Origin of the sequence: Corallococcus sp. CA041A (genome assembly GCF_003612075.1) — a bacterium.
GTDB classification, from domain to species: Bacteria; Myxococcota; Myxococcia; order Myxococcales; family Myxococcaceae; genus Corallococcus; species Corallococcus exiguus.
Genome location: NZ_RAWF01000001.1, coordinates 57,672 through 142,802, shown reverse-complemented (window position 1 = coordinate 142,802; position 85,131 = coordinate 57,672). Strand labels below are relative to the sequence as shown.

The 85,131-nt window shown below is 69.6% G+C and carries 69 protein-coding genes (1 of these 69 cut by a window edge); 39 read left to right on the top strand and 30 right to left on the bottom strand.

Annotation, left to right across the window (positions count from 1 at the left end):
- Positions 1–123 precede the first annotated feature (123 nt).
- Both D7V77_RS00435 and D7V77_RS00430 read right to left on the bottom strand, forming a co-directional pair.
- Entirely contained in the window at positions 124–2,574 is a 2,451-nt protein-coding gene (locus D7V77_RS00435) for a transglycosylase SLT domain-containing protein (protein WP_120574275.1), read from the bottom strand.
- 209 nt (positions 2,575–2,783) lie between these two features.
- Positions 2,784–3,473: a DNA-binding protein gene (locus D7V77_RS00430; protein WP_120574274.1), complete on the bottom strand. Its 690-nt coding sequence runs from the start codon at positions 3,471–3,473 to the stop codon at positions 2,784–2,786.
- A gap of 218 nt (positions 3,474–3,691) precedes the next feature.
- Here D7V77_RS00430 and menA point away from each other — a divergent pair, with 218 nt between their 5' ends.
- From menA to D7V77_RS00405, 5 genes are all read left to right on the top strand, one after another.
- Positions 3,692–4,618 carry a 1,4-dihydroxy-2-naphthoate octaprenyltransferase gene (gene menA / locus D7V77_RS00425; RefSeq protein ID WP_120574273.1) on the top strand — a complete coding sequence of 309 codons (927 nt, stop codon included), beginning with the start codon at positions 3,692–3,694 and terminating at the stop codon, positions 4,616–4,618.
- Between the two features lie 234 nt (positions 4,619–4,852).
- A complete protein-coding gene (locus D7V77_RS00420; protein WP_120574272.1) occupies positions 4,853–6,784 on the top strand; it encodes a hypothetical protein in 1,932 nt (643 codons plus the stop codon).
- 15 nt (positions 6,785–6,799) lie between these two features.
- On the top strand, positions 6,800–7,930 hold the full coding sequence (locus D7V77_RS00415) for a hypothetical protein (RefSeq protein WP_120574271.1): 1,131 nt from the start codon (positions 6,800–6,802) through the stop codon (positions 7,928–7,930).
- A 100-nt stretch (positions 7,931–8,030) separates the two neighbouring features.
- The gene (locus D7V77_RS00410; protein WP_120574270.1) at positions 8,031–9,284 is read left to right on the top strand and encodes a cytochrome c; all 1,254 of its coding nucleotides are present in this window, start codon (positions 8,031–8,033) and stop codon (positions 9,282–9,284) included.
- 269 nt (positions 9,285–9,553) lie between these two features.
- A complete protein-coding gene (locus tag D7V77_RS00405) occupies positions 9,554–10,399 on the top strand; it encodes a DUF5995 family protein (protein WP_139915101.1) in 846 nt (281 codons plus the stop codon).
- A 9-nt stretch (positions 10,400–10,408) separates the two neighbouring features.
- On the opposite strand, the gene D7V77_RS00400 is transcribed toward D7V77_RS00405, so the two are convergent.
- Complete coding sequence (locus D7V77_RS00400) at positions 10,409–11,806, bottom strand: BamA/TamA family outer membrane protein (RefSeq protein ID WP_233596539.1); 1,398 nt, start codon at positions 11,804–11,806, stop codon at positions 10,409–10,411.
- Between the two features lie 212 nt (positions 11,807–12,018).
- On the opposite strand from D7V77_RS00400, the gene D7V77_RS00395 reads away from it, so the two are divergent.
- Entirely contained in the window at positions 12,019–12,495 is a 477-nt protein-coding gene (locus D7V77_RS00395; protein ID WP_120574267.1) for a MaoC family dehydratase, read from the top strand.
- A gap of 94 nt (positions 12,496–12,589) precedes the next feature.
- Positions 12,590–13,741 carry a fatty acid desaturase gene (locus D7V77_RS00390; RefSeq protein ID WP_120574266.1) on the top strand — a complete coding sequence of 384 codons (1,152 nt, stop codon included), beginning with the start codon at positions 12,590–12,592 and terminating at the stop codon, positions 13,739–13,741.
- A 3-nt stretch (positions 13,742–13,744) separates the two neighbouring features.
- On the opposite strand, the gene D7V77_RS00385 is transcribed toward D7V77_RS00390, so the two are convergent.
- Positions 13,745–14,242: a hypothetical protein gene (locus D7V77_RS00385; protein WP_120574265.1), complete on the bottom strand. Its 498-nt coding sequence runs from the start codon at positions 14,240–14,242 to the stop codon at positions 13,745–13,747.
- Between the two features lie 138 nt (positions 14,243–14,380).
- Here D7V77_RS00385 and def point away from each other — a divergent pair, with 138 nt between their 5' ends.
- From def to D7V77_RS00360, 5 genes are all read left to right on the top strand, one after another.
- Positions 14,381–15,007, top strand: coding sequence for a peptide deformylase (gene def, locus D7V77_RS00380; RefSeq protein ID WP_120574264.1), 627 nt, complete (start codon positions 14,381–14,383; stop codon positions 15,005–15,007).
- The gene (locus tag D7V77_RS00375) at positions 15,004–16,071 is read left to right on the top strand and encodes an NADH:flavin oxidoreductase/NADH oxidase (protein WP_120574263.1); all 1,068 of its coding nucleotides are present in this window, start codon (positions 15,004–15,006) and stop codon (positions 16,069–16,071) included. Before def ends, D7V77_RS00375 begins: the two co-directional genes overlap by 4 nt.
- A 19-nt stretch (positions 16,072–16,090) precedes the next feature.
- On the top strand, positions 16,091–16,939 hold the full coding sequence (locus D7V77_RS00370; protein WP_120574262.1) for an MBL fold metallo-hydrolase: 849 nt from the start codon (positions 16,091–16,093) through the stop codon (positions 16,937–16,939).
- Positions 16,940–16,968: 29 nt separating this feature from the next.
- Entirely contained in the window at positions 16,969–18,129 is a 1,161-nt protein-coding gene (locus D7V77_RS00365; RefSeq protein WP_120574261.1) for an FAD-dependent monooxygenase, read from the top strand.
- Between the two features lie 144 nt (positions 18,130–18,273).
- The gene (locus D7V77_RS00360; protein ID WP_120574260.1) at positions 18,274–18,720 is read left to right on the top strand and encodes a hypothetical protein; all 447 of its coding nucleotides are present in this window, start codon (positions 18,274–18,276) and stop codon (positions 18,718–18,720) included.
- Here D7V77_RS00360 and D7V77_RS00355 read toward each other — a convergent pair whose 3' ends face one another.
- From D7V77_RS00355 to D7V77_RS00340, 4 genes are all read right to left on the bottom strand, one after another.
- Positions 18,721–19,485, bottom strand: a complete 765-nt coding sequence (locus tag D7V77_RS00355) for an alpha/beta fold hydrolase (RefSeq protein ID WP_120574259.1) — start codon at positions 19,483–19,485, stop codon at positions 18,721–18,723.
- A 14-nt stretch (positions 19,486–19,499) separates the two neighbouring features.
- Positions 19,500–21,059: a mucoidy inhibitor MuiA family protein gene (locus D7V77_RS00350; protein ID WP_120574258.1), complete on the bottom strand. Its 1,560-nt coding sequence runs from the start codon at positions 21,057–21,059 to the stop codon at positions 19,500–19,502.
- On the bottom strand, positions 21,059–23,284 hold the full coding sequence (locus D7V77_RS00345) for a DUF4139 domain-containing protein (protein ID WP_120574257.1): 2,226 nt from the start codon (positions 23,282–23,284) through the stop codon (positions 21,059–21,061). Before D7V77_RS00345 ends, D7V77_RS00350 begins: the two co-directional genes overlap by 1 nt.
- 128 nt (positions 23,285–23,412) lie before the next feature.
- Positions 23,413–24,336: a hypothetical protein gene (locus D7V77_RS00340; protein ID WP_233596532.1), complete on the bottom strand. Its 924-nt coding sequence runs from the start codon at positions 24,334–24,336 to the stop codon at positions 23,413–23,415.
- A gap of 118 nt (positions 24,337–24,454) precedes the next feature.
- Here D7V77_RS00340 and D7V77_RS00335 point away from each other — a divergent pair, with 118 nt between their 5' ends.
- The 4 genes from D7V77_RS00335 to D7V77_RS00320 all read left to right on the top strand — a co-directional run bounded on the left by D7V77_RS00335 (position 24,455) and on the right by D7V77_RS00320 (position 32,142).
- The gene (locus D7V77_RS00335; RefSeq protein WP_120574256.1) at positions 24,455–25,447 is read left to right on the top strand and encodes an alpha/beta fold hydrolase; all 993 of its coding nucleotides are present in this window, start codon (positions 24,455–24,457) and stop codon (positions 25,445–25,447) included.
- Between the two features lie 59 nt (positions 25,448–25,506).
- A complete protein-coding gene (locus tag D7V77_RS00330) occupies positions 25,507–28,431 on the top strand; it encodes an FAD-binding protein (protein WP_120574255.1) in 2,925 nt (974 codons plus the stop codon).
- 11 nt (positions 28,432–28,442) lie between these two features.
- A complete protein-coding gene (locus D7V77_RS00325) occupies positions 28,443–29,651 on the top strand; it encodes a hypothetical protein (RefSeq protein WP_120574254.1) in 1,209 nt (402 codons plus the stop codon).
- Positions 29,652–29,733: 82 nt separating this feature from the next.
- The gene (locus D7V77_RS00320; RefSeq protein ID WP_120574253.1) at positions 29,734–32,142 is read left to right on the top strand and encodes a PAS domain S-box protein; all 2,409 of its coding nucleotides are present in this window, start codon (positions 29,734–29,736) and stop codon (positions 32,140–32,142) included.
- On the opposite strand, the gene D7V77_RS00315 is transcribed toward D7V77_RS00320, so the two are convergent.
- From D7V77_RS00315 to D7V77_RS00295, 5 genes are all read right to left on the bottom strand, one after another.
- Positions 32,139–32,684: a D-alanyl-D-alanine carboxypeptidase family protein gene (locus D7V77_RS00315; protein WP_120574252.1), complete on the bottom strand. Its 546-nt coding sequence runs from the start codon at positions 32,682–32,684 to the stop codon at positions 32,139–32,141. The genes D7V77_RS00320 and D7V77_RS00315 overlap by 4 nt on opposite strands.
- 121 nt (positions 32,685–32,805) lie before the next feature.
- Positions 32,806–33,207 (bottom strand): MGMT family protein, encoded by a 402-nt coding sequence (locus D7V77_RS00310; protein WP_120574251.1) that lies wholly within the window; start codon positions 33,205–33,207, stop codon positions 32,806–32,808.
- An 88-nt stretch (positions 33,208–33,295) separates the two neighbouring features.
- On the bottom strand, positions 33,296–34,054 hold the full coding sequence (locus D7V77_RS00305) for a hypothetical protein (RefSeq protein ID WP_120574250.1): 759 nt from the start codon (positions 34,052–34,054) through the stop codon (positions 33,296–33,298).
- Complete coding sequence (locus D7V77_RS00300) at positions 34,051–35,658, bottom strand: patatin-like phospholipase family protein (RefSeq protein WP_233596530.1); 1,608 nt, start codon at positions 35,656–35,658, stop codon at positions 34,051–34,053. Before D7V77_RS00300 ends, D7V77_RS00305 begins: the two co-directional genes overlap by 4 nt.
- Before the next feature lie 56 nt (positions 35,659–35,714).
- Positions 35,715–36,575 (bottom strand): alpha/beta fold hydrolase, encoded by an 861-nt coding sequence (locus D7V77_RS00295; protein ID WP_120574249.1) that lies wholly within the window; start codon positions 36,573–36,575, stop codon positions 35,715–35,717.
- Positions 36,576–36,664: 89 nt separating this feature from the next.
- Here D7V77_RS00295 and D7V77_RS00290 point away from each other — a divergent pair, with 89 nt between their 5' ends.
- On the top strand, positions 36,665–37,018 hold the full coding sequence (locus D7V77_RS00290; RefSeq protein ID WP_120574248.1) for a hypothetical protein: 354 nt from the start codon (positions 36,665–36,667) through the stop codon (positions 37,016–37,018).
- Positions 37,015–37,281 (top strand): hypothetical protein, encoded by a 267-nt coding sequence (locus D7V77_RS00285; RefSeq protein WP_120574247.1) that lies wholly within the window; start codon positions 37,015–37,017, stop codon positions 37,279–37,281. Before D7V77_RS00290 ends, D7V77_RS00285 begins: the two co-directional genes overlap by 4 nt.
- 11 nt (positions 37,282–37,292) lie before the next feature.
- On the opposite strand, the gene D7V77_RS00280 is transcribed toward D7V77_RS00285, so the two are convergent.
- The 4 genes from D7V77_RS00280 to dgcN form a co-directional block, all read right to left on the bottom strand.
- Positions 37,293–38,921, bottom strand: coding sequence for a cell division protein FtsK (locus tag D7V77_RS00280; RefSeq protein WP_120574246.1), 1,629 nt, complete (start codon positions 38,919–38,921; stop codon positions 37,293–37,295).
- 49 nt (positions 38,922–38,970) lie between these two features.
- Positions 38,971–40,611, bottom strand: coding sequence for a DUF2339 domain-containing protein (locus tag D7V77_RS00275; protein WP_120574245.1), 1,641 nt, complete (start codon positions 40,609–40,611; stop codon positions 38,971–38,973).
- Positions 40,612–40,813: 202 nt separating this feature from the next.
- Positions 40,814–41,542 (bottom strand): YebC/PmpR family DNA-binding transcriptional regulator, encoded by a 729-nt coding sequence (locus D7V77_RS00270; protein ID WP_120574244.1) that lies wholly within the window; start codon positions 41,540–41,542, stop codon positions 40,814–40,816.
- 60 nt (positions 41,543–41,602) lie between these two features.
- Positions 41,603–42,616, bottom strand: coding sequence for an N-acetyltransferase DgcN (gene dgcN / locus D7V77_RS00265; protein ID WP_120574243.1), 1,014 nt, complete (start codon positions 42,614–42,616; stop codon positions 41,603–41,605).
- Between the two features lie 115 nt (positions 42,617–42,731).
- Here dgcN and D7V77_RS00260 point away from each other — a divergent pair, with 115 nt between their 5' ends.
- The 5 genes from D7V77_RS00260 (at position 42,732) to D7V77_RS00240 (ending at position 48,988) form a co-directional block, all read left to right on the top strand.
- Entirely contained in the window at positions 42,732–43,352 is a 621-nt protein-coding gene (locus D7V77_RS00260) for a hypothetical protein (RefSeq protein ID WP_120574242.1), read from the top strand.
- A gap of 170 nt (positions 43,353–43,522) precedes the next feature.
- A complete protein-coding gene (locus D7V77_RS00255; RefSeq protein ID WP_233596526.1) occupies positions 43,523–44,068 on the top strand; it encodes an RNA polymerase sigma factor in 546 nt (181 codons plus the stop codon).
- Positions 44,065–47,166, top strand: a complete 3,102-nt coding sequence (locus tag D7V77_RS00250) for a CHAT domain-containing protein (RefSeq protein WP_120574240.1) — start codon at positions 44,065–44,067, stop codon at positions 47,164–47,166. Before D7V77_RS00255 ends, D7V77_RS00250 begins: the two co-directional genes overlap by 4 nt.
- Before the next feature lie 50 nt (positions 47,167–47,216).
- Positions 47,217–47,732 carry a hypothetical protein gene (locus D7V77_RS00245; RefSeq protein WP_120574239.1) on the top strand — a complete coding sequence of 172 codons (516 nt, stop codon included), beginning with the start codon at positions 47,217–47,219 and terminating at the stop codon, positions 47,730–47,732.
- Between the two features lie 311 nt (positions 47,733–48,043).
- Positions 48,044–48,988: a hypothetical protein gene (locus tag D7V77_RS00240; RefSeq protein WP_120574238.1), complete on the top strand. Its 945-nt coding sequence runs from the start codon at positions 48,044–48,046 to the stop codon at positions 48,986–48,988.
- Between the two features lie 18 nt (positions 48,989–49,006).
- Here D7V77_RS00240 and D7V77_RS00235 read toward each other — a convergent pair whose 3' ends face one another.
- Complete coding sequence (locus D7V77_RS00235; RefSeq protein WP_120574237.1) at positions 49,007–49,537, bottom strand: FHA domain-containing protein; 531 nt, start codon at positions 49,535–49,537, stop codon at positions 49,007–49,009.
- 183 nt (positions 49,538–49,720) lie between these two features.
- Here D7V77_RS00235 and greA point away from each other — a divergent pair, with 183 nt between their 5' ends.
- From greA to thrC, 5 genes are all read left to right on the top strand, one after another.
- Positions 49,721–50,227 carry a transcription elongation factor GreA gene (greA, locus tag D7V77_RS00230; RefSeq protein ID WP_120574236.1) on the top strand — a complete coding sequence of 169 codons (507 nt, stop codon included), beginning with the start codon at positions 49,721–49,723 and terminating at the stop codon, positions 50,225–50,227.
- Between the two features lie 116 nt (positions 50,228–50,343).
- Positions 50,344–53,313, top strand: a complete 2,970-nt coding sequence (gene recG, locus D7V77_RS00225; RefSeq protein ID WP_120574235.1) for an ATP-dependent DNA helicase RecG — start codon at positions 50,344–50,346, stop codon at positions 53,311–53,313.
- Positions 53,314–53,403: 90 nt separating this feature from the next.
- Complete coding sequence (locus D7V77_RS00220; RefSeq protein ID WP_120574234.1) at positions 53,404–54,039, top strand: protein-L-isoaspartate(D-aspartate) O-methyltransferase; 636 nt, start codon at positions 53,404–53,406, stop codon at positions 54,037–54,039.
- 92 nt (positions 54,040–54,131) lie between these two features.
- Entirely contained in the window at positions 54,132–54,698 is a 567-nt protein-coding gene (locus D7V77_RS00215) for a hypothetical protein (RefSeq protein ID WP_120574233.1), read from the top strand.
- Entirely contained in the window at positions 54,695–56,026 is a 1,332-nt protein-coding gene (gene thrC / locus D7V77_RS00210) for a threonine synthase (protein WP_120574232.1), read from the top strand. Before D7V77_RS00215 ends, thrC begins: the two co-directional genes overlap by 4 nt.
- Before the next feature lie 26 nt (positions 56,027–56,052).
- On the opposite strand, the gene ribB is transcribed toward thrC, so the two are convergent.
- Positions 56,053–57,180 (bottom strand): 3,4-dihydroxy-2-butanone-4-phosphate synthase, encoded by a 1,128-nt coding sequence (gene ribB / locus D7V77_RS00205; RefSeq protein ID WP_120574231.1) that lies wholly within the window; start codon positions 57,178–57,180, stop codon positions 56,053–56,055.
- 214 nt (positions 57,181–57,394) lie between these two features.
- Here ribB and D7V77_RS00200 point away from each other — a divergent pair, with 214 nt between their 5' ends.
- Complete coding sequence (locus D7V77_RS00200) at positions 57,395–57,736, top strand: hypothetical protein (RefSeq protein WP_233596525.1); 342 nt, start codon at positions 57,395–57,397, stop codon at positions 57,734–57,736.
- On the top strand, positions 57,733–58,389 hold the full coding sequence (tmk, locus tag D7V77_RS00195; protein ID WP_120574229.1) for a dTMP kinase: 657 nt from the start codon (positions 57,733–57,735) through the stop codon (positions 58,387–58,389). The genes D7V77_RS00200 and tmk overlap by 4 nt, the downstream gene beginning before the upstream one ends.
- Here tmk and D7V77_RS00190 read toward each other — a convergent pair.
- On the bottom strand, positions 58,352–59,635 hold the full coding sequence (locus D7V77_RS00190; RefSeq protein WP_147451935.1) for an AMP-binding protein: 1,284 nt from the start codon (positions 59,633–59,635) through the stop codon (positions 58,352–58,354). The genes tmk and D7V77_RS00190 overlap by 38 nt on opposite strands.
- Positions 59,636–60,116: 481 nt before the next feature.
- Here D7V77_RS00190 and D7V77_RS00180 point away from each other — a divergent pair, with 481 nt between their 5' ends.
- A complete protein-coding gene (locus D7V77_RS00180; RefSeq protein ID WP_306770429.1) occupies positions 60,117–60,851 on the top strand; it encodes a DUF6310 domain-containing protein in 735 nt (244 codons plus the stop codon).
- Between the two features lies 1 nt (position 60,852).
- On the top strand, positions 60,853–61,611 hold the full coding sequence (locus D7V77_RS00175; protein WP_120574227.1) for a DUF5953 family protein: 759 nt from the start codon (positions 60,853–60,855) through the stop codon (positions 61,609–61,611).
- 184 nt (positions 61,612–61,795) lie between these two features.
- Here the strand turns inward: D7V77_RS00175 and D7V77_RS00170 are convergent, their stop codons facing one another.
- Genes D7V77_RS00170 through D7V77_RS00140 form a run of 7 tightly spaced genes read right to left on the bottom strand, consistent with a single transcriptional unit; the run spans position 61,796 to position 69,318 of the window.
- Complete coding sequence (locus D7V77_RS00170; protein ID WP_120574226.1) at positions 61,796–62,977, bottom strand: ATP-grasp domain-containing protein; 1,182 nt, start codon at positions 62,975–62,977, stop codon at positions 61,796–61,798.
- Positions 62,978–62,980: 3 nt separating this feature from the next.
- The gene (locus D7V77_RS00165; protein WP_120574225.1) at positions 62,981–64,336 is read right to left on the bottom strand and encodes a hypothetical protein; all 1,356 of its coding nucleotides are present in this window, start codon (positions 64,334–64,336) and stop codon (positions 62,981–62,983) included.
- 9 nt (positions 64,337–64,345) lie between these two features.
- Positions 64,346–65,314 (bottom strand): isopenicillin N synthase family oxygenase, encoded by a 969-nt coding sequence (locus D7V77_RS00160; protein ID WP_120574277.1) that lies wholly within the window; start codon positions 65,312–65,314, stop codon positions 64,346–64,348.
- A 14-nt stretch (positions 65,315–65,328) separates the two neighbouring features.
- The gene (locus tag D7V77_RS00155; protein WP_120574224.1) at positions 65,329–66,255 is read right to left on the bottom strand and encodes an ornithine cyclodeaminase family protein; all 927 of its coding nucleotides are present in this window, start codon (positions 66,253–66,255) and stop codon (positions 65,329–65,331) included.
- Between the two features lie 14 nt (positions 66,256–66,269).
- A complete protein-coding gene (locus tag D7V77_RS00150) occupies positions 66,270–67,499 on the bottom strand; it encodes an aminotransferase class I/II-fold pyridoxal phosphate-dependent enzyme (RefSeq protein ID WP_199733711.1) in 1,230 nt (409 codons plus the stop codon).
- Positions 67,496–68,407, bottom strand: a complete 912-nt coding sequence (locus tag D7V77_RS00145; RefSeq protein WP_120574223.1) for an alpha/beta hydrolase — start codon at positions 68,405–68,407, stop codon at positions 67,496–67,498. Before D7V77_RS00145 ends, D7V77_RS00150 begins: the two co-directional genes overlap by 4 nt.
- Positions 68,404–69,318, bottom strand: coding sequence for a hypothetical protein (locus D7V77_RS00140; protein ID WP_120574222.1), 915 nt, complete (start codon positions 69,316–69,318; stop codon positions 68,404–68,406). Before D7V77_RS00140 ends, D7V77_RS00145 begins: the two co-directional genes overlap by 4 nt.
- A 321-nt stretch (positions 69,319–69,639) precedes the next feature.
- Between D7V77_RS00140 and D7V77_RS00135 the strand changes: the two genes are divergently transcribed.
- From D7V77_RS00135 to D7V77_RS00120, 4 genes are all read left to right on the top strand, one after another.
- Positions 69,640–72,399 (top strand): polyketide synthase, encoded by a 2,760-nt coding sequence (locus D7V77_RS00135; RefSeq protein ID WP_120574221.1) that lies wholly within the window; start codon positions 69,640–69,642, stop codon positions 72,397–72,399.
- A gap of 118 nt (positions 72,400–72,517) precedes the next feature.
- On the top strand, positions 72,518–73,045 hold the full coding sequence (locus D7V77_RS00130) for a YiiD C-terminal domain-containing protein (protein ID WP_158624234.1): 528 nt from the start codon (positions 72,518–72,520) through the stop codon (positions 73,043–73,045).
- Complete coding sequence (locus D7V77_RS00125) at positions 73,033–74,001, top strand: aldo/keto reductase (RefSeq protein ID WP_120574219.1); 969 nt, start codon at positions 73,033–73,035, stop codon at positions 73,999–74,001. Before D7V77_RS00130 ends, D7V77_RS00125 begins: the two co-directional genes overlap by 13 nt.
- A 4-nt stretch (positions 74,002–74,005) precedes the next feature.
- On the top strand, positions 74,006–75,010 hold the full coding sequence (locus D7V77_RS00120; RefSeq protein ID WP_120574218.1) for an NADPH:quinone oxidoreductase family protein: 1,005 nt from the start codon (positions 74,006–74,008) through the stop codon (positions 75,008–75,010).
- On the opposite strand, the gene D7V77_RS00115 is transcribed toward D7V77_RS00120, so the two are convergent.
- Positions 75,003–76,157, bottom strand: coding sequence for an acyl-CoA dehydrogenase family protein (locus tag D7V77_RS00115; RefSeq protein ID WP_120574217.1), 1,155 nt, complete (start codon positions 76,155–76,157; stop codon positions 75,003–75,005). The two genes, D7V77_RS00120 and D7V77_RS00115, sit on opposite strands and share 8 nt — an antisense overlap.
- A gap of 109 nt (positions 76,158–76,266) precedes the next feature.
- Here D7V77_RS00115 and D7V77_RS00110 point away from each other — a divergent pair, with 109 nt between their 5' ends.
- Positions 76,267–77,004 (top strand): molybdopterin-binding protein, encoded by a 738-nt coding sequence (locus D7V77_RS00110; RefSeq protein ID WP_120574216.1) that lies wholly within the window; start codon positions 76,267–76,269, stop codon positions 77,002–77,004.
- Positions 77,005–77,009: 5 nt separating this feature from the next.
- Here the strand turns inward: D7V77_RS00110 and D7V77_RS00105 are convergent, their stop codons facing one another.
- Positions 77,010–82,079 carry a tetratricopeptide repeat protein gene (locus D7V77_RS00105; protein ID WP_120574215.1) on the bottom strand — a complete coding sequence of 1,690 codons (5,070 nt, stop codon included), beginning with the start codon at positions 82,077–82,079 and terminating at the stop codon, positions 77,010–77,012.
- A gap of 259 nt (positions 82,080–82,338) precedes the next feature.
- Between D7V77_RS00105 and D7V77_RS00100 the strand changes: the two genes are divergently transcribed.
- A complete protein-coding gene (locus D7V77_RS00100) occupies positions 82,339–83,556 on the top strand; it encodes a DUF1015 domain-containing protein (RefSeq protein WP_120574214.1) in 1,218 nt (405 codons plus the stop codon).
- Positions 83,557–83,560: 4 nt separating this feature from the next.
- A complete protein-coding gene (locus tag D7V77_RS00095; protein ID WP_120574213.1) occupies positions 83,561–84,808 on the top strand; it encodes a threonine synthase in 1,248 nt (415 codons plus the stop codon).
- 12 nt (positions 84,809–84,820) lie between these two features.
- On the opposite strand, the gene D7V77_RS00090 is transcribed toward D7V77_RS00095, so the two are convergent.
- Positions 84,821–85,131, bottom strand: partial view of an aspartyl/asparaginyl beta-hydroxylase domain-containing protein gene (locus D7V77_RS00090; protein WP_120574212.1) — the end only. 541 nt of this gene lie beyond the right edge of the window; 311 of the gene's 852 nt are visible here — the last part of the coding sequence; the start codon falls outside the window, past its right edge — the gene reads right to left on this strand; its stop codon occupies positions 84,821–84,823.

Below are 85,131 nucleotides of genomic sequence, written 5' to 3'. Positions count from 1 at the left end.
GCACGTCGCCGCTGCCATCCGCTGGGTAGTGCGCCTTTCTCCCCAGGACGCCCTCCGCAAGGCGGGCTGCCTCGCCGAGGGCTTCTGGCTGCGCGATTTGTTAGAGAACTTCTGGCGACCTACTTAGCGTCTCCCGGAGACGGAGGAGGTGGGCGTCGCCGCATTCCGGCCGCTGCCGCCCACACCCGACGCAGGGCTCACCGTGGGCGTGCGCGCGGCCTCCAGCGGCGCCTTGCGGGCCGGCGCGAAGGAGGCGGGGACTTCGTTGGCGTAGAGCAGCTTGTAGGCGCTGTAGCTGCTGAGCACGCGCTTCACGTAGTCGCGGGTCTCGTCGAAGGCGATGTGCTCCACCCACTCGTCCAGCTCCGCCTGGGGCAGGGCCTTGCGCCAGCGCTCCACCGCATTGGGGCCTGCGTTGTAGGCGGCCACCGCGTAGGCGGGGTTGCCGTCGAAGTGCTTGAGCAGCGAGCCCAGGTACGCCGCCCCCAGCCGGATGTTCGGCGCGGGCTGGAGCAGCGACGACATCTCGAACGACGCCAGCTTGAGCGAGTCCGCCACCGCCTGCGCCGTCGTGGGCATGAGCTGCGCGAGCCCCAGTGCGCCGGTGGACGAACGCGCGCGCGGGTTGAACCGGCTCTCCTCGCGGATGAGGCCCTGCAGGAGGTCGGGGTCCACGCGAGCGGCCTTCGAATAGCTCTGGATGAGCGGCCGGAACGCGAGCGGCCACGTCGCCTCCCACACCGGACGGGACGCGGCGCTGAGCGGCCCGGCCGCCTCCTGGCGCAGCGTCACGCGGGCCACCTGCCGCGTGGCCCGGCCGCGGCCGGTGCGGCGCATGGTCTGGTAGAGCAGCCGCGCGGGCGCTTCCGCCAGGCCGCGCGTGTCCACCGCGAGCAGCTCCTCCACCACGCCCGGCTGTCCCAGGCGCAAGAGCTCCACGCCCGCCGCGAAGCGCGCATCCTTCTGGAGCGGGCCCGGGGGCAGGGGCCAGACCTCGTCGTTGGCCGGCGCGGCGGTGTTCAAGGTCTTCGCCACGGCGGGTTGCGCGGCGGTTTCCGTCAACCGCGCCAGCCGCTCCGGTGCGTGCTGCGCCAGCCGCGTGCGGGACAGCAGCCCGTACCAGGCCGTGGGCCGCTCGGTGGCGATGAGCTCGTAGCGCGCGAGCGCCGGGTCCAGCGCGCCAGAGTTCTCCTGGACTCGCGCCTGCCAGTAACGCGCGCGCCAGAGGGCGTCGTCGGTGCGCGCGGCCTCCGGCAGCTGCTCCACCGACATCAGCGACGCCAGGCCCTGCTGCGTCTCGCCCTTGCGCTGGTGCAGCCAGAAGGCGCGGAAGAGGGCCTCCGCGGCGAAGTTGCCGGCGGGGTAGCGCTTCGCGAGCGCCTCGTAGTTCTCCAGCGCCTCGTCCGCGCGGCCCAGGCGCTGCTGCGTCCAGGCCTCGAAGAACAGCGCGTCGTCCGCGTAGCCGTGCCCCGGGTAGTCCCGCGCCAGCGTGGCGTACGTCTCCACCGCCGCTTCGGGCTGCACCACGGACTGCGAATAGGCGAGCAGGTAGAGCGCCTGCGGCCGCTGCTCCGGCGACTGGCACTCGCGCGCCACCGGCTCCAGCACCTGGATGGCGCGGCGGTGCTGACGCTCCTTGCGCAGGGCGCGGCCCAGGGTGAGCTGGGCGCGGCAGGCCAGCTCGTCCGGGAGCTCCGTGCGAGGCCCCGAGCGGGCCAGCATGTTCATGGCCGGGACGTTCTGGTGCAGCTCCACCAGCGCCTCCGCGCGGCGCACGCGCCACTTCATGGGCAGGGGCAGGTCGCGCAGCAGGGCCTTCGCGCGGTCCGCCTCCGGCGACAGGGGCGCGGTGGCCCAGACCTCCAGCAGCGCGCGGTGCTCGGCGTTGTACTGCCCCGCCGCGCGCGCCAGGTCGCAGTACGCGAGCAGCGCCTTCATCCGCAGCGCGTCCGGCCCGCGAGCCTGCCGGCTGTCGATGAACTCCTGGAGCGCGGCCAGCGCCTCGGGGATCTTCAGCTGGCGCTTGAGCACGCGCGCCATGGTGAAGCGGGCCTCCGGGTAGAGCGGGGAGCCCGGGCTCACCAGGCCATACTGCTCCGCCGCGCGCAGCGGCTTGCGCAGCCGTTCATGCGACTGCGCGGCCTTCATCAGGCAGTGGTCGCGCAGCGGGACGTAGTCCTCCGCGAGCGCGGTGAACTCCGCGGCGGCGGTCGTGAAGTCGCGCGCGAGGAACGCGCTCTGCGCCTGGAGGAAGCGGCCGGGGAGGGAAGGGGGAGACTCCGTCGCGAGCAGCGCCCGCGCGGACTTGTACCGGCCGCGGTCGAACTCCGCCTTCGCCTTCGCCAGCAGGCCTTCCGCGAAGTAGGTCGAAAGCCGCTCCGGCCCGAAGGCCTCCGCCGTCACCTCGTCCTGCGAGGGCTGCGCCGTCGGCGTGTCGAGCAGGGCCTCCAGCTTCTCCTCCGACATCACGTCGCCGGAGTCGTCCTCGTCGGGCGCCTGTGCCCACGCGGTGCCCGGGGCCCACAGGCCCGCGCACGCAAGCAAGACCGCTGCTGTTCCTCGAAGTCCGTCCATGCCAGCCCTCGTTCGTCCGCCAGGGACTCGGATGGATTGGCACTGCGCGTACGCTTGGAACCTGCCCGCCTGTCCCCTTGTCAGGCGCACGTTGGCTTTCGTGCATCCGCCCCCAGGCACACATGTGGAGCCCTGCACGAAAGCCAACGGCCCGCGGACCCTGCGTCTGGCGTCTGGGGTGCTACATACCCAGGGGCGCCTGGCTGCTGTCAGGGCGCGGCGCTCTGCACCGAGAGGTCGCCCGGCATGCGGGGCGCCACCTCGTAGGTCGTCTCATACTGCGCGGCCAGCCCCACCACGGCGATGCGCTGTCCCACGGTGAGGGCCTGGAGCGCGGTCTTGTCGAAGCCGGCGGAGACGTGGACGAACACCTGCACCTCGCCGGTGCCGTCGTCGATGTAGAGCTTGTAGCCGTAGGGCGAGTCGTCCTGGAAAGCCTGGGTGATGGCGCCGCTCGCGCGGATGAGCTGGCCCTCCACGGACTCGTTCACGCCGCCGGTGGTCACTTCCTTGGGCGACACCTGCTCCGTGCCCGACTTCAGGTCCACGTCCTCGGGCACGCTCTTGAGGATGCGCAGCATGTTCTGCTCGTCCAGAGTGCCGGAGACGCGCACGCGGGCCCCCAGCCCGAAGGACAGCTTCTCCTCCAGCTTGACGTAGATGCCGCCGGTGTCGTCCTGGATGGCGAAGCCCTCATCGCCCAGGGCGGAGGAGAACGTGCCGGGCGCCACGGTCACCGCGCCCTCCACCACCACCTCCGAACCGTTGGAGCGCGAGCGCGCGTCCTCGATGGAGAGCACCGGATGACACCCGGCGAGCGCGAGCACGAACGCGCCCAGCAGCGTCACGGCGCTCCGGCGCGAAAGGGAAGGGGAGGAGGGAAGGGAGGTCGAGTTCATGGCCGCCTTCTATCACCCGGCGGCCACGAATGGCCTGTATTTCTGATTGTTCCGGAATTTGCCCGAGAGGGGACTGGCGTCTGGCTTTGTGTCACGCAGCCGCCCGCCGGAGTGTAGACAGGTGATACATGAGGATAACCGATGTGAAGCATTGGCTCCTCTTGCGGTCGGCGGGCCTGTAGCTTTACCGTGCGCCTGCTGCCCTCCCCCGGATATCCATGGCCACTCCGAGTCTCCCGTCGTCGAGTGTCGCGCTTGAATCAAGACCCCCTCTGGCCCGCGTCTGGTGGCTCGCGCTGCGGCCCAAGACGCTGACCGCCTCCGTCGCCCCCACGCTGCTGGGCTGGGCGTTCGCGAACGCGGAGGGCCACTGGCGGCTCGCGCCGGCGCTGACGTTCCTGGTGGGCTTCGTGCTCATGCAGATCGTCAGCAACCTGGTGAACGACTACGCGGACTTCGAACGGGGCGCGGACACCGAGGCGCGTCTGGGGCCCGCGCGCGTCACGCAGAAGGGCTGGCTCACGGCGCGCGAGGTGGCGACGGCCGCGGCGCTGGCGTTCACCGGATCCTCGCTCGCGCTGCTGCTGCTGACCCAGGCGGAGGGCTGGCCGGTGTTCGCGGGCGGCGCCTTCTGCCTGGCGGGCGCGGTCTTCTACTCCGCGGGCCCCGTGCCCCTGGGGTACCTGGGCCTGGGGGACGTGCTGGTGCTGATCATCTTCGGGCTGCTGGGGGTGAGCGGCAGCTATGTGGTGCTCACGCACCACGTCACACCGGCCGTGCTGGTGGCGGGGCTGTCCATGGGGCTCTTCTCCGCGGGCATCCTCGCGGTGAACAACCTGCGCGACCGCAAGACGGACGTGATCGCCGGCAAGCGCACGCTGGTGGTGCGCTTCGGCCAGCGCTTCGGGCAGTGGGAATACACGCTGGCGGTAGGGGGCGCGTTCGTGCTCCCAGTGATTGCCTGGGCGGTGCTGCCGGAGCACCGCTGGGCCTGGCTCCTCACCCTGGTCGCCGTGCCGCTCGCGGTGCGGCAGATCCGCGCCATCTGGCGCGAGGACGGCAGCGCGCTCAACCCACACCTGGGGAAGACTGCCGCGCTCGGGCTGGTGTTCGCGCTGCTCCTGTCCGCGGGCCTGAGCCTCTGATCCGGCGCGCGGGCGCGTGCTTCCCTCTGTGCGATCTGAAGTCCACGAATTGCGCGGACTCTCATAATGTGGTCAGTTTGAACCGATGAGGTGTTCTCCTCCCAACCCTTACCAGGCCTCACCATCTCCGCGTCGCGGAGCGCTGGCGGCGTCGGGAAGGGTGGGTCGCGTGGGCCCGCGCGTGAGGACACCTGCTCCTTTTCCTCCCCCCGACTCCCTCCGGCCTCGTCTTCCATGAATCGCTCAATCCTGTTGAAGAGCGCGTGGTGCGCCCTGCTGGTGCCCCTGCTGTCCTGCAACCTCCTCAAGGTCACTGATGACGAGGGGTCCACCACGGGCCGCGGTGCCAAGCGGTTCGACCCGTACCAGGGCCTCAACTCCGGAGCGATCCGGCTGAGCCTCCAGTACATCAACGGCTGCGCCTTCCTGCCCAACGGGCAGATGGTGGCGAAGAACGGCGTGCCGTTGAGGCACAACGACCTGCCGGTGACCTACCCGGACGTGTGCGTCACGCCGCTCGCGCAGAACCCGCTGACGCAGTCGCCTCCCACGGGGACGCTGCAGATCCTGTCGGACACCCAGTACTTCCTGAACCAGTTCTCCGTGTCGGAGACCGTGGTCAACCAGCACAACAATCCCAACGACCAGACGGCCGCGCTGGCGTGGATCAAGAACCAGTCCGTCTTCTCGGGACTGGACTGGACCAACGTCAACCAGGGCCCGGACGAGTGGAGCTTCTACAGCCTCGCGGGCGCGGTGGAGGACTGCTGGACCCGCGAGGTGCAGTTCGGCAACGCGAACTGGCAGAAGGTGAAGGACGACACCATCACCGTGGAGGTGCTGGACGAGTCGGGCACCCCGCGCGCGAGCCAGACGTATCTGCGCTCGGAGCTGCTGGCCTCCTCGCCCTACGCCGGCCACAGCCGCTTCTCCTGGCGGTCGGAGAACCTGAAGCCGCCGCGCTTCCCCGGCGACAAGGACCCGGGCACCGTGACGGGCTTCGCGGGTGGTCTGGACCAGAGCGCCATCACCCGCACCATCGCGCGCGTGGACTGGGTGGGCAGCACCAACCCCTTCAAGGTGCTGCGCGTGCCGCGCCTGTCCGGTCCCGGCGCGCTCAAGGCCACCTGGAGCCAGCTGCCGGACAAGCCGTTCTTCTTCCCCGTCACGTACGTCATCCCGGATGATCGCCCGTCCACCTGCACCGACGACGCCGGCAACCCGGTGCAGTGCAACCCGGGCCTGGACTCGCGGCTGGTGTTCTCGCCCCCGAAGGAGGGCAGCTTCTACAAGCCCGGCGAGGACGTGAGCGTCTACGTGGACCTGCGCGACAGCGCGGGCGCCCACCTGCACTCGCGCGACCTGTTGCCCAGCGCGCGGGAGATCATCAGCGGCCAGTCCAACGGCCTCGTGACGTTCGTCCCCGGCGTCATCGCGTCCGTCACGGAGAACGACTCCATCTCCAACGTGGCCATCGCGGGCCCCCTCCAGGATCTCCAGGTCCTGGGCAACCCCAGCGACAAGCCCCAGTTCTTCGCCAAGCCGTTCCCGTTCGCGACGCTGGATGACGCCACGCTCACGGGGCTGACGCCGGGCCTCATCGACTACAAGTGGCCCACCCGCCAGACGTTCTCGCTGCCCGCGAACGCGAAGCCGGGCACCTACGTGGCACTGGTGAAGTTCAACCGTGGAGCCATGGGCGAGCGCGTCGCGAAGCTGAACCCCTTCTTCTTCCAGGTGGGCCAGGACGAGTCGACGACGTACCCGGGCAACGTGGGCAACTGCCAGCTCTGCCACCGCGGCGTGCTGTCGCTGGACAACCTGCGCCACGGCCTGTCGGTGGACCACATCGAGAGCTGCAAGGTCTGCCACCACTACGACACGGACACGGTGGGCCGCACGCAGGAGATGGTGCACCGCATCCACATGAACTCGCCCACGTACCCGGCGAACCGCGCGGACTGCACCGTGTGCCACCTGACGCGCAAGAGCACGGAGCGTCCCAGCCTGTCGCTGTGCGGCTCCTGCCACATCTCCCAGCACGGGGACGAGTTCTTCCAGATCGCCTTCAACCAGCGCGGCACGCCCAGCCGGTTCGGCAACTGCGCGCAGACCTGTCACGGCGGCGATCAGCTTCCCGCCAGCCACATCCTCCCCGCGAAGTAGGGGAAGCACCCCGCCATGCAAAGAGCTCTCTTCGTCGGAACGCTCCTCGGCGCGGCCCTGCTGAACGCCGGCTGCCAGGAATCCTCCAACAACCCCTCGGCGTCGACCTTCACGCCGCGCCCCACGTATGAGAACCGCGAGCCGGAGGGCCTCACCTCCCGGCTGAACGGCTTCACCGTGGACCCGGAGGCCTACTTCTTCAACCTGGCGGCCTGCGCGCCGCCGCCCGCGCAGTGCCCGCTGCCGCCGCTGTACGCGGAGTTCAGCCCGCTCCTGCAGCGCGCGGTGGTGCAGAACGCGCCCATCACCCTGCTGGACAGCGCCACGGGCCAGGTGCTCGCGGAGAGCGGCGTGTTCGCTGCATCGGACGCCCATGGCGTCTGGACGCTGGACAAGGTGCCCACGCGCCGGGGCGCGCCGTTCTTCGTGCTGTCGTCGGCGTTGCCAGGGGTGCCGAGCGGCACGCTGGCCAATAATGCCCCTGCGGGGCCGCCGCTGCCGCCGCTGCCTCCCGTGCCGGAGGGCAACTACGTGCCCACGCTGACGGTGCGGCCGGTGGTGCCCGCGCACAGCGCCTGCGTGGGCCTGGAGGCCCTGCAGATGAGCGACAAGGGCATCCTGGAGGCGGTCGCGAAGTACCTGACCACCGAGGGCACGCTCACCACGGTGGCGGACCTGCTCAACCCGGCCCGCTTCGGCGGCGTGACGGTGTTCTGGCTGTACCGGCCGGGCTTCCCCGTCTTCCGCGTGCCAGCTGCGAACACCACCGTGGTGGCCAGCGCGGGCCGCGTGCTGAACATCGAGTGGGCGCCCCCAGGCGCGCTGCCGCCGCCGCTGGCGCCGTTCCAGTCCACGCGCGGCTTCTTCATCCCGCCGGGGCCGCCGGCGCCGAACAGCTCCCTGGGCGTCGTCGCTGTCGTCCACCCGCCGCTGCCGCTGCCGCCGATGGGGCCGCCGCCGGTGGTCCACTACGAAGCGGTGGACTCCACCACCAGCGACCCGGAAGGGCGCCCGTGGGTGCTCCAGCCGCTGGATCTCCCCGTGGCCCCGGGCAGCGTGACGTTCGCTGGCCTCCAGATGTACAGCAAGACGCCCTCGACGACGCCTTCGATTCCCCCGCCCAGCACCTGTCTGCCGGGCCAGTAGCCGCCTCACCCGTCCCAACACCGGCGCTCTGTCCACTCCTCCCCCGTGGAGCAGACGGAGCGCCGTGTGCCGTCCCCGTTCATCCGGAGAAGCGTTCCCCATGATGAAGAAGATCCTGATCGCCATTGGTGCGTTGGTCGCCCTGGTCCTGATTGGCGCGGGTTCCGCCATGGGCGTGGCCACCCACAAGATCAACAAGACGTACGACTATGTCGCGCTGCCCAACATCACGCGGGACAGCTCTCCTGAGGGCATTGCCCGCGGTGAGCAGGTGTTCCGCGCGGTGTGTGGCGAGTGTCACGCGGGCGGAGGCAACACCAAGCCCGTGGGCGGCCGGATGTTCGACTTCCCGGCCGAACTGGGCACGTTCTACTCGGCGAACATCACCTCCGACATGGAGAAGGGCGTGGGCGCCTGGACGGACCAGGAGATCGCCCGCCTGGTGATCAACGGCATCGACAAGAACCACCACTTCCGCCCCATGCCCCCGTTCCCCAACATGGGTGACAAGGACATCGCGGCGGTCATCGGCTTCATGCGCTCCGGGCACCCGGACTTCGCGCCGGAGAAGCAGCAGCCGCCGCGCTCCGAGCTGACGCCCCCGGGCCGGATGGCGTTCGCGTTCGCCATGGGCATCAACGACAAGGGCCGCACGGAGCCGGTGCCCGTGCCCGCGAAGGCGGCGGACTCCGTGGAGTACGGCCGCTACCTGGCCTCCAGCGTCTACGACTGCACCTTCTGCCACTCGCCCGGCCTGGAGAGCAGCGCGGTGAAGATGCAGCACCCGGAGACGCTGCTGAGCGGCGGCTTCGAGTTCGACATGGTGCCGCTGGGCGGCGAGGGCAAGCTGCTGTCGCCCAACATCACCCCCAGCGAGACGGCCGGCATCGGCAAGTGGACGCTGGACGAGTTCAATCACGCCATGGTCACGGGCATCACGCCCGGGGGCTACATCCTGCGCGCGCCCATGCCCAAGTACCGCTACGCGGACGCCGTGGAGCTCTCCGCCCTCTACACCTTCCTGCGCTCCATGAAGCCCAACGACAAGGTCGTGCCGCCGCCCGCCGGTGGCCGCCCCAAGGCGGAGCCCTCCAGCGACCCGGAGAAGATGTTCAGCTCGCTGGGCTGCGCGACCTGCCACGCCCCCGGCAAGGCCTACGAGGCCAAGCTCCAGGGCGCCAAGGGCAAGGCTCCGGAGGAAGTGGCGAAGTGGATCCGCAACCCGGAGACCTTCAAGCCCGGCACGCAGATGCCCACCTACGAGTCCCTCGTCGACGAGAACAACGCCCTCGCGCTCGCCAGGTACGTCCTGGGCAAGACGGGCGGCACCGTGAGTGAAGGCACCGCGCCCTGAGTTTGACATCGATGTGACAAAGGCCCCCGCGTGAGTGTCAACACGCGGGGGGCCTCGTGAAACATCGAATTTCTTCTGAGCGGGTGTCATCACACGAGGGACCGGTTCAGATAAGCTTTCATGTGAAGTCGTTCCCCCACCCCGCGGAGCGTCATTTCATGAATGTTTCACCGGCTTCCCCCTCGGCTCACCGGTCGCAGCGTTCCCAGTCGCTTCACCTCCACGAGACAAAGGCCCCGGACGCGCAGGGGCCCATCCGGTTGGATGACGTGCTCTGGAATCCGGTCAACGCGGAGGAGGCGCTGGAGGGTCTGGAGAAGATCCTCGGCCGGCTGAACGCGCGGGATGACTCACGCGCCATCTTCCTGGACATCTACGCCATCGTCACTCGGAAGGTCGTCCACCTGCTGAGCCGCGATGACGCGGGCGGCTTCCTCGAACCCGAGTGGCTGTCTCACCTGACGGGCCGCTTCGCGGAGGAGGCGCTCATCGCGGTGCGCGACTCGCTGAAGAACCTGCCGCTGCCCACCGCGGCGTGGCGCTTCGCGACGCACTACCCGGCCCAGGGGCTCACGCAGCCGTACCAGGACGCGCTGCTGGGCGTGAGCGCCCACATCAACCACGACCTGGGAATGGTCGTCTACGACAACATCGCCCACCAGTCGCCGCCGGCGGATGCACGCCGGATGGCGCGCTACCGGCATGACTACTTCCACGTGAACGAGATCCTCCGCTCGTGCATCCCGGACTGCGTGGACCTGCTCGCGGAGCGCTACCGGTGCGCGTCCACGCGGCTGCTCCTGCGCGTGCCCTTCAGCCGCCCCGTGGTGGAGCGGGCGGTGATGCGGATGCTCATCGTCTGGCGGCAGCGCGTCTGGGACAACGTCGTCGCGATGCTGGAGGCGCAGACGCCCGAGGAGCACCAGGCCGTCGTGGAGCGCGTCCGCACGACGTCCGGCCGCATCGCGCAGGCGCTGTGCGCGGACAAGGCGCTCTGGTGGACGGTGCGCGGCGAGTCACCGCCGTTCAGCCTGGACCTGCCGCCGGAGGCATGGCCCGGCGTGGTGCCGCCTCCGGAGCCTGAGCCGGACGCGGACGCTGCCCGCGCCGGCTAGCAAGCCGCATCAGGAGGGCGTGACTCCGGCCACGAGGTAGAAGCGCACCTGGCCGGAGTTGACGGCGTAGGCGACGTCCACGCCCAACAGGGGCAGCACGACGTTGTTGAGGTACAGCCGCAGGCCCCCGCCCACGCCCTGGGCCACGGTGACGGCGTTCTGGCCCGTGATCGTCTCCCGCAGGTAGTTGCGGATGACGCGTCCGTTGGCGTCGCGCAGGTTTCCGTCCTCGGGCACATCCCACCACGCGATGGCACCCGTGTCGGAGAAGGCCACGCCCCGGAAGGCCAGCGACTGCACCTTGAAGAGGGGGAAGTGGTACTCGGCCGTGAAGGTGAGCCGGCTGTCGCCGCGGAACTGCCGGTACTGGAAGCCGCGCAGCGTGTTGCCGCCCATCACCAGCTCCTGTTGGAAGGGCAGGTGCCTGCCCAGCACCAGCTCCCCTCGCAGCACCAGGTTGTTCTCCGTGAAGAAGCGGATGCCGTGGCGATAGAGGAGGCCGAACTTGCGGTAGTCGAACTCGCTCCACACGCCCGGGGTGGACACCTCGTAGGCGGCCTCCAGGTTGAGCCCCTCCGTCACCGCGTGCAGCGTCTGGCGCGAGTCCAGGCCCACCATGAGGCGCAGCGACGTGTCTCGCATGGCGGGGCCGGTGGAGAACGGCGGCACCGTCACCGGCATCTCCGGATCCGGAGTCTTCGCGTCGATGCTGGCCAGGCGGTACTTCGCCGCCGCGCGCACGCGCTCGAAGAGGATGAAGCCCAGTTCGGAGCTGATGGACGCGGAGTTGAAGCGCGTCCGCCGGAGGATCTCCGGGTCGTCCTCACTGGCGTCCATGCTGTACTCGTCCACGCGGTCGCTCTTCAGCTGTCCCTCCAGGCTGAACTTGAGCTGCGGCAGGCCGAAGAGGATCGGATCCAGGAAGCCCACGTACAGGCCGCTCTCGCCGGTGCTCACCTGCGCCGCGACGGCGAACTTCTTCGCGCGGCCGCCCAGGTTGTTCTCCGCGTAGAGCAGCCCGCCGCCGGTGTTCGCGGAGGACAGCGCCACCGTGGGGGCCACCACCCACGACGCCTTGTCCTTCACCCGCAGCACCAGCCGCACGCGCCCGTCGGGCATCGGCTCGGTGCCGACACGGACCTCCTGGAAGAGGCCGGTGGCCAACAGGCGCCGCTCCACCTTCTCCAGTTCCTCGCTGTCCACCTCGTCGCCCACGCCCACCTGTCCGAACGAGCGCACCGTCCCGGACGTCGTCTTGTTCGCGCCCTCCACCGTCACCTCTCCGACCTGGGAGCGGTCGATGGGGGACACGGGCGTGTCCTCGTCGGCGTGGGCGACGGGGGCCGCCAGGCCCGTCAGGGCCAAGGCGAGGACGGACAGGTGACGGCGAAAGCAGGAGAGCGGCACGCACTGCTCATACTCCACGGGCCGTGGGCACTGGTTGTTTCGACGCGTGTCCGCCGGTGCGGGCGCGCGATGTTCAACGTTCGGCATCCGGAGCGACCCGAGGGGCGGCCCCCCGTGCGACCTGGAGAACAGTGGCACCCGGACGAGCGCCCCGGTCATGGACGGATTATGCTCATAATGTGGGCGGGCATCCGTCCCGGAGGGACGCGGGCATGGCATCGACGGCAGAGGGCGGGCGCCAGGAGTTGTTCCTGGACGACCTGTCCGTGGGGCAGAAGTTCTTCAGTGACACGCACGCGCTGGACGCGGCGCAGATCATCGCCTTCGCGAGGGAGTTCGACCCGCAGGGCTTCCATCTGGACGACGCCGCGGCGAAGGACACGCTGTTCGAAGGGCTGGCGGCGAGCGGCTGGCACACGGCGGCGCTCACCATGAAGCTCAACGTCCAGAGCGGTCTGCCCTTCAAGGGAGGCATCGTGGGGGCGGGCGGGGAGATCCGCTGGCCCCGGCCCACGCGCCCGGGGGACATCCTCCAGGTGGAGAGCGAGGTGCTGGAGATCATTCCCTCCCGCACGCGGCCGGACCGGGGCATCGCCACGGTGCGCAGCGAAACTCGCAACCAGAAGGGCGACGTGCTGCAGGTGCTCATCGCGAAGTTGGTGCTGCCCCGTCGCCCTGCGAGCGGGTGAGCGGGACGTGACGCTTTGCGTGAGCGCTTGCGGAGGCTACCGTGCGGCCCGCATCGGCCGTGGTCCCCGTCCCGCTCTCGAGGAGTCCCTTCGCATGTCCCGCGCCCCCCCTGACTTCGACCTGGCCTCCGTGGACGTGGAGGGCTTCTACGCGGAGCTGAAGGCGCTGCGCGCCCAGCTGGACGCGAACCTGGGTGAAGCGGACAAGGCGCACCTGCGGAAGATGGAGCGGTGGGGGAAGGTGGCTTCAGTGCTGGGCATGGCCACGGCGTGGATTGCTCCCAATCCACTCTCCGCGGTGGCGCTGGGCCTGGGCCGCTCCACGCGCTGGCTGCTCATGCACCACGTGGGGCACCGGGGCTATGACCGCGTGCCGGGCATGCCCGCGTCGCGCACCAGCAAGGGCTTCGCGAAGGGGAACCGCCGGTTCGTGGACTGGCTGGACTGGATGCTGCCGGAGGCGTGGGTCTTCGAGCACAACGTGCTGCACCACTCGCACACCGGCGAGGACGCGGATCCGGATCTCCTGGAGCGCAACGCGGAGGGCTCGCTGCGTGACACCGGCCGGCCGCTGGCCCTGCGCTACGTGCAGCTGGCGCTGCTGGCCGTCACCTGGCGCGCGAGCTACTACGCGCCGGAGACGCTGGGCTCGCTGCGCCGCAAGGGCCGCCGCGAGGGTGGGGCGCTGACGCGCACGGAGCTGTGGGAGCTCTTCACGCGCTGCTACCTGCCGTACGCGACCGTCTTCTTCGGGCTGTATCCGGCGGCGTTCCTGGTGGTGGGGCCGTGGGCGGCGTTCAGCGTGTTCTGCAACTCCGTGCTGGCGGACGTCGTCACCAACCTGCACACGTTCTTCGTGGTGGGCCCCAACCACACCGGCGAGGACCTGTACCGCTTCGACTCCGCGCCCGCGAACAAGGCGGAGCGCATGGTGCAGCAGGTGGTGGGCAGCGCGAACTACCGCACGGGCGGCGACCTCAACGACTTCGCGCACCTGTGGCTGAACTACCAGATTGAGCACCACCTCTGGCCGGACCTGCCGATGCTGAAGTACCGCGAGGCGCAGCCGCACGTGCGCGCCCTCTGCGAGAAGTACGGCATCCCGTACGTGCAGGAGAGCGTCTGGACGCGCGCGCGGAAGATGGTGGACGTCGTCGTGGGCAAGGCGTCCATGAAGCGGCTGGTGAAGGCCGCGGCGCCCGGGATGTCTGCCGCGGACGCTCGCGCCGAGGCCTCCGCGGCCTGAGCGTCAGGCGGGCGGAGCGCGACGGCGGCGGGGCAGCGGGGCGAGCGCCACGGGCGTGGCCTCCGAGGCCGTGGCTTCCTGGCGCACGGCCTCCGCGTTCACCACGCGTACACCGTCAGGTTGGACGGGCAGCCCCAGGGTGTCCACGAAGAGGCGGTAGCTCTCCTCCAGGCGGCGGTGCAGCGAGTTGAACGTCTGGTGCGCGGTGCCGGGCATGTCCTCGGTGTAGGTGAAGTACCAGCGCAGCTCGTCCAGGCGCCCGTAGAAGTGGTCCACCACCGCCTGCTCCTGTTCGGTCAGGTGGATGAGCTGGGCGAAGGCGCCGTCCGCGTAGCGCGAGGCCACCGTCTCCACCAGCGGGTCGCGGCTGCGCAGGCGGGAGAAGAGGAGGAACATGTCCTCCTTGCGTGCGGCCAGCCGGCGCATGATGCCGGCGGCGTCGAGGGCGAGCAGGTTGCGCACGCGCGCGGTGGTTTCGTCGGCCTTCTTGCGGCGAGCCATGGTGCGACACAGCCTACCGTCAGTGGTACCCCTCCACGCCAGGGGCCGCCCGCTTCGTGAGGAGCCGGGCGGCCGGGCCCATGCCGGCCCCACGGCGTTGCGGCGCGGCGGGAGAGCGGTTGTTACGGTGGGGCCACCATGGTGCTCAAGATCGTCCAGGCGGGGGAACCGGTGCTGCGCCAGCGCGCGCGGGAGCTGACCCCGGAAGAAATCGGCAGCGAAGCGACGCGGCAGCTCATCCAGCTGATGCGCGACACGATGCGGGACGCGCCCGGCGTGGGGCTCGCGGCACCCCAGGTGGGCGTGGGCCTGCGGCTGGTGGTCATCGAGGACCGCGCCGAGTACCAGGCTGGCGCGGCGCCCGCGGACCTGGCGCTGCGGGAGCGCTCGCCGGTGGCCTTCCACGTGCTGATCAACCCCAAGCTCGTGGTGGAGGACCCCACGCCGATGGAGTTCCACGAGGGCTGTCTGAGCGTGAACGGCTTCGCGGCGCTGGTGGCCCGGGCGCGTGGCGTGCGGGTGGAGGCGCTGGATGAGAACGGGCGGCCGGTGTCGGTGTCCGCGCGCGGCTGGTACGCGCGCATCATCCAACACGAGCTGGATCATCTGGACGGCACGCTCTACGTGGACCGCATGGAGACGCGCAGCCTCACGACGCAGGAGAACCAGCGACGGCACTGGCTGGGCAAGAGCACGGCCCAGGTGCGCACGGCGCTGGGGCTGCCAGAGCAGACCCCTTCGCTTCCCCGAAAGGACCCGACATGAGCAGCAAGCTGTTCTCCCCCTTGAAGCTGCGGGACATCACCCTGCGCAACCGCGTGGTCGTCTCGCCCATGTGCCAGTACTCGAGCGAAGACGGCTTCGCGAACGAGTGGCACGTGGTGCACCTGGGCAGCCGCGCGGTGGGGGGCGCGGGGCTGGTGGTGACGGAGGCCACGGCGGTGGAGCCGGAGGGCCGCATCTCGCCGCAGGACCTGGGGCTGTGGAAGGACGCGCACGTGGAGCAACTGGCGCGCATCAACCGCTTCATGCACCAGAACGGCGCCGCGTCCGGCGTGCAGTTGGCACACGCGGGCCGCAAGGCCTCCACGCCCCGTCCGTGGGACGCCGGCAAGCGCGTGGATCCGGAGCATGGCGGTTGGCAGGTGCTGGGCCCCACGACGGAGGCGTTCGACGAGGGCTACCCGGTGCCCACCGCGCTGGACGAGGCGGGCATCCAGCGCATCGTGCAGGCGTTCGCGGACGCGGCGGTGCGGGCGAAGGCCGCGGGGTTCCAGGTCATCGAGCTGCACGCGGCGCACGGCTACCTGCTGCACGAGTTCCTGTCGCCGCTGTCGAACAAGCGGACGGACAAGTACGGCGGCACGTTCGAGAACCGGACGCGCTTCGCGCTGGAGGTGACGCGCGCCGTGCGGTCGAAGTGGCCGGAGTCGCTGCCGCTCTTCATGCGCATCTCCTCCACGGACTGGGTGGAGGGCGGCTGGACGCCGGAGGACTCCGTGGCGCTGGCGCGGCTGGTGGCGAAGGAGGGCGTGGACCTGATGGATTGCTCGTCCGGCGGCGTGGTGCCGTACGCGAAGATTCCGGTGGGGCCGGGCTACCAGACGCAGCTTTCGGAGCAGGTGCGCAAGGAGACAGGCTTGCTCACGGGCGCGGTGGGGATGATCCGCTCCGCGTTCCAGGCCGAGCACATCCTGGCCACGGGCCAGGCGGACGTCGTCTTCCTGGCGCGCGAGCTGTTGAGGGATCCGTACTGGCCGCTGCGCGCCGCGAAGGAGCTGCGTGCGGATGTGCTGTGGCCGCACCAGTACGAGCGCGCGAAGAACTGATCGGCGTAGGCTTCCGCGCATGCTGACCGAGGTGCAGGCGGGCCCCTATACCGTGCGCGGCGTGTCCGTGGGCGGCGTGTACACGTCGCTCCTGGTGCCGGAGTTGGGGGTGCTGCTCGACGCGGGCATCCCCATCCGCTCCTTCGCCACCACGGACCGCATCTTCCTCAGCCACGGGCATGCGGACCATGCGAGCGCGCTGGGCTCGCTGCTGGGCATCCGCGCGCTCGTGGGCAAGGGGCCGCCGTTCGTCTATCTGCCGGCGGAGATTGAAGCGCCCGTGCAGGAGGCGCTCGCGGCCCTGGGGCGCCTGCACCGGATGAAGTCGGAGGTCCGCACCGTTCCCCTGCGCCCCGGTGACACCGTGAAGGTGCAGCAGGACGTGTGGGTCCGTGCCTTTCGCACGCACCATCCCGTGCCGTCGCTGGGCTACCAGTTCCTCCGCCGCGTCGCGAAGCTCAAGCCGGAGTTCCGCGAGCTGCCTCCGGCGGAGATTGGCCGCCGTCGCCAGGCCGGTGAGCCGCTGTTCGATGAAGTCGAGCGGCTGGAGCTGGCCTACTGCACGGATACCCTCTCCAACGTGCTGGAGCGCCAGCCGTCGTTGTTCGACAGCCGCGTGCTCATCCTCGAATGCACGTTCATCGACGCGGAGCGCACCGTGCGCGACGCGCAGGAGCGGGCCCACATCCACCTGGAGGAGATCGCCTCCATGGCGGACCGCTTCCAGAACGAGGCCCTGGTCCTGATGCACTTCAGTCAGGCTTACAGCCCCGCGCAGGTCCACGCGACGCTCCAGGCCCGTCTGCCGGCGTCGCTGCTCGAACGCGTGCGAGTCTTTGCTCCTGACGCCGGCCGCTGGTTCGGTTGACCGCGGCGCCGGCATGACCGGAGGCCGCCATGACGTCCGCATCCACCCGCCACGTCCTCATCGCCGGAGCAGGCATTGGAGGCCTCACGCTGGCCTGTGCCCTCCAGCGCGCGGGCCTTCGCGCCACGGTGTTCGAACGCGCCGACGCGCTGCGCCCGGTGGGTGCGGGCATCATCGTGCAGATGAACGCCGCGGTCGCCCTGCGCCGCATCGGCTTGTGTGACGCGGTGGTCGCGGAGGGCGAGCGAGCCGAGCGGACACTCATCCTCGATTCGACGGGCGCTCGTATCACTGCCATCGATGTGCGCTCGCTCCAGGAGGAATTGGATATCCCGATGGTGGCCATGCACCGCGCGCGCCTCCAGGCGGTCCTTCGCGCCCACGCGGGCCCGGAGGAGGCCGTGCGGCTGGGTGTCAGCGTGACGGGCTTCCAGGACGACGGCGCCCGCGTCACGGTGACGCTGTCCACTGGCGAGACCGTCACCGGCGACGTCCTGGTGGGCGCGGATGGACTGCGCTCCGCCGTGCGGACCGGCCTGCTGGGCGCGCAGCCCACGCGTTACTCCGGCTACACCAGTTGGCGCGGTGTCTGCCCGGGTGCGGACCTCGTGGAGGCGGGGCAGTTCACCGAGACGTGGGGACCCGGGGCCCGCTTCGGCATCGTGCCCATCGGCCATGGCGAGGTGTACTGGTACACCACGCTGAACGCGCCCGCGGGGGCGGAGGATGCGCCGGGTCAGACGCTCGCCGTCCTCCAGGAGCGCTTCGCCGGATGGCACGCGCCCATCGCGAAGCTGCTCGCGGCGACGCCACCCGAGCGCGTCCTGCGCACGGACATCCACGACCGTCCGCCGGTGTCTCGCTGGAGCCGGGGCAGGGTGACGCTGTTGGGTGACGCCGCGCATCCCATGACTCCGAACCTGGGGCAGGGCGGCTGTCAGGCCATCGAGGACGGCGTGGTGCTGGGGGAATGTCTCGCGGCGCCGGGCAGTGTGGAGGGCGCACTGCGTCTGTATGAGTCCCGTCGGGTGAAACGTGCCAACGCGCTGGTCGTGCGCTCACATCAGGTGGGACGTGTGGCCCAGTGGGAGAATGGAGCCGCGCGCTTTGTCCGTGATGCACTATTCCGGCGAGTCCCGCAGTCGGCCGCGAGACGCCAGCTATGGACGCTGGTCCAAGGCGTGAGCTGAGACGTATCGGGCTCTATAGAGTTTGTCTTTGCCAGGAGAGAGAGCAGCCTGCCCTGGCGGGGGGAACTCATGCAGACGAAGCCCACGCGGCTTGCCGCCCTTGTTCTTGTGTCAGCGGCTTCCTGTCAACGTGCTGAAACACCGGTGGCTGACGCACGACCTCCTACGCCGCCAGCCGCTCCCAATGTCGTCACCGGGACGCCGGATACAGGGGCCGGAGACGTCAACGCCCGCATCCAGAGCGTCCTCGGAGAACCCGCGAAGTACGAACAGGCCTTCGCGGCGTTCCAGAAGGCGGTGGCCGCGCACGACGCGAAGGCGGTCGCGGCCCTGGTGGCGTATCCCTTCACCGCGAACGTGGGCGGCAGGAAGGTGAAGCTGCCCGACGCCGCGGCGTTCGTGAGGCACTACGACGTCATCGTCACGCCGGCCATCGCCAACGTCATCACCCGGCAGCGCTACGCGGACCTCTTCGTCAACGCCGACGGCGTGATGTTCGGCCAGGGCGAAGCGTGGCTCAACGGCATCTGCAAGGACGCCGGGTGCAAGGACGTCGATGTCCGCGTCATCGCCATCCAGTCCGCGAATTGATCAGGGCCGTGTGACGGAGGCGAGGAACGGCAGGACGTGCGGCAGCACCTTGGGCGCCTTCGCCCAGGCGCCGCCGTGGTCGGCGTGCTCGATGGTCGCGAACGCCGCGCCGGCCCGCTCCGCTACGGCCTTCATGGAGTCGTGGTACGGGTCCGTCACGCCGCAGTACAGCAGCCCCGGCTTGCCGGATTGCTCCAGTGCCTCATCCAGGCCCGCCGAGGTCTCACAGGCCTTCATGCACAGCCGGAGCGCGTCCAGGTCTCCCGCGTCGATGGCCTCCGCCAGCTCCGGCGCGCGCCGTGCTCCCAGCAGGAGCACCTGGAACCAGTCGACGCTCGTGCCGGGCTTGAGCTGCTTCTCCATGGCCGCGTAGGCCACGGGCAGGCCCACCACCGGATCCCAGCCGCCCACCACGTAGGACGCCAGCCGCTCCGACGCGAAGGACGCCAGGCCACACACCGTCCAGCCGCCCATCGAGTAGCCCCACGCGTGGGCCCGGTCGATGGAGAGCGTGTCGAGCACCGACAGCGCGTCCTCCACGCGATGCTTCAGCGCGTAGGCCTCCAGGTCGTGCGGCGTGTCGCTCTGGCCATGCCCCAGCGAGTCGAACGTCACCACCGTGTACGCATCCGTCAGCGCGGGCATGTATCCCTTGAGCGACCAGTGCGAGCCCAACTGGAGCAGGCCGTGCAGGAGCAGCAGGGGAGGGCCGTGGCCCTGGACCTCGTAGTGGATGCGGCGGCCGGACTTCGTCGCGAAGGGCATGGCGTGGCGATTCCCTACAGGCCCGCGACCTTCGCGGCGCGGGCCACCGTGAAGCCGAAGTCCACCGTCTGCCGGGAGCGCGCTGGCACGTTCAATTCGAAGCGCACGATGCCCTCGGCGCTCACCTTCGTGGGCGCGGGCTTCGCGGCGTCCTTGAGCAGCGCCACCTCCACGGCCTCCACCTCCGACACCGGCATGCGCTCCTCCACCGCGAGAGCCGTGGGCTTCGCGCCCATGTTGGAGATGAACAGCTTCACCTTCTGCGTGCGGGTGCGCCGGCCCGTGATGCGAGCGACCTCCTCGCCCACGTCCACCTGCCGCGACACGCGCAGCGAGTCCTCGCTGCCGAAGCCCAACTTCACGCGCTCGCCCCGGCCCGCGAACTTCAACTGCGCGCGGCCCACGTAGCCGCTGTTGCGCACCAGGTCCACCGGCCCCGCGAGCAACACCGCCGGCCCCGTGTTGTCGAACTTCGCCACGCGGTGCACCAGCGGTGACTGCTCCGGGCAGGCCACCAGCTCCGACGTGGCCGGCGACGTGAACGCGAACAGCGCCACGCGGTGCGCCTCGCCGTCCGACGGCACCGTGGCCTTGTGCGGCGCGGACAGCGTCACCGCTTCGCCGCCGTCGTCCATGCCGGGCAGCGCGTCCGCCGCCTTCGTCGCTCCCGCTTCGCCCGTCTCCTGGAGGGACTCCTCGCGCATGGAGACGTCCACCACCTGCTTCTCGCGCGACGTCTTCTCCCGCAGGAAGAGCCAGTCCTCCGTGAGCCGGGGCGGCGTGGCGCCCAGCGTGGGCCGCGCCGTGGAGAAGGCCAGCGTCACGTCCTTCCACGCCTCGCCGGTGTTCTGCCAGACCACGGCCTCGCACTCCAACTTCACCGAGGACGCCGCCTCCGCGAGACCCAACACCGCGCGGTAGGCCGGCCGCCACGCGGCGCACGGCACCAGGTAGCTGAGCGTCAACGTCGCTTCACCGCCCGCTGCGTGGCTCACGTCCAGCTCTGCGCGCACGTCCAGCCTGGGCTCCGGCATCTCCGTGCGGGACAGCACGTCGCGGGACTCCTGGATGTGCTGCCGCTCCAGGCGCCCCAGCTCACGGCGGGCCTGCCGCAGTTGATCGTCGGTCGCGGTCTGCTCCTGGCGGACCGTCGCGAGCTGTTCCTTCCATCGCGCAGGATCCGCTTCACCCGCGCCGGTGCGCTCGGAGATGGAACGGAGGATGTCCCGGCGCGCGGTCTCCAGCAGGCCGTGCTTCGCCTCCAGGCGCCGCACCTCCGCCTGGGCGCGCGCCAGCACCTGCTCGCGTTCGAAGGCGCGGCGGGCCAGCTCCGAGTGGTGCTCGCGCAGGGCTTCGGGCAGCACCGCGCGCATGGAACGGCGCAGGCTGGCCTGGGTCACCATGCCGCCGGTGAGCTTCGCCTGGAGCGAGCGGTCCACCGCCACCGCCGGCAGCCCGTCCACCACGAGACGGCAGGGACCCGGCGGCAGCGTCACCGTGCCGCTGCGCTCGACGAGCGCCCGGTCCTCCAGGACCGTCACCTTGATCAGGGGCAACAGAATGGAAGTGCGCATCACGTCCTCCGGTTCCCGCCGTTCAGCATCTTGCTGGCGGGCAGCTTCACGACCCACGACGCCTTCATCGAGCGCTTCTCTCCAGCGGGGACGCTCACGCGCCACACCCGCTCGCCCTCCACCGCCTCTTCACCCGGGAGCGGCGAGGCCTTCTGCCAGGGCGGTGCCACCTCCGCCTCCTCCACCTTGATGTCCTTCTGGGATTCGGGGACCGCGCTGATCCGCTCGGAGATGGCGATGTTCGCGGCGCGCGAGAGGTGGTTGGCCACCTCCACGGAGACGTGGTGCGTGAGCACCGTGCTGTTGCCGAACATGCCGCCCGTGGCCTCGTCGAAGCGGGTGTTGCGCGCCACCTGGAGCGCTTCCTCCACGCCCAGGCCCAGCCGCTGCGTCTCGCCCGGCCCCAGCGTGGGCATGGGCGACGTCATCAGGAACTCGTCGCCGAGCGTCACGTCCACAGGCCCCGCGAGCAGCGGATGCGGCGAGGCGTTGTCCATGCGCACCGTGCGGAAGACCCGCGGCTCCACGGAGGGCACGCACACGTATTCGGCCTTGAGCACCAGGGGCACCGTCAGCATCGGCACGGTGTGCCACGCGCCATCGGACGGCACGTCCGCGACGGCGTCCGAGTCGAAGCGCGCATCGAAGTGGCGGGCGGAGTCGTGTGGCGGCACGGCCCAGGTGGGGGGCGCCACGCTGTTCACGGACTCGGCGATGACGAAGGCCTGCGCCTCCAGGCGCACCACCTCCACCTGCACGTTCACCGACGTGATGGACAGCATCGCCTGGGAGACGAGCGCGGAGCGGGGACGCAACCGGCCGCGCTGCGCCTGGGAGGCCGCGGAGGCCAGCGTCAGCGAGTCGTAGTCGAACAGACGGTCCGCCGGCTCCAGGCCAGCCGCGCTCCGGAGATCATCGCCGGCGCCACCCTCGCCTTCGTCCATCGACATGTCCTCCATCGGGGCGCCATCGAAGTCGTCCTCCGCGACCGCGCGCTTCTTGTTGCGCATGCGATCCATGCCGCCACCGCCGCGGGGTGCGGGCATGCTCTGTGCCGGGACGGCGCCGGTGACGCTGCGGGCCGCCGAGGGACGAACCGCTCCCAGAAAAGCCCCCGAGGACTTCGGTGCCGGCGCCATGGGCGCCGGCGGAGGAGGCGCGGACATGCTGGGCGCCGCTCCGGGCGCGCCTCCGTACGAGGCCGACTCCTCCTTGTAGCTCTTCTCCTGCTCGTAGGCGCCTTCAGGCATGACCGGCATGGGCTGCGGCTGAGGCTTGGGAAGGACCGGCTCCGGGCGGGCGACGTGCAGGGTGTCGTAACCCGCGAACAGCTCCTCCAGGCCCGGCGCGGGTTCACGCCACCCCGAGCGCGCGGGGGCCGGCTGGCTGCGGCCGATGCGCAGCGACTTCAGCTCTGGCACCTCCGCGCGCCGCTCCAGGCTCGCGGTGGAGACCGCCAGCCGCACGCCGCTCCAGTCCTCGCCGGTCCGCTGGACAACGGCGGCGCGCATGCGCAGCGTGCCTTCCTCCAGCGTGCGCGGCAGGCGCAGGTCGTAGGTGGGCACCCAGCGCGCACCGGCCACCGCGTACTCCAGCACCAGCCGCGCGTCCGCGTTCGCGGCGATGGGGCCGGACAGCGTCAGCAGCGCCGCGCGGAACAGCCGGGTCCGGTCCACGCTCTTCGCGGAGGACAGCTCCTGGACGCGGCGGCGGCGCAGCTCCAGCTCGTTCGTGGCGTCGCGGTGCTGGCGCGCCAGGTCCAGCTCCTGGGCCTGCAACTCCGCCAGCTCCGAGTCCACGAAGCCGGTGAGGGACAGCATCGAGGACAGCGGCGCCTCGCGTGGGAGGTGGCCCTTGCGCGGGGCCGGCCAGGTGGGCGTCAGCCCGCGCAGCGCCGAGATCTCCGCGCGAACCCGCTCCAGCCGGCCATGCACGGCCGCCAGGATGGCCTCCGCCGCTTCGAGCGCGTGCTGCTCCGCGGGCAGCGCCGACTCCGGCGGCATCCGCACGTCGAACGTGGGCTTGAGGTCGCGGACGAGGAGGTCCGACGGCCCCTCCACCACCCGGGCGCGCAGCGAACCCGTGCGCAGGGACAGTGGCAGGCCGTCGATGCGGACCTGGCCGGGCAGGCGACCGTCCTCGGGCGAGAGCACGAATGCGCGCGTGCACAGCGCGCCCTCGGCGTGAACGGTGACGGATTCCAGGACGGACGACACGACTCTCATGGGCCCCCTCTTCCGTGGAGAGGCCCGCAGGCTACCCCGAGGCCGCCGCGAATGGCGACCGGGGAGAAGAGGGGGCAAGGCTTTCCACGGCGCGGATCACGCACCGCGCCGTGGGGCACCGGGCGACATCAGAACGCGCGGTTCACGGCGTACGCGCAGATCATGTGCTCGGCCTTGTACGTGTTCGCGCCGGGGAGGCCGTCAATGGGGCCGGTGTAGCCAAAGGACCGGCCCACCGTCTGCACGCGGGTCCAGTAGATGGAGCCGGGGATGCCATCGTCCTCGGAGGAGGTGCGAGGGCCGCCGCGCCGGTTCAGTTCGCGCGCGGTGATGCGCACGCGGATCTTCTCCGTGTTCGGCCCCGTTACGCCGTCGATGGGGCCCGTGTAGCCGTAGTCGCGCCTGCCCACCGTCTGGATGCGCTTGTAATAGATTTCACCCGGGATGCCGTCGAACTCGGTGGTCGTCTGCGGCAGGCTGCTCGAACCGCCGCCCGGAGACTGGCCGCCGCCGGCGATCTTCCCGCCCGCGTAGTCCATGGACCAGCCCAGGTATCGCGCGCCCGTCTTCGACGAGTAGCCGGAGACGCTGTTGACGCCAATCGCATCCCCCCACGACTGGGAGAGGTTGTACGTGGCCATGAACACCGTGCCGCCGCCGCCGTTCAGGTCCGCGCCCACGTGGCCCGCGGAGCCGATGTCCCACCAGTGGAAGGCCCCGGTCAGCGCCTTGGACGCGTCCGTGGAGACGATGCGCGAAGCGCGGTAGGCCTCGATGGCGGTGGGGCGCACGGCGGAGTCCGGAAGCTGCCCGAAGCGGACCATCAGCGAACCGCACCACTGGTTCCACGAACCCCCGTCGCGCTTGGGATTGGCGGCGGCGTACGCGCGCGCCCGGTCGTAGATGGGCGAGTTCGCTTCGCCCTCCACCGTGCCAATGGCAGACACGTCCATCCCAGGGGCTTCCAGCTCCGGGCCGCCGCACGCGGCCAGCATCAGGCCCGCCGACACCAGCAGGGCAGGGGACCACGTCATCCAGTTCAAGCGAATCATCTGTCTCCAAGGGGGGATTCAGCGAGGGTTGGAAAATTACGCTGAAGTCTAGCCAGGCCTGATTTGCGACCTTGAGCCCGTTCCGTTGTCGCGGTGGGGCATGCAAAGGTTTCCACCCATGCGAACGTCCTGGCTTCGTCTGTCGTGGGTGCTGTTGCTTTCCGCCTGTGCGACCACGCCGTCACCGCCGCCCGGCGGCCCGGTGGATCCACTGCACCAGGTGAGCCGGGTGCGGGTGGCCCCGGAGGTAGAGCTGGAGGTGCTCGACTACGGCGGCAAGGGTCCGGCGCTGGTGTTCCTGCCGGGCCTGGGCAGCACGGCCCATGTCTTCGACGTGCTGGCGCCGGAGTTCATCGCCACGCACCACGTCTATGCCTTCACCCGGCGCGGCTTCGGCGCGTCGAGCTGGCCGGCCACCGGCTACGACAGCGCGACGTTGGGGCACGACGTGCTGGCCGCGATGGAGGGCCTGGGGCTCGCGAAGGCGACGCTCGCGGGGCACTCGCTCGCGGGGGATGAGCTGAACTGGATGGGGCTGAATCATCCAGAGCGCGTGGAGGCGCTCATCTTCCTGGACGCCACGGACAACAAGGGAGAGATCGCCGAGTTCCTGAAGCCGGGCCCGTTGCCGCCGCTGCCGTTCACCGTGCTCGACGGGCAGCCGTCACGTGAGGCGGTGACAGCGCTGCTGGCGCGCGACCTGGGCGGACCGTTCCCGCCGCACGAGATTGATCAGGCGTATGAGTTCGACGCTGGCACGGGCGCGTACCTGCGCTACCACCGCTTGCCGGAGGCCACGGAGCAGTGCATCCGGGGCGCGGCCTTGCCGGACTACGCGAAGCTGCGGGGCCCGGTGCTGGCCCTCTCCGACGGCCAGGCCTTCGCGGGTTGGGTGGCGTTTCTGGCCCAGGCGGAGAACGTCCCCGCCGACCTGCGCGAGCGGGCGCGCGCGTTCCTTCCGGAGCTGAGCCAGCGCGAGGCGGCCCAGGACGCCCTTCTCAAGAGCCTGCCGAACTGGAAGCTCGTGACGCTCCAGGGCGCGGGGCACTACCTCTGGCTCCCACGGCAGGCGGACGTCGTCTCCGAGATGCGCGCGTTCCTCGCGCGGTAGGAACGCACGGAGTCGGGTGTTGATGCCTAACGTGACCGGATCCTCGAAAGAGCACCACCATGGCGAAACTTTCCCTGAAGAATGCCCGCGCGCTCCAATCGTCCTTCAAAGGACGCATCACGTCCTCGCACGAAGCTCAAGCAGAGTTCTACGACAAGCCCACGGTCCTTGTTCCTGAGTCGACTGACGACGTTGAGAAGGCACTGCGCCTGGCACAAGCCGCCAACCGGCGCGTGTTCATTCGAAGCGGCCACAGCCTATCGGTCTCTGATGTGAGCAAGGTGGGCACTCCTGAGAGCAAGGAGGCTGCCGCGATCGTCAGCATGGAGGCATTCCGAAACGTCGACGTCGGTGAACAGCGGGTCACCGTCGGGGCCGCGGCGACAACGGGCGATGTCGCCAGGAAGCTGATCAACAAGGACCTCTTCCTTCCGCTCGATGACAACCCGACACAGAGCATTGTGTCGGCCGTTCTCAGCATGGACTCGTCACCGTTTCTTCGCAGCGGAGCCGGACTCCTCCCGCTCCGCGGCGCTGTCGTGGAGGCCGAGGTCATCCCGACCGAAGGCCCCGGCGCAGGCGTCACCAAGACGTTCCACAACAAATCGCTTCGCGATCTTCTGGCCGGCCGTCGCCGCGCGGTCATCACGAAGCTTGTTTTTGACGCCGCTGCCTCGAAAACGGATGAATCCGCCCGCTGGACGCAGGCCTGGATGACGTCCTATGCGCCAAAGGGCTTCGCGGCTTTGTGTGACGCGCTCTTCGGCGGCGGATCCTCTGTTCCTGAGCACGTCGACCTGAGCGTCCGCGTGACGTCGGCCGCGTATTCGATGAGTCTCATCGTCGTCCGCGCCACGGGGCACGACGCCGCCGACAGCGAGGCAACCGAAGCGGTCGTTCAAGCTGCCTTGAGTCGTGCAAAGCTTACCGTCCTCGATTCCAATCGGGTGACGAGTCCTGGCTCCAGCATCGCCGCCTGGGTTGCGACGGGCCCGAACGCCGCGGCACAGGACGAAACGCTGAGGCGGTTTGGCAGCAACCCCGTGCCGCGGCCATTCGCCAGGTTCCGGCAAAAATTTCTTGATGCCGTGGACTTCGCTATCGGCGTTAGCGCCCGCACCGGTCGCGAGCGTGCACCCGGTATCCGAGCTTGGGCCGAGCTTCAGCTCGCGCCGGGCAGTGACGTGGTCGCCCGCGCGCAGATTTCCGACGCGAAGGCTGAGAAAAAGGTCGCTCAAGAGGCGCGGCGGCGCATGGCCGCGGCCATCCCCGCCGACAAGGTTTCGCCCACGGCCGCGGTCAATAAACGAGCGTTGGTTCGGCGCGCCTCCACCAGGGTTGCGCTGCGCGGCGTCAAGGTCTTGCCTGCGCTCTCATCTACGCCTGGCTTCGACCTGGTCTCCAGCAACCGGGCTGGAAGCGACAAGATTCCTGGCTTTGAAGGTGAGGTGTTCGATAAGTCGGACGGCGCCAGCTATCTTGAGGCAATCCATCAGTACGCTGTCTCGTCATACTCGTCGCAGGTCGTGGACGCGCGCATGACCCCGCGGTTCGTCGCAATGGCGGAGAACGCCATGGATGTGACGACGGCCGTTGCGTTCGCCGCGATGAACAACCTCAAGGTCGTGGCCAGGTCTGGCGGGCACCAATACTGCGGCCTTTCGTCGGGCGGCAAAGACACCCTGCTCCTGGACATGACGCTCTTTGTGGATGTCGAGTTCTTGCCGTCCACGGGCACGCCGACCCAGGTCACGGTGGGGCCGGGGGTGGCGCTGAAAGACTTGTCAAAGAAGCTGCTGGAGAAGGGCGTCGCGATACCTCATGGCGAGTGCCCACTCGTAAGGCTCGGGGGGCACGTACAGACGGGTGGTATCGGCCACCAGCTTCGCAGTCTCGGCGCAACCTTGGATTGGGTTCGCTCATTCAAGATGGTGACGCGCGATCCGGGGTCGCCCGGAGCCGACGTATACGTAGAGCGTGAGTTCACCCGGCCTCAATCCGGAGGTGGCACGGGTACGCCGACAGACAGCGACGTGTTCAGAGCCGTCCTCGGCGGCGGCCCGGGCAGCTGGGGAGTCTTGACGGAGATCACCTTCGATCTGGTGCCCGACGACAAGTACCCCAATTCGGAAGGTTACTCTTATACATACCTGTACCCGTCTGGTAGGGATGGCTTCCGCGCCGCGATGGGTCAACTCCAGCGGTGGGCGGAGCGACAGGCGGAAGGCACGCTGCCGCTGGGAATCGACCTCTTTCTCAGCGTCGTTTCAGGCGACTTCAACCAACTGCGACCAGCCGTGCTGCTCGTGGAAGTCATGTGTAGAGACAAGGCGGGTCTGGGGGAAATCAAGGCCGTTGTGGAGGCGATCGAGGAGGGCGCCGCGTGTGCCCCCATTGCCCGCCCGATCAATGGTCCAGCCAGGCTCTCGACCATCGCCGATACCGGCGTCCGCGAGATCGGTGTGTTTGGTCTTCCCGCGAGCGGCCGTGAGTTCGACTTGCCGTATAAGAAGTCGCTCCACATCACAATGAAGCCGTTTTCGGACGCTTTCCGTGACCGCTTCGTTGACCTTGTCAACGCGACCTACGAGCACGATGGCCTGAAAGTGGTGGTCCAGACGGTCGTCGGCGGCGGCGAATTCAGCGCGAATGGGCAGAAGAAGGTGACGCACATGCAGCGGCGCGATGCCCTCGTACAGCTCGTCTTCGACGTGTTCTACAAGTCCGGACACGAGGCCGACGCCGAGAAACTCCAAGCCGAGATGAAGTCCTTGCTGAAGGAGTTTAGCGGAGGCGAGGACGTGCGCATGAGCTGGGGCACTTTCGAAGACGCGAACACGAACAGCCAGCAACTCGACATGAGCCGGAGCCAGGTCCAAAGCCTCTACTACGACTCCAAGGCCGATTACGAATGGCTGCGGAAAATCAAAAAATACACCGATCCCAAGGACGTTTTTCACACGTCCTTCACCGTGCAGCTGTGAGGTCGCCCGCAATGCGTTGGAGAGTCTTTGTCTGCCCCGCCGTCCTGGTCCTGAGCGCCTGCTCGGAATCATCCGATCCCGACCCCACTCCCAGGCGTCCGCTGAAGGCGGTCCTGTTCCCATACATCCCCGACTCCGCGGGGGACAGCTTCGCCAGCCTGGAGCAGCGGCTGGAGTCCGACTTCGAAGCGGCCCATCCGGACATCGACCTGGACGTCGTCTTTGACGCCAACCTGGATGTCTATGACCTGGATGAAGGAGGGACGCTGAACCAGTTGCTCGGCACGGAGGCCAGCGCCGCCCAGGTGGTGGAGGTGGACACGCTGATCCTCGGCTCGCTCGCGGAGAAGAAGTGGATCCAGCCGGTCGCGCTGGAGGCGGGCGTCGTGCATTCCGCGGCGGAGGAGGCGGTCCGCATTGGCGGTGCGAACTACGGCGTGCCCACCTACCTTTGCACCAACGTCGTCTATTCGCGGACCACGAACATCCGGTCCGCGACGGACAGCGCCTCGCTCGTGCGAATCCTTCGCGAGGCGGCGCCCGGCAAGCGCCCGTTGGCGACGAACCTCGATGGGAGCTGGACGCTGCCTTCCTCGTACATCGATGCCTGGGCGGACACGCATCCGGGGGATGCGCTCGCGAGCGCCATCTCGCTGCCGCTCGACTCACCGACCCTGAACGCGTTCGCGGACGTCGTCGACAGCTGCTCGCTCGAAGCGGGCGTCAATCCGTGCCTGGATGGCAGCTACGCGGACAACACGGTGGCGGAAGTGGCCTTCGCCCAGGAGCAGGCCAACGGCTTCATGGGCTACACCGAGCGCCTGTTCTACATCCTCCAGTCACAGCCCTCCATGCCGCTCCCGGAGGTCATCTCGGTCCCGTTGGGCGCGGGCTCGGCGCCGGCGGTCTTCGTGGATGCGCTGGTGCTCAACGCGAACTGCACGGGGACGTGCGCGGAGGATGCCCGGGCCTTCACGTCGTTCATGCAGGCCCCCGAGACGCGCAGCCTCATCGCCTTCAGTGAAGACGGCCCCCAGGGTACCCGGCCTCGCTACCTGCTCCAGGCCAACCGCGCCTTCTATCAGCAGGAGCCCGCACGCTCCGACCCCATGTACCAGCAGTATGAAACCCTCCTGAGCGGAGCGCGGCCCTATCCCAACCAGCGCTTCCCGGAGAACCGGAAGGCGCTCCAGGCGGCCCTGCTGGAAGCCCTCCAGTAACGCCGGGCGGGCAGCGTCTGGCACATGGGCGGGCGAGCCCCCATCGTTGAAGGGGGAAGAGTCCGTCCCCTCCACGCGTCCCATGGCCCGCCTGCACGACAGCCCAGCGCATCCGTCTCCACGTGGCCCGCCACCGGAGTACAGCAGCCTCCTCGACGCCGTGCTCGCCAGCATGGGCGAGGGGCTGCTGGTGGCGGATGAGCACCAGCACCTCGTGTTCATCAACCCGATGGGGGAACACATCCTGGGCATGGGGCCCACCGACGAGCCGGTCAGCCGCTGGCCGGCGCATTTCGGGCTCTACTTGCCGGACCAGGTCACGCTCTATCCGTCCGAGCGCCTGCCCATGAGCCGGGCGCTCCGGGGGGAGACCGTCAGCCGCGCGGAGGTCTTCCTGCGCAATACCTCAAGGCCGGCGGGGACCTGGCTGCACGTCAGCTCCAGTCCGGTTCGCGACGGGGCCGGCCAGGTGCGCGGTGGCGCCTCCGTCATCAGCGACGTCACCGACTTCAAGCGGGCCGAGGACGCGGCGCGCGAGGGCGAAGAGAAGTACCGGTCGCTCTACAACACCACGCCCGTGATGATGCAATCCATTGATCCACGCGGGCGGCTCATCAGCGTCAGCGACTACTGGTTGAGCACGTTGGGCTACGCGCGCGCGGAGGTGCTCGGGCGCGAATCGGTGGAGTTCCTCACGCCGGAGTCCCGGCGGTACGCCCGCGAGGTCGTCCTGCCCGAGTATTACAAGACAGGGGTGTGCAAGGACGTGCCGTACCAGCTCGTGAAGAAGGACGGGCAGCTCATCGACGTCCTGCTGTCCGCCATCGTGGAGCGGGACACCTCCGGCAAGATGGTCCGTTCGCTCGCGGTGCTGAACGACGTGACCGAGCGGAAGCGAACGGAGGAGGCGTTGCAGGAGAGCGAGCAGCGGCTGCGCGCCATCCTGGACAACGCGCCGACCGTGTTCTTCCTCCTGGATACGCAGGAGCGCTTCCTCTTCGTGAACCGCGAGTGGGAGCGGCTCTTCCACCGCACCCGGCAACAGGTCGCCGGCAGGACGGTCTTCGATGTCTTTCCCCGGGACATCGCGGAGACGCTGCACCAGGCCAACCGGGACATCTTCCAGAGCCGGGTCCCCGTGCAACGGGAGGAGCGGCTCCCGCACGACGATGGGATCCACGTCCACCTCACGCAGAAGTTCCCGCTCCTCGACGCCAATGGGGTTGCCTACGCGCTCTGTGGAGTCGCCACCGACATCACCGAGCGCAAGCGGATGGAGGTGTCACAGCGGTTCCTGGCCGAGGCGAGCAGCGAGTTGGTGGCCTCGCTCGATCCTGAAACCACGCTCCAGCGCGTCGCCGAGCTGGCCGTGCCCCTGCTGGCGGAGCTGTGTGTCTTCTTCGTGCGGACGGACGGCGTGGGTCTGCGGCCGGTGGCGGTGGCGGACCGTTCGCCGGCCCGCGCCGCGAGCGTACGGGAGTTCCTGCGACGCCATCCGCCGGAGCCGGAGTCCCTCCACGGTCCAGCCCGGGTGCTGGCCACGGGAGAGTCGGAGGTCTCCGAAGCGTCACAGGGCCTGTGGGATCCCGACGAGCTGCCGGAGGACCTGCGGCCGCTCGACGACCGGCCTTCGCTCGGCGTGCCCCTCCAGGCGCGGGGCCGCACCCTGGGCGTGCTGTATCTCCTCTCTCCTGATCCGGGGCGCACGTATTCACCGGCGGAGCTGGCCTTGACGGAGGAGCTCGGCCGCCGGGCTGCCTTCTCCATCGACAACGCGCAGCTCTATTGCTCGGCGCAGGAGTCCATCCGCGCGAGGGACGAATTCCTGTCCATTGCCTCCCATGAGCTGAAGACCCCGCTGACCTCCATGCGGTTGCGGGTGCAGCAGATGGAGTCCGTGCTCGTGGGAGCGCGCCCCCTGTCCCCGGAAAGGGTGAAGCGGATGCTGGAGGTCTTCGAATCCCAGCTCCAGCGGCTGTCGCATCTGGCGGAGCACCTGCTCGACGTCTCCCGCGTCAACGAGAAGCGGATCGACCTGCACCTGGAGGAGATGGACCTGATGGCGGTGGCGCGGCACGTGGCAGGCCACGTCGCGGAGCAGCTGCAGAAAGCAGGCTGCGAGTTCGAACTGGTGGCCCGGGAGCCGGTGTGGGGGAGCTGGGATCGGCTGCGGCTGGAGCAGGTCATGCTCAACCTGCTGACCAACGCGATGAAGTATGGCGCGGGTCATCCCATCCGGATGGAGGTGGCGAAGCACTTGGGGAGGGCGCGGCTCACCGTCGAGGACCAAGGCATGGGCATTCCGTTCGAATCCCAGGCACGCATCTTCGAGCGCTTCGAGCGCGCCTCCTCACGCAACTACGGAGGGCTCGGCTTGGGGCTCTTCATCACGCGACGCATCGTCGAGGCGCACGGTGGAAGCATCCGCGTCGAGAGCGAGCCGGATCACGGCGCGAAGTTCATCGTGGAACTGCCGCCTCACGCGGCCTAGCTCGCGTCCTGGCGGACCACGGCGGGCGTGGGCTCCACGTCCAGGGGACGGCCCATGCAGTCCTCGCCGTCGTCGGGCGCCGAGGTGCTCTTGGGCCGGTACTCCCAGTGCCACGGCTCCGACGCCACGGTGCGGCGGAAGCCGAAGCGGCACGCGTTGCCCGCGAGCCAGTCATACGTGGGGGACGCTTCCTCGCTGCCCACGACCAGGTCCACCGCGAGCCCGCGGTTGTGATTGGAGCGGCCCGGCCGCGCGGCCTTGGGCCCCAGTCCCTTGCGGTAGCGGCGCCACAGGAAGCGCTGCTGCTGATACGAACGCCACCCGCTCGTGACGAGCAGGGGCTGCCCCGCCGTGCGCGCCGCCTCCGCCATGCGCTCGAAGGCGGACGCCGCGTCGCGGTGGAGACGGTGGCCGGTGTGGATCCGTACCAGGCGCGGTGCCTTCGCCTTGGCCCTGCGAACCTTGGCTTCCTTCGCGAACCCGACGGGTGCCAGCAGACAAATCAGGAGCGCGAGGCCCCAGCGGAGCAGGGGAGAGGACATTCTTCGGAGGTCCAAGCAGTGGGCGAGGACCTGAGGCTGACGCCTTTATTCCGCTCTGAAAAGCAGGCGGGCCTGCGAGCGCTTTCCGCTCGTATCCGGTCGCCCGGACGCTCCGTGAGCCCTAGAAGAGCTTGAGCTGCGCGTCGGGTGCGGGCGCGTCCTTGGGCGGCAGCACACTGAAGCCGTTGGCGCGTGCCCAGGCCTCGCTCGGGCCCTTCCAGTGGTGCGCGTCCATGCGCGCGTGGCCCGCGTCATCGAAGGCGACGCCCTCGGCCTCCAGCAGCTCGCGCTGGCGGTGGCCGGAGGTGCTGATGCCTCCCGTGCGGTTGATGATGCGCTGCCACGGCACGGTCGACGCTCGCGACCCCAGCGCCGCCATCGCATGGCCCACGGTGCGCGCATCACAGGCCCCGCCGACGATGGTGGCGATGTCTCCGTAGGTGGCCACCTGTCCGGACGGCACCTGTTCGCAGACGCGGTAGATGCGCTCGTACGGGTCCTGCGTGTCGGTGGGGGATGTCATCGGGTCTCCGGGCTGGGGCTGCCCGAATCCTACTCATGGCATCCACCGATGCACGCGAAACCCGAGGCGTCCCCCGAGGCCATTCACCTCAAGGGTGCTCCTTCGCTTCGGTGAAGACCGGTTCGTTCCGCCGGATGCGTTCGAAGATTTCGCCGTGGTCGATTTCGCCGAGGTCGATGTCGCAGAGGCCGGGCACCAGGAAGGCGGAGGCCCACGATGCGGCCTCCTCTCCGGAGCGCCCGTTCTCGAAGCGATGCTCCGTGCGGAGTTCTCCGTAGCACGCGACCTCGTGATCATTCTCATCCAGGAAGCGCGTCTCCAGGTTGCCCGCCACGATGAGACTCTCATCGTTGTAGACGCCCTGGATGACGTCCCGGACCACCAGGTCGCCCAGGACCAGGAAGTTCCCCGACGTCCGCAGCCCCTTGGCGACACAGCGGCCCAGGACCACGATGGTGGAATCCGGCCCGCAGTCGTCCAGGAATCCATCGACCTCCAGGTCGCCCAGCACGAGGAGGGGACAGGTGACGAGCAGCGAGCCGGGAGCCTTCGCGTTGCCGGTCACGACCGTGGCCTTGGACAGCGACGCATCCAGGACGGCGTCCACGGGCTCAAGGAACTCGCGCATCACCACTGCGGCCAGGCCGACATGCGACACGGGCCCGGGACACAGCGCCTTCGCGAGCGCGGCGGGCTGGAGGGGAGCGTCCTTGGGGAACGCCCTCCCCAGGGTCGTGATCAGGGGCGTGCCCTGATGGGAGAGCGCATCCCGGAGGGCGCCGTCCAGTCGGGCGAGCGTGGCCTCCGCGCGCGGAAGGAAGTCGTTCTTGGAAAGGAGCATGGTCATGCCGCCACGGCCTGTCGTTCTTGCGACGGCGCACCGGCCTGGTTGAGCACCGCCCATTCCTGGCGCAGGCGCTCATACAGGGCATTCAGCGGCTGGCCCGGCGCTTCGTACTGCCCGGCGTGGTGCTCCACGATGTGGCGCAGGAGCACGTAGCAGATGGTGGCCGCGCCCGCGCTCTCCACCGCGGTGAATTGAGCCTTGTCCGTGAACCAGAGCGTGGTGGGCATCTGACAGGCCTGCGTGCCCAGGGCCACCAGGTGCGCACCGGGCTTGAGCCACGGGTGCTTCGCGAACAGGTTGGGCCGGTCCACCGTGAGCGCGGAGATGAGGTTGGAGATGCGCCGGTCCTTGAACCGCGAGTCCCCATACACCTGACCGAACACGAGCCCGCGTACCCGCTTCATGAACACCTGGGTCGTCAGCGCCAGCAGCGACGTCGCGCGGAGCACCAGCATCTGCGTGAACTCCGGCACGGTGAGCTTCTTGAACGAAGGCCAGACGTCCAGGTCCATCTGCCGCTTCACCAGGGTGATCACGTCCGTCAGCCGCGCACGCACCCAGACCAGCGCCGTCGCCACCGACGCCGTCAGCACGCCGGGGATGAGGTAGAGGAAGTAGTCCTTGGGCTCCCAGTTGCCCTCGCGAGCGGTCTCGAACCCGCGCCACGCGAGGATGGCGGCGGAGAGCAGGGTGAGGAAGAAGAGGCCGTAGGCCAACCAGGAGACGCCGTTCAGCGTCACCCAGCCGCGCTTCGTCGGGTTCTCCGGAACGTTGTACATCTCCGGGCTCTGCACGCTGACGTCGGAGATGAGCAGCGTGGGCGGCGGATCCGCCCGGTTGAACGCGAGCAACAGGCTGTCGATGCCCTGGTTGTCGTAGATGCCGCCGTCCATCAGTGGCAGGCCGTTCTGGAAGCCCGGGCCCAGCGCCGCCTGCGCGGTGGCGAGCGGATAGCCCTGGGGCCAGTGGAACTGCTGCGGGAACACCAGCGGTTCGAAGCCGCCCGGGAAGCACGACGACGCGGCGGCGATGTCGGCCAACCGGACGTGGCTGGCCACCGGTCGAGGCATCCGGTAGCCGTTGTTGCCCAGGAGGGTGAGCGGGTTGTTGCTGCGCCGGAAGCGGAAGTCCAGGCCGGTATGGAACTCGGTGGTGTTGAAGATGGCCTCCTGGAACTGGAGCCCGCTTGCGTCCAGGACCTCGCCGAAGCGCCGGTCGCCCAGGAAGTCGGGCCGGGCGTAGACCTCCGCGGCGGACCGGATGAGGCTGGCCCAGGCATGGCTGCCGTGGTCGCGGTTGGAGGTCAGCCCCGTCAGGGCCTCCGCGATCACATTCGTCTGAAGCAGGTACGCCGAGAACGTCTCGTGAAACGCCTTGAACGGCTTGCCGTCCAACTGGCTCACCACCCAGGCCAGGCCCGTGAGCGTGCCACCGGACACCGTGGACAGGCCCACGACATCGGACAGAAGTCCCACGGTGTCGAGGAACCGCAGCGTCCCCAGGTGGAACGCCGCCGCGCGGTAACCCCCACCGGACAGGGACAGCGCGAGCGGTCCGAGCGGACCGTGTTTCTCGGAGACAGGGGCTGCGGAGTCTTGGCTCATGGTGAGATTCGAGGCGCGGCGGGGAGGACGGCGGGAGCTTAGGCCAGCGGCGCGCTCTACCGGTACGCGGTGGCGGACTGGCGGGAGCCCTCCGCGGCGTCCAGGTGCTCCTTCAGGAGCGCGTTGACGCGGTCCGGGAAGCGCAGGGGCACGCCGTGCGAGGCATGGGGGAGCTCCACGAAGCGGGCGCCAGGAATTCCCGCCGCCAGGGCCTGACCGGCGGTGGGGGGCGCGATGGGGTCGTGCGTGGCGCTCACGACCAGGGTCGGCAGGCCCGCCAGCCCCTGGAGGAACGGAGTCGCGTCCGCGTTCCGCATGGCCCGGAACTGGCGCATCGCCACGGGAGGCTGGTCCGCGAGGTCATGGTCGAACAGCTCCGCGAGCTGCTCCGCCAGGGCGTCCTTGTCGGCGTGGGCCAACTCCTCGGGTGCCAGCACCATGCGCAGGAAGGCGTGGCGCCGCATGCGCCGCGTGCCGACCTGGGTCCGCAGGCCCATGAGCAGCAGGCCCGGCGTGAGCCGGGTGGGCACCGCGCCCGTCGCGAACGTGCACAGCAGCGCGAGGCTGCGCACCCGCTCGCGTGCCTGGTGTGCGAGGTACAGCGCCACCAGCCCGCCCAGCGAGTGCCCCATGACGTGCGCGCTCTTCCATCCCTGCGCGTCCATCAAGGCGAGCACGTCGTCAGCCATCATCTCCACCGTGAGCGCGTCGCCCGGCGGCTGGCTGGCGCCGAAGCCCCGGTTGTCCAGGCAGAGACACCGGAAGTGGGATGCCAGGCCTTCCACCTGCGGCCGCCACCCCGTGGCGCCGACGCCGACCCCCTGGATCATCACCACCGGAGGACCGTCCCCCTCCACGAACCAGCTCAGCGTGCAGCCCCGGTGCAGGGTGCTGTGTCGGAGGTAGGCGAGGCTCATGAGGGCTCCGGAAGCAGGGAGGCGCGAAGGCTATCCTGTCCCCAGTGGGACTGTTGCTTCGCGTGGGCGTTCGGCCATGCTCCCATCCCATGCCAATTCCTTCCTCGCATCGTCGCAAGGTCGCCTCGACGGCACTCTTCTGCGCGGGACTCGCGCTGGGCTGGCCCCTGTTCGCGGGCGCGAAGCTCCAGGGTGGGGTGTGTGATCCGCTGAATGACGAAGCCGACGGCATCCGGGTGCGGCTCGTGTCGGCCACCGCGGATGGCGTCTCAATCATCCCCGCGCAGGGCACGGGCCCCATTGGCGCCGTCTACAACGTGTGGGCCGTGCGGCCGGAGGCAGGAGCGACCGGTGACTTCGCGAGGGCCACGCTCTTCGAAGCCGAGCCGACGGAAGGCACGGGAGAGCTCTACCGGGACCTCAGCCTCCAGAGGCAGCCATGAGGAAGCTTGGCATCGTGCTCGCGGGCATGCTGACGAGTGCCCTGGCCTCCTCGCTGTTGACGGCCTGTTGTCCGGATCGCCCCCCGCGCGTGGTCTTCAAGCTTCCCTTCGGAAACTACGGAGTGACGACCCCCACGGCGGACACGAACTATCGCCTCTTCCTCTCCGAGGACGGCGTCACGGTGGTGGAGACGTTCGAGCGCGGGGGCAAGGCCTACCGGCAGGAGTACCGGGTGACGGACCGGCAGCAGACCGACATCTAAGGCCGCGCCCGTCAAGGGACCGTGTAGAGCCCGACGACGTTCGGGTCCAGCGTGGCGCTGGAGATGCGCAGGCCGGTGGCGGTGCTGATGCTCGCGACGTCCGTCACGCCCAGGTCCGCCAGTGAGAACGACACGCCTCCCAGCTTGGACTGCACCGTGCCCAGCGGGTTGCCGGTGAGGCTCGCCACGCCGCTGGTGTACGAGACGGTCGCCAGCGCGGTGGACGTGTTGCCCGCCGCCGAGCTGGTGAAGTCGCTCGCGAGCAGCGCCAGCGAGTAGCTGCCCACGACCTGGTTGGACGCGTTGATCAGCGTGACGGTGGCGTCGTCGCCGAGCGTCGTGGAAGTGGGCGTGCTGTCCACGATGAAGAAGCGCGTCTTCGTGGTGAACGCCGCGCCGAATTGGAAGTGGCCGGCGTTCAGGTTGTTCGTGCCATCGTGGATGCTCAGCCCGGTGGAGGCCGCGTTGGCGTTCGCGGGCACCGTGCCCCGGGCGCTGGGCGTGTTGGTGCTCGTGATGCCGTTGGCCGTAGCACCCACGAGGTTCGTGAACGTGCCCTCCGACGTCGTGAGCGCTGCGAGCTGCGTGTTGCCGGTGACGTTGGCCGGTGCCCCCGCCGTCACCGAGCCCGTGAAGGTCGCGCCAGTGACACGCAGGCGCGTGGGCGCGTTGCCGACCGGATCCGGCAGCGTGGTGATTTCATGGGCGATGCGGTGGAGGTTCGCCGCATCGGCCGTGCTGATGCCCAGGTCGGCTGCCGCGCTGCCGGCGCCCGTCGCCAGACCGCGGGGATCCGCCTGGGTGATCTTCGCGAACAGCACCGCCGCGGACAGGTAGCTGCCGTACTTGCTGGAGTGCCGGCTGTCCTGGGTGCTCCACAGGTTGAACATCCCCGGAGAGATGCCATCCGCGGGATTCGGGTCGGCCAGGTTCTGGTCCACCGCGCGCATGTAGCCATCGCCCACGCGGGCGACGCCCGTGAAGCCCAGGTCGCGGTAGGCCTTGAAGTAGGCGTCACGCAGGTCGGTCTGCATCGCCTGGAGCCCCGCGGTCCCGCTCGGGTAGCCCTGCGCGCCCACGGACGTGGGCGACGACCACGTCTCATACAGATACAGGTTCGCGGAAGGATTCGCGGCGCGCACCAGGGTGCGCAGGTCGCGCACGGCATCCGTGAAGCCCGTGGGCGAGCCACCGCGCGAGGTGGGCAGCGGCGTCGTGCTCTGCTCCTGGAACACGACGGAGTTCCAGGTCGACTGACCGATGGTGGAGGCCCGGTTCGTGTGGTGCCACCGGAGCGTCTGGCCGCTGGCCGTCTCCAGGCTCACGTTGAACGTGAAGCCGGCCTGCACGGTCAGCTTCTTGAAGATGCCCGGGATGCCGCCCTGGCCGGAGCCGTTCGTGTCGGTGACGGCGGCCTTGTTGTACGAATAGACGGGCTCCTCGTTGCCGTGCGTGAAGCTGTTGCCCACGAAGAGGATGTTGCCACTGGTGACCGCGGCGGTGGTGCTCTCCAGGTCGTCCTGCTCGGTCTCGGGGAGGGACGCACAGCCCGCCTGGGTCGCGAAGACGCCCCAGACCATCAAGCCCAGCACTCGCGGGTGAACGGCGGCCAATAACGCAATGAGTTGGGACTGGCGCATTTCGCCATCATGACGGAATAACGTGCTTAACGCGAGTTGGTGTCTGTCTTCACCCGCGCCGGTCGCGCAGCCGCGTGTATGTGTATGAGACGAGCAGCAGCATGACGCCCAGCAGGATGAACGTGACCACGCGCTGATCCGGCGGCAGCTTCGCCACGTCCACCAGCACCAGCCGCCCCAAGGCGAGCCCCAGCACCGCCAACGCGGCCAGCCGGTACCAGCGCTCGCGCACCGCGAAGCCCACGCCGAAGAGGAGGAAGGCGGCGATGACCCAGCCCAACGTGACGAGCCCCTGGGGCATCCGCGCGCCCACCAGCGCCACGAGCGACAGCCCCGCGCCCGCCGCGCAGATGGCGGTGAACGCCGTCCGGGCCTCGGGCTCGGGCAGCCCCGCGACTCGCACCGTCCCGCCGCGCTCCACCAGCACGAACGCCACCACCAGCCCGATGAGCAACGTCAGGCGGCCCGGCGTCTCCCATTCACACGCGCCCAGCGCCACATAGAGGATGAGCACGCCCACCCCCCGCAGCACCGGGGACTCGACTCCGCGCGCGGCCAGGCCCGCGACCAACCCCGTCACCGTCCATGCAGCCACCAGCGCGACGTCGTCGTAGCGCGCGGGCATGGCCAGCGCGAACGTCACCGCCGTCAGCGCCAGGTACGTGTGCGTCAGCGCCGTGGGCGCGCGCTGGAGCCTCGACACGATGGCCCCCGCGCCATGTGCCAGCGCGACGACGAGGAGGAAGCCGAAGAGGTGCGAGTCCTGCTCCTGGGAAACTTCGTACGCGCCCAGCGACGTCAGGCCCACCCAGTTGAGCAGCGTGAACGCGAGGCTCGCGCGCACGGGCAGGTCGCGCGGACGCACGAGCAGCGCCACGGTGAACAGCAGGAAGTAGAGCGAGAGGAAGCCCATGCTCAACAGGAGCCGGTCGTCCTCGGGCGCACCTGGCGCCATGTGGCCCGTGCGCACCGCCCAGACGACGTGCGTGCTGTACACCGCCACCAGGCTGGAGAGGGGAACGATGACCCAACGGTTGCGCACCAGGAAGAACAGCGCGCCCGCCGCGAGCAGCGTCGTGGACAGCAGCGTGAACGCGGTGATGTCGCTGAGCATCCCCGTGTGCAGCCCCAGGAACAGCGCGATGCCCGCCACCGTCTCCGACTGCATCCGGTGCGCGATGGTCACGATGGCCACCACGAACCCCGCGAGCAGCACCAGCGCCAGCACCTCGCTGTCGATGACCCGCACCGCCGGGATGAAGTGCAGCGCGTAGGTGACGAAGTACGCGAGCGCCAGACCGCCGCCGAAGACGATGCGCCCGAAGAGCTGGTGCCGCCGCGCCAGCCACAACCCGAACGCACCCAACCCCGCGCTGAGCAGATAGCCCGCGCCCACTCGCGCCAGCACCCCCAGCTCCCCGAAGTGGTACGTGATGAGGTACGCGATGCCGATGATGAGCGCCACGATGCCCAGGCGGCTCAACCAGTAGGTGCCGACATGCGCTTCCAGGTCCCGCTGCTGCTCGGGCACGGCCACCGGGGCCGCGACGGCCGCCGCCGTGGGCAGGGCCACCGGACGCGGCGCCTCCCGGGACTCCAGGCTCGCCAGCCGCGTCTCCAGGGCCGCGACCGTCGCCTCCAACCGCTTCACCGTATCCCGCAGGTCCTGCCCGTCACCTTCGTCCGACATGGACTCCCCTCGTACTCCAGCGCGCATTCCGGCCCGGGGAATCTTCAAGTACGGGCCTGGCGTCCCTTCAGTTTGAGACGAATCCGTTCGCCGGCGTTGATACATCCCGGGCATCAACGCGGCGGAGCTTCAGCAGCTCTGACGCCGCGTGAGCGTGGCAGCGGCCCCCGGGGAGTGCGCACGGGGGCCGGAGGCCGTTGCTTCAGGCGAGGTTGTGGAACACGTGCTGCACGTCGTCGTCCTGCTCCAGCATGTCCACCAGCTTGAGCACCTCCGTGGCCTGCTCCTCGGGCAGCTCCTTCAGGGTGCCGGGCAGGGGGATGTACTCGGACTGGGTGGACGCGGTCGCGATGCCCTTGGCTTCAATCGCGGACATGAGCTTGCCGAAGTCCGCGAACTTGCAGCGCAGGAGCAGCTGCTTCTCGCCCTTCTCGCCCGTGGTCTCGCCCATCTCCTCCAGGCCGTGGTCGATGAGCTCCAGCTCCAGCTCCTCCGCGTTCAGCCCTTCGGCGTCCAGGCGGATGGCGCCCATGCGCTCGAAGAGACGGGAGACGCTGCCCGCCGTGCCCATGCTCCCGCCCAGCTTGGTGAAGGGGAAGCGGACGTTGGCCACGGTGCGCGTGACGTTGTCCGTGGCCGCCTCCACCAGGATGCCCACGCCGTGCGGCGCGAAGCCTTCGTACAGGAGGATCTGGTAGTCGGCCTGGTCCTGACCACTGGCGCGCTTGATGGCGGCGTCCACGTTGGTCTTGGGCATGTTCGCCGCGCGGGCGTTCTGCACGGCCCGGCGCAGCGCGGGGTTCGATTCGATGGTCGGCCCGCCCGCCTTCACCGCGATCACGATGTCCTTCGTGATGCGCGTGAAGACCTTCGCCATCTTGTTCCAGCGGGCGAACATCGTCGCCTTGCGTGTCTCGAAAATGCGTCCCATGGTGTCCTCACTATACCGTGAGCCGCTCCAGTGGAGCGGGTTTCGCAGAAGGGGCCCGTGTCACCCGCGCGGGAAGCGGCTCGCCAGCGCGTCCGCCAGGGGGCCCGCGCCCGTGCGCAGGGGGTCCACGCAGGGCAGGCCATGCGCCCGGCCGGTGGCCTCCAGGAGCGCCAGCGCCTCGTCCTCGCCCAGGTGCTCCGTGTTGATGGCGATGCCCGTGCACTGGATGGCCGGGTTCGTCAGCCGGCCCTCCAGCACCGTGCGGTCGATGACGTCCTGGATGGATGGCAGCGGGTGTTTCACGCCGCGCATGCTCGTGCGCGTGGGCTCGTGACAGACGATGAACGCGTCCGGCTGTGAGCCGTGCAGCAGGCCCAGCGTGACGCCCGCGAAGGAGGGGTGGAACAGCGACCCCTGGCCCTCCACCACGTCCCAGTGGTCCGCGTCGTTCGCGGGCGTGAGCCACTCCGCCGCGCCGGAGACGAAGTCGGACACCACGGCATCCAGCGCCACGCCTCGCCCGGAGATGAGGATGCCCGTCTGCCCGGTGGCCCGGAAGTCCGCCTTCCACCCGCGCTGACGCAGCTCTTTCTCCAGCGCCAGCGCCGTGTACTTCTTGCCCACCGCGCAGTCGGTCCCCACGGTCAGCACGCGCAGGCCGGGCCGCTTCGTGCCCTTTCCCGTGGCGAAGTCCCTGTCCGGGAAGCGCACGTCGTGCAGCTTGCGCCCGTGCTTCGCCGCCGCGGCCGCCACGGCGGGGAACGAAGACAGACGCTTGTGCAGCCCGGTGGCCACGTCCATCCCGGCCTCCATCGCCCGCACCAGCGTGTCCACCCACGCGTCCGCCAGCACGCCGCCCGGATTCACCACGCCCACCACCAGCGTGCGCGCGCCCTTTGCCTTCGCCTGGGCGATGTCCATGTCCGGCAGGCCACAGTCCGCCACGCAGCCCGGGAGGCGCAGTTGACCCACGCACCAGTCGGGCCGCCAGTCCACGATGCCGTGCGCCGTCTTGGCCGCGAGCTGATCCCTCACGTCTCCCAGGAACAGCAGGTAGGGCTTGTCGATGTCCACGCGCGGTGCCTTAGCACGGCCGAAAAACGGCGTGGAAATGGCGCGGGGGAATAAGCGCGACACCGGACGTAACAGGGAGGAGCCCGCGGATGGGCTCCCTCTTCCGGAGTCACCCATGCGCTTCATCCCTACCGCCGCGTTCGTGTTCGCCGCCTCGCTCGCCACCGCCTGTGGGGGACCGCTCGACGAAGAGGCCCCTGGCGCCGAGGTCGTGGACGAGTCCGTCGCCAGCCAGGAGCAGGGCATCGACGAGTCCTGCGTGGGTTCGGGTGTGGTGCTGGCGCAGCCGGACGGCGCTTCGATCAATGCCGTCTTCCCCCATTGCTCGTACGCGGACATGTCGGCGGCCTCCAACGACGGCACCTATGATCAGCCGTCCTGCGTCCACCGCTTCGTGACGGAGATCAACGGCCTGGGGGGCCAATACGCCCAGCCGTTCGTGGAGGTCATCCCGGCGTCGAGCAACGTCACGGAGAGCGCCTGCAAGGGCGTGGCGATTACCGGCGCCGCGTTCGGCTACGCGAACGGCGTCTGGTGGGGACTGGGCTCGGTGAGCACCACGGGCACCTGGTACCCGGCCACCCCCTTCTGGTCGGCCTTCTGCTCGCTGCGCGTCAACATCGGCACGGGTGGGTCCGGCTACAGCAAGATTCGCGTCACGGGCTTCGGAGCGGCGTTGGGGGTCTTCAAGGCCCGGGTACGTACGGGCGTTCGCATCGGCAACGGCCCCTGCTAGCCCTCCTGCCTGCCATCCCGGGCCTCCCACCTGTCGGGTGGGAAGCGCTTGGGAGGGTGTCGATGGACTTCGCGGGCGGGGCGGCTCCTGCTAGGAACGCCCCCGTGGTCTTCCGCCCGCGATCGCCCCGCGCCGTCCCGCCCGGGGAGTCCTCCGCATCCGAGCCGGAGGTGCCTTCGGCCTCCCGTGGGGACGCCGCGGAGTTCCAGGCGCTCATCGCGCGGTGCGCTCCGGCGTTGGAGGAGCGGGCCCGCATCCTCTGCCGGGGCCGCAACCCGGCGGACGCGAAGGACTTGTTGCAGGAGACCTACGAGCGGGCCTTCCGCGCGTTTCATACGTATGACCGGTCCGCGCCTCCCATGGCGTGGCTGGCGTCCATCCTCGTTCGACGCTTCCTCGACTGGTGCCGGCACGACCGGCGCCACCCCCAGGAGGAATTCACCGACGCGATGGGGGACACCCTGGCGGAGGCCGAAGCCGCCCCGGAGACATGGGCGCGCTACACGTTGGATGACGTGTGGAAGGCGGTGGAACAGCTTCCCCCGGAGCTGCGCGAGGTGGTCCGCATGAAGGACATGGAGCGACAGAGCTACGCGGAGATCGGCCGACGGCTCGGCATCCCGTCCATGACGGTGGGCACCCGTCTGTTCCGCGCACGCAAGAAGCTCAAGGAGCTGCTCCTCGCGCGGGAAGGCACCGCGGGGGGCCCGGCGTGACCGTCTCGTGTGAACAGCTCGCCGCCTTCGTGGACGGGGAGCTTCCGCCAGAAGAGGCCGAGGCCTTCCAGGCCCACCTCGCGACCTGCGCGGAGTGCCAGGCCGGCCTGGAGGACCAGGTGCAGGCGAGCCTCCTCGTGCAGGCCGCCGCTGACGCGCGTGCCGTGTCCGGCGCCGGGGAAGCCGTGAGGCCTCCCGGTACGGGCGCACGGCCCGCGGCGTCCCCCGGTTCGGCTGGTTCGGAAGGCGGCTCCGCGGGTTCAGGACTCCGTGCCGTTCCCGGGACGGGAAGCCGGTCCGAGCCGGCGTCCGATGCCGGGACGCGCTCCCCGTCCGCTCGCCCGCGCGGCCGTGCAGTGTGGGATCGCCGCCGTGTGGCGGGTTTCGCGGCCGCTGCCGCCGCGGTGGTGTTCGCGGTGCTGCTGGTGGGACGTCCATGGCGCTCCACGGAGACAGAGCGTGCGCTGCCCTTCGCGCTGGCCTCCGCGCGCCCGCTGGAGGGCCGGCTCAGTCACCCGGGCCTCGTGGACTACCGGGCCACGGGCACGATGCGCGGCGGTGCTGACGGACGGCCGGAGCTGGATCTCAAGGCCCTGTCGGAGCTGGAGGCGAAGGGCGACCTGCACGGCGTCGCGACCGCCTGGCTCGCGGCCGGGGACTTCGAGCGCGCGGAGCGCATCCTGGAGCGGCTGCCCGCGTCTCCCGCCGTCATGGGCGACCTGTCGCTGGCGGCCCTGGGCCGTGCCCAGCCGGAGCGCGCGCTGACGCTTCTGGAGAGGGGCTTGGAGACCGCTCCGGACGACGCACGGCTGCACTGGAACCGGGGCCTCGCGCTCCAGGCGCTCTCGCTGGAGCTGGCCGCCGCGGCGGAGTTCTCCCGCGTGGCGCTGGCGAAGGAGCCCGGCTGGAGCACCGAAGCCACCGAGCGCGCGGACGGCCTGCGCAAGGGCGCGCTGGCGCGTCGGGACTCGTGGCAGGCCATGAACGCGGCCGGCATGGAGTTGGCGCTGGAAGGCACGCCGTACCCGGGCTCGATGGCGCGGCGCAACCCGGACCTGGCCCGGCTGTACCTCTACCACGCGTTGCGCGCGGCCCCGTCCGTGGAGCGCGTGAAGACGCTGGCCCCGCTGGCCGCGCTGCTGGACGATGTCACCCACACCCAGACCGCGAGCGCCTACGCGACGCGCGTGGCGGCGGCGGACTTCAGCAAGCGCGGCCCGCTGGCCAACACCTACCGCGAGCTGCTGGCCGGCACGCATTCGCTGCAGGGCGCGGAGGTGGACGCGTTCCTCGCGCGGCTGCGGCGCTCCGGCGAGCGCGACCTGTTGCTGGGCGCCATCCTGCTGCTCCACCAGGAGGACCGCTTCGTCGACGAGCTGGCGACGCTGGTCCGTCAGTCCGGTGAGCCCGCCTGGTACGACGCTCCGCTCGCCCGGGGCCGGGCCCAGGCGGCGCAGGCCCGGGGCGACATGGAGACGGCGGAGACGTCCCTCAAGAACGGGCTGGCGGCGTGCCGGAGCGCGGGCTTCCAGGACCGTTGCGTGGACCTCCAGCGGCACCTGGCGGCGCTCTACAACCGGATGGATCGCCGCCACGAGGCCGGGTCGCTGGCGCGCTCCGCGCTGGAAGAGGCGTTCCGCACCGACAGCTGGTTCCAGGAGGAGGTGCTCCTGTCCGACCTGGTGACGAGCGCGCGGCTGAGCCACGCCCCGGCGCTCGCCCGTGCCTACCTGGACGAGTTCGTCCAGCACGCGCCGGAGGACTGCGCACGCCGGTCGGAGTACCACCACGCACGGGCGCTCCTCTTCGTGGAGGACCTGGACGCGAAGCGGGCCCGGCGCGAGGTGCAGGACTCGCTCACCTGTCCCACCGCGCCCACGCTCCTGGAGGTCGCCGTCGCGGGAGACCTGCTGCGGTTGGAGGGCAGCACCGTGCCGGGCCGTGAGCTGGACCGCGTGCGCGAGCGCATCCGCGTGCTGCGCGAGGACCCGTCGCTGACCACCGGCGAGCGGTTGCTCGTGGACCACATCGAAGGGCGCATCCTCATCGAGCGCGACCGTGAAGACGGCCAGAAGCTCCTGCGCGGGGTCATCACCGGCTCGGTGCTCCACCGCTCCACCGACATCGAGGCGCGCAAGGCCTGGGCCCACAGCCACCACGTGCTGGTGATGGACGCGGGCCGGGCGAAGGAATGGGGCCCCGCGGTGGACCTGCTCGCGCAGGAGGTGGACCGCACCGCGCCCACGTCGTGCCTGCTGGCGCTGGCGGGCCAGGATGAACGGATGCTCTTCGTCGCCCGAGGCCCCACCGGCGCGAGCGACGGCCTGTACCTCCACGCCCTCAAGCAGCCCCTGCGCGAACAGGTGCCCGCGGTGCCCGAGAAACTCCTGCAGGTGCTCGCCGGCTGCGACGTGGTGCGAGTGCTCGCCGAGCCCATCCTCCTGGGGCGTCCGGGGCTGCTGCCCGGGGACCGTGCGTGGAGCTACCTGGCTCCGGGCGGCCACCGCGTGGAGGCTCCGGCCTCGGCGCCCGTGCCAAAGCGGCTGGTGGTGTCGGACGTGGAGCCGCCCGCGACGCTGGGGTTGCCTCGCCTGATGCCGTGGAAGGGCATGACGGGGCAGGGCGATGTCCACCTGCGGGGCCGCGCGGCGACGCCGGAGGCGGTCCTCGCGGAGATGGAGGACGCCACGGAGGTGGAGCTGCACACGCACGGCCTCTCAGGCACCGTGTCCGACGCGGCCTTCCTGGCGTTGTCCCCGGACGCGGCCGGCCGCTACGCGCTCACCGCGGAGGAGCTGGAAGGGCACACGCTCCGGGGCACCCCGGTGGTGATGCTGGCCGCTTGCGACGCGAACGTGGGCGCGTGGCGCTACCACGCGGTGTCCAGCCTGCCGTCCGCGCTGATTCAAGCGGGCGCGCGGGCCGTGGTCGCGCCCTCCACGGAGGTGCCGGACGTGGAGGCCGGTGCCTTCTTCCAGTCGCTGGTGGACTCGCTGCGGCGAGGCACTCCGCCTGCCCAGGCGCTCCGGGACACCCGCGCACGGTGGCTCCAGCAGGGCAGCCCCCGGTGGGTCCAGGACCTGGTCGCGTTCGAATAGACTCCCGGCGAATATCCGCGCCGCCGCGCGTAAGGGCACCGGGAGGATTCATGATCACGCGTTGGAAGTCCGCAGTGGGAAGCATGGCCGTGGGAGTTGTCGCCCTGTCGGCGGCGCAGGCAGGGGCCCAGCCGGCGAGGGCCCAGAACAATCAGGTGAAGCTCGCCCCGGCGAAGCCCATCGCGAGCCCGGCGAAGGCGAAGTCCAGCGGCACCGTGGACGTGGCCGTGGATGAAGGCGCCAAGGGCACCCGCATGTACCGGTATGACCGGGGCAGCGGGAAGCTCACGCTGGTGAAGCAGCTCACGCAGAGAGAGGCGGCCAGCACCACCGCCGGCTTCAAGGCGTTGTCGTCGGTGGAGGCCGGTGGCGGCACGTCCCTGGTGGATCCCGATCGTGGCGGCGCCGTCGCCCCCGAAGGCAAGCCTCCCAAGGGCGGCCCCCCGGGCGGACATGAAGAGGGCCAGCAGCTCACCCAGTCGGACCTGGCCAACATCAACCGCGAGCTGGGCAGCCTGAAGCTGAACAAGTCCCAGGTGAAGATCGGCACCCAGGCCCAGCGCTAATCCCAGCCGCGCAGCGGAAGGAACGGACGGCCGTGGCGCCGGGGTGGGGACACGTATCCTCGCCCCGGAGGGCCACGGCCTTCACGTTCCTGGATGAACGCCGGCCCACGCGTTCAACCCCAGACGCCCGGAGTGTCTGCCCTGACCTCGCTCCCGCGTTTCCCGCACCTCTCGCGCCTTGCCACACGTACAACGTGGTCGCACTTTTCGTGCGTGAGGGGGCGCTGCTCGCCCGTTTGTCTTTGACGCCCTCCTTGTCCAAATGTTCGTGGGTCTAGCTGGAGCGCCCGCGGCAGCAGGAGGTTGCACACATGGGGAACGTGGAGAACGGGCGTCGTCGTGGCGCGGGGGGGCTCTCATGGTGGGCGTGGGGACTGACTGTGGCCGTCCTGGGCGCGGGCTGTGACCCGGGCGGCCGGGAGCCCGTGCCAGCGGATCCGCTGGCCACGCAGGAGCAGTCCGCTCTCAGCTACAACAGCCTTTCGTATAACGGGCTGTCATTCAATGGGTTGTCTTTCAACGGGCTGTCTTTCAACGGGCTGTCGTTCAATGGCTTGTCATCCACGGCCTTCGCGTCGTGGTACGGCGCGAATCCGGCGCTCGCGGCGGAGGTCATGCGCTACATCGTGCGCTGCGCCATCCCGGAAGGGCAGACGCGCACGTACACAGATGCGCAGACGAACACGGTGCACACGTGGACGGGCCTGCTGGGCCTGGCGCCGGGCTGGGCCGGAGGGGCGCCCGCGACGGAGGCGGAACAGCAGATCGTCTCCGCGTGCCTCGCGGCGCACAGCAATCCCTTCGGCGTGAGCGTGCCCATCTCCGTGTTGGGCCGGGACGGCCTGGGGGTGGCCATCCCCGCCTCCGAGGGTGAGTTGGCCACCTTCGCCCGGCCGGAGTCGTGCTTCTTCGGCAATCTCTTTCAGGGGCAGGGGCTCTACGCGGGCAGCCAGAACCCGCCCCTGGACGCGACCCAGAGCACCACGCGCGCGTGCGCCGTGGTGGATGGCTCCGGGATGCCTCGCATGACGTGCGCGCCGCTCGTCTACGTGGGCAGATGCTCGGACGTGTGCACGCAGGCGGGAACGGCCTTCGCGAGCTGCACGGTGGGCGGCGTGAGCTTCCAGCCGCTCACCACGCGCGTGCGCGACTCGGACCTGTTTGTGTGCGGTGATGGCACCTGCCAGGTGACGGAGTCCTGCGGAGCGTCCAACTCGTACAACGCGTGCGCGGCGGACTGCGGCGCCTGTCCGTGAGGTGAGCGCGGGCGGCCTTCAGCCGGAGTGGGAGCCCAGGCCGGAGGCCGCGCCCACGCGCAGCCGTTCATGCAGCGCGTCCGTGAGCAGGTACCAGAACTGGACGTTGCCGAAGCTGAGGATGTCGCCGCCCCGGAGCGGCACCTCGCGCTGCCCGATGGTGCTGGCATTGACGAAGGTGCCGTTGGTGGAGCCCAGGTCGCGCACGGTGCAGCGGCCCGCCGCCCGGCTCCACTTGAGCTCCGCGTGCTGCTTGGACACGGACGCATCGTCCAGCACCAGCTCGCAGTCCAGCCTGCGGCCAATGCGGAGCACCTCCGAATCCCGGAGGGTGGGGAGGGTGGCGACGAGCAAATCGTCGAACTCGAAGAGCAGGGCGAGCATGCCCTGCTCGACGTCGCCGGGGTCCGCCATGCGGGTGGGCGCGAGCGCGGCGGCGGACAGCTCCGACGGCGGACGCTGCACCAGCGCGAAGGGGCCCAGCTGATGCTGGAAGGCGCCCACGGGGAGGGCGGAGGCGAGTGCGCGCAATTCCTGGACGGACAGCACGTGGAGCAGCCTAACGGGTCGGCCGTCGGGCGCCCAGCCACTACCGGACGATGGTTGTAAGGCTTTCGTTGACCGGCCAGTCACTCGTTCCCTACATTGACCCTTTCGAGTCGCGGGTCGGGTTCCAGGAGGGAACGCCAGACCCCCGATGCGCAGCCAGGTGATGGAAGGAGCGGTGGTTCGATGAGCGGGAGCGACAACATCCCGATGACCCCCCACGGTCTGCAGAAGCTCAAGGACGAGCTGAAGCACCTCCAGTCCGTGGAGCGGGGCAAGATTTCGCGTGAGATCGAGGTCGCGCGTGCGCACGGCGACCTGCGAGAGAACGCGGAGTACCACGCGGCCAAGGAGAAGCAGTCGCACATCGAGGGGCGCATCTTGACCCTCGGCGACTGGATCGCCCGCTCGGAGGTCATCGATCCGGCGAAGCTGGGCGGCGACAAGGTCATCTTCGGCGCCACCGTGGAGCTGGTGGACACGGAGAACGACAAGACCATCAGCTACCGCCTGGTGGGTGAGACGGAGGCCGACCTGAAGAAGCGGTGGATCGCGGTGACCTCGCCGGTGGCGCGCGCGCTCATCGGCAAGAAGGTGGGCGACGTCGCCACGGTGCAGAGCCCCGGCGGCGTGCGCGAGCTGGAGGTCACGGCCATCAGCTTCGAGGATCCGCAGGAAGAGTCGGCCAGCTAGCGCTGAAGCCCGGCTGGCCGGGTGTCCTTCGGGGGGGCGGGCCTGGGCTCGCTCCCCCGGTTTCGTTTTCCCTGCGACGTCAGAGCGCTTCGTAGGATGGAGGCTGGAAATCCCGCGTGAACCACCCGCTCGCCAGCCTCGTTGGACCTCTCAAGTACGCGTGTCAGCGTGACTTCGCCCAGCTCGGGATCGTGCGGGATTTGCGCACGTTGATGGAGCGCACCCTGGCGTCGGCCGGGGGCGTGGACGCGCGGGCCCTGGAGGACTTGAGGGCGGCGCTGCCGCACGTGGATCCGCCCGCGCCGCCGGAGCACCGCAAGGCCGCGCTGCGCCAGGTGCTGGGCGCGCTGAAGCTCAGCGGCGTGGTGCTGCCGGAGGAGCTGGAGCGGGTGGTCGTCACGGGGGAGATCAACGCCGTGGCGGCGGGCTTTCCCCGGTCGCCGGAGCGTGCGCACGTGCTGGAAGGGGAGCTGAACGCCGCGCCGCCGCGCCGCCGGTTGACGCCGCCGCCAGGGACGGTGGAGGCGCGTGGCAACACCGTGCCGCCGTGGCGTTCGCAGGACCCCGTGCCGCAGGTGGGCGGTGGCGTTCCGGCGGCAGCGCCCGCATCCCGGCAGCCGCAGGCCCGTGCAGCTTCGCTTTCGCCCGGAGCGGGTCCCCAAGGTGGGAACGCAGGTCCCGTGAAGGGCGAGCCGGTGCCCTACGGCGCACGCATGGCGGCCTCCCGGGGCGCTGCCGCGATGGGCCCCGCGCAAGGTGACGCCCAGCCCTACGGTGCGCGCATGGCCGCGGCCCGGAACGCAGCCGTTCCCGCGGGTGCGGCGGCCCGTGTTCCGGGGGCGAAGCCCAATGCGAGCACCGAGCCTCGCAAGGGCGCACCGCCGGCGGACCGTGCTCCCGCGGAGAAGGCCCGGAAGAAGAAGGCCAAGGCCGTGGGCGCGGAGGCGTCCCGCTCCGAGGCGAAGCTGCTGTCCATCGCGCCGCGCACCGGCCCGTTGTCCGCGCCGCTCAAGACGCTGGGCAAGCGCCTGGGGCCGCGGCTCGTCGCGGTGCTCGACAAGAAGGGCCTGCGCCGCACCGGCGACATCCTGTTCCTGTTGCCACGCTGTTACGAGGACCGCCGCAAGCTGCGCACCATCGCGGAGCTCATCCCCGGCGAGCGCGGCGTGACGGTGGGCACCGTGAAGACGGCCGACTTCGTCCCGGGGCGCGGCGGCAAGCGCATGTTCCGCGCCGTCGTGGGGGACCGCTCCGGCAGCATCGCCGCCACCTATTTCAACGCCGGACCGTGGCTCAAGAGCCGCTTCTCCGTGGGCAAGCAGCTGGTGCTCTCCGGCGAGGTGCGCGCCTCCATGAACGGCCGGGAGATGGCCCACCCGGAGCTGGAGCCCGCCGAGGACCTGGAGAACACGACCTCCGTCCACTTCCACCGCATCGTCCCCGTCTACCCGGGCTTCGAGCGCGGCGAGCAGCGCTCCTTCCGCGAGCTGACCTCGCGCATCAGCGAACAGCACGCGCACCACCTGGAAGAGCCGCTGCCCGCGGACCTGCGTCGCCGCTATCACCTGATGGGCCTGCCGGACGCGCTGCGCTTCATCCACTTCCCGCCCGACGACGCGGACCTGGAGGCGCTGGACGCGCACCAGAGCCCCGCGCACCGCCGGCTCGCGTTCGACGAGCTGTTCTTCCTCCAGCTGGGCATGGCCCTCAAGCGTCAGGGCATCAAGGCGGAGGAGGGCATCGCCTTCGACGTCACCCCGGCGCGGCTGGACAAGGCCCGCGCCGCGCTGCCCTTCCAGCTCACCGGGGCGCAGGCGCGCGTGGTGGGGGACCTCGCCCGGGACATGGCGCGTCCGGAGCCCATGAACCGGCTGGTGCAGGGCGACGTGGGCAGCGGCAAGACGGCCGTGGCGCTGGTGGCCGGCATGGTGGCGCTCCAGGACGGCTACCAGGTGGCGGTGATGGCCCCCACCGAAATCCTGGCCGAACAGCACGAGCGCACCTTCCGCCGCATCCTGGAGCCGCTGGGCTACCGCGTGGGGCTCATCAGCGCGGCGGGCACCGCGAAGCACAAGCGCGAGGTGCGCGAGTCCGTGGCGAAGGGCGACATCCACCTCGCCGTGGGCACGCACGCGCTGCTGGAGGGCGGCGTGTCCTTCCAGAAGCTGGGGCTTGTGGTCATCGACGAGCAGCACCGCTTCGGCGTGCTCCAGCGCCACACGCTCATGAGCAAGGGGCTCACGCCGGACGTGCTGGTGATGACCGCCACGCCCATCCCGCGCACGCTCGCGATGACGCTCTACGGCGACCTGGACGTGTCCATCATCGACCAGCTGCCGCCGGGCCGCACGCCCATCACCACGCGCGTCTTCAACAACGAGCAGCGCGCGCGCGTCTACGAAGCGGTGGGCTCGGAGCTGGCCAAGGGCCACCAGGCCTACGTCGTCTATCCGCTGGTGGAGGAGTCGGAGAAGCTGGACCTGGAGGACGCCACCCAGGGCGCGACGAAGCTCCAGGTGGTGTTCCCCAACGCCAGCGTGGGCCTGCTGCACGGGCGCATGAAGCCGGAGGAGAAGGACGCCGTGATGGAGGCCTTCCGCGACAAGCGCATCCAGCTGCTCGTCTGCACCACGGTGGTGGAGGTGGGGGTGGACGTGCCCAACGCATCCGTCATGGTGGTGGAGGCCGCGGAGCGCTTCGGCCTGTCGCAGCTGCACCAGCTGCGCGGACGCGTGGGCCGTGGCGCCGCGGCCAGCTACTGCTTCCTCGTCGCGGGCGCCGCGCGCTCCTGGGAGTCCACCGAGCGGCTGGGCGTGATGGAGCGCAGCAGCGACGGCTTCGTCATCGCGGAGAAGGACCTGGAGATCCGCGGCCCCGGCGAGTTCCTGGGCACGCGGCAGAGCGGCCTCCCGGAGCTGGCCGTGGCGAACCTCGTGCGCGACGGCGATCTCTTGTCGCTCGCCCAGGCGGAAGCGCGGCGCATCATGGACGCCGACCCCCAGCTCCAGAAGCCGGACCACCAGGGGCTCGTGAAGGCGCTGGAGGAGCGCTGGGAGGGCCGGCTCGCGCTTGCCCGGGTGGGGTAGGCCCGAGGAGGCCCGCGCCCGCCCCCTGGATTGTCCCGGACTGTCGTCGTGCTTACTTTCCTGGCTGGAGGACCACGGGGGGCGTACGCGATGGGAGACTGGGGGCGAGCGGAGTATCTGGCGCGGCAGGGCATCCGGGATCGACGGGTGCTCGCGGCGATCGCCAACCTGAGCCGCGCGGACTTCGTGCCCTTGGACGCGCGGGACTCGGCCCATCAGGACGTGCCGCTGCCCATCGGCCACGGGCAGACCATCAGCCAGCCCTACGTGGTGGCCCTGATGACCGAGGCCCTGCGCCTGCGCGGTTGTGAGCGCGTGCTCGAAATCGGCACCGGCTCCGGCTACCAGACAGCGGTGCTGGCACTGCTGGCCCGCGAGGTCTTCACGGTGGAGATCGTCCGCGAGCTGGCCCGGCCCGCCCGGCGGTTGCTCCACCGGCTGGGCTTCACCAACGTGTTCTACCGGGAGGGTGACGGCTCCCAGGGTTGGGCCCAGGCCGCGCCCTTCGACGCCATCATCGCCACCGCCGCGCCAGAGGACATCCCCCGGGAGCTCCTGCGCCAGCTGAGGCCCGGGGGGCGGATGGTCATCCCCGTGGGCTCCGTGAACGAGCCGCAGGAGTTGCTGCGCATCCGCCGGAGACAGCCGGGGATGCTGCCCCGGGTGGAGCGCCTGCTGCCGGTGCGCTTCGTCCCCATGATGGGACTGGGCTCCGCCCCGAGCTGAGCGGGTGCGACAGGCCGCACGCCTGCATGCCCACTCCTTCGCGTCCCGGGGTCGCGTTGCCGAGCGGTGAGGGGACCGGTAACGTCCCGCCCATGATCATCTGCCCGGTCTGCGACCACGTGCAGTCGGAAGGCGAAGAGTGCGAAGGCTGCGGCAAGCGCTTCCCCGGCCTCATGAACATCCCCGCGCCTGTCGTGGCCCCGTTGGCGGAGCTGGAGCTGACGCACCACGCGGGAGGCCGTGTGCCGGTGGACGCGCCCGCGCTGCCGGAGCTGGACCTGACGCGGCTGCGCTCGGGGCCGGACCTGCCGGCGATGGTCGTGCCCGACCTGGAGTTGACCCGTTCGGGCGCCACGGGCGACGTGCCCGTCGCGCAGATGACGGACCTGGACACGGGCCGCGCGCAGGACGACGGCGTGCGCACCGCTGCCCCGGTGGGCGCGGTGACGTGCCGCTACTGCCGCAATGTCCAGGCGGAAGGCCTCTTGTGTGATGGCTGCGGCATGCGGCTGCCCCGGGTCCGGGTGGCGGCTCCCGCGACGGCGAAGCGCGGCGGCGGGGACGAGGACGAGCGCGTGCCCTGTCCCTCGTGCCACGTGCCGTCCAGGCCGGGCCGCCCGTGCGTGGCGTGCGGCACGAAGGTGGAGGTGGAGGCGTGACGGCTCCAGCGCTGAAGGCGGGCTACGCGTGCAGCGAGGGTTGTGGCTTCACCGCCTCGCTGTGGGACGTCGTCTACCGCTGCCCGCGCTGTGAAGGCCTGCTGGAGGTGGCCCACGACGAGGCCGCCCTGCGCGCCATCCCCGCGGCGGAGTGGAAGCGCCGCTTCGAGTCCCGCTTCGCGACGTCGCGGTTGCCAGACGGCTCCGGCGTCTGGGGCAAGCGCGAGTGGGCGCTGCCCGAGCTGCCGGTGGAGGACATCGTCTCGCTGGGCGAGGGGCGGGTGCCGCTCAAGCCGCTGCCTCGCATGGCGGCGGAGCTGGGGCTGGGTTCGCTGATGTTGAAGGAGTGCGGCGTCTCTCCGACGGGCAGCTTCAAGGACTGGGGGATGACGGTCCTGGTGTCCGCGGTGAAGCACCTGCGCTCGCGCGGCACGCCCATCCGCGCGGTGGCGTGCGCGTCCACGGGCGACACGTCCGCGGCGCTGTCCGCGTACGCCGCGGCGGCGGGCATCCCTGCGGTGGTGTTCCTGCCGAAGAACAAGGTGTCGCTCGCGCAGCTGGTGCAGCCCATCGCCAACGGGGCGCGCGTGCTGTCGCTGGACACGGACTTCGACGGCTGCATGAAGCTGGTGCAGGCGGTGACGGCGGACACGGGGTTGTACCTGGCGAACTCGATGAACTCGCTGCGCATCGAGGGCCAGAAGATGATCGCCATCGAGCTGTGCCAGGACCTGGGCTGGGAGCCGCCGGATTGGATCGTCATCCCGGGCGGCAACCTGGGCAACGCGAGCGCCCTGGGCCGGGGACTGGAGCTGCTCTTCACCCTGGGGCTCATCACCCGCCGGCCGCGCATCGCGGTGGCGCAGGCTCAGCGGGCGAACCCCCTGGCGCGCGCCTTCCGGGGCGGCTTCCAGGAGCTGGTGCCCATGCAGGCGGGAGCGACGCTCGCGTCCGCCATCCAGATTGGCAACCCGGTGTCCTTCCGCCGCGCGGTGCGGATGCTGCGCGCGTTCGACGGCGTGGTGGAGGAGGCGACGGAGTCGGAGCTGTCCAACGCGGCGGCCCGGGCGGACCGCGAGGGCACCTTCGCCTGTCCGCAGACGGGCGTCGCGCTGGCGGCGGTGGAGAAGCTGGTCGCGTCAGGCGTGATGGCGAAGGGCTCCAGCGTCGCGGTGGTGGCCACCGCGCACGGGCTGAAGTTCGCGGACTTCAAGGTCGGCTACCACCGGCAGACGCTGAGCGACGTGAAGGCCGCGCACGCGAACCCGCCGGTGGAGCTGCCCGCGGACCTGTCCGCCGTGCGCGAGGCCCTGAAGGACCTGGGCTGAAGCCTCGCGCGCCTCCGGGGGGGGCGCTACTCCACGTCGAGCGACAGGCGCGACTCGATGGTGAGACCGAAGCCGGAGAGGCCCCGGTAGGTCATGTCCGTGTTGGACATCACGCGCATGGTGCTCACGCCCAGGTCGGTGAGGATCTGGCAGCCCATGCCCACGTCGCGCGACTCGTTGGCCGCGCGGCTGACGGACGCGTTGCTGCCGTCGCCCGCGCGCTTGTGGTGGATGCCGAAGTCGTTGCCGTGCATGCCGGGCAGGTAGACGATGACGCCCGTGCCCTCGCGCGCGACGTTCTCCATCGCGCGGTCCAGCAGCAGGTTGCACTTGCAATCCGGTGACCCGAACACGTCGCCCAGGGCGCAGGCGCCGTGCAGGCGCACCAGCGGGGCGGGCTGGACCTTCGACGGGTCGCCCTTCACCAGGACGAGCGACTTCGCGCCGTCAGGCGTCCACGTGTAGGTGAGGGCGGTGAACTCACCGTGGCGGGTGCGCACGACGCTCTGGCCGGACTCACGGCGGACCAGGCGGTCCTTGCGGCTGCGGTACTCGATGAGGTCCGCGATGGTGACGAGCTTGAGGTCGTGCTCGCGCGCGAACTGCTTGAGGTCCGGCATGCGCTGCATGGTGCCGTCGTCCTTCACCAGCTCGCAGAGGATGCCGGACGGCTGCAGGCCGGCGAGCCGCGCCAGGTCCACGGCCGCCTCGGTGTGGCCCGCGCGGCGCAGCACGCCGCCTTCGCGGTAGCGCAGCGGGAAGATGTGGCCGGGGCGCAGGAAGTCGTCCGCGGTGGTGTTCGGGTCGGCGAGCGCGCGGATGGTCTTCGTACGGTCGCTCGCGGAGACGCCGGTGGTGGTGCCGTGGCGGAAGTCCACGGAGACGGTGAAGGCGGTGCGGTGGGACTCGGTGTTCTCCGCCACCATCTGGGGCAGGCGGAGCGAGTCGAGCCGCTCGGCGAGCATGGGCTGGCAGATGATGCCGCTGGTGTGGCGGACCATGAACGCCAGCATCTCCGGGGTGGCGAGCTCGGCGGCCATGATGAGGTCGCCTTCGTTCTCGCGGTCCTCGTCGTCGGCGACGATGACGCACTTGCCAGCCTGGATGTCGCGGATGGCCTCCTCGATGGTGTTCAACTCGGAGTCACGGCTCATGTCGGGGGAACTCATCCTGCTGACGACGTGGAGAGGCATGGTTCGCGGCATGTAACGCGAGGGGGGTGGGGTGGCAAGCCATGCTCGGGGAGCGAGCGTGCGTCCGTTCAATGGCTGGGATGAGCGCAAGCTGTGACTGCGCGTCTGTGTAGGTGGGTGCTGCCCGGCGGACGACTCGACGGGCTGGGGCACGTGATGTAGGGTGCTCGGCTCCGTGAGCGCAGACATCCAGCAGGACAAGCGGGCCCGGTTCGACCAGTTGCAGGAGAGCCTGTCGACCCGCCAGAGCACCACCCACTTCACCCACGCGGGTGTGTCCGTCATCGCCTTCATGTTGATTTCAGGGGCGGCGGGGAAGCTGTTCTACGACTCGCTGCGCACGCCGCTCTTGGCCTGGGGTGCCGCGCTGCTGGCGCTGGGGCTGCTGGCGTACGGCTTCCTCAGCTACCGAAAGGGTCGCGCGGTGCTGGTGGAGGAGCTGCAGCAGTACGAGGCGCTGCTCGCGCTGCGCCGCGAGCTGCACCTGGACAACCCCGCCGCGCTCCTTCCCCGGTGAGCGCCGCCAGGAAGGTCGCCCTGCCGGGGCGATTCATCGTGCTGGAAGGCCTGGACGGAGCGGGCACCACCACGCAGACGGAGCGGCTGGCGTCCGCGCTGAGGGCGGACGGGCACGCGGTGGTGACGACGCGCGAGCCATCCGACGGTCCGGTGGGAACGATGCTGCGCCAGGCGCTCACGGGCCGCCTGGGCTTGCCGCAGGGCCGCGGGCCATTGGCGCAGGAGACCCTGGCGCTGCTGTTCGCGGCGGACCGGACGGATCACCTGCACGCGCGAGTGCTGCCGGCGCTGGAGGAGGGCAAGGTGGTGTTGTGCGACCGCTACGTGCTGTCCTCGCTGGCGTACCAGGGCGCGAGCCTGCCCATGGCGTGGGTGGACTCGGTGAACGCGCACGCGGTGTCGCCGGACCTGACGCTGTTCGTGGGCGTGGATCCGAAGGTCGCGGCGAAGCGCCGGGCCGTGCGCGGAGGCCCCGCGGAGCTGTTCGAAGCGGACGAGGCCCAGCGGCGGATCGCGAAGCAGTACCTCAAGGCCATCACGCTGCGCACGAAGCGCGAGCGCATCGTGCACATCGACGGTGAGCTGTCCGTGGAGGCCGTGACGGAAGCGTGCCTCAAGGAAGTGCGGCGGCTGCTCGCGCGCAAGCGCTGAGCCCCGGCTGTCGAGGGTGGGGTGCTCCCGCGACGCGGAAGCCGCGGACGAGCGTCCACAACAGCTCCAGCACGGAGCTGTCGAAGCAGATGCGGCTGACGGCGAGCCAAGTGCCCACGGGCGCCGCGCCCACCCGTGCGTCCATGGCGCTGAAGAAGTCCGCCACGCTCCGGTGCGTCACCCTCACGCCCTGGGGCCTGCCGGAGGAGTAGAGGACGTAGGCAGGGTCGTCCAGCGTCGAGCCCGCGCGCGGCGGCCCCAGCACGTCCAGCTCGAACGCGTCCTCCGAGTCCAGCAGGACGGTGCACACGTCGTCCGCGGGCAGGGACGGGACCAAGCGGGACTCCGTGACGAGCACCCGCGCCCGTGAGTCCTCCATCCTTGCGGCCAGCTGTTCCCGCGGGCAGTCCGGATCCAACGGAACGAACGCGCCGCCTGCCTTGAGGATGCCGAGCATCGCCACCACCAGGCGGGTAGGGCGCTCCACGCACAGACCCACGCGCACGTCCCGAGCGACGCCGTGCTCGCGCAGGTGCCACGCCAGCGCGTCGCTGGCCGCATCCAGCTGCGCATAGCTGAGCGTTTCATCTTCCGCCGCCACCGCGACCGCGTCCGGCGTGCGAGCCACCTGCGCGCGGAACTGCGCGGGGAGGCAGCGTGAGTCATCCGCCGGCGTCGGGCCGTTCGACTCGGGGAGCAGCATGTACCGTTCGTCCGTGTCGAGCAGCGGCACGTCCATGGACACGGAGGGCAAGGCTTTCTGCGCCCGGGCTGGCGGCGTCCAGTCCTCCGCGAGGGACGGCGGCACCATGTCCGTGGCCACCCAATGGAGTTCACCCAGCTCCGGCGTCTCCGACGTGAGGCGCGGGGACATCTCCAGGATGCTGCTCGTCGTCAGCACGAAGCGCGCGCCGCAATCCCGAGCGATGGCAAGCAGCTGCGGCAGGGCGCTGTCCAGCCGGGAAGGATCCGGCGGGGAGCACGGCACCGCGATGGCGTCCACGTACAGGCAGCCCATGAACCCCACGATGTATTCGTGGCCCGGGGGATACAGCAGCAGCACCCGTTCGCCGGCCGCGTTCAGCGTCCGCAGCCACGTCCCCAGTGCCCGCGCCCGGGTGTCCAGGTGCGAGAAGCTCCACTCCTCGGATGTGCCCTCTCCCAGTCGCTCCGCATGTGGATAGAGCAGGTCCGCCAGGTGGATGGTCGAGTGGAAGAGGTCTTCGGCGTTCTCCGCTGCATCCATGAACAAGCCCTCAAACGAGGAATAGCAGATAGTCACGGATGATGGCACATGGGTCTGACATCACCTTCGCGAACGGGGACGACGCACGCCGGAGCCAGCGGACGATCCAGGACGTTGACCGCCGCCCATCGGTTGTCAGGGCTCAGGTGGGCGTAGTGCATCGTCATTTCGATGGCCGTGAGGTGCTCTGTTCCACCGCAGGTGCGCTCCGAACACCATCGACGACTGCGCGTGCCGGCATCCTCCGGGCGGGCGAGCCTTGACCTCCAGCATCGCGCTTGATTGAAAGGACGTGATCCTGATGCGACTCCGAGCTTGCATCGCACTTCTGCTCGTTCTCTCGGCCTGCGCTACGTCGGCGCCGGGCCGAAATGAGCGAACGGTGCGGAACCCGAGGCTCGCCAACCTCCAGCGAGCAGCGAAGCTGCCGTGGACTGACGGGGGACAGTGCGTCGTCCGCGAAGCTTCCCAGCCTTGGCCCGTGCTGGTGGAGAAGTGCTACCGAACCCTCGACCATGACCGAATCGAGTTCCACGACGCCACGGGAAGATGCGCGATCGCCTCAGCGGATGCCGCAGCCGTGGGACTCGGTCTCTGTGTGCTGGCGGCTCCGGAGATTGCCGTGGGCGCCGTCATCGTGCTTGGCGTGGTGGTGGTCGGCGTCGCCATCAATGAAGCGATGGATGCATATGAACTCCGCCACTCCTATCCCGAGGAAGCAGGGGCCTCACAAGGAACGAAGGAGGCATCCCGGCTAGCTGAAGTGCAACGCAAGCCCAAGCTGAAGCCCGATCCAGCGGGGCAGGACTGGGTTCCCCCAGTGCCGCCCGATTCACCAGATCGCGAGCGCGATTCCGAGTGCAGGCCCATCCCGGTGCGGCATTTGGGCGGTAATGATCCACACAACGAATGCGCTGACAGGATTCCCAACAACAGCTTCCCCGGCTGGGATGTGCTCGTCAATGGGAAGAACTTTGATGGACTGGTGCTCACCAGTCGCACGCTGTGGGATGTCAAGACGGATGACTTTGAAAAACAGCCGCCACGCTCTCAGCGGTTCTTTGTCAGGATGAAGCTGCCTGAGCTGCGGCGCGAAGCCAGGCTCGCAAGGGACTGCGGGTACAACTTCGTCATTGGAGTGCGAAGTGCCGCGCATAAAGCGGTGCTGTTCGACGAAGATCCCACCCTGAAAGTTGTTGTCATGGATTGGTGTTGAAATGACGGCCGCTCATAGAACCCTCATCGTTATCGCCCACGCGCCTGCGCTCAAGGACAAGGATGTCCGCCCGGTCGCGGTTGTTCATGCCATGGAACGTGCGCTGCCCGGCTTGCGCTTGGGGTGGACGATGTCGGAAAAGGAAGGCCTCATCGCATTGCCTCAACGCGACGAGTGGCTCGCGGCCAACACGACAAACGGAGGGTTTCCGTTCCTCTGCAACGACGATGATAACCAGCCCGTGACGGTTGCCGGACTGGAAAACCCAAACGGTCTTGCCGCAGGGGGCCCGCCGCATTTTGAAATCCATGCGGACCTGCCACTAGACGCAGTCGGCATCGCGGGGGCTGTCGATGTGCTTGCAGGTGTAGCGGAGGGCGCTCACGCGGTATGGGGGCATGCGACGCCGAGCGGTTATGGTGGGATCGTGGCGCAACAGTTCCGGCATCCCGGTGATGAGCCGCACGTTCCGCCCCACGGACTGCCGTCGCTCAAGCTCCCATGGGACAGGTCCACGCCTGAGATTCCGCACTTTCTTGGGTGGCTGAACTACTGGTCTGCCGCTGCCGCACGGGCCGTCGGATTCCCAGACATGGCTCGGGATGCGGACCTGCTTTCACGGGCGCGGCGCACGGCATCGGGCGGGTGGGTCGTGCAGCTCACCGACGCGCCGCTCGATCTGGACAATCTCGCTCACGTGGACTCGCTCCTGCGGGCCTATGAGCGGTTTCCGGAGATCGGCGGACGTGCAGCGCCTTGACCCGGTTCAGAGGCTCAGCACGCCGCTCCGGCTGAAGGAGTTGATGCGGCAGGCGGGCGACGTTGGCGGAGTTGGGCATTCGCGCGCCCCGCGACGGCTGCGCGGTAAGGGCACGATTCTGCTGAGAGTTTCGCACCGCCCGGCGCGGCGTCGAATCCCACCGCCGCGCCGGAGAGCGCAGAGTCTACGCGGTCTCCAACACGAGCCGCTGGGTGACCTCGCTGCACACGGCTTGCGCCTGCTGCACGGTGTCCGCGTAGGCGAGCACATAGCCCGCGCGGTCCTCTGACTTCAGGGCCTGACGGATGGTGCCTCCCAGCTCCACCGCGAGCGAGATGTCCACCACTCCCGGCAGCCGCTTCAGCGCCAGCGCGCCGTTGATGCGCTTGAGCTTGCCGGGGGACGGGGTGAAGTACTGGATGGCCGCGCCGCCTCGGGGCACCGGATCCGCTTCCAGGGGCTTCAGCGTCCCCATGGCCCACTGGAGCGTCATGTCCAGCAGGTCATGCCCCGTGGTCAGCCGGACCAGGTCCCACAGGCGGTCGCCTCCCAGCCGCGTGTGCGTCTCCACGATGCGCGGGCCGCGCGCCGTGTACTTCAGCTCCGTGTGCGAGGGTCCATCCTTCAGTCCGAGCACGTCCAGGAAGCTGCGGATGAAGTCGCGCACCTCGCGGTCCCGCTCCGGGCTCATCGGCGCGGGGACCTGGTGCGCGACCTCCAGGAACGCGCTGCCGTTGGGGTCCGTGCTCTTCGTCTCTTCGTTGATGCCCAGGATGACGTGGCGGCCCGCGAAGGAGAAACACTCCACGGAGTACTCGGGGCCGTCCAGGTACTCTTCGGCGATCCATGACGCTCGGCCGTTCAGTACGCCCTCCAGGTCCGCGGCGGAGCGCACGAGCCGCACGTCGATGCTGCCCACTCCGTCCACGGGCTTCAGGATGAACGGATAGCCCTGGCGCTCGCCGAACGTGACGGCCTCTTCCCGCGTCTTCACCGGGGCCCACTGCATGGGCGAGAACCCGCCGGAGTCGAGCACCCGCCGCATGGTCGGCTTGTCGCGCGTCTTCTCCACCAGCTCCAACGGCGTTCCGGGCAGCCCCAGCGCTTCGTTGATGCGCGCGCAGGTGATGAGCGCCTCCTCCGCTACGGTGATGGCGCTCACGAATGGAGTCACCTCGTGCGCGGCCTTCAACATGGGGATGAGCGCCGGGTCGTCGTAGCTCATGAGGAGGACCCGGTCGGACTGCCGGTTCACGTGATCATCGGACAGCCCCGGCTGCTGGATGACCAACGGCCGCAGGCCCAGCTGCCACGCCCGCTCCGTGATGAACTGCCTCGCGCCCAGAAGAATGAGGTTCGCCGCCATGGTTCATGCACTCCTTGCAGTGACGTCCTCCGCGCGACCTCGCGCGTGACGGATGAAGGCCTGGCGTCCTTTCTCGGAGACGACGAACGCCCACCCCAGCTTGCCTCCACTGGTGATGTTCACCACCTTCGAAGTGCGGCTGCCGCGCACCAGGAAGCCATTGGGCTTTCCGCCGTAGGAGTAGAAGCCCAGCACCAGCCGATACTCCGCCGGGGCTGAGTCACCGGCCGCGCGCAGCCGGACGGTCTCAGCTTCCACGACGTGCTGGCAGATCCACCGCTCGATGCCCGGTTCGCGCAGCTTCTGCTCCAGCACGTCCGCGGGCCAGTCCACCCCCATCAGCACGCCGCTGCCGCCGTAGGAGCTGCTGTCGTCGATCTTGAACACCAGCCCCGTCTTGTCGCGCAGCGCGTCCGCCAGGTTCTCCTCTGACAGGGAGAAGGCGTGGGGCAGGTACCTCCGGATGGCGGCCACCTCCTCGTCGCTGAAGAGCGGGTGGTGTCCCGGCTCGCACAGCAGTGCGAGGAACCGCTTGCTCATCCGCAGCTCCGGTTCGAAGCCGTTGGTGAGCACCGCGCCGCTCGCCCAGAGCTTCTCCAGGAACGCGAAGCCGTCGGTCACCTCTTCGTAGGTGAACATGCGGTGGATGAGCGTGCGCTCGCCCTCCTCACGCGTCAGCCAGGCCTCTGGGTAGCGGACCTCGTCGAGGATGTGGACCGGTATGCCCGGGTTCAGCTCCTCCAAGTACCGCTTCAGGTAATCCTGACGCGGATACCCCAGCTGCGCGTGGCCGGTGGAGTCGAGGATCACCACCCGGCGCAGGTCCCGCTTGCGGCACTCCTCCGCGTACAGCACGGCAAGGTCCCTCAATGGGCTGTTCATCAACCCGGCCTTGGGAAAGCCCAGCGCTTCCGTGGTCGCGCGGGAGCCTTCGTAGGCTTCGCCTCCTCCCACGCCGGGGAAGATGTTGAACTCGCAGAAGAAGTAGCCCTGCCGCGTCGGCACGACGTCCATCCGGCCAATCGTCGCGTCGCCGTGGCGCAGGTTGTCCCAGTGGATGAAGTCCACGAGCCGCCGGGGCATCCGCAGCAGGTCCAACAGGCCTTCCCGCGAGCGCGTGTCGATGAGGTGGCCGATGAGCTTCAGCTGCGCGGAAAGCAAGGCGCGGCACGCGCGGCTCAGTTCCTGGAACTCCGCTTCGCTGAAGAGGAGCGGGTGCGCGAACTGGCTCTTCTCGTACATGGGCGAGTCCAGGTCGTGGATGGCGGCGATCGTGCTCGCGTGGGCCCTGGCATCACGCTCGGGCGACCATCCTTCCTCCAGGGCGGCGAGGAACGCTTCGTTGAATGCACCGATCATGGGTGGGCCTCAGGTGCGTCCGGCGTCTTCGACACCGAACAGCGCGTTCATCTTCTGGAGGGAGAAGGCCTTGTAGACGACGGGCTCGTACTTCGCGGGCGTGTCCTTGCAGAACTTCGGGAAGCACTCGATGAGCGCGTCGTCGTTGGCGAGCTTGAAGAACGCCAGGGACTGACGCTCGCCTCCGGACAGGACGACCCGGTGTGGAGTGGACACGTATTCGTCGTTGGACCAGCGGGCCATCAGGTCCCCGATGTTGACGATGAGGTGATCCCGCCGCTCCAGCGTGGGGGTGATCCATGCGCCTCCGCGCTCCTTCACCTGGATGCCAGGGCCCGTCTGCGCCAGCACCGTCAACAGCGTCCCATCCGTGTGCTCGCCCATGCCCTGGTCGTTGAACAACTCCGGACTGAGCTGGGGGTAGAGCAGTGAGCGCAGCGAGTCGGTGGACGCGGAGGTCTTCTTGGCGAAGAAGTCCCGGGGCAGGTCCAGCGCGATGCTGAACAGCTCCGTGAGCCGGGCCGTCAGCGCCTCGCACTCCCGGAAATACGCCTTGAGCGCCGCGCGCAGTCTCTGGCCCTGCGCGTCCTCGCAGAACGGCAGGCTCGCGCTGTCGTCCTCGATGAGCCGGCCCACGCTGAACTTCTCCACGTAGTCGCTGGGGAGCCCCTTGCGGCCCATGTACGCGTAGGCGTTCTCCTCCAACATGCCGCTGTAGCCGTAGGGCGTGTAGTCGTCCGCGGCCATGGTGAAGCCGGACTTCAACCGGCACTGGTTCTTCGCCTCAAGCGGCTGACGGAAGAACGCCCGAGAGAGGCCATAGGCGTCCTCGAAGACCGATGGCGCGATGCCGTGACCGCTCAGGGTGAAGAAGCCCACCTGCTTGCAGGCGCGGTCGATCTCGAACGCCGCACGGCGCTCGGCTTCGGACCCTGGCGTCGCGGACGTCAAATCGATTCGCGGCAACTCCTTCATCATGTGCTCCTCCAGGTTCAATGGCTCTGCTCGTGTTCACGCAGCACGTGCGCGACCGTGAGGACGTCCAGGAAGGCGTGTCCCGTCGAGCTGAAGACGGTGCGGCTCGAGCGCAGGGGACCACTGTCCCTCCGCACGAGCTGCCTCAGGGTGATGGCGTTGGCGTGCACCGGCCCGGCTTCCGCGAGCGCGGTGGCCAGGTCCTCGACGATCACCGTCGACGTGCACAGCAGTTCGAGCGGCACCTCCCGGGCCTCCACGGTGTGTCCGCCCATGCAGTTGATGTGCACGCTGGGGGAGAGGGCCTCGAAGCTCCCCAGCGGCGTCTTCGACGACGTCGCGGTGCCAATCACGTCCGCGCCACGGATGGCCTCGTCAAGCGACGCACAGGCGGCGACGTGCACCACTTCACCCAGGGACGCGCGCAACTCCGCGGCGAACGCGTCACTCCGGGCCGGGTTCCTCGCCCAGAGCCGCACCTCCTGGATGGGACGGACCGCGCGGACCGCCAGCACCTGTTGCCGGGCCTGCGCCCCGGTGCCCGCCACCGCCAGCGTCCGGGCATCCGTACGCGCGCAGAAGTCCGTGACGAGCGCGGACACGGCGGCGCACTTGAGTTCCGTCACCGCCGCGCCATCGAGCAGCGCGAGCAGTTCTCCCGTGCGCGCGGAGAACGCCGCCACCACGCCGTTCATGGTGGGCAGCGGATCCGTGGCGGACCGCTCGAAGAGGGTCGCCACCTTGTTGATGTAGAGGCCCAGGTGCTCCGACACGGCCGGCATCGACACGAACGCGGCGTGCCGGGAAGAGGAGGGGACCGCGACGCGCAGCGGGACCTGCATGCGCTCATGCAGGCCCTCCGTGAGCGCCGCCTCCAGCTCGCGCACGAGCCGGGGCAGGTTCCCGTGCGCGGTGACGACATCGTGGGATAGGAAGGCAGCCATCGCGCGCTCCCCGCCTACAGCGTCGCGAGGACTTCCTTCAGGTGGCCGATGAACGCCTGGACCTTCTCCGTGGGCAGGTCGCCGCGCAGCATGAGCCGGATGCCCGCCTTCCCCACGGGCACGATGGGGAAGAAGACCGCGGAGCAGTAGAAGCCTCGCTTGTAGAGTTCGCGCGAGAGCTTCACGGCCTTGTCCTGCTCGCCCACCTCCACGACCTTGATGTGCAGGCCGTCGCCGCGCTGCTCGGTCTGGATGTGTTCGTCGAACAGGGCGATGTTCCGGCGGAGCTGCTCCTGCCGCTTCGCCAGCTCCGGACTCCGATGCACCTGGATGCTTCCCATGGAGGTGCCGATGGCCGCCGTCCGCAGGCTCTGGGACCAGCCCATGGGGCCCGTCCGGTAGAGGAAGTCGTAGTGCTTGCGGGAGCCGAGCATCGCGATGCCGCCCGTGCTGCCGAACGCCTTGGCGATGGAGGCGATGATCAGCGTGCGGTCGTTCATCTCGCGCAGCCGCGAGCGGATGTAGCCCTCGCCGTTCTTCCCCTGCGTGGAGAGCGAGTGCGAGTCGTCGAGGTAGAGGAAGAGGCCGTACTTCTCCTGGAGCGTGAGCAGCGCCTGGAGGTCCGTCGCGCCGCCGGTGGAGTAGACGCCGTCGCACACGTACGCCACGCGCGGATACTTCCGGCAGACGTCCTCCAGGTAGTTCATGTCGTTGTGCGGGCAGTTCAGCACCCGCGTCTCGTCCGCGACGATGGGCTTCACGAACGCCATGGAGAAGTGCGCGAACTTGTCGAACACCATCACCAGGGGCTCACTGTCCGTCAGGTGCCCCGACCCGAGCACCGGCAGGATGGCCGCCGTGAGCGCGCTGGAGGTGACGGCGGGCAGCACCGGCCCCCCGAAGAGGTCCGCGAGCTGCTCCTCCAGCTGTTCCATCAGGCCCAGCCGGATGCGGAACTCCGCCATCGACAGGCCGGTGATTCCCTCGCGCTTCAGCGCGTCGATGCCGCCCTGGATGACGTCCGGGTGGCTGTTGAGCCCCAGGTAGGAGCAGGAGCACAGGTTGGCGAACTCGTGCCCGGTGTCCACCTCGCGCAGGCGGTTCTGGCCGTCCACCGCCTCCACGCGGATGTTGAGCATGTTCGACTCCCGGGCCACGGCCCAGGCGCTCTCACTCGCGGGGATCATCTTCTGGTTGTTGCGGTGCAGGTGCGGGCCCATCACCGCGTCGTTGGGCGTCGTCACTTCCGCGCTCCCGTCTTGTCGGTCACGAACTGGCCGATGCGCTGGAGCGCCTCGCGGCCGCTGCTGAGGCGGTGGAAGTGCAGGTGCCAGACGTGGACCATGTCGGGCCACTCCTCGAACGTGACGTCCACGCCCTGGGCCTGGGCCTTCTTCGCCATCGCCTGTGAGTCGCTGAAGAGCAGCTCCCGCTCGCCCACCTGGATGAGCAGGGGCGGGAAGCCGGTGAGGTCCGCGTGGATGGGCGAAATCGTGGGCTGCCGCGCGTCCTGCCCGTTGAGGTAGTGCCGGGCGACCTCCTCCACCACCTTGCGCTGGACGAGCGCGTCCGCCTTCTCGCGCGACGTGTAGCTGTCGCCGTGGATGCCCAGGTCGAACCAGGAGGAGATGCACACCAGGGCGCCCGCGAGCGGAAGGCCCTGGGCCCGTGCGTTGACCTGCATGGAGACCACCAGGCCGCCACCCGCGGAGTCTCCGGCGATGGAGATGTGGCCCGGCTTGAACCCACGCTCCAGCAGCCAGCGGTACGCGCTGGTCGCGTCATCCAGCGCGGCCGGGTAGGGGTGCTCCGGTGCCCGGCGGTAGTCGAGCTGGAGCACCCGGCAGCGAGCCTGCCGCGCCATCTCCGCGGCCATGTGCCCATGGCTCACGAGCGAGCCGAAGACGAAGCCGCCGCCGTGCAGGAAGAGCAGGGCGCGGTCCTGATCGCACTCTGGTGGCGTGAGCCACTGGGCACGGATGCCGTTCACGCTGACGGGCTCCACTCCGATGTCCGTGGCGACGGGCAGCCCGAGCGAATCGTAGTGGACCCGTGCCGCTTCATAGCCGTCCGGCCAGGGCCGGGCGTCCAGGTACGCGAGCAGGTCCTTCATCTCCGCCGCGTTGCGCTCCGCGTGCTGTCTCGAGGTCATGCCCGCACCTCGATGACGTTCGGGTACGGGTTGAGTTCGCCGCTGACGAAGCGGGTGATGTTGGCGTCGTCCTTGTGGTTCGTCGCCTTCTCCAGCGACAGGCCGTAGTAGTCGTACCAGCGCCTGAGGTCGTCGGTGCCCGCGACCTGGTACTCGACGTGGCGGATGGGGCGCTTCGCGGCCTTGCTCGCGTCGGTGAGGGACGGCTGGGTGGCCGCGTGGGCGAGCCCGCCCACCACCTCGTTGTGGAGGACGATCATCACGATGTCGTTCTCCAGGTCGAGCTTCAGCGCGAACGAGTAGTCGCGCAGGATCTCGTCGGAGAACTCCGCCTTCACGGCGACGTTGTAGTTGTTGGGGATGTTCTCGATGAGCGAGCGCGGATCCAGGCCCTTGTCCTGGCAGAAGCGGCGCGTGTCGCAGATCATCGGCATGCCGCCGCTGATGTTCTGGTTGGGGCCGTAGAGGTTCGCGATGAACGGCGTCGCCGAGTCGAAGTGGACGCACTTCGTGGTGACGAACTCGCGGCTCTCCGTGTGGTCGCTGTTGGGCGTGAAGTTCCGGTTCTTGTTGAAGCCGTCCACGTCCATCTTCGCCACGCGGTCGTAGGAGATGGGCGTGGGGCTGTAGCGGGTCAGATCGAAGCGCGGCGCGATCGCCCGGAAGACGCCCTCCAGGTAGTCGCGGGCCAGTGCGGCGCCGGACTCGGTGTGGATGTCCAGCCCGCGATCCGCGAGCAGCTTGTTCACGCCGAACACCACCGCGAACCCGTTCTTCTTCTCCACGGCCTCCACCACGGCGTCGAGCAGCGCGCCGGCCGGAGCCGCCGAGCGGCCTTCACCCAGGTCCGCCGGGAAGGTGGAGACATTGATGAACGAATCCTTGAGACGGCTCGGATCGAGTCTTTTCATGGGCTGTCCAGGGGATGAGGGGAATGGGGCGGCAGCCAATGGCTGATCAATGGGCCGCGATGTCTGTCTTGATATACTGATGCGAAATCCTGGCGTCAACTCGTCCTGGAATTTGCCGTTGACGGTGTTTTGAATGGGGCGCGCAGCTTGAGAGTGTATCAGCCGTTGTCGAAGCCCGGAACGACGCTCATGGGAGGCCGATAGCTTCTCTCTGGCGCAACCTCTTGCATGCGTTGGGTAGGGTTTCGCTGGGTCGGAAGGGATGTGTGTGATTCAGCTGGTCGTGGACGCGTCCGGATCATGGTCTTACATTGATTGGCAATGCGGAAAGGAAAACTGGATGGGATCGCGCCGGTGGCGATCTCTGGTTTTGCGTTTGCGTTGCCTGGCGCTCGCACACTCGATGAGCTGGCGGAGGTGCTTCACGGCGGGAAGACGACGTATGGCCAGTGGCCGGAGGAGCGCATTCCCCGGTCCCTGTATCTGGACCCGTCAGCGTCCGTGGGCGCGGCAAGAACCTCCACGCTGCTGGGCGGAGTCGTAGAGGACGCCTCTCCGCGGCGGTGGGTCGTGGAGACGGCGCACCGGGCCCTGGCTTCGGCGGGGCTGGAGCCTGGCTCGTTGGGTGGGCAGCCCGTGCCGGTGTTCCTCGCGCATTCACGCGGTGGTGGCCACGGCCTCTACGACGCCGCGGTGCTGGCCGTGGCGGGCCAGCTCCAGCCGTATCTCGTGCACGGCGCGCATCCGAACGAGTTCTCCCATCAGGAGCTGATGGACCTCACCTGGAAGGTGCGCCAGTCGCTCCGGGACTCGTTCGGGCCAGCCTTCGTGGAGGACCCGAGGGAGCGCGCCACGCATCGGCTCGCGAGCGCCATCGCGGAGGCGCTGGGCACCACGGAGAAGGCGCTGCTCGTGGATGGAAACTGCACCGGCGGTCTGGCCGCGATCGAACTGGCGGCGCGGGAGCTCGCGATGGGAGCGCCGTGGGCCATCGCGGGTGCGCTGTCCTACGTCGACACGGTGAACCAGGTCCTCTATTCGAACTCACGCCTCCTGTCGTCCGAGGGCTGCTTCCCGTTCGCCCAGAAGGGGAACGGCACGGTCATCTCCGACGGCGTGGTGCTGCTGGTGCTCACGAGCCTGGAACGGGCGACGCAGGAACGGCTCCCCATCCACGGTGTGATCCGCGGCGTCGGTGGGGCGAACGACGGCGCTGCCGAGGCGTACATGCTGGTGCCGAATCCGCGCGGCCATGGGCTGGCGGTGGAGCGTGCGCTCGACCAGTCAGGCGTGGAGCCTCGGGAGTTGGGGGTGATCCTCGCGCACGGCACGGGGACGCGGGCCGGTGACGCCGTGGAGGCGAAGGTCTTTGATCGTGCACTGAAGGCGCACGGGGAGGCGGCTCAACCCGCGTCTCCGGTGCCCGTGATGTCGATCAAGGGGAACCTGGGACATGCGAAGGAGGCTTCGGGGCTGGCGAACCTGATCGCGCTGCTCGCCCTGTTCGAGTCCGGCGCCATTCCGGGCCCGGTGCATGGGGACAAGCCCCGGAGCCTGCTCGAAGCGGGAGGGCTCATCGAGGTCGAGAAGACCGCCCGGTCGTGGCCAGCGGGCGAGCAGCCGCGCATCGGAGGCGTCAGCGCCATCGCGAGCGGAGGCCAGAACTACCACGCGGTGGTGGAGGACCGGCCTTCCCCTGCGCGAGCCCAGGCGTTGCTGCGAGGTACGCGGAGGCGCCTCGCGAGGAGCGACGAGCCCATCGCCATCGTCGGGATGGCTGGTGCGTTCGCGGATGCTCCCGACCTCGCCACGCTGTGGACGAACCTGCTCCATGGACGCCGGGCCTTCCGGAGGCTGCCGTTCGGGCTCGGGGCTCCACTGGACCTGGACGCATCCCGCTTCACGGGCAACGCCAGCCAGTACGACGAACGGCCGGCCGACATCCTCCGGCATGATCCGCTCCACTACCTGCTGGTGGACCTGGCGCGAAGCGCGGCGGCGAAGGTCTCCATCGAACGGGGAAGCAACATCCCGGTGGTCGTCTCCGCGGAGCACTGCAGCGAGTACGGACTGCTTCAGGTCGCCGCTGCACGTCTGCCGGAGTTGGAGGAGCACCTCCAGCGCGTGTTGCGCGAGACGGGGAAGGACCCCAAGGGCGTGGCCCGGACCGTGCGCGCGGCGATGAAGCGCCTGTCGATCGACCTGCCGGAACTGTGGGCAGGCAGCCTGTTCAACCTGTCTCCCAGCTTCATGGCGGCGAGGATTGCCCGAGCGTTCGACCTGACCGGACCGACCTGCGCCATCGAAGCCGGAGGCGCGGCGGCGTCCATGGGTGGCCTGGAGGTCGCATGCGGCCGGTTGTCGTCGCGTGATGCGGACGCGGTGTTCTGGGCGACCGCGGACATGCGGCTCGGAGTCACGCGCATGGCCGACGAAGGCGCGATGGGGCTTCTGTCCCAACGGGACACACCGACCGTGTTCGATGCGGCCTCCGACGGGTATCTGCCTGGAGAAGGCGCCACGGTGTGCCTGCTGCGGCGCTTGTCGGACGCGCGGGAGCGGGGGGAGCCGGTGCTCGGGATCATCCGTGCGGTGGGGAGCGCGTTCGGAACGCCCGAGGACCACGGGCTCGTCTCCGAGCCCGCGATGAGTCTGGCCATCCGGCGCGCCTGGTCACGGTGTGATGTGTCGGCGGACGCACTCGCGTTCGTGGAGTGCTTCGGCAGTGGGCATCCCGCCAGCGACCGCGCGGAGCTTGCGGCCCTGGGACGGACGCTCGGTACCGCGCGAGCCAGGCCGCTGCCCCTGGGAGCAGTCACGCCGAACATCGGTCACACCGGTGCGGCCGCCGGAGCCGCGAGCTTGATGAAGGCGCTGTTCACGTTGGGCGCGAAGCGGATGCCGGCGACCCTGGGAGTGACGACCCCGATCGTTGGCGCGGCCGACAACCTCCGCGTCCTCACGGAGCCGCGAGAGCTGAAGGAGGCGCGCTTCGCGGGCGTCAACGCGGCGGGAAGCGGAGGCACCCACTACCACGTCGTGCTCGAAGCCGGGCCCGACCTTCAGGCGCCGGGAACATGAGCCTCCACGCGAACGAGGAGCAAAGCACCTCATGCATCAAGGCTTGGGAGGCGGCGTGGTTCCATCTGGAGACAGTGCTTCCCGCGCAGGGCACGACACTGTTCAGGAGGAACTGGCCGTGAACAGGCCGCCCCTTGAGGCTCGGGAGGATGTCCTGGTGCGGCTGGCCATGGAACTCCATGCACGGATCCCGATGACGAAGTTCCTCGGGATCCACTTCGAGGCGTTCGAGCCCGGACGCATCGTGCTCGCTGCGCCGCTGGGGCCTTCGCTCAACCACCGGGGGACGGCCTTCGGTCCAGGGGTGTTCACCGCCGCGGGGCTTGCGCCCTGGTTGTTGCTCGTTCGAGCCGCGTGGGCGGAGCGGCTCGCCGTGCAGATCCTCCTTCGCCGCTGTGAGGTCGCCATCCACCGGCCCATCACGTGCGACTACCGGGCCCGCTGTGACACGTTGCCCGGGCTGGAGGCCGACACGCTTCGTCAGGGCGGCAAGGTGCGGCTCACGGCGACGTCGCAGGTCTTCATCGACGAGGGCGAACCCGCCGCGACCTACACGGCGCACTTCACGTTGCTGGGCCAGCCTGCTTCCTCCGGCGCGGGGGAGGGGGACCTGGCGTTGCCCTTTCCGGAGGCGTGGCGGACGTGATCTACCGCAAGCTGGGCGGCATCGACGTGTCGGTCTTCGCGCTGGGGGCGGCCAACTTCGGGGGCATCGGAAGCTCCCGGAAGCTGCTGGGGCAGGGGGAGACCGAAGCCGAAGCGCATGCGCTCCTGGATCGCGCGGTGGCGCTGGGGATCAACCTCATCGACACGGCGAGCACCTACGCGGACGGAGCCAGTGAGGCCATCATCGGCGCGTGGCTGGCGTCGCGCGGCGCCTCGATGCGGGACCGGGTGCTCATCTCGTCCAAGGTGGGCCTTCGCGGCGGGCTCGGGCGGAAGCACGTGTTCGCGGAGGTGGACCGGTCGCTCGCGCGGCTCCGCGTCGACACGCTCGACTTCTATCTGGCGCATGTTCCGGATCCGGCCACGCCGTGGGACGACGTCCTGGACACCTTCCAGTCCCTCGTGAGGGCGGGCAAGGTCCGACGCTTCGGCTTGTCGAACGTGACCGCCAGCGACCTCTGGCGCTGTGCTGCTCCGCGCTCGGGCGGCCCGGTGGGATTCGGCTGGGTCCAGAACCGCTTCAACCTGCTTGAACAGGATGACGCACAGAACGGCGTACTGGAGTCCTGCGCGAAGCTGGGGCTCCAGTACACGCCCTTTTCGCCGCTGGCGGGCGGCCTTCTGAGCGGCAGGTACTCCATCGCGGGTGACATTCCGGAAGGCACTCGTATCGGTCAGCGCAGGGACCTCTACTCGAAGGCCTGGACTCCGGAGAACGCGGCTCGCGTCGAACAGCTCAAGGCGAAGGCCGCGGCCCACGCGCTGTCACCGTCGGGCCTGGCCACTTGGTGGCTGGTGCACTGTCCCTTCGTGACGTCGATCCTCGTCGGCGCGCGCAGCCCGAAGCAGCTCGAGCAGTTGGTGACCGAAGCGTCGGACCTGCCCGCGAACGACGACCTCTGGCGAAGCCTCTCGGCCCCTTCCATCCAGGAGTGATGACATGCGCGCAATCGTCTGCGGGACGTGGGGCGGGCCCGAGCAGCTCACCCTCGCGGAGGTCCCCGCGCCTGTTCCGAAGCCCGACGAAGTGATGATCGACGTGCACGCCTGCAGCGTGAACTTCGCCGACCTCCTCATGATTGGAGGGACCTATCAGACCCGGCCCGCGCTGCCCTTCGTCCCAGGCCTGGAGGCAGCGGGCACCATCGCCAGCGCCCCCGAAGGCTCGGGCTTTCAACCCGGAGACCGCGTCGTGGCCATCCTGTGGCACGGGGGCTATTCCGAGCAGGCAGTGGCCTCCGTGAAGGAGACCTTCCTGCTGCCGGCGGGCGTCTCCTTCGACGTCGCCGCCGCGCTGACCAGCGCCTACGTGAGCACCGCCCTGGCGCTGATCCGCGTCGCCCACCTGAAGCCGTCGGAGGTGCTCCTCGTGCTGGGCGCCAGTGGGGGCGTGGGGCTCGCGGCCGTGCAGTTGGGCAAGGCGCTGGGGGCCATCGTCATCGCGGTCGCGAGCACTCCGGACAAGCTCGCCATCGCTCGTGAAGCGGGCGCGGACCACGTCATCAGTCACGCTGACGGAGATTGGAAGGAGCAGGTCCTCTCCGCCGCGGGGGCCTCCGGTGTGAGCGTCTGCTTCGATCCGGTCGGTGGTCCGCTCTTCGACCCGGCGCTCTCGACGCTGGGGTGGGGAGGCCGCTACGTGCTCGTGGGCTTCGCCGCGGGACAGGCCCCGAGCATCCCCGCGCACAGGTTGCTCGTGAAACACCGCGCGGTGCTGGGGTCGTCGCTGCGCTACTTCCGCTACCACGACCCGGCGGCGCTCCGCGAAACCATGGAGCAGCTCTTCGCCTGGTACGCGCAGGGCCGCATCCTCCCGCGCATCACCCTCCGGCTGCCCCTGGATCGGACCGCCGACGGCTTGCTCACCCTCGCGGAGCGACGCGCCATCGGCAAGGTCGTGGTCCACGTCCGTGAAGGCCGGGACGCTCCGCCCGGCGCTATGTGAACGAGCGGGGCAGCCCGAGGACGTGCTGGCTGATGTATGACAGGGCCATGTTCCGGCTCACTGGGGCGTTGATGAACAGGCGCACCTCGCGGAACTTGCGCTCCACGTCGTACTCCTCGGCGAAGCCGTAGCCGCCGTAGGTGTCCATGCAGGCGTTGGCGGCCTCCCAGGCGGCTTCGGCGGCCAGGTACTTCGCCATGTTCGCTTCGGCCCCGCAGGGCTGGTGCCCGTCGAAGAGCGTCGCGGCCTGCTCCGTCAGCAGGTTCGCGGCCGTGAGCGCCGTGTGCGCCTTCGCGATGGGGAACTGCACGCCCTGATTGGCTCCGATGGGCTTGCCGAACACGGAGCGCTCCTGCGCATAGGTGACGGCCTTCTCGATGAACCAGCGGCCATCCCCGATGGCCTCCGAGGCTACGAGCACGCGCTCCGCGTTCATGCCATCCAGGATGTACGAGAAGCCCTTGCCCTCTTCGCCGATCAATCCCTCGACGGGCACTTCGACGTTCTCGAAGAACAGCGCGTTCGTCGCATGGTTGAGCATGGTCCGGATGGGCCGGACCTCCATCCCCTGCGTCTTCCGCAGGTCGAGCAGGAATACGCTCATCCCGTCCGTCTTCTTGCGTACCTCCGCGCGGGGCGTCGTCCGCGCGAGCAGCAACATCAGGTCGGACTGGAGCACGCGCGAGATGAAGATCTTCTGCCCGTTCACGACGTAGCGGTCGCCGCGCCGGACCGCCGTCGTCTCGATGGCGGTGGTGTCCGAGCCCGAGTTCGGCTCCGTCACCGCGAACGCCTGGAGCCGCAGACGGCCCGCGGCGAGCTCCGGGAGGTATCGCTGCTTCTGCTCCGCGGAGCCGTGCCGCAAGAGCACGTTCATCACGTACATCTGCGCATGACACGCGGACGCATTTCCACCGAAGTGGTTGATCTCCCCCAGCACGACCGCCGCTTCGCGCAGGCCCAGCCCCGCGCCGCCGTACTCCGCGGGGATGAGCGCGGCCAGCAGCCCGGCCTCCGTGAGGGCCTTGACGAAGTCGTGAGGGTATTCACGCTCCGCGTCGAGGGTGCGCCAGTACTTCGGAGGGAAGCGGTTGCACAGGGCGCGCACGGACGCGCGGATCGCGTCCCGGGTCTCGGTGGAGTCCATGCGCGCAGGATGTCCGTCCCCCCTTGCTGACTCCAGGACAGCACGGGTCCGGGACAGCGCACCGCGTGAGTCCACCCCCGGGGTCCGTTGGAGTAGACTCCCCGGCTCCATGGAGCGGACCGGCGCGGCGGCGATCATCATTGGCAACGAGGTCCTCACCGCGAAGGTGAAGGACGAAAATGGCCCCCACCTCATCCAGCGGCTGCGGGAGTTGGGCATCCCGCTCGTCTCGGTGGAGACCATCCTGGACGACGTGGACGCCATCGTGGACGCGGTGTCCCGCGCCCGGCGCAAGGCCCGCTACGTCTTCACCAGCGGCGGCATTGGCCCCACCCATGACGACGTCACCGTGCGCGCGGTGGCGCTCGCGCTGGGCCGGCCCGTGGTGCGCCTGCCGGAGATGGTGTCGGCCATCCAGGCCCGCGCGGGCACGTCGCCCGTGACGCCGGAGTCGCTGCGCCTGGCGGATGCTCCCGAGGGCGCGGTGCTCCTGGCCCAGCCGGGCATGTGGTTCCCGGTGCTGACAGTGGGGGACATGTTCCTGCTGCCCGGGGTGCCACAGCTCTTCCGGCTGCAGCTGGAGACGGTGCTCTCACGGCTCAGCGGCACGCCGGTGCACCTGGTCAACCTGTATTTCAACCTGGGCGAGAGCGCCCTGGCCGCCGTGCTGGACCGCGTGGCGCTGGACATGCCCCACGTGGCCATCGGCTCCTATCCCGTCTTCGACGCGGCCATGGACTACCGCGTGAAGGTGACGGTGGAGGCCCCGGAGCGGGCCCACGTGGACGACGCCGTGGGCCGGCTGCTCGCGGGGTTCCCGGCGGACTCGCTGGTCCGCCGGGAGTAGCGCGATTACAGCGACAGGCCGATGCGCTGACGCAGGCGGAAGAAGTCGTCCGTCAGCAGCCACGACAGCAGGGCCTTCAGGTCCGCGCGCTCGCGCACCGCCTTGAGGATGTCGTCGGTGGTGCTGTCCTGGCGGTTGGCCACCACGTTCGGATCCTCGCGCAGCACCATGGTGAGGCCCACGGACGGGTCGCCGCAGACGAGCAGGCCCGCGCGGTCCGCGGAGAAGCCGAGCGCGTCCACCACCGTCGCGACGTCGATCTTCGACTGCTCGGACAGCGTCTGCGCGGGGCCTTCCGAGGCCTTCATCGCCTTGCGGTTGAAGGCCTTCTTGAGCTGCTTCGTCATCTCGTCGTTGCGCCGGCCCAGGCCGTTGAACTGCTGCGCGTGGACGCGGATGGCGTTGCCGAACAGGTCCACCGTCTCGCCCTGGGACAGCTTGGAGAGGACGGCCGTCTTGTTGAGCAGGCCCAGCACCGCCTTGCCGATGAGGAACTTCTGCTCACGGGCGTTGAAGCGGCGCACCACGTCCTGGCCCACGCACAGGGACAGGGGCTCCGTCGTCTCCGGCTGCAGCATGCCGCGCCGGGCGAGGTAGACCTCGAACTCCTCCACGCCGAAGGTCTGCGCCACCGCCCGCACGGCCTTGAACACGGCCGAGTCCGGCTTGAGCTTGTCCTGCTTCGGGTTGACGCCGAGCATCTCGAACTGCGGCGGGTACACCTTGCCCAGGTGCTCACCCATGGCGCGCAGCAGGTCCGTCAGCGGGCCGCGCGCGGCCGGGTGCATGAGGACGGTGTCCACGTCCGCGGCGGGCAGCGCTTCACGCGGCTCCTGCGGCTGCCGGGCGCGGGCCTCCGAGTAGAAGGCCTGCTCCACCTCGTTGGTGGCGCGCATGAAGGTCAGCACCGCGGCGACGGCGAACGTCTTGTCCTGCTGCTTCTGGGCATCCCACAGCTTGAACAGCGCATGCAGGCTGTCCACGCGAGCGGGGTCCTGCCGCAGGATCTGACGGTGCTCTTCGATGGCGAGCGGGAAGCTGGCCATGTCGCGGCCATACAGATCCGCCAGCGCGGCGCGCGCCTGGAGGTTCTGCGGATCCTGCTCCACGAGCTGCCGGTAGATGACGGTGGCGCGAGCCGGCTCGGTCAGCGGGCCCGCGTAGAAGCTCGCCACGCGCATGCGCAGGGACGCCGCGCGCTTGACGTCCGTGGACACGGTGGCCGCGGCCTGGGCCTCCAGCATCTGCGCCAGCTCCGGCAGGTTGCGCTGGCGCTCGTAGAGGGCCACCAGCCGGTCCACCAGCGCGGGCTCGCCCGGCGTCAGCTCCAGCGCCTTCTTGTAGAGCGCCGTGGCGGAGGCGACGTCGCCCAGGCCCTCTTCGTGGATGCGCGCCAGCTCCACGGTGAAGCGCGCGCGGGCGTCGTTGGGCAGGTCCTGATCCAACAGCCGCCGCAGGCAGTCCACCGCGCCGCCGAAGTTGCGGCCCTGTGCGTACACCGTGGCCAGCCGCTCCAGCGCCTCCGGGTGGCGGGGCAGGGTGGCCAGCGCCGTCTGGAGGTGCGCCGCCGCGCGGCCCGGGTCGTTGAGGTGCTGCTGGTAGAGCGCGCCCAGCGTCAGGTGGTGCTGCGCGAGCACCCGAGGGTCGCCGCCTTGCTGCACGCGCTGGCCGAGCATCTGCGCGGCCTCCGCGTACTGCTGCGCCTCCAGCAGGAGCAAGCCGCGAGTCTCCAGTGCGTCGGGGAAGCCGGGCTTGGCCGCCAGGGCCTTCTCCAGCACCTCGAGCGCACGGGCCCGGTCACCCAGGGCCACGTTGTGCAGCCGGGCCGCGGTGACGTACGCCGCCGCGGCGGCCTCCACGTCGCGCTGCGCGAGCCGGGCCTCCGCGCGCCGCTCGTGCAGGGCCGCGAGGTCGGAGGAACCGCCGCGCTGCGCGAGCAGCTCCTCCAGGCCGGTGGCCGCGCCCGGGTGCAGCGGGTCGCGCTCCAGCGCCAGGCGGTAGAGGGCCGAGGCGCCGTCCGGATCATTGAGCTTCTGGGCCGCGAGCTTCGCGGCGGCGACGAAGCCCTCGATGGCGCTCTTGGTGTCGCGGCTCGCGCGGGCCTCGGTCTCCATCATGGTGCGCGCGGTGGCGAAGTCGCCCCGGCGCAGGGCCACGCGGCGGGCGCCCTGGAGCGCGGGGAGGCACTGCGCCTGGAGCTCCAGCGCCTGCAGGTACAGCGCGGCGGCCTGCTCCTGGTCGGGGTTCTTCTCCGCCAGCTCGGCGGCGCGCAGGAGCAGCTCCAGCGCCTCCGTGGCGTCGGTGGTGACGGCCAGCCGCATGCCGTACATGCGCGACAGGCCGGCGGTGTCACCGCTCTGGCGCAGCACGCGCTCCAGGCCGAAGGCGAGGCGCGCGTCGGTGGGGTCGGCGTCGAAGGCGCGCTGGTAGACCTCCAGGGTGCGCTCGGAGGGCGGGCCCTTCTCTTGATCCGCGGCGGCCAGGATGCGCAGGGCGCTGGACAGGCGCGTGTCGGTGACGCGCTCGGCGATGCGGGCGCGCAGCTCCGCGCGGCGGACGCGGTCCGACACGCGGATGCGCTCCAGCAGCATGAGGGCGGTGAGGTTGCCGGCCTCCAGGCCCAGCACGGACTCGCAGCACTGCGCGGCGCGGGACGGCTCCTGGAAGCGGTCCAGGTACAGCCGCGCGAGCTTGAGGTACGCCGTCACCTTGGCCGAGGGCGTCTGGCCTACCTGCGTCTCGCGGTCGAGGATGGACACCAGCTCCTTCACGTTGTCCTGCGCGACGTACAGGCGCTCCAGCGCGCGCAGCGTGGCGGCGTGGCCCGGCGTGAGGCGAAGGACTTCCTGGTAGCCCTCGATGGCCAGCTCCGGGCGGCCCAGCTGGTCCTCCCAGATGGCGGCGGCCTGATAGAGCGCGTTGGCGCGCTCCAGCGGATCCGTGCGGTTGGCGGCGTCCGCTCGCAGCACCTCCACCAGGCTCTCCCACGCCTCGTGGGCGCGGTGGATGCGGGCGAGCGCGCGCAGCGCCGGGAAGTAGCTGGGCGCCAGCATCAGCGCCTCCTGGTACGACGCCAGCGCCTCGTTCTCCTGCTTGAGGCGATGCTCGTACAGCTCGCCGATCTTGTAGATGAGCGCGGCGGCCGCGTCGGTGGACGGAGAGATCTCCGACTCCGCGCGGTACATGTCGATGAGCTTCTCCCACCGGGTGTCCTGCGCGTACAGCCGGCCCAGGGCCTTGAGCGCGGGCAGGTACGAGGGCGACAGCGCGAGCACGCGCTCATACGCGGTGATGGCGCCCACGCGGTCCTTCAGGTGCTCGTCGAGGATCTCCGCGTTGCGGTGGAGCAGCGACAGGACCTGCTTGGTGTCCCCGGCGAACGACGCCTCCAGGTCGTTGGTCTCCAGCAGCTCACGGAAGCGTCCGGCGCGCTCGTAGAGGCGGGCCAGGTTGCGCAGCGTGGGCAGGTGATCCGACGCCAGGTCGAGGATGCGCTTCATGCACTCGATGGCGTGGTCCAGGTCCCCGAGGCGGTCCTCGTAGATGACCGCCATCTTGTTGAGCGTGGTGATGACCTGATCACGGTCGGACGTCTGGAGCAGGTCCTGCTCGAACATCGACACCAGCTCCGCGAAGCGGCCCTGGCGCTCGTAGAGACGGGTGAGGGCCTTCTGCGCGGGGAGGTAGCCCGGCTGGAGCTGGAGGCACGCGTTGTAGCGCGCGATGGCGTCCTCCTGGCGGCTCAGGCGCTCCTCCAAAATCTCGGCCGCCTTGTACATGCGCGCGGCCTTGCCCTTGGCGTCCTCGGCGGCGGTGACCTCCGCGTCGAAGACGGCGACGAGGCCTTCCCAGTTCTTCATCCGGTACGACAGCTTGCCCAGGCCCGCGAGCGCGGCGGCGTGGCTGGGGATGCGGGCGAGGATGGCCTGGTAGCGGGCGGCGGCCTCCTGGTCGCGCTTGAGGTCGTCCTCGTACAGCGCGGCGAGGCGCAGGTTGATGGCGACGAGCTCGCTCTCGTCGTTGATGGAGCCCACCCACGCGAGCAGCACGTCGGCCAGCTCCTCGAAGCGGCCTTGGGTCTCGTAGATGCCAGCGAGCGCGTTCAATACGAGCGGCTCATGAGGGCTCACGCGGCGCGCGGCGAGCAGCGCGGACAGCGCGTCGTCCTTGCGGCCCAGGCGGTCATGCACCTTGGCGATGTGGAGGTACGCGGGAGCGCCCTGGGAGCCCTGGCCCTCGGCCTCGGAGAGGAGGGCGGAGAGGAGCTCGTCGGTGCGGCCCTCGCGCTCGGCGACGCGCTTCACGGCGGCCTGGAGCAGCGGGTCGGAGCGGTCGAGCGCGAAGGCCTCGCGGAACGCAGCGGCTGCGGCGTCCTTCTGCTTGAGGCGCTCCTCCAGGAGCATGCCCGCGGAGGTGAGGTAGTGGGCGCGCAGGGACGGCGGGACGACGGCGGTGGCGAGCAGCCGGTAGATCTCCACCAGCGCGCCCGCGTCGTTGCGCGAGGCGTAGACGGACTCCAGCTGGGTGAGGAGGGTGACGTCGGTGGGCTTGCGGTCCAGGGCCTGGCGCAGGGCATCCGCGGCGTCGTTGTCGCGGGACAGGCGCTCCTCGAGGATCTGCCCCTTCTCGAAGAGGAGGGCCGCCTGCTGACGAGGGTCCTCGGCGGCGATGAGCTCCGCGTCGATGAGCTGCACGACCATCTGCCAGTTGCCGACGTCGGCGAAGAGGCGGCGAGCGGCGCGGATGTTGGCGAGGAACCGGGGCGCCAGCTTGTACGCGTTCTGGAACGCGACGGCGGCGTTGCGAGGGTTCTTGAGCGGCTCTTCCCAGAGCAGGCCGACCTCATGGAAGAGGAGCGCGGCGGTCTGCGGCTCGGTGGTGGCGAGCGCCTTGGCCTCGCGTTCCATGGACGCGATGCGCTCGCGAGCATCGTCCTCGGCGCTGGCCTGGGGAACGGGAGCGGGGAGGGTGCTCACGTTCTGGGCGAGTGTCTGGGCCGCGCCAGCCTCGGGGGCCCCGGGGGGAGGCACCGATGCGGAGGACGAAGGCCGCGTGACGTCATTGCTCTCGCTCATGGAAGCCGGCTCCAGGCACTTTGGAAATGAGAGGGGGAGACTGAACGGGAGTTCGTACCACGCGCTCGGCTGGCCCCTCAACTTCCCGTCTTTCCTGGCGATTTGAGTGCTGGGGAGGCAAGCGGACGGGCGGTGGGAGGGTGCTGGGGACACGTCACGCACCGCGCGCGGAACGATACGCCCATGTCACCGTTATCCATGGGTTGCCTGGTATTCTTTGCCAGCTTACAAAGCAGGCCTACAACCAGGAGCGACATCCGTGGCCGACCTTCAGCCGTTCCGTGGGGTCCGTCCCGCCGAGGCGCTGGGACAGACGCTGTGCACGCCCCCCTACGACGTGGTGAGCACCGCGGAAGCGCGCGCCTACGCCGACGGCAACCCGCGCAGCTTCTTCCATGTCTCGCGGCCGGAGATTGGTTTGCCGCCGGGCACGGACGAGCACTCCGAGCCCGTGTATGCGCAGGGCCGCCGCAACCTGGAGCGCTTCTTCGCCGAGGGCTGGCTGCGACAGGACGACGAGGCGTGCTTCTACCTGTACCGGCAGCGCATGGGCGCGCACGTGCAGACGGGCGTCGTCGCCCTGGCCAGGGTCGACGAGTACGACCAGGGCCTCATCCGGAAGCATGAGCTCACGCGCCCGGACAAGGAGGACGATCGCACCCGGCACATCGACACGCTCGGGGGCAATGACGAACCCGTCTTCCTCACGTATCGGGCGGTGCCGTCCATTGGCGCGCTGATGGAGGAGGGGATGCGCTCCAGTCCCCAGTATGACTTCACCACCGAGGATGGCATTGGCCACACCTTCTGGAGGGTGAACGGGAGCCTCAACACGCGGCTCACGGCGGCGTTCCACGAAGTGCCCATGCTCTACATCGCGGATGGACATCACCGTTCGGCGGCGGCCTCGCGGGTCCATTCGTTGCGCAGCCAGCGCGGTGAGAGCGGCGGACACAGCCGCTTCCTGGCGGTGGTCTTCCCTCACGACCAGATGCGCATCCTCGCCTACAACCGCGTGGTGAAGGATTTGAACGGGCTGTCGCCGGAGGCCTTCCTGGCGCGGCTGGGCGAGCGGTTCGAGGTGACGCGCGGGCAATCGAAGACTCAGGACCGGGCGCACCAGTTCGGCATGTATCTGGAGGGAGCCTGGTATCAGCTCACCGCCAGGCCGGGCTCGTTTGGCGCCACGCCGACGGAGGAGCTGGACGTGAGCATCCTCCAGAACAACGTGCTGGGGGCGCTCCTGGGCATCCGTGATCCGCGCAAGGACGAGCGCATCCAGTTCGTGGGCGGCATCCGGGGTACGGAGGAGCTGGAGCGCCTGGTGGACTCGGGCGCGTGGCGCGTGGCCTTTTCGCTTCCTCCGACGAGCCTGGAGCAGCTCATGACCATCGCGGACGCGGGCGAGATCATGCCGCCCAAGTCCACCTGGTTCGAGCCGAAGCTGCGCAGCGGCCTTGTGCTGCACCTGTTCTGAACCCATGGGGCTCGAACATCTGGTCCGCGCGACCTGCGTGCGCTGCGGCAGCCACTACGGCACGCAAGGGGTCTACACGTGCCCTGGCTGCGGCATCGAGGGCATCCTCGACCTCGAGTATGACTATGACGCCGTGGCGCGGACGCTGACCCGCGAGGCGCTGCGATCCCGCGTAGGGAGCCTGTGGCGCTACCTGGAGTTGCTCCCGGTGGACAGCACCCGGGAGCTGCCGCATCCCCACGTCGGCATGACGCCCATCTACGACGTGCCACGGCTGGCGTCCGCGGTGGGCGTGAGGGCGCTGAAGGTGAAGGACGACGGCCGCAATCCCACGGCTTCCTTCAAGGACCGCGCGAGCGCTGTCGGTGTCCTCAAGGCCCGGGAGCAGGGGAGCGACGTCATCGCCTGTGCCTCGGCCGGCAACGCGGCCGCTTCGCTCGCGGGGTTCTCCGCGGCCGTGGGCTTGAAGAGCGTCATCTTCGTCCCGGAGCGCACGCCCGAGCCCAAGGTGGCGCAGGTCCTCATCTTCGGGGGCACCGTCCTGCGCGTGAAGGGCTCGTATGACGACGCCTACGCGGTCTGCCAGGACGCCTGTGCGCGCTTCGGTTGGTACAACCGCAACTGCGCGGTCAATCCCTATCTCATCGAGGGCAAGAAGACGGTGGGCCTGGAGATGGCGGAGCAGCTTGGAGAGGAATTGCCAGACTGGGTGGTCTTCTCCGTGGGCGATGGCTGCACCCTGGCCGGGGCCTGGAAGGGGCTGTGGGAGATGCACCGGCTGGGCTTCCTCTCCCGGCTGCCGCGCATGCTCGGCGTTCAGGCGCAGGGGAGCGCGCCCCTGGTGGACGAATACGTCCGGCGAGAGGGCTCCATCCGTCCGGTGGAAGCCCGGACGCTCGCGGACTCCATCGCGGTGGGACAGCCGCGCAACTGGCGCAAGGCCTTGCGTGCCATCCACGAATCGCGGGGCGCCATGCTCGCGGTGGACGACGCGAGCATCCTGGAGGCGATGCGGAGGACGGCCCGGCTCGCGGCGGTCTTCGCCGAGCCCGCGGGGGCTTGCGCCGTCGCGGGGCTGACCCGCGCGGTGGAGCAGGGAATCGTGGGGCGCGACGAGTCCGCGCTGGTGGTCATCACGGGCAACGGGCTCAAGGACGTCCGGAGCGCGACCGAGGCCTCCGCGCAGCCCATCGACCTGCCCGCGGACATGGCGGGCCTGGAGCAGGTGCTCCGGGCGCGCCAGTTGATTTGATTTGCCGCGGGCTCAGGCCCGCTTGCCGGACGGGGGATTGCGCACGAGGTCGAACTCCTCGCCGAAGTACTCCTCCCACTTCCGTGAGTTCTGCTCGCTCCGGGTGATGTAGGGCGACAGGCTGATGAGCTTCACCACCGTGCGGTTGAGCCCGGACAGCACTGGCGGCAGCGGCCTCAGGAAGTCCACGAAGAGCACCACTCGGTCCCCGTCGTTCTCCTTGCGCACCTCGTGTTCGTGGGTGTCGTCGAAGATGAGGCTTTGCCCCTCGCGCCAGGAGGCCGTCTTGTCGCCCACGCGGATGTGACATGCGTCCGCGGGCT

Coding starts and splice junctions, on each gene's coding strand:
- D7V77_RS00295 (WP_120574249.1), bottom strand. CDS start 36,575: ATGAGCCTCGCCTACCTCCGACACAGCACCCTGCACCGGGGCTGCACG.
- D7V77_RS00275 (WP_120574245.1), bottom strand. CDS start 40,611: ATGTCGGACGAAGGTGACGGGCAGGACCTGCGGGATACGGTGAAGCGG.
- D7V77_RS00145 (WP_120574223.1), bottom strand. CDS start 68,407: ATGACCTCGAGACAGCACGCGGAGCGCAACGCGGCGGAGATGAAGGAC.
- D7V77_RS00165 (WP_120574225.1), bottom strand. CDS start 64,336: ATGATCGGTGCATTCAACGAAGCGTTCCTCGCCGCCCTGGAGGAAGGA.
- D7V77_RS00390 (WP_120574266.1), top strand. CDS start 12,590: ATGTCCCGCGCCCCCCCTGACTTCGACCTGGCCTCCGTGGACGTGGAG.
- D7V77_RS00300 (WP_233596530.1), bottom strand. CDS start 35,658: ATGAGCCAAGACTCCGCAGCCCCTGTCTCCGAGAAACACGGTCCGCTC.
- D7V77_RS00290 (WP_120574248.1), top strand. CDS start 36,665: ATGCCAATTCCTTCCTCGCATCGTCGCAAGGTCGCCTCGACGGCACTC.
- D7V77_RS00420 (WP_120574272.1), top strand. CDS start 4,853: ATGAATCGCTCAATCCTGTTGAAGAGCGCGTGGTGCGCCCTGCTGGTG.
- D7V77_RS00345 (WP_120574257.1), bottom strand. CDS start 23,284: ATGAGAGTCGTGTCGTCCGTCCTGGAATCCGTCACCGTTCACGCCGAG.
- D7V77_RS00160 (WP_120574277.1), bottom strand. CDS start 65,314: ATGATGAAGGAGTTGCCGCGAATCGATTTGACGTCCGCGACGCCAGGG.
- ribB (WP_120574231.1), bottom strand. CDS start 57,180: ATGAGCCGTGACTCCGAGTTGAACACCATCGAGGAGGCCATCCGCGAC.
- D7V77_RS00270 (WP_120574244.1), bottom strand. CDS start 41,542: ATGGGACGCATTTTCGAGACACGCAAGGCGACGATGTTCGCCCGCTGG.
- D7V77_RS00245 (WP_120574239.1), top strand. CDS start 47,217: ATGATCACGCGTTGGAAGTCCGCAGTGGGAAGCATGGCCGTGGGAGTT.
- D7V77_RS00350 (WP_120574258.1), bottom strand. CDS start 21,059: ATGCGCACTTCCATTCTGTTGCCCCTGATCAAGGTGACGGTCCTGGAG.
- D7V77_RS00170 (WP_120574226.1), bottom strand. CDS start 62,977: ATGGCGGCGAACCTCATTCTTCTGGGCGCGAGGCAGTTCATCACGGAG.
- def (WP_120574264.1), top strand. CDS start 14,381: ATGGTGCTCAAGATCGTCCAGGCGGGGGAACCGGTGCTGCGCCAGCGC.
- D7V77_RS00330 (WP_120574255.1), top strand. CDS start 25,507: ATGGCGAAACTTTCCCTGAAGAATGCCCGCGCGCTCCAATCGTCCTTC.
- D7V77_RS00305 (WP_120574250.1), bottom strand. CDS start 34,054: ATGACCATGCTCCTTTCCAAGAACGACTTCCTTCCGCGCGCGGAGGCC.
- D7V77_RS00395 (WP_120574267.1), top strand. CDS start 12,019: ATGGCATCGACGGCAGAGGGCGGGCGCCAGGAGTTGTTCCTGGACGAC.
- D7V77_RS00365 (WP_120574261.1), top strand. CDS start 16,969: ATGACGTCCGCATCCACCCGCCACGTCCTCATCGCCGGAGCAGGCATT.
- D7V77_RS00355 (WP_120574259.1), bottom strand. CDS start 19,485: ATGCCCTTCGCGACGAAGTCCGGCCGCCGCATCCACTACGAGGTCCAG.
- D7V77_RS00220 (WP_120574234.1), top strand. CDS start 53,404: ATGGGAGACTGGGGGCGAGCGGAGTATCTGGCGCGGCAGGGCATCCGG.
- D7V77_RS00190 (WP_147451935.1), bottom strand. CDS start 59,635: ATGGATGCAGCGGAGAACGCCGAAGACCTCTTCCACTCGACCATCCAC.
- D7V77_RS00140 (WP_120574222.1), bottom strand. CDS start 69,318: ATGAAAAGACTCGATCCGAGCCGTCTCAAGGATTCGTTCATCAATGTC.
- menA (WP_120574273.1), top strand. CDS start 3,692: ATGGCCACTCCGAGTCTCCCGTCGTCGAGTGTCGCGCTTGAATCAAGA.
- D7V77_RS00370 (WP_120574262.1), top strand. CDS start 16,091: ATGCTGACCGAGGTGCAGGCGGGCCCCTATACCGTGCGCGGCGTGTCC.
- D7V77_RS00105 (WP_120574215.1), bottom strand. CDS start 82,079: ATGAGCGAGAGCAATGACGTCACGCGGCCTTCGTCCTCCGCATCGGTG.
- D7V77_RS00240 (WP_120574238.1), top strand. CDS start 48,044: ATGGGGAACGTGGAGAACGGGCGTCGTCGTGGCGCGGGGGGGCTCTCA.
- D7V77_RS00315 (WP_120574252.1), bottom strand. CDS start 32,684: ATGTCCTCTCCCCTGCTCCGCTGGGGCCTCGCGCTCCTGATTTGTCTG.
- D7V77_RS00175 (WP_120574227.1), top strand. CDS start 60,853: ATGACGGCCGCTCATAGAACCCTCATCGTTATCGCCCACGCGCCTGCG.
- D7V77_RS00110 (WP_120574216.1), top strand. CDS start 76,267: ATGGAGCGGACCGGCGCGGCGGCGATCATCATTGGCAACGAGGTCCTC.
- D7V77_RS00410 (WP_120574270.1), top strand. CDS start 8,031: ATGATGAAGAAGATCCTGATCGCCATTGGTGCGTTGGTCGCCCTGGTC.
- D7V77_RS00095 (WP_120574213.1), top strand. CDS start 83,561: ATGGGGCTCGAACATCTGGTCCGCGCGACCTGCGTGCGCTGCGGCAGC.
- D7V77_RS00115 (WP_120574217.1), bottom strand. CDS start 76,157: ATGGACTCCACCGAGACCCGGGACGCGATCCGCGCGTCCGTGCGCGCC.
- D7V77_RS00375 (WP_120574263.1), top strand. CDS start 15,004: ATGAGCAGCAAGCTGTTCTCCCCCTTGAAGCTGCGGGACATCACCCTG.
- D7V77_RS00430 (WP_120574274.1), bottom strand. CDS start 3,473: ATGAACTCGACCTCCCTTCCCTCCTCCCCTTCCCTTTCGCGCCGGAGC.
- D7V77_RS00435 (WP_120574275.1), bottom strand. CDS start 2,574: ATGGACGGACTTCGAGGAACAGCAGCGGTCTTGCTTGCGTGCGCGGGC.
- D7V77_RS00335 (WP_120574256.1), top strand. CDS start 24,455: ATGCGAACGTCCTGGCTTCGTCTGTCGTGGGTGCTGTTGCTTTCCGCC.
- D7V77_RS00155 (WP_120574224.1), bottom strand. CDS start 66,255: ATGGCTGCCTTCCTATCCCACGATGTCGTCACCGCGCACGGGAACCTG.
- D7V77_RS00320 (WP_120574253.1), top strand. CDS start 29,734: ATGGCCCGCCTGCACGACAGCCCAGCGCATCCGTCTCCACGTGGCCCG.
- D7V77_RS00340 (WP_233596532.1), bottom strand. CDS start 24,336: ATGATTCGCTTGAACTGGATGACGTGGTCCCCTGCCCTGCTGGTGTCG.
- D7V77_RS00280 (WP_120574246.1), bottom strand. CDS start 38,921: ATGCGCCAGTCCCAACTCATTGCGTTATTGGCCGCCGTTCACCCGCGA.
- D7V77_RS00120 (WP_120574218.1), top strand. CDS start 74,006: ATGCGCGCAATCGTCTGCGGGACGTGGGGCGGGCCCGAGCAGCTCACC.
- D7V77_RS00415 (WP_120574271.1), top strand. CDS start 6,800: ATGCAAAGAGCTCTCTTCGTCGGAACGCTCCTCGGCGCGGCCCTGCTG.
- D7V77_RS00135 (WP_120574221.1), top strand. CDS start 69,640: ATGCGGAAAGGAAAACTGGATGGGATCGCGCCGGTGGCGATCTCTGGT.
- D7V77_RS00385 (WP_120574265.1), bottom strand. CDS start 14,242: ATGGCTCGCCGCAAGAAGGCCGACGAAACCACCGCGCGCGTGCGCAAC.
- D7V77_RS00215 (WP_120574233.1), top strand. CDS start 54,132: ATGATCATCTGCCCGGTCTGCGACCACGTGCAGTCGGAAGGCGAAGAG.
- D7V77_RS00325 (WP_120574254.1), top strand. CDS start 28,443: ATGCGTTGGAGAGTCTTTGTCTGCCCCGCCGTCCTGGTCCTGAGCGCC.
- D7V77_RS00285 (WP_120574247.1), top strand. CDS start 37,015: ATGAGGAAGCTTGGCATCGTGCTCGCGGGCATGCTGACGAGTGCCCTG.
- D7V77_RS00260 (WP_120574242.1), top strand. CDS start 42,732: ATGCGCTTCATCCCTACCGCCGCGTTCGTGTTCGCCGCCTCGCTCGCC.
- greA (WP_120574236.1), top strand. CDS start 49,721: ATGAGCGGGAGCGACAACATCCCGATGACCCCCCACGGTCTGCAGAAG.
- D7V77_RS00310 (WP_120574251.1), bottom strand. CDS start 33,207: ATGACATCCCCCACCGACACGCAGGACCCGTACGAGCGCATCTACCGC.